The organism is Nocardioides donggukensis (genome assembly GCF_014842875.1).
In the GTDB taxonomy this organism is placed as follows: Bacteria; Actinomycetota; Actinomycetes; order Propionibacteriales; family Nocardioidaceae; genus Nocardioides; species Nocardioides donggukensis.
In genome coordinates this window covers 168336-282728 of sequence record NZ_JACYXZ010000003.1, presented here as the reverse complement: position 1 = coordinate 282728, position 114393 = coordinate 168336, and the positions used below count along the sequence as shown (strand labels likewise).

At 73.3% G+C, this 114393-nt stretch carries 101 protein-coding genes, 1 tRNA gene and 1 riboswitch (2 of these 103 running past the window's edge); of the genes, 67 read left to right on the top strand and 35 right to left on the bottom strand.

Annotated elements, in window-relative coordinates; genetic code table 11:
• Positions 1-156, bottom strand: partial view of a DUF1003 domain-containing protein gene (locus IE331_RS11555; RefSeq protein WP_192143584.1) — the beginning only. 432 nt of this gene lie to the left of the window's left edge; only the first 156 of its 588 coding nucleotides appear in the window; it begins with the start codon at positions 154-156; the stop codon falls past the left edge of the window.
• Positions 149-1408, bottom strand: a complete 1260-nt coding sequence (locus IE331_RS11550; RefSeq protein WP_192143583.1) for a magnesium transporter MgtE N-terminal domain-containing protein — start codon at positions 1406-1408, stop codon at positions 149-151. Before IE331_RS11550 ends, IE331_RS11555 begins: the two co-directional genes overlap by 8 nt.
• Positions 1409-1432: 24 nt before the next feature.
• Between IE331_RS11550 and IE331_RS11545 the strand changes: the two genes are divergently transcribed.
• The 6 genes from IE331_RS11545 (at position 1433) to IE331_RS11520 (ending at position 7841) form a co-directional block, all read left to right on the top strand.
• Positions 1433-2332, top strand: a complete 900-nt coding sequence (locus IE331_RS11545; RefSeq protein ID WP_192143582.1) for a PhzF family phenazine biosynthesis protein — start codon at positions 1433-1435, stop codon at positions 2330-2332.
• Between the two features lie 41 nt (positions 2333-2373).
• Positions 2374-3537, top strand: a complete 1164-nt coding sequence (locus IE331_RS11540; RefSeq protein WP_192143581.1) for a hypothetical protein — start codon at positions 2374-2376, stop codon at positions 3535-3537.
• A gap of 64 nt (positions 3538-3601) precedes the next feature.
• Positions 3602-5155: a methyltransferase domain-containing protein gene (locus tag IE331_RS11535; protein ID WP_192143580.1), complete on the top strand. Its 1554-nt coding sequence runs from the start codon at positions 3602-3604 to the stop codon at positions 5153-5155.
• A complete protein-coding gene (locus tag IE331_RS11530; protein WP_192143579.1) occupies positions 5152-5409 on the top strand; it encodes a DUF6752 domain-containing protein in 258 nt (85 codons plus the stop codon). The genes IE331_RS11535 and IE331_RS11530 overlap by 4 nt, the downstream gene beginning before the upstream one ends.
• A 2-nt stretch (positions 5410-5411) precedes the next feature.
• Entirely contained in the window at positions 5412-6533 is a 1122-nt protein-coding gene (locus tag IE331_RS11525; protein ID WP_192143578.1) for a hypothetical protein, read from the top strand.
• A gap of 114 nt (positions 6534-6647) precedes the next feature.
• Positions 6648-7841, top strand: coding sequence for an acyl-CoA dehydrogenase family protein (locus IE331_RS11520; RefSeq protein WP_192143577.1), 1194 nt, complete (start codon positions 6648-6650; stop codon positions 7839-7841).
• Between the two features lie 67 nt (positions 7842-7908).
• Here the strand turns inward: IE331_RS11520 and IE331_RS11515 are convergent, their stop codons facing one another.
• Positions 7909-8487: a hypothetical protein gene (locus tag IE331_RS11515; RefSeq protein WP_192143576.1), complete on the bottom strand. Its 579-nt coding sequence runs from the start codon at positions 8485-8487 to the stop codon at positions 7909-7911.
• A gap of 355 nt (positions 8488-8842) precedes the next feature.
• Between IE331_RS11515 and IE331_RS11510 the strand changes: the two genes are divergently transcribed.
• The 4 genes from IE331_RS11510 (at position 8843) to IE331_RS11495 (ending at position 11660) form a co-directional block, all read left to right on the top strand.
• Positions 8843-9064 carry a DUF5302 family protein gene (locus IE331_RS11510; RefSeq protein ID WP_192143575.1) on the top strand — a complete coding sequence of 74 codons (222 nt, stop codon included), beginning with the start codon at positions 8843-8845 and terminating at the stop codon, positions 9062-9064.
• A gap of 259 nt (positions 9065-9323) precedes the next feature.
• Positions 9324-9857: a MaoC family dehydratase gene (locus IE331_RS11505; RefSeq protein WP_192143574.1), complete on the top strand. Its 534-nt coding sequence runs from the start codon at positions 9324-9326 to the stop codon at positions 9855-9857.
• A 167-nt stretch (positions 9858-10024) separates the two neighbouring features.
• On the top strand, positions 10025-10681 hold the full coding sequence (locus tag IE331_RS11500) for a DUF6758 family protein (RefSeq protein ID WP_201931661.1): 657 nt from the start codon (positions 10025-10027) through the stop codon (positions 10679-10681).
• A 91-nt stretch (positions 10682-10772) separates the two neighbouring features.
• The gene (locus IE331_RS11495) at positions 10773-11660 is read left to right on the top strand and encodes a PHP domain-containing protein (RefSeq protein WP_192143573.1); all 888 of its coding nucleotides are present in this window, start codon (positions 10773-10775) and stop codon (positions 11658-11660) included.
• A gap of 117 nt (positions 11661-11777) precedes the next feature.
• Here IE331_RS11495 and IE331_RS11490 read toward each other — a convergent pair whose 3' ends face one another.
• Entirely contained in the window at positions 11778-12587 is an 810-nt protein-coding gene (locus IE331_RS11490) for an SDR family NAD(P)-dependent oxidoreductase (protein ID WP_192143572.1), read from the bottom strand.
• A 60-nt stretch (positions 12588-12647) separates the two neighbouring features.
• On the opposite strand from IE331_RS11490, the gene IE331_RS11485 reads away from it, so the two are divergent.
• Both IE331_RS11485 and IE331_RS16990 read left to right on the top strand, forming a co-directional pair.
• Entirely contained in the window at positions 12648-13430 is a 783-nt protein-coding gene (locus IE331_RS11485; RefSeq protein ID WP_192143571.1) for a ParA family protein, read from the top strand.
• 55 nt (positions 13431-13485) lie between these two features.
• Complete coding sequence (locus tag IE331_RS16990; protein ID WP_192143570.1) at positions 13486-14163, top strand: L,D-transpeptidase; 678 nt, start codon at positions 13486-13488, stop codon at positions 14161-14163.
• 27 nt (positions 14164-14190) lie between these two features.
• On the opposite strand, the gene IE331_RS11475 is transcribed toward IE331_RS16990, so the two are convergent.
• Entirely contained in the window at positions 14191-15711 is a 1521-nt protein-coding gene (locus IE331_RS11475; RefSeq protein ID WP_192143985.1) for a DEAD/DEAH box helicase, read from the bottom strand.
• 45 nt (positions 15712-15756) lie between these two features.
• On the opposite strand from IE331_RS11475, the gene IE331_RS11470 reads away from it, so the two are divergent.
• Entirely contained in the window at positions 15757-16470 is a 714-nt protein-coding gene (locus IE331_RS11470) for a ferritin-like fold-containing protein (protein ID WP_192143569.1), read from the top strand.
• 204 nt (positions 16471-16674) lie between these two features.
• Here IE331_RS11470 and IE331_RS11465 read toward each other — a convergent pair whose 3' ends face one another.
• The 3 genes from IE331_RS11465 to IE331_RS11455 all read right to left on the bottom strand — a co-directional run bounded on the left by IE331_RS11465 (position 16675) and on the right by IE331_RS11455 (position 17894).
• Entirely contained in the window at positions 16675-17004 is a 330-nt protein-coding gene (locus IE331_RS11465; protein ID WP_192143568.1) for a GlsB/YeaQ/YmgE family stress response membrane protein, read from the bottom strand.
• Positions 17005-17031: 27 nt separating this feature from the next.
• On the bottom strand, positions 17032-17253 hold the full coding sequence (locus tag IE331_RS11460; protein WP_192143567.1) for a DUF3107 domain-containing protein: 222 nt from the start codon (positions 17251-17253) through the stop codon (positions 17032-17034).
• A gap of 62 nt (positions 17254-17315) precedes the next feature.
• Positions 17316-17894: a TetR/AcrR family transcriptional regulator gene (locus tag IE331_RS11455; protein WP_192143566.1), complete on the bottom strand. Its 579-nt coding sequence runs from the start codon at positions 17892-17894 to the stop codon at positions 17316-17318.
• A 275-nt stretch (positions 17895-18169) separates the two neighbouring features.
• Between IE331_RS11455 and moeZ the strand changes: the two genes are divergently transcribed.
• The 6 genes from moeZ (at position 18170) to IE331_RS11425 (ending at position 24493) form a co-directional block, all read left to right on the top strand.
• Positions 18170-19369, top strand: coding sequence for an adenylyltransferase/sulfurtransferase MoeZ (moeZ, locus tag IE331_RS11450; protein WP_192143565.1), 1200 nt, complete (start codon positions 18170-18172; stop codon positions 19367-19369).
• A gap of 235 nt (positions 19370-19604) precedes the next feature.
• Positions 19605-21428 (top strand): hypothetical protein, encoded by a 1824-nt coding sequence (locus IE331_RS11445; RefSeq protein ID WP_192143564.1) that lies wholly within the window; start codon positions 19605-19607, stop codon positions 21426-21428.
• Positions 21429-21513: 85 nt separating this feature from the next.
• Entirely contained in the window at positions 21514-22140 is a 627-nt protein-coding gene (locus IE331_RS11440; protein WP_192143563.1) for a class F sortase, read from the top strand.
• A 95-nt stretch (positions 22141-22235) separates the two neighbouring features.
• Positions 22236-23129, top strand: coding sequence for a hypothetical protein (locus tag IE331_RS11435; protein ID WP_192143562.1), 894 nt, complete (start codon positions 22236-22238; stop codon positions 23127-23129).
• Between the two features lie 102 nt (positions 23130-23231).
• Positions 23232-24119, top strand: a complete 888-nt coding sequence (locus IE331_RS11430) for a hypothetical protein (RefSeq protein ID WP_192143561.1) — start codon at positions 23232-23234, stop codon at positions 24117-24119.
• Positions 24120-24190: 71 nt separating this feature from the next.
• Positions 24191-24493 carry an MGMT family protein gene (locus IE331_RS11425; protein WP_201931657.1) on the top strand — a complete coding sequence of 101 codons (303 nt, stop codon included), beginning with the start codon at positions 24191-24193 and terminating at the stop codon, positions 24491-24493.
• Positions 24494-24497: 4 nt separating this feature from the next.
• On the opposite strand, the gene IE331_RS11420 is transcribed toward IE331_RS11425, so the two are convergent.
• Positions 24498-25040, bottom strand: a complete 543-nt coding sequence (locus IE331_RS11420; RefSeq protein ID WP_201931655.1) for an SRPBCC family protein — start codon at positions 25038-25040, stop codon at positions 24498-24500.
• A gap of 61 nt (positions 25041-25101) precedes the next feature.
• Here IE331_RS11420 and IE331_RS11415 point away from each other — a divergent pair, with 61 nt between their 5' ends.
• Positions 25102-28317: an ATP-dependent helicase gene (locus tag IE331_RS11415; RefSeq protein WP_192143560.1), complete on the top strand. Its 3216-nt coding sequence runs from the start codon at positions 25102-25104 to the stop codon at positions 28315-28317.
• Positions 28314-31571, top strand: coding sequence for a UvrD-helicase domain-containing protein (locus IE331_RS11410; protein ID WP_192143559.1), 3258 nt, complete (start codon positions 28314-28316; stop codon positions 31569-31571). The genes IE331_RS11415 and IE331_RS11410 overlap by 4 nt, the downstream gene beginning before the upstream one ends.
• On the opposite strand, the gene deoD is transcribed toward IE331_RS11410, so the two are convergent.
• The gene (gene deoD / locus IE331_RS11405; protein ID WP_192143558.1) at positions 31561-32268 is read right to left on the bottom strand and encodes a purine-nucleoside phosphorylase; all 708 of its coding nucleotides are present in this window, start codon (positions 32266-32268) and stop codon (positions 31561-31563) included. The genes IE331_RS11410 and deoD overlap by 11 nt on opposite strands.
• 42 nt (positions 32269-32310) lie before the next feature.
• On the opposite strand from deoD, the gene IE331_RS11400 reads away from it, so the two are divergent.
• Both IE331_RS11400 and nudC read left to right on the top strand, forming a co-directional pair.
• Positions 32311-34236, top strand: coding sequence for a M3 family metallopeptidase (locus IE331_RS11400; RefSeq protein WP_201931653.1), 1926 nt, complete (start codon positions 32311-32313; stop codon positions 34234-34236).
• Positions 34233-35150: an NAD(+) diphosphatase gene (gene nudC / locus IE331_RS11395; protein WP_192143557.1), complete on the top strand. Its 918-nt coding sequence runs from the start codon at positions 34233-34235 to the stop codon at positions 35148-35150. Before IE331_RS11400 ends, nudC begins: the two co-directional genes overlap by 4 nt.
• 86 nt (positions 35151-35236) lie before the next feature.
• Here the strand turns inward: nudC and IE331_RS11390 are convergent, their stop codons facing one another.
• The gene (locus IE331_RS11390) at positions 35237-35482 is read right to left on the bottom strand and encodes a mycoredoxin (RefSeq protein ID WP_318646815.1); all 246 of its coding nucleotides are present in this window, start codon (positions 35480-35482) and stop codon (positions 35237-35239) included.
• Positions 35483-35555: 73 nt separating this feature from the next.
• On the opposite strand from IE331_RS11390, the gene IE331_RS11385 reads away from it, so the two are divergent.
• The 5 genes from IE331_RS11385 (at position 35556) to IE331_RS11365 (ending at position 39038) form a co-directional block, all read left to right on the top strand.
• Positions 35556-37742 carry an ATP-dependent DNA helicase UvrD2 gene (locus IE331_RS11385; protein WP_192143555.1) on the top strand — a complete coding sequence of 729 codons (2187 nt, stop codon included), beginning with the start codon at positions 35556-35558 and terminating at the stop codon, positions 37740-37742.
• Between the two features lie 139 nt (positions 37743-37881).
• Positions 37882-38064, top strand: coding sequence for a hypothetical protein (locus IE331_RS11380; protein WP_192143554.1), 183 nt, complete (start codon positions 37882-37884; stop codon positions 38062-38064).
• 130 nt (positions 38065-38194) lie between these two features.
• The gene (locus tag IE331_RS11375) at positions 38195-38518 is read left to right on the top strand and encodes a WhiB family transcriptional regulator (RefSeq protein ID WP_192143553.1); all 324 of its coding nucleotides are present in this window, start codon (positions 38195-38197) and stop codon (positions 38516-38518) included.
• Positions 38519-38624: 106 nt separating this feature from the next.
• Positions 38625-38777, top strand: a complete 153-nt coding sequence (locus IE331_RS11370) for a hypothetical protein (protein WP_192144040.1) — start codon at positions 38625-38627, stop codon at positions 38775-38777.
• Positions 38778-38876: 99 nt separating this feature from the next.
• The gene (locus IE331_RS11365) at positions 38877-39038 is read left to right on the top strand and encodes a hypothetical protein (RefSeq protein WP_192143552.1); all 162 of its coding nucleotides are present in this window, start codon (positions 38877-38879) and stop codon (positions 39036-39038) included.
• 29 nt (positions 39039-39067) lie between these two features.
• Here IE331_RS11365 and IE331_RS11360 read toward each other — a convergent pair whose 3' ends face one another.
• Positions 39068-40081, bottom strand: a complete 1014-nt coding sequence (locus tag IE331_RS11360) for a hypothetical protein (protein WP_192143551.1) — start codon at positions 40079-40081, stop codon at positions 39068-39070.
• A gap of 119 nt (positions 40082-40200) precedes the next feature.
• The gene (locus IE331_RS11355; protein ID WP_192143550.1) at positions 40201-40359 is read right to left on the bottom strand and encodes a DUF5679 domain-containing protein; all 159 of its coding nucleotides are present in this window, start codon (positions 40357-40359) and stop codon (positions 40201-40203) included.
• 218 nt (positions 40360-40577) lie between these two features.
• Between IE331_RS11355 and IE331_RS11350 the strand changes: the two genes are divergently transcribed.
• The 3 genes from IE331_RS11350 to IE331_RS11340 all read left to right on the top strand — a co-directional run bounded on the left by IE331_RS11350 (position 40578) and on the right by IE331_RS11340 (position 43444).
• Positions 40578-41381, top strand: a complete 804-nt coding sequence (locus IE331_RS11350; RefSeq protein ID WP_192143549.1) for an enoyl-CoA hydratase/isomerase family protein — start codon at positions 40578-40580, stop codon at positions 41379-41381.
• 337 nt (positions 41382-41718) lie between these two features.
• A complete protein-coding gene (locus IE331_RS11345; RefSeq protein ID WP_192143548.1) occupies positions 41719-42801 on the top strand; it encodes a PHP domain-containing protein in 1083 nt (360 codons plus the stop codon).
• A gap of 10 nt (positions 42802-42811) precedes the next feature.
• Positions 42812-43444, top strand: a complete 633-nt coding sequence (locus IE331_RS11340; protein ID WP_192143547.1) for a M48 metallopeptidase family protein — start codon at positions 42812-42814, stop codon at positions 43442-43444.
• Between the two features lies 1 nt (position 43445).
• On the opposite strand, the gene IE331_RS11335 is transcribed toward IE331_RS11340, so the two are convergent.
• Together IE331_RS11335 and IE331_RS11330 are read right to left on the bottom strand one after the other, a co-directional pair.
• Positions 43446-43988 carry an NUDIX hydrolase gene (locus IE331_RS11335; protein WP_201931651.1) on the bottom strand — a complete coding sequence of 181 codons (543 nt, stop codon included), beginning with the start codon at positions 43986-43988 and terminating at the stop codon, positions 43446-43448.
• Positions 43985-45283, bottom strand: a complete 1299-nt coding sequence (locus IE331_RS11330; protein ID WP_192143546.1) for a zinc-dependent metalloprotease — start codon at positions 45281-45283, stop codon at positions 43985-43987. The genes IE331_RS11335 and IE331_RS11330 overlap by 4 nt, the downstream gene beginning before the upstream one ends.
• A 61-nt stretch (positions 45284-45344) precedes the next feature.
• Here IE331_RS11330 and IE331_RS11325 point away from each other — a divergent pair, with 61 nt between their 5' ends.
• From IE331_RS11325 to IE331_RS11300, 6 genes are all read left to right on the top strand, one after another.
• Positions 45345-45803, top strand: a complete 459-nt coding sequence (locus IE331_RS11325; RefSeq protein WP_192143545.1) for a molybdenum cofactor biosynthesis protein MoaE — start codon at positions 45345-45347, stop codon at positions 45801-45803.
• An 82-nt stretch (positions 45804-45885) separates the two neighbouring features.
• Positions 45886-46137: a hypothetical protein gene (locus tag IE331_RS11320; RefSeq protein WP_192143544.1), complete on the top strand. Its 252-nt coding sequence runs from the start codon at positions 45886-45888 to the stop codon at positions 46135-46137.
• Positions 46138-46164: 27 nt separating this feature from the next.
• Entirely contained in the window at positions 46165-47220 is a 1056-nt protein-coding gene (locus IE331_RS11315) for a YlbL family protein (protein WP_192143543.1), read from the top strand.
• Position 47221: 1 nt separating this feature from the next.
• Positions 47222-47839, top strand: a complete 618-nt coding sequence (locus IE331_RS11310; protein WP_201931649.1) for a PPA1309 family protein — start codon at positions 47222-47224, stop codon at positions 47837-47839.
• Complete coding sequence (locus tag IE331_RS11305) at positions 47836-50847, top strand: UPF0182 family membrane protein (RefSeq protein ID WP_192143542.1); 3012 nt, start codon at positions 47836-47838, stop codon at positions 50845-50847. Before IE331_RS11310 ends, IE331_RS11305 begins: the two co-directional genes overlap by 4 nt.
• Before the next feature lie 179 nt (positions 50848-51026).
• Positions 51027-51100, top strand: a tRNA-Met gene (locus IE331_RS11300).
• Positions 51101-51254: 154 nt separating this feature from the next.
• Here the strand turns inward: IE331_RS11300 and IE331_RS11295 are convergent.
• Positions 51255-52205: an SDR family oxidoreductase gene (locus IE331_RS11295; RefSeq protein WP_192143541.1), complete on the bottom strand. Its 951-nt coding sequence runs from the start codon at positions 52203-52205 to the stop codon at positions 51255-51257.
• Between the two features lie 181 nt (positions 52206-52386).
• Here IE331_RS11295 and IE331_RS11290 point away from each other — a divergent pair, with 181 nt between their 5' ends.
• From IE331_RS11290 to IE331_RS11280, 3 genes are all read left to right on the top strand, one after another.
• On the top strand, positions 52387-53280 hold the full coding sequence (locus IE331_RS11290; protein ID WP_192143540.1) for an AraC family transcriptional regulator: 894 nt from the start codon (positions 52387-52389) through the stop codon (positions 53278-53280).
• Between the two features lie 109 nt (positions 53281-53389).
• Positions 53390-54541: a YibE/F family protein gene (locus IE331_RS11285; protein ID WP_201931647.1), complete on the top strand. Its 1152-nt coding sequence runs from the start codon at positions 53390-53392 to the stop codon at positions 54539-54541.
• Between the two features lie 292 nt (positions 54542-54833).
• On the top strand, positions 54834-56582 hold the full coding sequence (locus IE331_RS11280) for a PA domain-containing protein (RefSeq protein WP_192143539.1): 1749 nt from the start codon (positions 54834-54836) through the stop codon (positions 56580-56582).
• Between the two features lie 203 nt (positions 56583-56785).
• On the opposite strand, the gene IE331_RS11275 is transcribed toward IE331_RS11280, so the two are convergent.
• Together IE331_RS11275 and codB are read right to left on the bottom strand one after the other, a co-directional pair.
• The gene (locus tag IE331_RS11275) at positions 56786-57259 is read right to left on the bottom strand and encodes a nucleoside deaminase (RefSeq protein WP_192143538.1); all 474 of its coding nucleotides are present in this window, start codon (positions 57257-57259) and stop codon (positions 56786-56788) included.
• Entirely contained in the window at positions 57252-58601 is a 1350-nt protein-coding gene (codB, locus tag IE331_RS11270) for a cytosine permease (RefSeq protein ID WP_192143537.1), read from the bottom strand. Before codB ends, IE331_RS11275 begins: the two co-directional genes overlap by 8 nt.
• Before the next feature lie 133 nt (positions 58602-58734).
• Between codB and IE331_RS11265 the strand changes: the two genes are divergently transcribed.
• Both IE331_RS11265 and IE331_RS11260 read left to right on the top strand, forming a co-directional pair.
• Positions 58735-60276 carry a PucR family transcriptional regulator gene (locus IE331_RS11265; protein WP_192143536.1) on the top strand — a complete coding sequence of 514 codons (1542 nt, stop codon included), beginning with the start codon at positions 58735-58737 and terminating at the stop codon, positions 60274-60276.
• 129 nt (positions 60277-60405) lie between these two features.
• Positions 60406-61479, top strand: a complete 1074-nt coding sequence (locus IE331_RS11260) for a calcium/sodium antiporter (RefSeq protein ID WP_192143535.1) — start codon at positions 60406-60408, stop codon at positions 61477-61479.
• A gap of 10 nt (positions 61480-61489) precedes the next feature.
• On the opposite strand, the gene IE331_RS11255 is transcribed toward IE331_RS11260, so the two are convergent.
• Together IE331_RS11255 and IE331_RS11250 are read right to left on the bottom strand one after the other, a co-directional pair.
• Entirely contained in the window at positions 61490-61819 is a 330-nt protein-coding gene (locus IE331_RS11255; RefSeq protein ID WP_192143978.1) for a MerR family transcriptional regulator, read from the bottom strand.
• On the bottom strand, positions 61819-62202 hold the full coding sequence (locus IE331_RS11250; RefSeq protein WP_192143534.1) for a J domain-containing protein: 384 nt from the start codon (positions 62200-62202) through the stop codon (positions 61819-61821). The genes IE331_RS11255 and IE331_RS11250 overlap by 1 nt, the downstream gene beginning before the upstream one ends.
• A gap of 178 nt (positions 62203-62380) precedes the next feature.
• Here IE331_RS11250 and IE331_RS11245 point away from each other — a divergent pair, with 178 nt between their 5' ends.
• From IE331_RS11245 to IE331_RS11220, 6 genes are all read left to right on the top strand, one after another.
• Positions 62381-62797 carry an Hsp20/alpha crystallin family protein gene (locus IE331_RS11245; RefSeq protein WP_318646814.1) on the top strand — a complete coding sequence of 139 codons (417 nt, stop codon included), beginning with the start codon at positions 62381-62383 and terminating at the stop codon, positions 62795-62797.
• A 95-nt stretch (positions 62798-62892) separates the two neighbouring features.
• Entirely contained in the window at positions 62893-63321 is a 429-nt protein-coding gene (locus IE331_RS11240) for an SRPBCC family protein (RefSeq protein WP_192143532.1), read from the top strand.
• A gap of 7 nt (positions 63322-63328) precedes the next feature.
• Complete coding sequence (locus tag IE331_RS11235; RefSeq protein ID WP_192143531.1) at positions 63329-64837, top strand: cryptochrome/photolyase family protein; 1509 nt, start codon at positions 63329-63331, stop codon at positions 64835-64837.
• A gap of 120 nt (positions 64838-64957) precedes the next feature.
• Complete coding sequence (locus IE331_RS11230; RefSeq protein WP_201931643.1) at positions 64958-66154, top strand: MFS transporter; 1197 nt, start codon at positions 64958-64960, stop codon at positions 66152-66154.
• The gene (locus IE331_RS11225; RefSeq protein ID WP_192143530.1) at positions 66151-66954 is read left to right on the top strand and encodes an SDR family NAD(P)-dependent oxidoreductase; all 804 of its coding nucleotides are present in this window, start codon (positions 66151-66153) and stop codon (positions 66952-66954) included. The genes IE331_RS11230 and IE331_RS11225 overlap by 4 nt, the downstream gene beginning before the upstream one ends.
• A gap of 29 nt (positions 66955-66983) precedes the next feature.
• Complete coding sequence (locus IE331_RS11220; RefSeq protein WP_192143529.1) at positions 66984-67382, top strand: hypothetical protein; 399 nt, start codon at positions 66984-66986, stop codon at positions 67380-67382.
• A 25-nt stretch (positions 67383-67407) separates the two neighbouring features.
• Here IE331_RS11220 and IE331_RS11215 read toward each other — a convergent pair whose 3' ends face one another.
• From IE331_RS11215 to IE331_RS11205, 3 genes are read right to left on the bottom strand one after another with little or no spacing between them, the layout of a single operon-like run.
• Positions 67408-68598 carry an acyl-CoA dehydrogenase family protein gene (locus IE331_RS11215; RefSeq protein ID WP_192143528.1) on the bottom strand — a complete coding sequence of 397 codons (1191 nt, stop codon included), beginning with the start codon at positions 68596-68598 and terminating at the stop codon, positions 67408-67410.
• Complete coding sequence (phaZ, locus tag IE331_RS11210; RefSeq protein ID WP_192143527.1) at positions 68595-69446, bottom strand: poly(3-hydroxyalkanoate) depolymerase; 852 nt, start codon at positions 69444-69446, stop codon at positions 68595-68597. Before phaZ ends, IE331_RS11215 begins: the two co-directional genes overlap by 4 nt.
• A complete protein-coding gene (locus IE331_RS11205; protein WP_201931642.1) occupies positions 69430-71157 on the bottom strand; it encodes a PHA/PHB synthase family protein in 1728 nt (575 codons plus the stop codon). Before IE331_RS11205 ends, phaZ begins: the two co-directional genes overlap by 17 nt.
• Positions 71158-71400: 243 nt before the next feature.
• Between IE331_RS11205 and IE331_RS11200 the strand changes: the two genes are divergently transcribed.
• Together IE331_RS11200 and IE331_RS11195 are read left to right on the top strand one after the other, a co-directional pair.
• On the top strand, positions 71401-71961 hold the full coding sequence (locus tag IE331_RS11200; protein ID WP_201931640.1) for a SigE family RNA polymerase sigma factor: 561 nt from the start codon (positions 71401-71403) through the stop codon (positions 71959-71961).
• Positions 71958-73103, top strand: coding sequence for a hypothetical protein (locus IE331_RS11195; protein WP_192143526.1), 1146 nt, complete (start codon positions 71958-71960; stop codon positions 73101-73103). Before IE331_RS11200 ends, IE331_RS11195 begins: the two co-directional genes overlap by 4 nt.
• Here the strand turns inward: IE331_RS11195 and IE331_RS11190 are convergent.
• A complete protein-coding gene (locus tag IE331_RS11190; RefSeq protein WP_192143525.1) occupies positions 73050-73814 on the bottom strand; it encodes a DUF4386 domain-containing protein in 765 nt (254 codons plus the stop codon). The genes IE331_RS11195 and IE331_RS11190 overlap by 54 nt on opposite strands.
• A gap of 146 nt (positions 73815-73960) precedes the next feature.
• Positions 73961-76495 carry a CHAT domain-containing protein gene (locus IE331_RS11185; RefSeq protein WP_192143524.1) on the bottom strand — a complete coding sequence of 845 codons (2535 nt, stop codon included), beginning with the start codon at positions 76493-76495 and terminating at the stop codon, positions 73961-73963.
• A gap of 91 nt (positions 76496-76586) precedes the next feature.
• On the opposite strand from IE331_RS11185, the gene IE331_RS16770 reads away from it, so the two are divergent.
• The 4 genes from IE331_RS16770 (at position 76587) to IE331_RS11165 (ending at position 83224) form a co-directional block, all read left to right on the top strand.
• Positions 76587-79160: a CHAT domain-containing protein gene (locus tag IE331_RS16770; RefSeq protein WP_192143523.1), complete on the top strand. Its 2574-nt coding sequence runs from the start codon at positions 76587-76589 to the stop codon at positions 79158-79160.
• Between the two features lie 13 nt (positions 79161-79173).
• Entirely contained in the window at positions 79174-80634 is a 1461-nt protein-coding gene (locus tag IE331_RS11175) for an esterase/lipase family protein (protein WP_192143522.1), read from the top strand.
• Between the two features lie 102 nt (positions 80635-80736).
• Positions 80737-82848 carry a M14 family zinc carboxypeptidase gene (locus tag IE331_RS11170; RefSeq protein ID WP_192143521.1) on the top strand — a complete coding sequence of 704 codons (2112 nt, stop codon included), beginning with the start codon at positions 80737-80739 and terminating at the stop codon, positions 82846-82848.
• 127 nt (positions 82849-82975) lie between these two features.
• Positions 82976-83224: a hypothetical protein gene (locus tag IE331_RS11165; RefSeq protein ID WP_192143520.1), complete on the top strand. Its 249-nt coding sequence runs from the start codon at positions 82976-82978 to the stop codon at positions 83222-83224.
• A gap of 55 nt (positions 83225-83279) precedes the next feature.
• Here the strand turns inward: IE331_RS11165 and IE331_RS11160 are convergent, their stop codons facing one another.
• On the bottom strand, positions 83280-84272 hold the full coding sequence (locus IE331_RS11160; RefSeq protein WP_201931637.1) for a trypsin-like peptidase domain-containing protein: 993 nt from the start codon (positions 84270-84272) through the stop codon (positions 83280-83282).
• Between the two features lie 115 nt (positions 84273-84387).
• On the opposite strand from IE331_RS11160, the gene IE331_RS11155 reads away from it, so the two are divergent.
• From IE331_RS11155 to IE331_RS11145, 3 genes are all read left to right on the top strand, one after another.
• Positions 84388-85596, top strand: coding sequence for a cation:proton antiporter (locus IE331_RS11155; protein ID WP_192143519.1), 1209 nt, complete (start codon positions 84388-84390; stop codon positions 85594-85596).
• 112 nt (positions 85597-85708) lie between these two features.
• Positions 85709-91246 (top strand): ATP-binding protein, encoded by a 5538-nt coding sequence (locus IE331_RS11150; RefSeq protein WP_192143518.1) that lies wholly within the window; start codon positions 85709-85711, stop codon positions 91244-91246.
• 44 nt (positions 91247-91290) lie between these two features.
• Positions 91291-92493: a class I tRNA ligase family protein gene (locus IE331_RS11145; protein WP_201931636.1), complete on the top strand. Its 1203-nt coding sequence runs from the start codon at positions 91291-91293 to the stop codon at positions 92491-92493.
• Between the two features lie 61 nt (positions 92494-92554).
• Here IE331_RS11145 and IE331_RS11140 read toward each other — a convergent pair whose 3' ends face one another.
• Positions 92555-94936, bottom strand: a complete 2382-nt coding sequence (locus IE331_RS11140) for an FdhF/YdeP family oxidoreductase (protein ID WP_192143516.1) — start codon at positions 94934-94936, stop codon at positions 92555-92557.
• Between the two features lie 66 nt (positions 94937-95002).
• Positions 95003-95863: an alpha/beta fold hydrolase gene (locus IE331_RS16760; protein WP_192143515.1), complete on the bottom strand. Its 861-nt coding sequence runs from the start codon at positions 95861-95863 to the stop codon at positions 95003-95005.
• A 144-nt stretch (positions 95864-96007) separates the two neighbouring features.
• Here IE331_RS16760 and IE331_RS11130 point away from each other — a divergent pair, with 144 nt between their 5' ends.
• From IE331_RS11130 to IE331_RS11120, 3 genes are read left to right on the top strand one after another with little or no spacing between them, the layout of a single operon-like run.
• Complete coding sequence (locus IE331_RS11130) at positions 96008-97003, top strand: universal stress protein (protein WP_192143514.1); 996 nt, start codon at positions 96008-96010, stop codon at positions 97001-97003.
• A complete protein-coding gene (locus IE331_RS11125; protein WP_192143513.1) occupies positions 96996-97436 on the top strand; it encodes a pyridoxamine 5'-phosphate oxidase family protein in 441 nt (146 codons plus the stop codon). The genes IE331_RS11130 and IE331_RS11125 overlap by 8 nt, the downstream gene beginning before the upstream one ends.
• A gap of 23 nt (positions 97437-97459) precedes the next feature.
• Positions 97460-98119, top strand: a complete 660-nt coding sequence (locus IE331_RS11120; protein ID WP_192143512.1) for a response regulator — start codon at positions 97460-97462, stop codon at positions 98117-98119.
• A 50-nt stretch (positions 98120-98169) separates the two neighbouring features.
• On the opposite strand, the gene IE331_RS11115 is transcribed toward IE331_RS11120, so the two are convergent.
• Positions 98170-98589 (bottom strand): pyridoxamine 5'-phosphate oxidase family protein, encoded by a 420-nt coding sequence (locus tag IE331_RS11115; protein WP_192143511.1) that lies wholly within the window; start codon positions 98587-98589, stop codon positions 98170-98172.
• A gap of 195 nt (positions 98590-98784) precedes the next feature.
• Between IE331_RS11115 and IE331_RS11110 the strand changes: the two genes are divergently transcribed.
• On the top strand, positions 98785-100410 hold the full coding sequence (locus IE331_RS11110) for a GAF domain-containing sensor histidine kinase (RefSeq protein WP_201931634.1): 1626 nt from the start codon (positions 98785-98787) through the stop codon (positions 100408-100410).
• Positions 100411-100461: 51 nt separating this feature from the next.
• On the opposite strand, the gene IE331_RS11105 is transcribed toward IE331_RS11110, so the two are convergent.
• Together IE331_RS11105 and IE331_RS11100 are read right to left on the bottom strand one after the other, a co-directional pair.
• Positions 100462-101364, bottom strand: coding sequence for a universal stress protein (locus IE331_RS11105; protein WP_192143509.1), 903 nt, complete (start codon positions 101362-101364; stop codon positions 100462-100464).
• Positions 101361-101942: a hypothetical protein gene (locus IE331_RS11100; RefSeq protein WP_192143508.1), complete on the bottom strand. Its 582-nt coding sequence runs from the start codon at positions 101940-101942 to the stop codon at positions 101361-101363. Before IE331_RS11100 ends, IE331_RS11105 begins: the two co-directional genes overlap by 4 nt.
• Before the next feature lie 312 nt (positions 101943-102254).
• Here IE331_RS11100 and IE331_RS11095 point away from each other — a divergent pair, with 312 nt between their 5' ends.
• From IE331_RS11095 to IE331_RS11085, 3 genes are all read left to right on the top strand, one after another.
• Positions 102255-103778 carry a DUF4331 domain-containing protein gene (locus tag IE331_RS11095; RefSeq protein WP_192143507.1) on the top strand — a complete coding sequence of 508 codons (1524 nt, stop codon included), beginning with the start codon at positions 102255-102257 and terminating at the stop codon, positions 103776-103778.
• 75 nt (positions 103779-103853) lie between these two features.
• Complete coding sequence (locus IE331_RS11090; RefSeq protein ID WP_192143506.1) at positions 103854-105164, top strand: tetratricopeptide repeat protein; 1311 nt, start codon at positions 103854-103856, stop codon at positions 105162-105164.
• Positions 105161-106753 carry a High-affinity nickel-transporter gene (locus IE331_RS11085; RefSeq protein WP_192143505.1) on the top strand — a complete coding sequence of 531 codons (1593 nt, stop codon included), beginning with the start codon at positions 105161-105163 and terminating at the stop codon, positions 106751-106753. The genes IE331_RS11090 and IE331_RS11085 overlap by 4 nt, the downstream gene beginning before the upstream one ends.
• On the opposite strand, the gene lhgO is transcribed toward IE331_RS11085, so the two are convergent.
• From lhgO to paaK, 3 genes are all read right to left on the bottom strand, one after another.
• On the bottom strand, positions 106725-107999 hold the full coding sequence (gene lhgO, locus IE331_RS11080) for an L-2-hydroxyglutarate oxidase (protein WP_192143504.1): 1275 nt from the start codon (positions 107997-107999) through the stop codon (positions 106725-106727). The genes IE331_RS11085 and lhgO overlap by 29 nt on opposite strands.
• The gene (locus tag IE331_RS11075) at positions 107996-109180 is read right to left on the bottom strand and encodes an acyl-CoA dehydrogenase family protein (protein WP_192143503.1); all 1185 of its coding nucleotides are present in this window, start codon (positions 109178-109180) and stop codon (positions 107996-107998) included. The genes lhgO and IE331_RS11075 overlap by 4 nt, the downstream gene beginning before the upstream one ends.
• 116 nt (positions 109181-109296) lie before the next feature.
• The gene (gene paaK, locus IE331_RS11070) at positions 109297-110613 is read right to left on the bottom strand and encodes a phenylacetate--CoA ligase PaaK (RefSeq protein ID WP_192143502.1); all 1317 of its coding nucleotides are present in this window, start codon (positions 110611-110613) and stop codon (positions 109297-109299) included.
• A 59-nt stretch (positions 110614-110672) separates the two neighbouring features.
• Here paaK and IE331_RS11065 point away from each other — a divergent pair, with 59 nt between their 5' ends.
• Together IE331_RS11065 and IE331_RS11060 are read left to right on the top strand one after the other, a co-directional pair.
• Complete coding sequence (locus IE331_RS11065; RefSeq protein WP_192143501.1) at positions 110673-111089, top strand: DUF5709 domain-containing protein; 417 nt, start codon at positions 110673-110675, stop codon at positions 111087-111089.
• Between the two features lie 303 nt (positions 111090-111392).
• The gene (locus IE331_RS11060; RefSeq protein ID WP_192143500.1) at positions 111393-112682 is read left to right on the top strand and encodes an HNH endonuclease signature motif containing protein; all 1290 of its coding nucleotides are present in this window, start codon (positions 111393-111395) and stop codon (positions 112680-112682) included.
• A 30-nt stretch (positions 112683-112712) separates the two neighbouring features.
• Here the strand turns inward: IE331_RS11060 and IE331_RS11055 are convergent, their stop codons facing one another.
• Entirely contained in the window at positions 112713-113615 is a 903-nt protein-coding gene (locus IE331_RS11055; protein WP_192143499.1) for an adenylate/guanylate cyclase domain-containing protein, read from the bottom strand.
• 147 nt (positions 113616-113762) lie between these two features.
• Positions 113763-113971: riboswitch (cobalamin riboswitch) on the top strand.
• Between the two features lie 125 nt (positions 113972-114096).
• Here IE331_RS11055 and IE331_RS11050 point away from each other — a divergent pair.
• Positions 114097-114393: the start of a ribonucleoside-diphosphate reductase subunit alpha gene (locus tag IE331_RS11050; RefSeq protein WP_225579999.1), read on the top strand. 2160 nt of this gene lie beyond the right edge of the window; the window shows 297 of its 2457 coding nt (coding positions 1-297); it begins with the start codon at positions 114097-114099; the stop codon falls past the right edge of the window.

The window sequence follows — 114393 nt, the reverse complement described above, 5'->3', positions numbered from 1 at the left end:
CAGGGTCATGTAGATCAGGAACCGGGCGGTGCCCATGAACCGGGCGAACTGCTCGGCGAAGACCCCGAAGACCTCAGAGTCGTAGGTCGGCCGCCGGACCAGTGGGCGGCGCAGGTCCCGCGGCGTGTCCAGCCGGCTGCGTCGGGGCTCAGCCACGGCGCACCCCCGGACGCGGGGCGAGATCCCGCCAGTTCTCGGGCAGCATGTGGTCCAGCAGGTCGTCGACGGTGACCGCGCCCAGCAGGCGCCCGTCCTCGTCGACCACCGGCGCCGCCACCAGGTTGTACGTCGCGAGGTGGGCCGCGACGTCGTCGATCCCCATCTCCGGGCCCAGGGGGTCGAGCGTGTCGTCGAGGGCGGCCGCGACCAGCGTCGACGGCGGCTCGCGCAGCAGGCGCTGGATGTGGGCGACGCCGAGCAGCTTGCCCGTGGGCGGCTCGAGCGGTGGCCGGCAGATGTAGACGAGCGCGGCCAGCGACGTGGTGAGGTCGGGGTTGCGCACGTGCGCCAGGGCCTCGGCGATGGTCGCGTCGGGGGCCAGGATGACCGGCTCGGCGGCCATCATCCCGCCGGCGGTCTCCTCGGCGTAGGACATCAGGCGGCGTACGTCCTCGGCGCCCTCGGGCTGCATCAGCTCCAGGAGGGTGGCCGCGGTCTCGGGCGGCAGGTCGGCGATCAGGTCGGCGGCGTCGTCGGGGGACATCTCCTCGAGGACGTCGGCGGCCCGCTCGGTGTCGAGGTGCTCGAGGATCTCGACCTGGTCCTCCTCGGGCAGCTCCTCGAGGACGTCCGCGAGCCGCTCGTCGTCGAGGGCGGCCACCACGGCCGTCCGCCGCTCCGGGGGCAGGTCGTGGATCATGCTGGCCGCGTCCGCCGGGCGCATCTCCTGGATCGCCGCGAGCAGGTGGGTGGCGCCCTGGTTCTCCTCGCGCCGGGTCAGCCCGACGACCTCGCTCCACTCGACGACGTGGGTCTGGCCCTTGCGGCGGAACCCGCGGCCCGGCTCCTGCAGCGCCACCCGGCTCAGCACCCAGTCCCGGGTCCGGGCCTGCTCCATCGCCACGTCGTACACGGTGCCGCGCACCTCGCTGCCCCGGATCTGCACGTCGCGGTCCAGCATCTGCCCGATGACCAGGGTCTCGGTGGGCCGCTGGACGAAGCGGCGCATGTTGAGCAGCCCGGTCGTGTAGACCTGTCCGCTGTCGATGTTGGTGACCCGGGTCATCGGGATGAAGATCCGACGGCGGCCGAAGACCTCCACGACCATCCCCAGCACCCTCGGCTGGCTGGTCTCCGAGCGCAGGGCCACCACGAGGTCTCGCACCTTGCCGACCTGGTCACCCTGGGGGTCGAAGATCGGCAGCCCGACCATGCGGGCGAGGAAGACTCGCGACGGGGTGCTGCTCACGCCCACACGTTAGCCTCTGCGGGCATGCTCACCTCCGACCTCGGCTTCGACATCGTCGACGTGTTCGCCCAGGCCCCGTTCGCCGGCAACCAGCTGGCCGTCGTGCACGGCGCCGACGCCCTCGACGACGGGCAGCTGCTGGCGCTGGCCCGGGAGTTCGGGTTCGCCGAGACCACCTTCCCGGGAGCGGTCTCCGACGGCGGCTACCCGGTCCGGATCTTCACCCCCGGCGGTGAGATCCCCTTCGCCGGCCACCCCACGCTCGGCACCGCCTGGGTGCTGCGGGACCGGGGCCTGCTCCCGTCCGATTCGGCCACCACCGTGCAGCGGTGCGGCGCCGGCGAGGTCGCGGTGGCGTTCACCGGGGACGAGGTGGAGCTGACCGCGGCCGCGCGCGACCTCGCCGGCCCGCTCGACCACGACCTCGTGGCCCGGCTGCTGCGTGAGGTGGGCCTGGGCGCCGGTGACCGGGCGGGTGAGGCCTGGGCCGCCGGCACCGGCCTCACCTGGGTGCACGTGCCGGTCACCGAGGAGGCGCTGCTCCGGGCGCAGGTGCCCCGGCGTCCGATGGCCGAGCACGACGGGTGGCCGGAGCTGGTCGACCCCCTGGAGGGGGTCAACCTGGTCGCGCTCGCGGGGGAGCGCCCCGTGCGGGTGCACGCCCGGGTCCTGTCGCCGGGGCCGCCGGCGGCCGAGGACGCCGCCACCGGGTCGGCGGCGGCCGGACTGGGGCTGGCGCTGGCGGCCGGTGGGCTGCTGCCCGACGGCGGGGCGTACGAGATCAGCCAGGGCCTGGAGATGGGCCGGCCGGCCCGGCTGCGCGGCCACGTCGAGGCCGCCGCCGGTGTGCCGACGTCGGCACGGGTGGCCGGCCGGGTGCACCCGGTGGCCCGCGGCAGCGTGCGGGTCCCGCCCCCCGCGTAGGATTCCTCGCCGACGGGACAGCCGGACGAGCAGGAGGACACGTGCCCAAGCAGGTGTACGTCCACATCGGGCTGCCCAAGACGGGCACGACCTACCTGCAGGACCTGCTCTACGCCAACGTCGACGCGTTCGCCCGCCAGGGCGTCACCGTCGTCGGCAGGCACGCCCAGCACTACGAGGCGGCCAGCGAGCTCGCCGGCATCCGGCCCCGGCTCGCCGACCGGATGCCCACCGGCCGCTGGGACGCGGTCGTGGCCGAGGCGGGCCGGGCCCGGACCGACAGGGTGGTGTTCAGCAACGAGCGGTACTCCCTGGCCCGCAAGCCCGGCGTCGCCCGGCTCGCCCGGTCCTTCCCCGACGCCGAGCTGCACGTGATCGTGACCGTGCGGGACCTCGTGGCCGCCGAGCCGTCGGCCTGGCAGGAGTACGTCAAGAACGGCGGCACCCGCACCTGGGAGGAGTTCTGCGCCGCGGCCGTCCGCCGTCCGGGCGCCCTGCGCCGCCGGCGCCGGATCCGCCGGGTGCTGCGGCTGTGGCCCCGGCACCTGCCGGCGGAGCGGATCCACGTGGTCACGGTGCCTCCGCCGGGCAGCCCGCGTGAGCGGATCCTGGAGCGGTTCTGCTCGGTGCTCGGGGTCGACCCCGAGGCGCTGGACACCCGTGAGCCGCAGCGCCAGAACACCTCCCTCGACTTCGTGGCGACCGAGATGCTGCGTCGGGTCAACGGCCACGAGGCGGGCCTGTCCGTGGCCGCGCAGCGCAGCGAGATCAAGGAGTGGCTGGCCAACGGCGTGCTCTCCCGGCGCCCGGCCACCACCCGTCCGGTCCTCAGCGGCCCGGCGCTGGAGCTGCTCGCCGCCGAGAACGCCTGGATGATCCGCACCCTGGAGCGCCGCGGCTTCGACGTGGTCGGCGAGCTGGCCGACCTCGACGGCGGGGTGCCCGAGGGCCCCGCGTCGTACGACGTGCCGCCCGAGGCCCTGCTCGAGGCCGCACTGGAGGCGCTCGTGCTCTCCTCCGAGCGGGCCCACGAGCGCGGCCGCACCCTGCGCCGGATGCGCGGTCGGCTCAGGCGCCGGGCCGGCGGTGTCGGCGGCGCTACGGCTCTCGCCACCCGGATCCCCGGCTTCGGGGCCGGGCTCCGCCAGGGACTGCGCCGCGGATCCGGCCCGGGGTCGGCCCGGCCCGGCCGCCCCGGCGAGTAGGCTCCCTGCGCAGCGGTGCCCGGGACGGGCGCCGACCGGCGATCCGTGGAGGGAGGCAGAGGCGATGAGCGGGGTGTCGCGCGTCCACGTGGACGACGACGGGGTCTTCGCCGCCAGCCGCGGCGAGGTCATCCTCGACGTCCTCTTCGACGAGCGCCGCATCTGGTCCTTCTGGCTGCACCGGGACGGAGAGCCGCGCGACGGGGGACACCTGGTGGCCTGGCCGACCGCGCTGCACCGCTTCCTGCAGGGCAGCACCCGGGTCGCGCTCGTCGAGCACGTCTCCGGCACCGTCGTCCACGAGGGCGAGGTGACCCTCGGCGAGGCGCCGGCCGGCACCCGGATCGCCGTCGAGAGCCCGGAGGGCAAGCCGCTGGGCCTGGACAAGTCCAACCGTCTCGCGCAGACCTTCGACACCCGCAGCGAGGAGCACGTCGCGCCACTGCTCGACTCGATCGAGGAGGTGCTCGACGCGCTGCGCCGGGCCGGTGTCGAGGCGTTCCCCGCGTACGGCACCCTGCTGGGCGCGGTGCGCGGCGGGAAGCTCATCGGGCACGACAGCGACGCCGACCTCGGCTACGTCAGCGAGCACAGCCACCCGGCGGACGTCGCCCGCGAGTCGTTCCGGCTGCAGCGGCGCCTGGCGCGGATGGGCTACCCGATCACCCGCTACAGCGGCGGCGCGTTCAAGGTCGACGTGGTCGAGGGCGACGGCTCGGTCCGCGGCCTCGACGTCTTCGGCGGCTTCCTCAGCCAGGGGCACCTGATCCTCATGGGCGAGATCCGCACGCCCTTCGAGCGGGAGTGGATCTTCCCGCTCGGGACCACCACGCTCGAGGGACGCACGCTGCCGGCCCCGGCCGACACCGACCGGTTCCTGGCCGCCACCTACGGACCTTCGTGGCGGGTGCCGGACCCGGCCTTCCACTTCGGGACCCCCCGCTCCACGCACCGGCGGCTCAACGGCTGGTTCCGCGGCACCCGGGTGCACCGCGAGGACTGGGACCGGGCCTGGTCGCAGGCGCACCGGAACCGGGAGCCGGACGGCGGTCCGCACGCGTTCGCCCGCTGGGTGCGCAGGCGTGAGCCCGAGGCGACCCAGGTCGTCGACGTCGGCTGCGGGCGCGGCTCCGACGCGCTCTGGTTCGCCCGGGAGGGGGTGCCGGCCCTCGGTCTGGACTACGCCCCGAAGGGCTACGAGGCGGTCGCGGAGACCGCCGCCGCGGAGGCCGTGCCCGCGGCGTACCACGCGATGAACCTGCTCGAGCTGCGCCAGGCCCTCGGGTGGGGCGCCCGGCTCGCCCACGACCCGCAGCCCCGGCGGGTGCTCACCGCGCGGCACGTCGTGGAGGCCACGAACCGCACCGGCCGGGCCCACCTGTGGCGGCTGGCCCGGATGGCGCTGGCAGGGGGCGGCCGGCTCTACCTGGAGCTGCTCCTCCCGGGACCGCACGGCGCCGGGTTCGCGGCCAAGAAGCTGCTGTCCCCGGTCCCGCCGGACCTGGTCGCCGCCGAGCTGGAGGCGCGCGGCGCCCGTGTCGTGCACCGCAAGGAGAAGACCGTCGGAGGCCCCGACGGTCGTCGGATCTGTCGAATGGTGGTCGAATGGCAGGCATGAACGCTCGAGGTGGCACCGCCCGGATCAAGCGCGGCCTCTCCAGGGTGCGGGCCGCGGGCTCGGCCCGGGTCGAGTCCTCCCGGCTCGAGGAGCGGGTGAGCGAGCTGGAGGCCGAGGTCCAGGAGTGTCGTCAGCTCAACCTGCGGCTGGCCGAGCTCACCGACCTGGTCCAGGAGCTGCTGCTCCCGGTGGCCCAGCGCGACGAGGCCCGGGTGGCCGAGCTGACCGAGCGCTACACGACCGAGCTCGGCTGACCGTGGCGCGGCGCGTCTTCCTCCACGTCGGCCTGCCCAAGACCGGGACCACCTACCTGCAGTCGATCCTGTGGGAGCACCGCGCGGTCCTGGCCGACCAGGACGTGCTGCTGCCGGGCTTCGGGCCGCGCCAGCACCTGTGGGCCAGCTGCGTGGTCCGGGAGGAGCCGCGGATCGCCCGACGGCACCCCGACGCGCCGCAGGCCTGGGAGCAGCTGACCGAGGAGGTGCGGTCCTTCCCCGGGACCGCGATCATCAGCCACGAGTTCTTCGCCGGTGCGTCGGCCGACCAGGTCGCCCGGGCGGTCGCCGACCTCGGCGGTGCCGAGGTGCACGTCGTGGTCACCGCCCGCGAGATCGTCGGACTGCTCACCGCCCGGTGGCAAGAGTGGGTCAAGAACGGCGCCACCGGCCCGGTCGACGCCTACCCGCCCAGCGAGCGGGTCGACCCCGGCGACGAGTGGGGGTGGGGGACCCTCGACCTGGCCGACGTGCTGCGGCGCTGGGGGAGCGGCGTACCCGCCGAGCGGGTGCACCTGATCCCGCTGCCCGGTCGCGACCAGCCACGCGACGAGCTGTGGCGCCGGTTCGCCGGGGTGGTCGGGATCGACCCCGACTCCTGCGACACCTCCGCCTCCCAGCCCAACGAGTCGCTCGGGGTGGCCGAGGTGGAGCTGCTGCGCCGGGTGAACGCGCACCTCACCGACTTCACCGCGCCGGTCGACAAGGGGATGTGGATCCGCGGCTACCTGGCCCAGGAGAAGCTGGTCCCGCGGCGCGGTGAGCGGTTCTGGCCCTCGCCGGAGCGGGTTGCGGTGCTCCGGGCGCGCGGGGAGGCGGGCCTGGACGACATCGCCGGTCGCGGGTACGACGTGGTGGGCGACCTCGACGACCTGCGCACCCCCGAGGCACTGCCCGAGCGCCGGCACCCGGACTCGGTCTCGGACGGGGAGGTGCTCGACGTCGCCGCCGCCACGATCGCCGAGATGCTCTCCGACGTCCGTCGGCTCAAGCGCCGGCCCCGCCCGGCCCCGGGCCCTTGGGGCCGGGCCCGGCGCCGGCTGGCCCGGTCGGCCCGCCAGGGCCGGATGGCCCGGCTGCTCCGCCGATCCCCGCGGCGCTGACCCTGTCCGCGACCCTGTCGGCCGGTCGGTCCGCGTGATCCGTGTCATGTCGCCGCACCCCGTCGTGGCGCATAAACTCACCGGGTTGCTCGAACCCCCCGAGGAAGGACCACCATGGCCCGGCTCTGCGAGACCGACGGACTGACCGACATCCAGGAGGAGATCGTCAAGGCGGTCCGGCAGTTCGTGGAGGAGAAGATCCTGCCGGTGGCCACCGAGCTGGAGCATGCTGATGAGTACCCCACCGAGATCGTCGAGGGTCTCAAGGAGCTGGGCATCTTCGGGTTGATGATCCCCGAGGAGTACGGCGGCCTCGGCGAGTCCCTGCTGACGTATGCGCTGTGCGTGGAGGAGATCGCCCGCGGCTGGATGAGCGTGTCGGGGGTGATCAACACCCACTTCATCGTGGCCTACATGCTGATGCGGCACGGCACCGACGAGCAGAAGCAGAGGTACCTGCCGAAGATGGCCACCGGGGAGGTCCGCGGCTCGTTCTCGATGTCCGAGCCGGCGCTGGGCTCCGACGTCTCCGCGATCCGGACCAAGGCCGTCAAGGACGGCGACGGCTACGCGATCACCGGCCAGAAGATGTGGCTGACCAACGGCGGCACCTCCAACCTGGTCGCCGTACTCGTGAAGACCGACGAGGGCGCCGAGTCGGTCTACAAGAACATGACCACGTTCCTGGTCGAGAAGGAGCCGGGCTTCGGCGAGACCGCCCAGGGCGTGACGATCCCCGGCAAGATCGACAAGATGGGCTACAAGGGCGTCGACACCACCGAGGCGATCTTCGACGGCCACCGGATCTCGGCCGACCAGGTGCTCGGTGGCGAGCCGGGCAAGGGCTTCTACCAGATGATGGACGGCGTCGAGGTGGGCCGGGTGAACGTGGCCGCCCGGGCCTGTGGCATCGCCAACCGGGCCTTCGAGCTCGGCATCGACTACGCCCAGCAGCGCGAGACCTTCGGCAAGCCGATCGCCGAGCACCAGGCGATCCTGTTCCGGCTCGCGGAGATGGCCACCAAGGTCGAGACCGCGCACGCGATGATGGTCAAGGCGGCCCGGCTCAAGGACAAGGGCGAGCGCAACGACGTCGAGGCCGGGATGGCGAAGTACCTCGCCGCGGAGTACTGCAACGAGGTCGTCGAGGCGTCGTTCCGGATCCACGGCGGCTACGGCTACTCCAAGGAGTACGAGATCGAGCGGCTCTACCGGGAGGCCGCGTTCATGCTGATCGGCGAGGGCACCGCCGACATCCAGAAGATGATCATCGGGCGCAGCCTGCTCAAGGAGTACAAGACGCGCTGACCCGGCGTCGGCGTCTGCTTCTGCGGCTGGGTCGTCCGGGTCGGTCTCGTCCGGGGTCGGACTCGGCTCAGTCGGTCCAGGACCAGGAGGCGAGCACCGGGTGGGTCGTGGCCTCCCGCTGCGCCGCGTCCAGCCCCCGCGGGAAGGTGAAGGACACGATCGTGATCCGCCCGTCCTCGTCGATCGTCACGAACTGCTCGAGGAAGTAGCGGGTGCCGGCGACCGCCACGCGGCCGCGGTGGTGCAGGCACTCCACGCCGTCGACCACCACGTGGTCGAGCTGCTCGATCCGGTCGGCCATCCCCGCGAGCTGCTCCGGGATCGAGGCCTCGAGCGTGTCCAGCGAGCCGCCGGGGGCGTCGTCGTAGCCGACGGTCAGGTTGGGGGCGAAGCCCCGCTCCTTCCAGGTCGCGCTGGCGGCCGTGTCGACCTCCGGCTGCATCTCGCGGGTCCGCTCGGTCACGTCCTGCCATCCCTCAGGGGCGCGGTAGCGGTAGGTCGCTCCCTCCAGCTCCGGTCCGCTCGCCGGTGGGCCGAAGTCGGTGTCCGGCCCGGCCGTCGAGACCCGGGCGACGTCTCCGGAGCCGGCCTCGGCGCCCGGGCTCGTGCTGCACCCGGCCGCCAGCGCCAGGACCAGGGGGACCACCCCGGCGAGCGCTGCCCGCCGGGCACCTCGCGCCCCGAACGCCGTGCGTCGAGCGCCTCGCCCCCCGAGCGCCGTACGGCGGGCACCTCGCGGCCCGAACGTCGTACGGCGGGCACCTCGCGCCCCGGGCGCCGTACGCCGTGGGGCCTCGGACCCGGGCGCCGTACCCCGGGCGGCCTGCGGCCGGGCGTCTCGACGGCTCGCCACAACCTGCTCGGCGGTTCCGTCGGTCCCGTGCGTCATGGGTCCGAACGTACCCGCCCGGCCCTGCGGGGACCGGCCCGCGGATAACTGCTGGCCCGACGACCCGCGCCGGTGGCAGGGTGGGGATCCGGACGCGACCCGAGGGGACGACATGACCGACGCCAGCGAGAGCAACGCCGACCTCAAGGCCCGGATGCGCGAGGCGCTGGACCGGAAGAACAGGGCCTCGCACCCCACCGAGGGCGACGTCGAGTCGCACGGCGGGCACGGCCCGCACGGGGCACCCGGGGCCGAGAAGGCGCACGGCCCCGAGGTGGCCGGCGGCGCGGCCCCCAAGATGCACCGCCGCAAGGCCGGCGGCGGCGGCTCCTGACCCCGACCCGTCGCTTGTGTCGGGCGTGGGTACGCCGACCCGTCGCTTGTGTCGGCCGTGGGTACGCCGACCCGTCGCTAGTGACGGCCGGATTCACCCTGACCCGTCGTTTGTGTCGGCCTGATTCACCCCGACCCGTCGCTAGTGTCGGCCGGATGTGGGCCATCCCACGGTGGACGGGGTTCCGGGACCCGCCGAGGTTCGGCACGATGGCCACGGGCCGAGAGTCGGGCCATCCCAGGAGTCGAGGAGTACGCCAGTGCAGTTCGGTCGCAGCTACGAAGAGTTCGAGGTCGGGGCGACGTACAAGCACTGGCCCGGCAAGACGGTCACCGAGTTCGACGACCACATGTTCTGCCTGCTCACGATGAACCACCACCCGCTCCACCTCGACGAGCACTACGCGGAGGAGACGACGCAGTTCGGCAAGAACGTCGTCGTCGGGAACTACGTCTACTCCATCCTGCTGGGCATGTCGGTGCCCGACGTGTCCGGCAAGGCGATCGCGAACCTCGAGATCGAGTCGCTGCGCCACGTCGCGCCGACCTTCCACGGCGACACGCTGTACGGCGAGACGCGCGTCCTCGACAAGTGGGAGTCCACGTCGAAGGACGACCGCGGCGTGGTCCACGTCGAGACCATCGGCTACAACCAGGACGGCAAGGTCGTCTGCCTCTTCCGGCGCAAGGTGATGGTCCCGAAGACCAGCTATCTGACCGAACGGGGCGGTGAGCAGCCGGGCCGCCCGGTTCCCGTGCCGGACAAGAACTGGCCCGGGCCCGACGCCACCTGACTCCCCGGCCTCGCCGACAGTAGCGACGGGTCGGCGTACCTGGGCCCGACACTAAAGACGGGTCGAGGTCCCTGGGCCCGACAGTAGCGACGGGTCGACGTCCCTGGGCCCGACACTGGCGACGGGTCGGCCTTGACGGGGGCGGGGCGGGGGACAACCGTTAGGGCATGCTCGAGCCCGAATGCCCCCGCTGCCCCCGGCCGCTGACGGGGCCGGGCGGGGGCGTCTCCGGGTCGGCGTCCGCGGGGGAGTGGACCTGCGAGGTGCACGGCGCGGTACCGGCGCTGTGGCGCCCACGGACGGCCGGGTACGACGCCTTCGGGGCGCACCTCGCCCGGGCACAGGGACTGCCGACGTACCTTCCCTGGCCGCTCGGCTCCGGCTGGCAGGTGACCGACTTCGGGGTGGTCGTCGGAGCGGACCGGGCGCTGGCGACCGTGGCCCACGTGGCCGGCAGCAGCGCCCTCGACGGCCCGGTGGAGGTGCTGGTCGTCAGCGAGGAGCCGGGCACCGGGCTCGGCGCCCGGTGTGCGGGCACCATCCACTCCGACCCGGGCGCGGAGATCGCCGGAGTGCCGGCGACGGCGAAGGTCCGCCTGGACTCGCAGAGCGTCCCGCTGTGGCCGGTCTCGGCCTCCCACGCGGCCCCGGACCTCGACCGCAGCGTGCTCGCGGGCGAGGCGGAGGGCCGATGGCTGTGGATCGTGCTGCGGCCCGCCTCGGCGATCCTGTTGCTCCACGAGGAGTGGACCCTCACGGACGTGTCCGGGTTCGGCCCCCAGCTCCTCGACCTGCCGTTCGGAGGCCACCCGCCCTCCTGGTAGGCCCGCCGTGACCTGCCTGGGGTCCGCCCGGGCCCGCCGGGGCCGGGCACGACGCCCGGAGGAGCGGCCTTCCGTCGCCTAGGCTTCCGGAGTGCGCATCGACCTCCACACCCACTCCCGGGCCAGCGACGGCACGCAGACCCCGGGCGAGCTGGTGCGGGCCGCGTACGCCGCGGGGATCGACGTCCTCGCGCTGACCGATCACGACACCGCCGATGGCTGGGACGAGGCGGCGGAGGCCGCGGTCGAGGTCGGGATCACGCTGGTGCGGGGCATGGAGATCAGCACCGAGCTGCGAGGCCGGGCGGTGCACCTGCTCGGCTACCTCCCCGACCCGACGTACCCGCCGCTGGCCCGGGCGCTGCAACGGATCCTCGACGGCCGCAACGACCGGGTGCCGCGGATCCTCGACGCCCTGCGCGACGCCGAGGGCATCGACCTGGATGCCGTCGAGGTGCGTCGACTCGCCGGGGAGCCCGCCGCGACCGGGCGGCCGCACGTGGCCGACGCCCTGGTCGCCACGGGGCAGGCCGCGGACCGCGACGACGCGTTCGAACGGCTGCTGGGTCCCGGGCGGGCCGGCTACGTCCGCAAGTACGCGGAGCCGGTGGCCGACATGGTCCGCCTCGTGGGCGAGGCCGGCGGCGTGTGCGTCGTCGCGCACCCCTGGGGGCGCGGCTCACGGGAGGCGATGACCAGCGCGGACCTGGCCGGGCTCCGCGACGCGGGGCTGGCCGGCATCGAGGTCGACCACCAGGAGCACGATGCCCGCGACCGGGCCGACCTGCGTGCCGTGGCCCGGGAGCTGGACCTGGTCGTGACCGGCTCCAGCGACCACCACGGCCAGGGCAAGGTCGACCACGAGCTGGGCTGCAACACCACGGACCCGGAGCAGTACCGTCGCCTGCTCGACCTGGCCTCGGTGGCGGCACGCGCCTCGGGTCGGCCGGTGCCGGCGGTGCTGGGGCCGGTGGCCTGACTGGGCCGCCACCTGATGGGTCCGCCGCGCTGAGCCCCGTACGGTCAGCGGCGGCCGACAAGGCCGCGACCGACGGGTCCGGCGCCCGACGGTGCCGGCGCGCCGAGCCCCGTACCGTCAGCGTCGACCGAGCGACTGGGCGCGCTGCAGCAGCGACCGGGGCAGGATCCGGGCGACGGCGACGATCGCCCGGTAGCGGCGGCTCGGGATCGACATCGCGCGGCCGCGGTCGAGGTCGGTCAGCGCCTCCCGCACCACCCGGTCCGGCTCCAGCCACAGCACCCTCGGCGCTGAGCCGCGGTCCACGCCCATCCGGTCGTGGAACTCGGTCCGGACGAACCCGGGGCACAGCGTCAGCACCTGCACGCCGGAGGCGGCGTACTCGGCGTGGGCCCACAGGCCGAAGCTGTTGACCCAGGCCTTCGCCGCACCGTAGGTGCCGCGCGGCAGGAAGGCGGCGACGCTGGAGGTGTTGATGATGCCCCCGGCGCCGCGGGCCGACATCGGGCCGAGGGCCGCATGGGAGAGCCGGAGCACGGCGGTGACCAGGACGTCGAGCATCCGCTGCTCGGCGGCGATGTCGTTGTCGAGGAAGCGGCCCTTGAGCCCGAAGCCGGCGTTGTTGACCAGCAGGTGGACCGGGCGGGTGGGATCCGCCAGCCGGGCCTCGACCACCGCGAGCTGGGTGGCGTCGGCGAGGTCGGCCGGGAGCACCTCGACGGCGATCGCGTGCCGGGCCCGCAGCTCGGTGGCCAGCTCCTCCAGCCGGGCCCGGTCGCGAGCGACCAGCACCAGGTCGTGACCGCGGGCGGCGAGCTGTCGGGCGAACTCGAGACCGATGCCCGCGCTGGGGCCGGTGACGAGGGCGGTGCCGGGGGCGTCGGGGGTGCCGGGACGGGGTGCGGGTGGGTCCGCGGGCGAGGACATGCGCCCAGCAAACAGGTGGCTGCGCGGATCGGGCAACCGGGTCGGGCATGATGTGCAGTGATGACCACGACCACGCTCGCGATCGCCAACCAGAAGGGCGGCGTCGCCAAGACGACCACGGTGGCGTCCCTCGGTGCGGCGCTCACCGAGCTGGGCCACAAGGTGCTGCTCGTCGACCTCGATCCCCAGGCCTGCCTGACGTTCTCTCTCGGCATCGACCCCGAGGACCTCGAGCTGTCGGTGCACCACGTGCTCACCAAGGGGCTGGACCCGGCCGAGGTGATCATCGAGACCGAGGACGGCATGCACCTGCTGCCGGCGACGATCGAGCTGGCCCGGGCCGAGGCCGACCTGCTGACCCGCACCGGTCGCGAGCACGTGATCAAGACCGCGGTCGAGGACCTCGAGGACGCCGGCTACGACTGGATCCTGCTGGACTGCCCACCCTCGTTGGGGGTGCTCACCGTGGCCGCACTCACCGCGGCCCGCGGCGTACTCATCCCACTCCAGTGCGAGACGCTCTCGCACCGCGGCGTGGGGCAGCTCCTCGACACCGTGCACGACGTACGGCGCTTCACCAACCGTCGGCTCGAGGTCTGGGGCGTGCTGCCGACCCTGTACGACGGCCGCACCAACCACGCGCGTCGGGTGCTCGAGACGATCTCGGCGACCTACGACCTCGAGGTCGTGGAGCCGCCGATCCCGAAGACGATCAAGTTCGCCGAGGCGCCGGCCGCGGGACGGTCGATCCTCGCCACGAGCCGCAGCAACAAGGGGGCACAGGCCTACCGCGAGGTGGCGGCGAACCTGGTGGCGCGGGCCACCCGGCGACCGGGGAAGTGATCTCGCGGTGACCGGGCGCCGCCGTTCACCGGGAGGTGCGCGGTACGGCCGCATCGTGGCCGCCGGGACGTCGGTGGCGGTGACGCTGGTGGCGGTGCTGGGCGGGGTCGGCGTGATCTCCGCGGAGACCTCCGTGGCAGCGGCCGGGTCGGAGTCGGCCGGGCCGGGGTCGTCGGGGTCGTCGGAGTCGTCCGGCTCGGACGTCGGCGCCTCGGGGGCGACGGTCGCGGACGTCGAGGAGTCGGACGCCGCGAAGACGGGTGTCGACGACTCGGACACCGCGCGCCCGTCGGCGCCGACCACGGACGCGTTGCCCGGCCGAGGGTCGACGGCGCTGCCGCCTCGCTCCGGCACCGGTCGGCGGGTGGTGTTCAGCGAGTCGCGGCAGCGAGTCTGGCTGGTCGGATCCCGGGGAGGCGTGTGGCGCACGTACCTGGTCTCGGGGAGCCTCTACGACAACCTGGACCCCGGCAGCTACGAGGTCTTCTCCCGCTCGGAGCAGGCCTGGGGCATCGACGACTCGGGGACCATGCGCTGGTTCGTCCGGTTCGCGCGCGGACCGAACGCCGCGATCGGCTTCCACGACATCCCGATCGACGACGGCGCGCGCGTGCAGACCGTGGCCGAGCTCGGGAGCCCGACCTCGCACGGCTGCATCCGTCAGCGCACGCCCGACGCCAAGGCCCTGTGGGCCTTCGCACCGGTCGGGACGACCGTGGTCGTCACGACCTGACCCGGACGGGTCGAGCCCGCCCGGCGATCAGTCGGTGCCGACCGCCGAGCCGCCGCGGGTGCGACGGCGGTTCCGGCTCCGGTTCCGACGGCGCGGCGCGTCGCCGGCCTTCTCGCCGGTGCCGCCGGTCGCCTCACGGCGGCCGCCCTGCCCGCCGCCACGGCGGTCGTTGCTCGAGGCGCCCTTGCCGGCCTTGCTCGCCGAGCGCTCGACCGGTGCGGGGTCCTTGATCCGGCCCTTGGTGCCGGGCGGGATGCCCATGTCGTGGAAGAGGTGCTCGGAGGTCGAGTAGGTCTCCTGCGGGTCCTCGAACGGCAGCGCGAGCGCCTTGTTGATGACCTTCCACCGGGTGATGTCCGCCCAGTCCACGAACGTGACCGCGATCCCGGTGGCGCCGGCCCGGCCGGTGCGACCGATGCGGTGGATGTAGGTCTTCTCGTCCTCGGGGCAGGTGTAGTTGATGACGTGCGACACGCCGGCCACGTCGATGCCGCGGGCGGCGACGTCGGTGGCGACGAGCACCTTGAGCTTGTCGTCGCGGAACTTCGTCAGCGCCCGCTCGCGGGCGGCCTGCTGCATGTCGCCGTGCAGGGGGCTCGCGGCGAAGCCGCGCTCGTCGAGGTCGTCGGCGATCCGCTGCGCCTGGCGCTTGGTGCGGGTGAACACGATGATCTTGTCGGCGCCCTCGGACTGGAGGATCCGGCCGATGATCTCCGGCTTGTCGAGGTCGTGCGCCTGGTAGATGAACTGCGCGGTGGCGGGCACGGTCGCGTTGTCGTCGGCCGACTCGGCGCGGATGTTCATCGGGTGTCGCATGTGGGTCCGGGCGAGGGACACGATCGCCGACGGCATGGTCGCCGAGAACAGCATGGTCTGCCGGGTCTCGGGGGTCTTGGCCAGCAGGCGCTCCACGTCGGGGAGGAAGCCGAGGTCGAGCATCTCGTCGGCCTCGTCCAGCACCACGCAGTGGACGTGGGAGAGGTCGAGGGACCGGCGGTTCGCCAGGTCGAGCAGGCGACCCGGGGTGCCGACCACGACGTCGACGCCGCGCTCCAGGGCCTCGAGCTGCGGCTCGTACCCGACCCCGCCGTACACGGTGAGCACCCGCAGGCCGCGGTCCTTGCCGGCGAGGGCGAGGTCGTTGGAGACCTGGAGCGCCAGCTCACGGGTCGGGGCGACGATGAGGGCCTGCGGCTTGCCCGGCACCAGCTCGGTGTAGTCGGGGTCGTGCTGGGCGACCGAGCGCTGCAGCACCGGGATGCCGAACGCCAGGGTCTTGCCGGTGCCCGTGCGGGCCTGACCGATGAGGTCGGTGCCGACCAGGGCGACCGAGAGGGTCATCTCCTGGATCGGGAACGGGGTGACGATGCCGGCGCGCTCGAGGGCGTCGGCGATCTCGGGATGGACCCCGAGCTCTCTGAAGGTGGTCACGCGTGATGTCGACTTCCGTGAGTAGGTCTGAGCGGCCGACTCCGGTTCGAATCCGCCGCGCACATGCACCGGTGCCGGCCGCCTGAGGAGGGCGGCGCCGGAAGGGGCCGCGAGCATGGTCGCGGCGCGCACTGGGCCCAACCCTATCGGTACGCTGCGGCCATGACTGAATCGCCGAGCGGAATCGAGCAGCAGCCTGGTGGGGTGGCGTTCGCCGATCCCGGCTACCGGGCCGCGGTCGTCGACCTGCTGGGCGTGATCGCCTACGGCGAGATCTCGGCGTTCGAGCGGCTCGCCGAGGACGCGAAGCTGGCCCCCTCCCTGGAGGACAAGGTGGCGCTGGCCGTGATGGCCAGTGCGGAGGTGGGCAACGTCGTCCGGCTCCGGGAGCGTCTCGAGCAGCTCGGCGCCGACCCGTTCGCAGCGATGCAGCCCTTCCGTGCGGCCGTCGACGCCTTCCACGAGCACACCGCCCCCTCCGACTGGCTCGAGGGGCTGGTCAAGGCGTACGTCGGCGACGGGCTGGCGCGCGACTTCTACCGCGAGATCGCGGCGTTTCTCGACGTCGAGACCCGCGACCTGATCCTGGCCGCCCTCGACAGCACCGCGCACAGCACCTTCGTGGTCGAGCGGGTCCGGCAGGCGATCGAGCGCGACCATCGGGTCGGTGGCCGGCTCGCGCTCTGGGGGCGGCGGCTGATGGGCGAGGCGCTGTCGCAGGCGCAGCGCGTCGCCGCGGACCGGGACGCGCTGTCATCGCTGCTCGCCGGCGGGGTGGACCGGCCGGGCATGGACCTGGCCGCGCTGGGTCGGATGTTCAACCGGCTCACCGAGCGGCACGCGCAGCGGATGGCCGACCTCGGCCTCGCGCACTGACGCTCGGCCAAGCCGACGCGCCGAACGCCGGCGAGATCGATGCGCCGAACGCCCGCAGGGCCCATGTGTCGAACGCCCGCAATTGCGGCCGTTCGACATGTTTTTCCGCCGATTCCATGTCATTCGGCTGCAATTGCGGCCAAATGACTGGTCGGCGCGCGGGGCCGCAGCACGTCTCGATGCGGTCCGCGACGCGAGGTCGGGTCAGCCGGCCCCGGCGGCGGGCGGATGCCCGCCGGGGTGCCCGCGGTGCTGGTGGCGGCCGCCCCAGTGGTGGATCTCCAGCGTCGTCACCACCCCGGTGAACGCCGCGCCGGCGCCGATCTGCCAGACGTAGCGCCACCAGTCGGTCTCGGCGGTGGCCTCGAGGAGCAGGGTCTCGTGCAGCCAGGCTCCGGTCAGGACGCCGCTGATGCCGGCCAGCGTGGTCAGCCACAGCGGGACCCGCTCCCGGTCGCGGGGCGCGAGTGACTTGCCGAGGAGGCCCAGCAGGGCCCCTCCGGCCAACGCCCACAGCAACGTGCTGGTCGTCACGAGCCTGTCCCGCCCGGTCCGGGTGGGTTAGGAGCGGAAGCCGACCTGGCCGGCGACGCCGCCGCCGACCTCGACGTAGGCCAGCCGCGCCGACGGCACCAGGACCCGGCGGCCCTTGCTGTCGGTCAGGGCGAGGACGCTCTCCGAGGTGACCGCCTCCGTGACGGCCTTCTCGATCGCGTCCGCGCTGTCGCTGGTCTCCACGACCAGCTCGCGGGCGGCGTTCTGGATTCCGATCTTGACCTCCATGGGGTCCTCTCTGTTCGGGGGTGCGGTGCGATGCATCTGGGGCAGGTGGGCCGGGTGTCCGGTCAGAGCCGCGGGTAGCCGCGGATCCCTCGCCAGGCCAGGCCGGCGATGAGCTCCACGGCCTGGTCCCGGCTCAACGTGGAGGAGTCGGCCATCCAGTAGCGGGCGCTGACCTGGGCCATGCCGACCAGCGAGACCGCGAGCAGGTGGGCGGCGTCACCGGGCAGGTCGGTGTCCTCATGGATCACCTCCGCGATCATCTTGGCGCAGCCCGTCGTGACCCGCTCGAGGTTGTCACGCACGGTCGGGTCGCTGGTCAGGTCGGACTCGAAGACCAGACGGAAGGCCCCGGACTCGGCGGCCACGTAGTCGTAGAACGCGGTGATGCTCGCCGCCACCCGCAGCTTGTTGTCGTCGGTCGAGTCCAGCGCGCGGCGGCAGTTCTCGATGATCTGGTCGCAGGAGGAGTCCAGCAGCGCGAGGTAGAGGTCGAGCTTGCCCGGGAAGTGCTGGTAGAGCACCGGCTTGGAGACCCCGGCCCGCTCGGCGATGTCGTCCATCGCGGCGGCGTGGTAGCCCTGCGCCACGAACACCTCCAGGGCCGACTCGAGCAGCTGGGCCCGCCGTGCCTTGCGGGGCATCCGACCGCCCCGGGGACGCTGCTCGTCCAAGTCCTGACCAGCCGTCACCTGTGGCTCCCTCGCTCCGGTTCGTGGGGCGTGTTGCCCATGCGGCAAGCCTACCCGCTGGTACGGGTCCGGATGACGGACGTCCGGCTCCCGGCCGGCCCGGTCAGCCGATCATGGCGGAACCGCCGCAGTGGCGTGCGCGGGGCGGGAACATGCCCGCCGCCCCGGTTGTTGGACCGGGCAGCACAGACCACGAGGACCCAGCCCAACCGTTTCGAGGAGTGACCGTGTCGTATCCCGCGCTTGTGGAGCCCGCCGCCGAGCTGAGCGTCGACGAGGTACGCCGCTACAGCCGGCACCTGATCATCCCCGACGTCGGCATGACCGGTCAGAAGCGGCTGAAGAACGCCAAGGTGCTGGTGATCGGCGCCGGCGGCCTCGGCTCGCCGGGGCTGCTCTACCTGGCCGCGGCCGGGGTGGGCACGATCGGCATCGCCGAGTTCGACGAGGTCGACGAGTCGAACCTGCAGCGCCAGGTGATCCACGGTCAGTCCGACATCGGCCGACCTAAGGCGGAGTCCGCCAAGGACTCGATCGCCGAGATCAACCCGCTGATCGACGTCGTGGTGCACAACGAGCGCCTCGACAACGACAACGTGATGGGCATCTTCGAGGGCTACGACCTGATCGTGGACGGCACCGACAACTTCGCCACCCGCTACATGGTCAACGACGCGGCGTACTTCCTGGGGATCCCCTACGTGTGGGGCTCGATCTACCGCTTCGACGGCCAGGCCTCGGTGTTCGCGCCGATGCTCGCCGACGACGCGCCGTGCTACCGCTGCCTCTACCCCGAGCCCCCGCCGCCGGGCATGGTCCCGTCCTGCGCGGAGGGCGGCGTGCTGGGCGTCCTGTGCGCCAGCATCGGCTCGATCCAGGTCAACGAGGCGATCAAGCTGCTCACCGGCATCGGCGACCCGCTCATCGGCCGGCTGATGATCTACGACGCCCTCGAGATGGAGTACCGCAAGCTCAAGGTCCGCAAGGACCCGAACTGCGCCCTGTGCGGTGAGAACCCCACCGTCACCGGCCTCATCGACTACGACGCCTTCTGCGGCGCGGTCTCCGACGAGGCCGCCGACGCCGCCGTCGGCTCGACGATCTCGGTGACCCAGCTCGAGCAGATGCTCAAGGAGCGCGAGGAGGGCACCGGCGACTTCGTGCTGGTCGACGTCCGGGAGCCCAACGAGTTCGAGATCAACCGGATCCCCGGCTCCGTGCTCATGCCGAAGGGCGACTTCCTCAACGGCTCGGCCCTCGAGCAGCTGCCGGCGGACAAGAAGGTCGTCCTGCACTGCAAGTCGGGCGTCCGCTCCGCGGAGGTGCTGGCGATCGTGAAGGGCGCCGGGTACGCCGACGCGGTGCACGTGGGCGGTGGCGTGGTGGCCTGGGTCGACCAGGTGGACCCGAGCCAGCCGTCGTACTGACGCGATGTAGTCATCTCAACCACCCCGATCGGTCATTTCCTGACCGGGCGTGTGTCCGCTTCGCCCGGAACCGGTGAGATCCGCCTATAGTGCGAAGCGGTGGGGGACACGGCCCAGATGGCCGTCCGGGGGTCCGTTGCCGTTCTGGAAGTTGCCGGGGGGCTTCTTCCTCTGAACGGGGTTGTACGTCATGTCGTCACGTACTGCGCGTTTTCGCGCGCTCTTGAGTCTCGCGGTGCTCACGGCACTGCTCTCCGCGGTGGCGGGTGCGGCCAGTGCCGCACCGCCGGACCGCAACAAGGTCTACGTCTGCAAGTACTCCAGCCAGGGAGACAGCGAGCGGCTGCAGACGTTCAACCAGGTGGCCGTCAGCACGATCGAGGGGTTCCCCTCAGATCCGGCTGACGCCGTCTTCCCCTACCTCTTCGGGGACTCCCAGGGCCGCTCGATCGCCATCGGGTTCGTGGACAACCCGGCTCGGACCCGGGACGACTGCCCGGCTCCGCGCGGCGGCACCGAGGTGAGTGTGCCGGCGACGCCGAGCCCGAGCGCGGCGACCTGCGACACCGACGGCGCGCTGGTGGTGCCGGTGACCGAGCACGTGCTCACCCGGGTGAACGGGGTGCTCGTGGAGCAGTCGAGGACGTTCGGTCCGGGGACCTACACGATCAGCTACGAGGCGGCCGAGGGCTATGTGCTGGTGGGTCAGCAGCCCGGTCCGGTGGCGGTGGACGCCGCCACCGACGACTGTCCGGTGGAGCCGGTGCCGGTGGACGTGCCGGCGACGCCGAGCCCGAGTGCGGCGACCTGCGACACCGATGGCGCGCTGGTGGTGCCGGTGACCGAGCACGTGCTCACCCGGGTGAACGGGGTGCTCGTGGAGCAGTCGAGGACGTTCGGTCCGGGGACCTACACGATCAGCTACGAGGCGGCCGAGGGCTATGTGCTGGTGGGTCAGCAGCCCGGTCCGGTGGCGGTGGACGCGGCCACCGACGACTGTCCGGTGGAGCCGGTGCCGGTGGACGTGCCGGCGACGCCGAGCCCGAGTGCGGCGACCTGTGACACCGATGGCGTGCTGGTGGTGCCGGTGACCGAGCACGTGGTGACCCGGGTCGACGGGACGCTTGTGGAGCAGGAGTCGACGTACGGTCCGGGGACCTACACGGTCAGCTACGAGGCGGCCGAGGGCTATGTGCTGGTGGGTCAGCAGCCCGGTCCGGTGACCGTGGACGCGGCCACCGACGACTGTGCCGTGGAGCCGGTGCCGGTGGACGTGCCGGCGACGCCGAGCCCGAGTGCGGCGACCTGTGACACCGACGGCGTGCTGGTGGTGCCGGTGACCGAGCACGTGGTGACCCGGGTCGACGGGACGCTTGTGGAGCAGGAGTCGACGTACGGTCCGGGGACCTACACGGTCAGCTACGAGGCGGCCGAGGGCTATGTGCTGGTGGGTCAGCAGCCCGGTCCGGTGACCGTGGACGCGGCCACCGACGACTGTGCCGTGGAGCCGGTGGAGGTCGCGATGCCGACGACGCCAAGCCCGAGTGCGGCGACCTGTGACACCGACGGCGCGCTGGTGGTCCCGGTGACCGAGAACGTGCTCACCCGGGTCGACGGGACGCTCGTGGAGCAGGAGTCGACGTTCGGGCCCGGGACCTACACGGTCAGCTACGAGGCGGCCGAGGGGTTCGTGCTGGTGGGTCAGCAGCCCGGTCCGGTGACCGTGGACGCCGCCACCGACGACTGCCAGGTCGTGACCGAGGAGCCCGGCACCGTGGACCCGCCCGCGGGCCCCGGGACGGACAGCCCCGAGGTCGCCGCGCCGGTGGCGCCCGCGGCCCCGGCAGCCCCCACGGGCGGTGACACGCCGGAGGCCGGCGCGGTGGCTCCGGTCGTCGCGGTCCCGACGTCGGTCGACGCCGGGGTGGACAGCCTGCTGCCGGTCATGCCGGACGCCTCGGCATCCGGGTCCCTGCCGACCGCTCCGTTGGGTCTGGCGGCGGGTCTGCTCCTGCTCGGCCTGGGGCTCGTGCTGCGCAGGAGGGCCGATCAGCTCTGAGGGCACGGATCGTGCCCGGGGACGAGAGGGGGATGCCGGCGGCCGCACCCGCACCGCCGGCACCACCCTGGTCTGCCTGGCGCTGATGCTGCTCGCGCTGGCGACGCTGGACCTCGGCCGGGACCAGTGGGCGGCGCGGGCGGCGACCGGACCGGTCGGGATCCAGGGACCGGCCCAGGTGCAGGACGCCACCGACTCCCCCGAGTCGGTGGCGTCCTTCGCCCGTTCCGACTCGGCGAAGCCGGCCGGGGTGTCCCGCCGACCGGTGCTCGCCGCCAGGCCGGGAGCCCCCCGGGTGGTCTCGGTCCCGTCCCTGGGCATCGCCGCCGAGGTGGATCCGATCGACGCCGCGGGTGGGGTGCTCACCCCGCCCTCCGACGCCCGCCGCGTCGGCTGGTGGGCGGCCGGGGCACAGCCCGGGTCGAGCACCGGCAGCGTGCTGGTCACGGGTCACACGGTGCGGGCCGGGGGAGGTGCCTTCGACGACCTCGAGGAGGTACGGCGTGGGTCGGTCGTGCGGGTGACCACGGAGGCCGGCCTCGTGTCCTACCGGGTCGGTGCGGTCCGGGTGCTCTCCAAGGGGGAGCTCGCGACCGAGGCGGCCGAGCTGTTCGACCCGGCTGGGGAGGCCCGGCTGGTGCTGGTGACGTGCGAGGACTGGGACGGGACGGCGTACCTCAGCAACGTCGTCGTGGTCGCCGAGCCCCTCTGAGAACGATCGCCCCCGGCACCCGTCGGCGTAACCCGGCGCGGCGGCGCTCGTTGAACCGGGCACCCCATCGCCACCCCTCGGGAGGAATCCGCCCCATGACGTCCCACCACCCCGCCACCGCCACCCGCACGCGCACCCGGGCGCTCGGCGCCCTCGGCGCGACCGCGCTCGGCGCGGCCCTCCTCGCAGCGCCGGCCGGCCAGGCCTCCGCCGCGCCCACCTGGGCGCCGGCCGAGGACGCCCGGATCCACCCGGGCGTACAGATGTACACCGACGGGGCGCAGTGCACCGGCAACTTCGTCTTCACCGACGGCGCGGGCAGGACCTACGTCGGCTACGCCGCGCACTGCGCGGGCACCGGCGCGGCCACCGACACCGACGGCTGCAAGGCCTCCTCGCTGCCGCTCGGCACCGCGGTGACCTTCAACGAGGGCGGCAGCCTGGTCGGCCGAGGGACCCAGGTCGGCACCGGGACCCTCGCCTACAGCTCCTGGCACACCATGGACCAGCGCAACGAGCAGGACGCCAACACCTGCGCCTACAACGACTTCGCCCTGGTCGAGGTCGCCGCCGGCGACGTCTCGAAGGTGAACCCGTCGGTGCCGTTCTGGGGCGGACCGGAGGGCCTGAACACCACCGGCACCGCGGCCGGCGACCGGGTCTACTCCTACGGCAACTCCAGCCTGCGCGGGGGAGTCGAGGCGCTGTCGCCGAAGACCGGCACCAGCCTCGGTGACGACCCGGCCGACGGCGGCTGGACGCACCCGCTCTACACCGTGACCCCGGGCGTGCCCGGTGACTCCGGCAGCGCGTTCCTCGACGGTGACGGCAACGCGGTCGGCACCCTGTCCACGCTCGGCCTGGCCCCGCTCCCGGCGTCGAACAACATCGGCGACATGGCCAACGAGCTCGCCTACGCCCAGCAGCACAGCGGGATCGCCGGGCTGCAGCTGGTGACCGGCACGGAGCCGTTCGACCCCGCCCTCTGAGCCACGGCCCGAGCTGCCGGCCCGCTGGGCCGGCCCCGGGCACGAACCTGCCCCTCGACCCCGGTCGGCGTAGCCGATCGGGGTCAGGGCCGTTGTAGGGACATGCTCCCCTCCTCGACGGCCCGCCGCCCGCACCCCGGGCTCGCCCGGTCCCTCGGCGGCCTGGTGGCCGTGCTGACCGCCCTGCCTCTGCTCTGGGTCGCCGGCGGGGCGGCGGCGGGCGGCTCGCGCTGGGCGCCCGCCGACCGGGCCACGATCACCCCGGGGGTGCAGATGTTCACCGCCGGCGCGCAGTGCACCGGCAACTTCGTGTTCACCGACCGCCGGGGCCGGGTGTACGTCGGCTACGCCGCGCACTGCGCCGGCCTCGGCGAGGCCACCGACACCGACGGGTGTGCCACGGGCTCCCTTCCCCTCGGGACCCGGGTCCGCTTCGCCTCCGGGGCCGATCTCGTCTCGCGCGGCACGACGCACGGCTTCGGCCGGCTGGCGTACTCCTCGTGGCGCACCATGGCCGAGCGCGGCGTGCGACGGGCGAATCCCTGTGCCCACAACGACTTCGCCCTGGTCCGGGTCGGCCGCAAGCGCGTCGGGAAGGTCAACCCCACCGTGCCGTTCTGGGGCGGACCGACCGGCGTCGAGGTCGACGGGGTCGACGCCGGGAGCCGGGTCCACGGCTACGCGAGCTCGAGCCTGCGCCCCACCGACACGCTCTCGCCACGCACCGGGGTCTCGCTGGGCCGGTCCGCCGGCGGCTGGGCCCACGACGTCTACACCGCCACCCCGGGTGTCCCCGGCGACTCCGGCTCCGGCCTGCTGGGTCCGGACGGGCGCGCCTTCGGCACCCTGTCGACGGTCGCGGTGGCTCCGGTGCCGGGCTCGAACGGGGTCGGCGACCTGGCCCGCGAGCTGCGCTTCGCGCGCCGGCACTCGGGCATCGACGGCCTGCGCCTGGTCCGGGGCACCCGGCCCTTCGAGCCCATCCCCTGAGCCCAACCCCTTTGCCCGGCCACAGGACGTCCGGTCCAGAGCGCTGTATCTCAACACCTAGGCTGGCGGCCGTGGACGAGGAGTACGTCGAGGCGGTGCTGGCCTGCGTCGAGCAGGTCCCGAGCGGCCGGGTGACGACGTACGGCGCGGTGGCCGAGGCGGTGGGCACCCGCCTGGGGCGCGGCGGCCCCCGGCAGGTGGGGTCGGTGATGGCCCTGCACGGCGGCGGCGTCCCCTGGTGGCGGGTGGTGCGGGCGGACGGGTCGTTGCCGCCCTCCCACGAGGGGGAGGGGCGGCTGCGTCACCTCGAGGAGGGCACGCCCCTGCGGGCGTCCGGCGCGATCGACCTGCGGGCGGCGTACTGGCAGCCGTGAGGCCTCAGACCCGCTCCCGCAGGCCGGCGGCCAGACCGGCCAGGGTCAGCGCGTCGAAGAGGCCGCCCACCGACCGGGCCAGCCGGACGTGGCGGACCGGACCCAGCCGGAGCCGGAGGTGGACGCGGGTGCCGGCGTCCTGCGGGCGGAGCACGATCGCCCAGCTCACCTGGGTGCGACCGCGCTCGGACCGGTGGACCAGGTGGGCGCCGGGCTCCAGGTCGGCCACCTCGAAGGTGGCCTCGGGGCCGCCGTAGTCCGGGATCACGTCGCCGACCGCCAGCGACTGCCACCGCGCCTCGACCGTGCGGGTCGCCCGGCGCGCCCGGGGCAGGAGCCGCTCGACCCGACGGGGGAGGTACCACCCGGCCCGGCCCTTGCCGAGCTGCACCAGCCACGGCCAGGCCACGGCCGGTGGCACGGCGAGGTCGAAGCCGCGGTCCATCACGACGTCCGGGTCCGGCACCAGCTCGTCGCCGGGCAGCGCGGCGGCCACCTCGCCGGGCCGTGGGGCCACCGACCCGAGCAGGCGGTCGGTGCGGGTCATCCCCCGAGACTAGCCCCGTCCCGACCGACGCTGTCGGAGCCGGATGGTTGGGTAGGCACCGATGAGCACCGCGACCTACCACCTGCGACCGGCGGCCACCCCGGCCGGACCGGTCGACCTCGACGAGCACCAGCGCCGGGTCGTCGACCACGCCGACGGTCCGCTCCTCGTGCTGGCCGGCCCCGGCACCGGCAAGACCACGACGCTGGTGGAGGCGATCGTGCGGCGCGTCGAGGAGGGGGCCCGTCCCGACCAGGTGCTGGCGCTGACCTTCTCCCGCAAGGCCGCCGAGCAGCTGCGGGACCGGGTCGTCGCGCGGATCGGGCGCACGACGTCGAGCAGTCTCAGCTCGACGTTCCACTCCTTCGCCTACGGCCTGGTGCGGCTCTACGCGCCGGCCGAGCTGTACGCCGCCCCGCTGCGGCTGCTGAGCGCCCCGGAGCAGGACGTCGTGCTCCAGGAGCTGCTGACCGACAACCCGGAGTCGGTGCGCTGGCCGGACCACCTGCGCGCTGCCGTCGGCACCCGTGGCTTCGCCCGCGAGGTGCACGCCGTGCTGGCCCGGGCCCGCGAGCGCGGGCTCGACCCCGACGACCTGGTCGAGCTGGGGCGGCTGGAGCGGGTGCCCGAGCTGGAGGCCGCCGGGCTGTTCCTGCGGCAGTACCTCGACGTCCTCGGCGACCAGAGCGCCATCGACTACCCCGACCTGATCGCGCGCGCGGTCATCGAGGCCGAGGCGCACCGCGAGGACCTCCGGGCCCGGTTCCGGCACGTCTTCGTCGACGAGTACCAGGACACCGACCCGGCCCAGGTGCAGCTGCTGCGGGCCCTGGCCGGCGACGGGCGGAGCCTCACCGTGGTGGGCGACCCGGACCAGTCGATCTACGGCTTCCGCGGCGCCGACGTCCGCGGCATCCTGGACTTCCCGACCGAGTTCCCGGCCGCCGACGGCAGCCCGGCCCCCGTGGTGGCGCTGGGCACCACCCGCCGGTTCGGCTCGCGCCTGCTCCGCGCCTCGCGAGGGATCGCGGCCTCGATCGGCATCACCGGCTCGATCCCGGCCGCGACGTACGCCGCGTTCCGGTCGCCGCAGCCGGCCCGGACCGAGCACGGCCCCGGCAGCGTCGAGGCCTGGACCTTCGACACCGCCCGGGCCGAGACCGAGCACGTCGCCGACCTGCTGCGCCGGGCACACCTGGAGGACGGTGTCGGGTGGTCGGAGATGGCCGTCCTGGTCCGCTCCGGCCGGTCCTCGATCCCGGCGCTGCGCCGGTCCCTGGGTGCGGCCGGTGTGCCGGTGGAGGTGGCCGGCGACGACACCCCTCTGGTGCGCGAGCCCGCGGTGCTCCCGCTCCTGGCGGCGCTCTCGGCGGTCGTGGACGGCTCGGTCACCGACCCCGACGACGAGCACCACGTCGGGGCCGACCGGGTCGAGGAGCTGCTCATCTCCCCGCTGGGCGGGCTCGACGCCACCGACGTCCGGTCGCTCACCCGGGCGCTGCGGGCGCGGCAGGCGTCGGTGCCGGCCCGAGAGCTGCTGCGACGGACGCTGCTGGAGCCGGAGATCCTCTCCGGCCTCGACGGCGAAGCCGCCCGCCGCGCGGGCCGGCTCGCGGCGCTGCTCGAGCGGGCCCGGGTCCGGCTGGCCGAGGGCGGCACCGTGGAGGAGGTGCTGTGGGTGCTCTGGGACGGCAGCGACTGGGGTCGCCGGCTCCGGGCCGCCACCGCCGGAGGCGGACCGGCCGCCCGGCTCGCGCACCGCGACCTCGACGCGGTGTGCGCGCTCTTCGAGGTCGCCGCCCGGGCCGAGGAGCGCAAGGGCCACACCAGCGTCCGGGAGTTCCTGGCGACGCTGCGGGCCCAGGAGATCCCCGGGGACACGCTGGCCGAGCGCGGGGTGCGCGGCGACGCGGTGCGGCTGCTCACCGCGCACCGGTCCAAGGGTCTGGAGTGGCGGCTGGTCGTCGTGGCCCACGTGCAGGAGGAGGCGTGGCCGGACCTGCGGCGCCGCTCCACCCTGCTCCGGGCCGACGAGGTCGGCCGCGGCGGGCTGCGGCCCCCGACCACGCTCAAGGAGCTGCTGGCCGAGGAGCGTCGGCTCTTCTACGTCGCCTGCACCCGGCCCCGGCAGCGGCTGGTGGTCACCGCGGTGCGGTCCCCGGACGACGACGGCGAGCAGCCCTCCCGGTTCCTGCACGAGCTGGGCGTCGAGCCGGTCCACCGGGTCGGCCGCCCGCATCGGCCGCTGTCCATGGCCGGGCTGCTGGCCGAGCTGCGGCGTACCGTGGCCGACCCCGCCCAGCCCGAGGCCCTGCGCGGCGCCGCCGCCCGCCGGCTGCGGATGCTGGCGGAGACCGACGTCCAGGGCCGGCCGGTGGCCTCCGGGGCGGATCCGTCCACGTGGTGGGGGATGCGCGGACCGAGCCGCTCCGAGCGCGCCGTCCGGCCGCCCGACGAGCCCCTGACGATCTCGGCCAGCGCCCTCGACGGCCTGCTGACCTGCCCCGCGCAGTGGTTCCTGCAGCGCGAGGCCGGTGGGGCCGTGGTCAGCTCGGCCAGCCAGGGCTTCGGCACCGTGGTGCACGCGATCGCCGAGCGGCTCGCCTCCGGCGAGATCCCGCAGCCGGCGGAGGGTGAGCGCGGCGACCGGCCGATCGACGTGGAGGCCGACCTGATGCCGCTCGTCGACGAGGTCTGGGGTCGGCTGGAGTTCCGCACCCCCTGGTCGCGGGCGCGGGAGCGGCAGGCGGTCGTCGACGCCCTGACCCGGTTCGTGGCCTGGCACGAGCGGCCCGACGCCCGCACCGTGCTCGCCACGGAGCCGAGGATCAGCGCCGAGGTGACGCTCCCCGACGGCCAGGCGGTCCGGCTGCACGGGTACGCCGACCGGCTCGAGCTCGACGAGGACGGCCGGGTGGTGGTCGTCGACCTCAAGACCGGCAAGTACGCCCCCACCAGGGAGCAGGTCGCCCAGCACCCCCAGCTCGGCCTCTACCAGCTCGCGGTGGACCACGGGGCCGCCGACGAGGCCGCGGGACGGCCGGTCACCGCGGGCGGCGCCGAGCTGGTGCAGCTGCGGCACGGGACGGGCCTGCCCAAGGTGCAGCAGCAGCCCGCACCCGAGCCGGGCGCCGACCGGCTGGTCGAGCAGCAGCTCGAGCAGGCCGTGGCGGCCCTGCGCGAGGAGCGCTTCGCGGCCCGCCCGGGCGGTCACTGCGACCGCTGCGACTTCCAGGCGATCTGCCCCGACAAGGCCGCCGGGTCGGTGCTGTCGTGACCCGGGAGATCCGCACCCCCGAGGAGCTGCGCGACCTCCTCGGCGAGGACTGGACCTTCAGCCCGCAGCAGTTCGCCGCGATCACCGCACCGCTCGAGCCGGCGGTCGTCGTGGCCGGCGCCGGGTCCGGCAAGACCACGGTGATGGCGGCCCGAGTGGTCTGGCTGGTGGCCACCGGCCGGGTCCGGCCCGGCGAGATCCTGGGGCTGACCTTCACCACGAAGGCGACCGCGGAGCTCTCGACGCGGATCCGCGACAACCTACGCCGCGCCGGCCTGCTGCCGGAGCGCGGTGCCCGGCCCGGCGGTGAGCCGGTGGACCCGGCCGAGGAGGTGGAGGAGCCGACGGTCGCGACCTACCACGCCTACGCCCAGGGCCTGCTCGCCGAGCACGGCCTCCGGGTCGGGCACGAGCCGGACACCCGGCTGATCGCCGACGCCAGCCGCTACCAGCTGGCCGCCCGGGTGGTGCAGCGGCACTCCGCGCCGGTGCAGCACCTCAGCGACTCGCCGCGCCACGTGGTGCAGTACCTCCTCGCGCTGGACGCCGAGATGAGCGAGCACCTGGTCCACCCCGACCAGGTGCGCGAGCACGACGCGCGGCAGCGGCCCCTGTTCGTGGCCGGGATAGCCACCGAGCACCGCAAGACCTACCGCGAGCGCAACGAGAAGGCGATCGCCGCCATCGACAAGCGGGCCGAGCTGCTCGGCCTGGTCGAGGCCTACCGCGCCCTGAAGGCGCAGCTGGGGCTCATGGACTTCTCCGACCAGATCGCGGTGGCCGCGCGACTGGCCAGCGAGTGCCCCGAGGTGGGGGCGGCCGAGCGGGCGGCGCACCGGATCGTGCTGCTCGACGAGTACCAGGACACCTCGGTCGCCCAGGCGCTCATGCTGAGCCGGCTCTTCTCCGGCCCCGACGTCGAGCACGGGCGCGGGCACCCGGTCACGGCCGTCGGCGACCCCAACCAGGCGATCTACGGGTGGCGCGGCGCCTCGGTGTCCAACATCCTCGAGTTCGCCCAGGACTTCCCCTCCGCCTCAGGACGGCCGCTGACCTACCCGCTCACGGTCAACCGCCGCTCCGACGCGCGGATCCTCGCCACCGCCAACCACCTCGCCGGGGACCTGTACGCCGGCCGCCCCGAGCTGCTGCCCCTGGAGCCGAAGCCGGACGCCGCGCCGGGTGAGGTCCGGGTGCACGTGCACGAGACGTGGGACGACGAGCTGTCCTGGCTCGCGGACCGGGTCGTCGAGACCCACGCGCAGCTCGTCGCGACGCGGGCGGACGCCGCGCCGGCCGGGCGCCGGGCGGCCGAACAGGAGCCGTGCTGGCGGGAGATCGGTGTGCTCACCCGGGACAACGCCCACGCCGCGGCGGTCTTCGACGCGCTCACCGACCGCGAGATCCCGGTCGAGATCGTCGGTCTCAAGGGTCTGCTGCGGCTGCCCGAGGTCTCCGAGGTGGTCGCCACGCTCACGCTGGTCCAGGACGTCACCGCCAACGCCGCCCTGCTGACCCTGCTCGCCGGACCGCGCTGGGCGGTGGGGCCGCGCGACCTGGCGCTGCTCGGGCGGCGGGCCCGTGAGCTGGCCGGGTCGGCCCGCGGCGGGGAGGGGTTCGCGGACCTCCGCGCCCAGCTCGCGGCGGCGGTCGAGGGAGCGGATCCGGTCGAGATCCCGTCCCTGTGCGACGCGCTCGACGACCCCGGTGAGCTGGACTACTCGCCTGAGGCCGCGGAGCGCTTCGCGCTGCTGGCCGAGGAGCTGCGGCGGCTCCGGTCGGCCGTCGGCGAGCCGCTGCTCGACCTGGTCCGCAGGATCGTGGAGGTCACCGGCATCGACCTCGAGCTGGCCTCCTCGGTGAGCCCGGCCGCCGCCGCCCGTCGGGAGAACCTCGACCTGTTCCTGCAGGCGGTCGCCGAGTTCCAGGCCGTGGACGGCCGGGTCACGCTGGCCGCGCTGCTGGCCTGGCTGGAGGCGGAGGACGAGTTCGGGCAGGGCCTCGACGTCGCCACCCCCTCGGAGGCCGACTCCGTGAAGCTGCTGACCGTGCACCGGGCCAAGGGCCTGGAGTGGGACGCGGTGTTCCTGGTCGGGGTCACCGAGCGCTCGTTCCCGACCAACCGCACCCGGCCGAGCTGGCTGACCGTGGCCCAGGTGATGCCCACGGCGCTGCGGGGCGACGCCCGCGACCTGCCGGCGCTCGCCGGCCACACCCCCGACGACATCGCCGCGCTCGCCGCGGCCACGAAGGCGCACGAGGCGGTCGAGGAGCTCCGGCTCGGGTACGTCGCCTGGACCCGGGCCCGACACCGGCTCTGGGTCTCGTCCTGGTGCTGGTCCCCGCGGCTCAAGACCGGCCGCGGCCCGTCGGCGTACCTGGTGGCCACCCGGGAGGCGATGGCGGCGTGGGGTGCCGAGCCGGACGCCTGGCGGGAGGCCCCGGTCAAGGGCGAGACCAGTCCCTACGCCGGTGCTCCGACCGACCTGGAGTGGCCGATCTCGCACCACACCGCCGAGGTGGAGCGGCGGCACGAGGCGGCGCGCCGGGTGCGCTCGGCCGACCTCGCCGAGCCGGACCGGGTCGAGGACGTCCTGCACCTCGACCTGGTCCAGCAGTGGGACGAGGAGATCGCCCGGCTGCTCGACGAGGCCCGCCGGGACCGCTCGCCCGACATCGTCGTGCCGCTGCCCGAGAGCCTCTCCGCGACCGCGCTGGCCCGGCTGCGCGACGACCCGGCCGCGTTCGCGCAGGCGCTGGCCCGCCCGATGCCGCGGGCGCCGTCCCCCGCGGCCCGGTTCGGCACCCGGTTCCACGCCTGGGTGGAGGCCCGGTTCGGCCAGCAGCTGCTGCTCGACCCCGACGAGCTGTCCGGGCGGGCGGACGCCGAGATCGACGGCGAGGCGGACCTGCAGGAGCTGGTCAAGGCCTTCGAGAACGGCGCCTTCGCCGACCGGGTGCCGCACGCCGTCGAGCCGGCCTTCGCCCTGGTGCTGGCCGGTCAGGTCGTGCGCGGACGGATCGACGCGGTCTACGTCGACGGCGAGGACCACCTCGTCGTGGACTGGAAGACCAACCGCGCGGAGACCGCCGACCCGCTGCAGCTGGCGCTCTACCGGCTGGCGTGGGCCGACCTGGCGGGGGTGCCCCTGGAGCGGGTCCGGGCCGCGTTCTACTACGTGCGGACCGACCGGCTGGTCGAGCACGCCCCCCTGCCCGGCCGCGAGGAGCTCGAGCGGCTGGTCAGGCCGTGACCGCGGCGAGGGCGATCTCGACCATGGCCGGGAAGGTCTCCTGCCGCTCCAGGGCCGTGGTCTCCTCGCCGGTGACGAGGTGGTCCGAGACCGTGCAGATCGCCAGCGCCCGGCGCTCGTGCCGGGCGGCCAGCGTGTACAGCGCGCTGGCCTCCATCTCCACGGCCAGCACGCCGTGGTCGGTCATCGGCTCGACCAGCTCCGGCCGGGGCGAGTAGAACTGGTCGCCGCTGAGGATCAGCCCGGTCCAGGTGGTCACGTCGTCGCGGGCCTGCGCGGCGTCGTACGCCGCCCGCAGCAGGCCGAAGTCGGCGACCGGGGCGTAGTCGAGGCCGTGGAAGCGGAGCCGGTTCATCCCGGAGTCGGTGCAGGCGCCGGTGGCCAGGATGACGTCGCGGAGGCCGACCTTCTCGACCAGGGCGCCGCACGAGCCGATCCGGACGATCGAGCGCACGTCGTAGTCGGTGAAGAGCTCGGTGGCGTAGATCGCCAGGGACGGCTGCCCCATGCCGGAGCCCTGCACGCTGATCCGCTCGCCGCGCCAGGTGCCGGTGTAGCCGAGCATTCCGCGGACCTCGTTGTAGCAGGTGACGTCCTCGAGGAAGGTCTCCGCGACCCAGCGGGCCCGGAGCGGGTCGCCGGGCATCAGGACGTGGGGGGCGACCGCGCCGGGGGCGGCGCCGATGTGCGTGCTCATGGGGTGATCGTAGGGGCCGGAGGCGGTGGGTAGCCTGCCTGTGTGAGCACGCCCGCGGACCTCGCGCCGCTGTCCCTGCCCGCCCCCGACGGGGACTGGTCGGCCTGGTTGGCGGAGCGGTGCTCCGGTGCCCTCGACCGGGCCGCCGCGCAGCGGGACCGGCTGGTGGTCGGGGACGGCGACCCGCTCGAGACCTGGAACACGATCGGGATCCACCTGGCCGACTGCCTGGCCGCGGCCGGGCTGCTGGCCCAGGTGCACCCCGACGCCGGGATCCGGGCCGAGGCCGAGGAGGCCGAGCTGGCGGCCGAGCGGTTCCGGACCGCACTGATGCTCGACGACGGCGTGCACTCGGCCCTCGCCGCCGTCGACCCCGAGCGGCTCGACCCTGACGCCCGCCGGGTCCTGGCGCACTCGCTGCGCGACCTGCGCCGGGCCGGGGTCGACCGTGACGAGGCCACCCGGTCCCGGCTGCGGGAGATCAGCGAGCAGGAGACGACGTTGGCCCAGGCGTTCTCCCGCGGCATCCGTGAGGGCCGCCGCAGCACGCAGGTCCCGGCCGCGGCGGTCGAGGGGCTGCCCGAGGACTGGGTGGCCGAGCACCCGGCGGTCGGGGGTGAGGTGACGGTGACGACGGACTACCCCGACACCCACCCGTTCCTCACGTTCTCCACGGACGCCGCGGCCCGGCGGGCGGTGATGACCGCCTTCCTCGACGTCGGCTGGCCGGACAACGCCGCGGTGCTGAGCGAGCTGCTCGACCTGCGGCACGAGCACGCGACGCTGCTCGGTCACCAGGACTGGCCGTCGTTCGACGCCGAGGTCAAGATGATCGGGTCCGGCCCGGCGATCGGGGACTTCATCGACGAGATCACCGCGGCGGTCGGCCCGGCGGGCGAGCGGGACCTGGCCGTCCTGCTCGACCGGGCCCGGCAGGACGACCCGGCGATCGAGCGGATCGACATGGCGAGCTGGCGTCACTACGCCGAGCTGGTGCGCCGGGAGCGGTTCTCGCTGGACGCCCAGGAGGTGCGGTCCTACTTCGACTTCGGCAAGGTCCGGCAGGGCCTGCTCGACGTCACCGGCCGGCTGTTCGGGCTGACCTGGGAGCGGGTGGTCGGGGCGCCGACGTGGCACCCCGACGTGGCGACGTACGACGTGGCCGCCGACGGGACGCCACTGGGCCGGATCCACCTCGACCTGCACCCGCGCGCCGGCAAGTACAACCACGCCGCGCAGTTCGACCTGGTGCCCGGTGTGGCCGGCGTGCAGGCGCCCGAGGGGGTGCTGGTCTGCAACTTCCCCCGCGGCCTCATGACGCACGCCGACGTGGTGACGCTGTTCCACGAGTTCGGGCACCTGCTGCACCACGTGCTCGGCGGCCGGCAGCACTGGGTGCGCTTCTCCGGCGTGGCCACCGAGTGGGACTTCGTCGAGGCGCCGAGCCAGATGCTGGAGGAGTGGGCGTGGGACGCCGAGGTCCTGGGCCGGTTCGCCACCGACGAGCACGGCCGTCCGATCCCCGCGGATCTGGTACGGCGGATGCGGGCCGCCGAGGAGTTCGGGCAGGGCTACCTGGCCCGGGCCCAGATGTTCTACGCCGCCGTCTCCTACCGGCTGCACCTGGAGCGCCCCGACGACCTGGACGCCCGGGTGCGGGAGCTGTGGGAGGAGTACAACCTCATCGCGCCGCTGCCCGGGGGCCACTTCTTCACCTCGTTCGGGCACCTCACCGAGTACACCTCCGGCTACTACACCTACATGTGGAGCCTGGTCATCGCGAAGGACCTGTTCTCGGCGTTCGACCCCGCCGACCTGTTCGCGCCCGAGGTCGCCCGGCGCTACCGGGACACGGTGCTGCGGCCCGGCGGCAGCCGGGACGCCGCCGACCTGGTCGAGGAGTTCCTGGGGCGTCCCTACGACTCCGCGGCGTTCCGGGCCTGGCTGGAGCAGGGGCCCGGCGCATGAGCTTCCCCCACCTCGACCTCGCGGCCGACGCCCACGACCGGGCCGGGGTGCGTCGCGTGGACGCCGCCTGGTTGGAGGAGCGCTGGGCCGACCCGGACACCCGTGTGCTGGTCGTGGCCGGCACCCGGATCCGGCCGGTGGGCGGACGGGTGGACTGGCGGCCTTCCGCGCAGGTGCCGGACGGCACCCGGCTGCTGCTCGGCGAGCGGGACGGCCGCACCTGGTTCGCGGTGATCGTGGACCCGGACCAGGCGCCGGGGGAGCGGGGCGAGTGGGTCGGACTCCGGGCGGTGCTGCCTCGGCTCGCCGCGGCCGACCCGGAGGGCTCGAGCCAGGCGCCGCTGCTCTTCCACGCGATCGGTCTCGCGGAGTGGCACTGGGCGACCCGTCGGTGCCCGCGCTGCGGGGCACCCGTGGTCGCCCGGTCCGCCGGGCACGAGCTGGTCTGCACCGAGTGCGGCAAGGGACAGTTCCCGCGGACCGACCCGGCGGTGATCATGGCGATCACGCACGGGGACGGGGACGACGAGGCGATCCTGCTCGGCCGGCACCCCAGCTGGCCGGCCGGCCGCTACTCGACGCTGGCCGGCTTCTTGGAGCCGGGCGAGACCCTGGAGGACGCCGTACGCCGTGAGGTCGCCGAGGAGGTCGGGGTCGTCGTGGGCGACGTCCACTACTTCGGCAGCCAGCCCTGGCCGCTTCCGGCGAGCCTCATGGTCGGCTTCGTGGGCCGGGCGCTGTCCCGCGAGATCCACGTGGACGGGCACGAGATCGAGTCCGCCCGCTGGTTCACCCGGGCCGAGCTGCGGGCGGCGTGGGCCGACGGCAGCGTCGTGGTGCCGACCGGGATCTCGATCTCCTCGTCCCTGCTGGAGCACTGGTTCGGCGAGCCGTTGCCCGGCGACGGCTGGTAGCCGCCAGGGTCTCCCCGGTCGAGCCCCGTCGAGCCCGGTCGAGTGCTCAGGTGGTGGCTCTGGCGACCACCTCAGCACTCGACTCCTCAGGCGAGGGCGGCCAGCTTGTCCTTGACCTGGGCCAGCGAGGGGTTGGTCTGGGCCGAGCCGTCGGCGAAGACCAGCGTCGGCACCGTCTGGTTGCCGCCGTTGGCCTGCTCGACCAGGAAGGCCGCGTCGGGCTGCTGCTCGATGTCGACCAGGTCGAACGCGATCCCCTCGCGGTCGAGCTGGCTCTTGAGACGGTGGCAGTAGCCGCACCACGGCGTGGTGTACATCGTGAAGGTGCTCACTCGGGTTGTCCCCTCAGACATCTAGGGTGGGCTGGTCACCCCGCACAACCCGACCCGCGAGGTATTTGTTCCGATGCCCTCCCCCCGGCCCGACGAGCTGCTGGCCGCGCTCGACCCCGAGCAGCGCCAGGTCGCGGAGGCGCTGCGCGGCCCGGTCCGGGTGCTGGCCGGCGCCGGCACCGGCAAGACCCGGGCGATCACGCACCGGATCGCACACGGCGTCGCCACCGGCGTCTACGCCCCCACCGAGGTGCTCGCGGTGACCTTCACCACCCGGGCGGCGGGGGAGATGCGCACCCGGCTCCGGGACCTCGGGGCCCCGGGTGTGCAGGCCCGCACCTTCCACGCGGCCGCGCTGCGCCAGCTGCGCTACTTCTGGCCGGGCGTGCACGGCACCGAGCTGCCGACGCTCACCGAGTCGAAGCTGCCGATGCTCGCCCTCGCGGTGCGCCGGCAGCGGGAGTCGGTCGACCAGGCCGGACTCCGGGACCTGGCCTCCGAGATCGAGTGGGCCAAGGTCAGCAACGTCCGCCCCGAGCAGTACGCCGCCATCGCCCCCGGCCGCGGCCGGGAGGTCACCAACCTGGACCCGGCGACGGTGGCCCGGGTCTTCGGTGCCTACGAGGACGTGAAGCGCGGGCAGGGCCGGATGGACATGGAGGACGTCCTGCTGCTGGCCGCCGCGCTGCTGGCCGAGGACGAGCGGGTCGCCGCGCAGGTGCGCCGGCAGTACAAGTTCTTCACCGTCGACGAGTTCCAGGACGTCTCGCCGCTGCAGTCGGCGCTGCTGGACCTCTGGCTCGGCGGCCGCGACGAGCTCTGCGTGGTCGGCGACCCGGCCCAGACCATCTACAGCTTCGCCGGCGCGAACGCCGGCTACCTCCGCGACTTCCCGAGCAGGTACCCCGCCACCACCGCGATCGACCTGGTGCGCAACTACCGGTCGACGCCGGAGGTGGTGGGCGCGGCCAACACGCTGCTGGCCGGCACGCCGTCGAAGGGGGTCGACCTGGTGGCGCAGCGGCCGGCCGGGCCGGGCATCGCCTACCGCGAGTACGACGACGAGGTCGCCGAGGCGGAGGCGGTCGCGGCCGAGATCCTGACGCTGCGCGACGCCGGCACGCCGCTCTCGCAGATCGCGGTGCTGTTCCGGATCAACGCGCAGTCCGAGGCCTTCGAGGACGCGCTCGCCGCCCGGGGACTGGCCTACGTGGTCCGGGGCGCGGCCCGGTTCTTCGACCGGGCCGAGGTCCGCCAGGCGATCACGCTGCTGCGTGGCTCGGCCCGGTCCGGCTCGGGCACCGGCGACCTCGTCGCCGACGTGCGCGACACCCTGGCCGGGATGGGCTGGACCGAGCAGCCGCCCACCGGGCGGGGCACCGTCCGGGACAAGTGGGAGTCGCTGCACGCCCTGGTCTCGCAGGCGGAGACGTTCCGGGCGGCGCGCGGCGCAGGGAGCGGCCCGGCGGAGGGCGACGCGGGCGGCGCGGGCGGCCCGGCGGACGCGGGCGGCCCCGCGGACCTAGGCGACGCGGGCGGTGCGGGCGACGCGGCGGGGGAGTCGGCTCCCGGGCCGGACCTCGGGGCCTTCGTCGACGACCTGGACCGACGCGCCGCCGAGCAGCACGCCCCGGTGGCCGAGGGCGTGACGCTGGCGACCCTGCACACCGCCAAGGGCCTGGAGTGGGACGCGGTCTTCGTCTGTGGCGCCCAGGACGGCTCGCTGCCGATCAGCTTCGCCTCCACCCCCGCCGAGGTGGAGGAGGAGCGCCGGCTCCTCTACGTCGGGATGACCCGCGCCCGGCGGCACCTCGCGGTCTCGTGGAGCCTGGCCCGCAACCCCGGCGGCCGGCGCACCCGCAGGCCCTCCCGCTTCCTCGACCCGTTGCGGCCCGGGGGCGGCTCGGACCGGGAGGCCGGCCGGGGCCGCGGTGGCCGGAGCGGCGGCAAGGTGCGCGGCAGGGCCGCGATGTGCCGCACCTGCGGCCACCCGCTCGCCAGCGCGGCCGAGCGCAAGATCGGCCGGTGCGCCGACTGCCCGGCCACCTACGACGTGGAGCTGTTCGAGCAGCTCCGGGAGTGGCGGCGCGGCCGGGCCGCCGCGGACCAGGTGCCGGCGTACGTCGTGTTCACCGACGCCACGCTCGAGGCGATCGCCGAGCACCGGCCCGGGAGCGAGTCCGACCTGATGCGGATCAGCGGCATCGGCGCGGCCAAGATCGAGCGGTACGGCACCGACGTGCTGGCGATCCTGGGCTGAGCAGAAGGTTTCTGCGAGAACCCCAGTTAAATCGTTTGCCGGGGTCCCGCGAGTGGCGCTACCTTGCTGTAGTCCGAGTTCACGCGCATCCACGGCCCTGGCACGGCCGGCGCCCGACGACACCGAAGGAGGTGGCCCGATGAGCAACACCACGTTCCGATTCACGGCTGACGACCAGCCGCGCATCACGCTGCCCACCTGCGCCGCCTTCGGCGCTGCTGCGCGCATCCGCGTCGATGTCCCGATGGTCGCCGCGCACGTGTCCGCTCTCGCCAAGGGAGCCGACCGGGGTGTCCCGTCCTGGAGTCCACCGACCTGTTGAGTCCACTCAGCAGTCGGCAGCCTCCAGGCCGCGGAACCCGAAGACCGGGATCCGCGGCCTTCGTGTTTCCCACGGCCTTCACCCACCAGTGATCAACACCAGCGAACAGGTCATGAGAAGAGGTGACGACATGACCACCAGCGTTCTCGAGGAGCTGTCCCGGCAGACCGGGCCGATCTCCCTCGGAGACCTGCACGCCGTGGCCGACGGGGTCGACGACGAACGCCTCCCGTGCCGGGTGCACGACCCGGAGCTGTTCTTCGCCGAGTCGCCGACCGACGTGGAGTACGCCAAGGCGCTCTGCACCGACTGCCCGGTGCAGGCGATGTGCCTCAGCGGCGCACTCGAGCGGCGCGAGCCGTGGGGCGTCTGGGGCGGTGAGCTGTTCCTTCAGGGAGTGGTGATCCCCCGCAAGCGCCCCCGCGGCCGGCCGCGCAAGGACGCCGTCGCCTGAGCCCGCCCAGTCCGCTGGGCGGCTCAGGCAGGGCGGCCGGCTCGCCCCGGCCCGCCACCACCACCAGCCGAACCGACCACAGAACTGGAGCACGACGATGAACCTCATGTCCGAGGACCTGGCCCGCGCGACGATGTCCGCGCGCCTGGGAGAGGCGCAGAAGTACCGGCAGGGCCGCAACCTGGTCGTGGCCCGCCGGCTCAGCCGGAAGGCCGAGCAGGCAGCCCAGCAGGCGCGTCTCGCGCTCGCCCGTCTCTGAGCGGGCGGCGCCCGGTGGCCCGGCACGTCGAGTGCCGGGCCACCGTCATGTCCGGGTCGTCCTCGGCGCAGCGCCGCGTCCCGGGCGTAGCGTGGCCCCATGGCGAGCACCTGCGACTTCTGCGGCCGGACCGAGGAGGGCGACCAGCCCCTGACCTGGTCGACCGCGGTCGAGAACGGCCGGCAGCGCACCTTCTGCGAGACCTGCTCCCGGGAACACCTGCGGGCGATGGAGAGCAAGCTCGACAGCGAGTGGTGGTAGCCCCGGCACCCCCGGCACGCGGGTCCCGCTCAGCCGGCGGCGTTCAGGCCCCAGGAGCAGCCGCACCCCGGGTGCGGTCGCCAGCGGGTGCGCCGCAGCTCCAGCAGCGGGTCGACGTCCACGGTGCTCGACCAGGTGCGCGGCTCCCGACCGTCGACCCAGGCCGCCACGTCCCGCGCCGCCCAGACCAGGGCGAGGTCCAGCAGGTCGTGCGGCACGGGCTCCGGCACCGGGCCGGCGTCCGGGTCCGGGTCCGGGCCGGCCTCCGGCACCGAGCCGGCCTCCGGGTCCGGCCCGCCCCCTGGGTCCGGCGGTCCCGCGCGGCGCGGGCCGCGCGCCGCGGCGACGTACTGCTCGACCACCAGCGAACGGCGCGGGTCCCGCTCGGTGTGGTGGGCGTCGACGCAGCGCAGGCAGGCGGTCCGGCCCGGCACGACGAACGGACCCACCCGGACCCGGCCCTCGACCGTGGCCACCAGCAGGTGGGGGGTGTCCGCCCGCGTCCACCCGTCCACCTCGGTGCGCGGTGGCTCGCCGCGGCTGACGTGCACCACGAGGTCGGCCGACCTCCCGGGTCGGGGGCCGACCCCCAGCCCGGCGTCGCCGAGCAGCCGGCTCAGGCGCGCGGCCTCGGCGGGCGCGCGGTCGTGACCGACCTCGACGGTGTGCCGGGCCCGGTGCGCGAGCCGGGGTCCGGTGTCGAGGGCGTGCTCGGCGAAGCGGGCCGCGCACGACTCCCGGGCCGCCCCGGCCGGCAGGTCCGCGAGCGCGAGCAGGAGGGCGTCGCCGTCGACGACCAGCGCGGCCTCGAGCAGGTCGGAGCACAGCCGGGCCAGCGCCGCCGGCAGCCGGTCGGGCGGCGGCGGCGGCTCACCGTGCCGCAGGCCGTCGAGGAGGAGCCGGGTCGCGGCGTCGTCGGGGCCGGTGACCGCGTGCGGACCGCTCAGGCCGACCTGGAGCAGTCCGTCCCGGCGGCGGGTGACCCGGACGCCGGGACGCAGCAGCGGCCGGCGCGGGAAGCCGGGATGGTGCGCGGTGGACACGGTCGCACTCTGACACGGGTCCGGGGCCGCTCGCCGGCGTCATCCACAGCCGACTGGACGACACACGAGGGTGGGCCCCGATGACCGGGGCCCACCCTCGTAGGTCGTGTGGGGTGCTGCTACTGCTTGCCGAGGATCCGGTTGAGGTTGGTGCTGCACACGGGGCAGGTGGCCTTCGCCATCCGGGTGCCCTTGTCGTTCACCTTGACCTCGCCCGAGGCCTCGCGCTTGGCCTTGCACTTGACGCAGTAGAACTCACCGCTCCAGGTCTCCGCCATGACGGCCTCCTTGCCATTTCTGTTCTCGGTCGTCGCGACGGGGGGTTGGGGAAGCCCGTCGGGGTCACGGCGGTGTTCCGCCGCGACCACTGGAACCCTACGACACGCCTGGCCCCGGACGTGGGAGGCGGTACCCGGGACACACAGGCGGGCCTGAGGCGAGAAGCAGGCGGGAAGCAGGCGGGCCCCGCCCGGATCGGCTGGATAGGGTGCCGGGCATGGTCGAGACGCCCGCGCTGCCCCACCTCCGCCTCGAGCGACCCGGCGAGGGGGTGGCGCTGCTGACGCTGGACAACCCGGACCAGCGCAACGCCATGTCGGAGCCGATGACCGACTCGTGGGTGCGGGCCGTGCAGGCCCTCGCCGAGGACACCTCGCTGCGGGCCGTGGTGGTGACCGGGGCCGGGACCGCGTTCTGCTCGGGCGGCGACACGAGCTGGATCGCCGGCGAGCCGGACGCCGGGCCGGACCGGCTGCGCGAGCGGATGCTGCCCTTCTACCGGGCCTGGCTGTCGCTGCGCCGGCTCGAGGTGCCCACGATCGCCGCGGTCAACGGACCCGCGATCGGCGCCGGGCTGTGCGTGGCGCTGGCCTGCGACCTCCGGTACGCCGCGGCCGGCGCCCGGATGGGTGCGCCCTTCGTCCGGCTCGGCATGCACCCGGGCATGGCCTCGACCTACCTGCTGCCCGAGGTGGTCGGCACGGCCGCCGCCCGGGACCTGCTCCTGACGGGTCGGCTGGTCGACGCCGACGAGGCGTTGCGGCTGGGCCTGGTCTCCCGGGTGGTCGCCGACGACGACCTGCTCGACACCGCGCTCGAGGCCGCGGCACAGATCGCCGGCAACGCACCCATCGCCACCCGCTACACCAAGGTCGCCCTGGCCGGGTCCGGGCACCCGGACCTGGAGGCCTGCCTGCAGTGGGAGGCGCTGGCCCAGCCGGTCACGCTGGCCACCGAGGACCTGCAGGAGGGGATCCGGGCCGCCCAGGAGCGGCGGCGGCCACGGTTCACCGGCCGGTGACCGGGCCCGGAGCGGTCAGAAGAGGCCCCCTGTCCGGGTCACGACACTCGCCTTCCCCTTGCCAGTGTCGTGACCACCGCCGGAGCGGTGGACCGGGGGCCTCCTCTGGCGGACACGCTAGGAGCATCGGCGGCGGGGGTCAACGGTGCCGGGTCGAGGCCTGGGGACCGGCCTGTGGACAACCTGTGGAGGAACCCGGGATTACTGTGGAGGCGTTCGGGACGAGCCTGTGGACAACCGGGGGCCGCCGCCCGGTCACCGGGCCGGTGAGCAGGGAGAACGGCCCGGTGCGGGCTGTGGAGGAAAGAATGTCGAGCGGGTGGAGAGGGAACGGGCGATGAGCGGAGCGACCACCGGCGCCGAGGGCGGCCCGGCACCCGGCCCCGTGGCAGCGCTGCGCCGGATCGCCTTCCTCCTGGAGCGGGCCCGGGAGGACACCTACAAGATCAAGGCGTTCCGCAGCGCGGCGGCCACCGTGCTGCCGATGAGCCCCGACGAGCTCGCCGCGGCCGTCACTGGGGCAACGCTGACCGACCTGCCCGGCATCGGCGCCAGCTCCGCCCGGGTGATCACCGACGCCTGGCACGGACGGGTGCCGGAGCGGCTGGCGCGGCTCGAGGCCGAGCACGCCGGGCCGCTCGTGCCGGGCGGCCGTGAGCTGCGGGCGGCGCTGCGCGGCGACCTGCACTCGCACTCGGACTGGTCCGACGGGGGCTCGCCGCTGGAGGAGATGGCGTTCACCGCCCTGGAGCTCGGTCACGACTACCTCGTCCTCACCGACCACTCGCCCCGGCTGACCGTCGCGCACGGGCTCAGCGCCGAGCGGCTGGCCCGCCAGCTCGACGTCGTGGACGCGGTCAACGACCACCTCGCGGCGGGCGGCGAGTCCGGCTTCCGCCTGCTCAAGGGGATCGAGGTCGACATCCTCGACGACGGCTCACTGGACCAGAGCGAGGAGATGCTCTCCCGGCTCGACGTCCGGGTCGCCAGTGTCCACTCCAAGCTCGCGATGGAGCCCGAGCCGATGACCCGGCGGATGGTGGCCGCCGTGGCGCAGCCCTGGACCAACGTGCTCGGTCACTGCACCGGCCGGCTGGTCACCGGCAACCGGGGCACCAGGCCGGGCTCCCGGTTCGACGCCCGGGCGGTCTTCGAGGCCTGCCTCGAGCACGACGTCGCGGTCGAGATCAACTCCCGGCCGGAGCGCCGCGACCCCCCGACGAAGCTGCTCGAGCTCGCCCGCGACGTCGGCTGCCTGTTCTCCATCGACAGCGACGCGCACGCGCCGGGCCAGCTCGACATGCTCGACCACGGCTGCGAGCGGGCCGAGCTGGCCGGGATCCCGGCCGAGCGGATCGTCAACACCTGGCCCGTCGAGCGGCTCGTGTCCTGGGCCGATCCGGGCGCCTCGAGCGGCTAGCGTGCAGGTCATGGACGGTCCCGAGGTCGAGGTGCGTCGCTCCAAGCGACGCCGCCGCACCGTCTCGGCGTACCGCGACGGGGACAAGGTGGTGGTCCTGATCCCGGCGTCGATGACCCGGGCCCAGGAGGCCGAGTGGGTGCAGACCATGGTCGGCCGGCTGCAGCGCTCCGAGCGTCGCCGGAGGCCCTCCGACGGCCAGCTGCTCAAGCGGGCCAGGGAGCTCTCCGACACCTACCTCGGCGGCCTCGCGCAGCCCGAGACGGTCCGGTGGGTCGAGAACCAGCGGTCCCGGTGGGGGTCGTGCACGCCGGGGGACCGGTCGATCCGGCTCTCCACCCGGCTCCAGGGGATGCCCGGCTGGGTGGTCGACTACGTGCTCGTCCACGAGCTGGCGCACCTGCTGGAGCACGGCCACGACGCGGCGTTCTGGGCCTGGGTGGAGCACTACCCGCGCGCCGAGCGGGCCCAGGGCTACCTCCAGGGCTACTCCGCGGCGGCGCAGCTCGGGGCACCGGGCGAGGAGCAGCCGGGCGAGGAGGGCGGGACCGGCCGGGAGGCCGGCGCCGCCGACGACGTCGAGGGCGAGACGGACCGGGCGCACGGGGCGGACGTCGAGGACGGGGCGGACGGGCGCCGCTAGCTCACAGCAGGACCTCGCGGGCGCGGGCGATCAGCACGTGCATCTCCTCCTCCAGCTCCGGGAGGCCCGACAGCGGCCACCAGCGGAGCTCGACGGACTCGGCACTGGCCCGGTGCTCGGCGCCGGGGTCGGCCAGCGCGGCGTACCGCACGTCGAGATGGGTGACCGTGCCCCGCGGGTCGCAGAAGTCGACCCGGTGCGCGTCGAGGTGGACCGGCTCCGGGTGCAGCCGGAGGCCCTTCAGCCCGGACTCCTCGCTCGCCTCCCGGTGGGCGGCGCCGGCCAGGGTGGCGTCCTGGTCCTCGCAGTGCCCGCCGAAGGCGAACCAGCGCCGGGCCTTGCGGTGCAGGTTGAGCAGCACCGCCTCCCCGTCGGCGGCCAGCACCAGGGTGCCCGCGGTCAGGTGGTCGGGGAAGCAGGAGCGCCGCACGCCGTTCGCGTGCGCCGCGAGGTGGTCGGCCATCCGACCGCGCAGTCGCTCCTGACCGGCGTCGGGGGCCGACCAGGTCCGCAGCGTGGTCAGCGCGTCGCGGTGGAGGCTCACTCTCCGGGGCGGGGGGAGTCGCCGGAGCCGTCCGGACCCTCCTCGAGCATCCGCTGGAGCGCGGCGTCGAAGTCGTCCTCCGAGAGCTCCTCGGGGGTGGCCACGTCGTCGCGGAAGCCCAGCGGGTCGTCGAGGTCGGCGGCGGTGGGCAGCAGGTCCGGGTGCAGCCAGACCGCGTCGCGGGCCTCGGTGCCCTGCCGGGAGCGCAGCGAGCCCCACAGGGTCGAGGCGTCGCGCAGCCGGCGCGGGCGCAGCTCCAGGCCGACCAGTGCGGCGAAGGTCTGCTCGGCCGGGCCGCCCGAGGCCCGGCGGCGGCGCACCGCCTCCTGCATCTTCGTCGCTGACGGCATCCGCTCGACGGTCGCCTGCCCGACGACCTCGTCGACCCAGCCCTCGACCAGCGCGAGCGTGGTCTCGAGGCGGGTCAGCGCGGCCTCCTGGGCGGGGGTCTTCGCCGGTTCGAACAGGCCGCCCTCGAGCGCCTGCTGCATGGCCGCGGGATCCATCGGGTTGAGGTTGCGGACCTGCTCCTCGATGCCGGAGGTGTCGATGGTGATCCCGCGCCCGTAGTCGGCGACCGCCGAGATCAGGTGGTCGCGCAGCCACGGCACGTGCGTGAACAGGCGCTGGTGCGCGGCCTCGCGCAGGGCCAGGTAGAGGCGGACGTCGTCGGCGGGCACGTCGAGGCCCTCCGCGAAGGCGGCCACGTTGGTGGGCACCAGCGCGGCGCGGCCGGTCGGGCCGAGCGGCAGCCCGATGTCGGAGGCGGTGAGCACCTCGGTGGCCAGGCCGCCGAGCGCGGTGCCGATCTGGCTGCCGAACATCGCCCCGCCGAGCTTGCCGAGCATGCCGATCAGTGGGCCGGCCATCTCCCGGGCCTCCTCGGGCAGCGCCGTACCCATCGCCCCCACCACGTGCTCGGCCACCGGCTCCACGAGGTGCCGCCACACCGGCTGCGTCGCCTCGAGCCACTCGGCCCGGCTCCAGGCGGCGGTCGAGGTGACCCCGGAGGCGAACTCGCAGGCCTCGTCCAGCCAGTGGTCGGCGAGCCGGACGGCGTCGGCGACGGCGTCGGACTCTCGGGTGCCGGGGGAGGGATCGGGGTGCTGGGCCACGGACTTGCGGGCCAGGTCGCCGGCCAGCGTCCAGTTCACCGCCCCGTCGTGCGGGCTCATCATCGCCTGCACCTGACCCATCAGGCCGGCCAGGTCCGGCATGCCGGCGCCCGAGAACATCTGCTCGAACGGCGTGCCCTTGAACGGGTTCTCCGGCTGCTCCCCGGGGTCGTCAGTCATGGGTCCAATTTACTCGCCCGATGGTGACCACGCGCCCCCACCCGGGGCTAGTCTCACCGGCATGGCTGACGACGCACCGCCCCCCGAGAGCCCCGCCGCGCACGCCGTACCGCTCGTCGACCTGCGCGAGACCGCGCTCGAGGTCGAGGAGGTGATCGCCGCGCTCGACGACGACACCTCCGGCGGGCTGACCCTCTTCATCGGACGGGTCCGCGACCACGACCACGGCAAGGGGGTGTCCGGCCTGGACTACTCCGCCCACCCGACCGCGCTGGCGAAGCTGCGCGAGGTGTGCGAGTCGGTCGCCGGGGGGTACGACGGCGTGCGGCTGGCCGCCGTCCACCGCACCGGCCGACTCGCGATCGGGGACGCGGCGGTGGTCGTGGCCGCCTCCTCGACCCATCGCGGCCTGGCGTTCGAGGCGTCGCGGGCCCTGATCGACCGGCTCAAGGCCGAGGTCCCGATCTGGAAGCACCAGGTGTTCAGCGACGGCACCGACGAGTGGGTCGGCACGCCGTAGACCTTGGCACGGTCGTGTGCCTGAGCCCGCGCCCCAGCGCGTCCTCAGGCACACGACGGGGATCGGGTGGCACAGTGGTCCCGTGGAGATCCTGTGGTGGCTGGCCCCGCCGGCCGTCGTGATGGTGCTGGCGATGCTCTGGGTGAGCTGGCTGGCCCGCGACGGCCGCGGCGAGGTCGATCGGGACGTCGCCGTCGAGCGGATGGCGAAGGCACTGCGCCGCGACCACCCGGCGCTCTCGCAGCGCGCTCCGACCGCGGTTCGGCCCCGTGAGCGCAGCACCGGCATCGCCGTCCGCCCCTCGATCAACCGCGAGGACCGGCGTTCTGCCTAGTTGTCGCGCAGTGAGAGGCTTGGCGCCATGACCCGGCGTTCCCTGGCCATCGTGATCTCCGTCCCCCTGATGGTGGGACTGTGGATCGCGGCTGCCCTGGTGCCGGTGCCGTACGTCACCCTCCAGCCCGGCGTCACCGTCGACGTCCTCTCCGAAGTGGGGGGCCAGGAGCGGATCCAGGTCAACGGGGCCCGCGCCTACTACGAGGACGACCAGAGCCAGATCCGGATGACCACCGTGTCGGTGACCCGGCCCAGGGACAAGGTCAGCATCTTCGCCGCGCTCAAGGCGTGGGTGGACGACGCGGAGTCGGTCGAGCCGTACGGCGCGGTGTACGACGACGAGCAGACTCCGGAGCAGTCCGACGTCGAGTCGGAGGTCTCGATGCTGACCTCGCAGGACACCGCGATCGCGGTGGCGCTGAGGGAGCTGGACTACGAGCTCACACCGACCGTCGAGGTCTACCAGGTCACTGAGGACGCGCCCGCGGACGGGGTCTTCAAGGTGCGTGACCGGATCCTGTCGGTGGACGGCGAGCAGGTCACCCAGCCCCAGCAGATCGTCGACGCCGTCAAGGCGGTCGACGCCGGGACCGAGCTGGAGTTCGTGGTCCTCCGGGGCGGCGAGCGCAAGCGGCTCACGGTGGCGCCGGAGAAGCAGGACGGACGCACCCTGATCGGGATCTGGCCGGGCTCCGGCTTCGTCTTCCCGGTCGACGTCACGATCAACATCAGCCCCGACATCGGCGGCCCCAGCGCCGGCCTGATGTTCTCGCTCGCCATCTACGACACGCTCACGCCCGGCTCGCTCACCGGCGGCCGGCCCGTGGCCGGCACCGGGACGATCGACATCGAGGGCCGGGTCGGCGGGATCGGCGGCATCCAGCAGAAGGTGGTCGGCGCACGGGACTCCGGCGCCCAGCTCTTCCTCGTGCCGGCGGCGAACTGCGAGGACGCCCTCGCCGCCCCCAACGGGGACATGCGCCTGGCCCGCGTGGAGACCATGAAGCAGGCCCGCAAGGCGATCGAGGACTTCGCCGCCGACCCGGACGCCTCCCTGCCCTCGTGTGCGGACGGCGCCTGAGATGGACGAGCACACGCAGGACACGTCCCGGGACGGGACCCATGACGAGACACCGGAGGACGCGGTGAGCGACCTGACCGACCTGACCGACCCGGCGCTGGCGGCCGCGGTGCTCGAGGTGGAGAGCCACGTCGCGGCCGACGGCTGGGACCGTCAGGCGCGGCTCTACGCGCTGGTGGACACCCACCGGCTGGTCGAGCACGAGCCCGAGCTGGCCACGGCGATGGGCCTGGACGCCTCGAGCGCGCAGGGGTCGTTCACGCCGATCGAGCAGGAGATCGGCACCGAGACGCCGCTCGAGCAGGTCCTGCAGTCGATCATGTGGCCGGCGAGCGTCACCGGCTGCGCCGCCGTGGTCGAGCGGCTCGTGCTCCCGCCGAGCGCCGACCGCGAGATCCCCGACGACGTGTCGGCCGCGCAGGCCTTCGCCGAGGACCACCCGGACCGGCAGGAGGTCCGGATCGTGGCCGGGGTGACCCGGGCCGGCGCCACCTACTGCGCGCTCCGGCTGCGCGCGCACGACGACGACCAGTCGGTCGTCGGCGGCACCGACCTGGTGCCGGAACTGCTGGAGCTGTTGGGCAACACCCTGGACATCGAGGAAGAGGGCACGGAATGAGTGGCATGTTCGAGGACGAGACCCCGGACGCGAAGGCCACGGCCCCGCCGCCGGAGCCGCCGCGGTCCCGGGCCCTGGTCATCACGATTGCGGTGCTCGTGGGCCTGTTCCTCGCCTTCACCGGCTTCGCCTCGTTCTGGACCGAGCGGCTGTGGTTCTCCTCCGTCGGCTACCAGAAGGTCTTCACGACCCTGCTGACGACCCGGGTCGGGCTGTTCCTGGTCTTCGGACTGCTGATGGCGGCCGCGGTCGCGGTGAACATGGCCGTGGCCTACCGCTTCCGGCCGATCTTCCGCCCCGCCTCGCCGGAGCAGGTGAGCCTGGACCGCTACCGGGTCGCGGTGAACCCCGTGCGCCTGTGGCTGCTGGCCGGCATCTCCCTGCTCATCGGCACGTTCGCGGGGGCCACCGCCTCGGGCAAGTGGCGGGAGTACCTGCTCTGGCGCAACAGCGAGCCGTTCGGCAGCTCGGACCCCTACTTCGAGCGGGACCTCGGCTTCTACCTCTTCGACCTGCCGTGGCTGCACTACCTCGTGGACTACGTGATGGCGGTGGCCGTGCTCTCGCTGATCGCGGCGGCCGTGGTGCACTACCTCTTCGGCGGGATCCGGCTGCAGTCCGCCCAAGACCGGTTCTCCGGCCCCGCGGCGGCACAGCTGTCGGTGCTGGTCGGGATCTTCGTGCTCGGCAAGGCGGCCGACTACTACCTGGACCGCTTCGACCTGCTCAACGAGGGCGGGGCGCTGATCACCGGGGTCACCTTCACCGACGAGAACGCGGTGCTCCCGGCGAAGAACATCCTGATGTTCATCGCGCTCATCTGTGCCCTGCTGTTCCTCGCCAACATCGTGCGCCGCACCTGGCTGCTGCCGACCGTGGGCCTGGGCCTGCTGGTGCTGTCCTCGATCCTGCTCGGCCTGGTCTGGCCGGCCGCGGTGCAGCAGTTCCAGGTCGACCCGACCGAGGCGGACAAGGAGGCGCCGTACATCGCCCGCAACATCGAGGCGACCCGCGCGGCGTACGACATCGAGGACGCGGAGATCGACGCCTACGCGGCGCAGTCCGACCTCCCGCCCGAGCAGCTGGCCGACGTCGCCATCAACAGCCCCGGCATCCGGCTGGTCGACCCGCAGGTGGTGCAGCAGACCTTCGAGCAGCGCCAGCAGGTGCGCGGCTACTACTCGGTGCCGCCGGTGCTCGACGTGGACAACTACACGATCAACGGCGAGGAGCGCGACGTCGTGCTCGCCACCCGTGAGCTGAACCAGGACGGCATCTCGTCGGGCAGCCAGAACTGGGCCAACCTGCACACCGTCTACACCCACGGGTACGGCGTCATCGCGGCGTTCGGCAACCAGCGTCCGGCCAACAACGAGACCGTGCTCACCGGCCAGGAGCCGGCGTGGGCTGAGACCGACATCCCGCCGAAGGGCGAGCTCACCGACCTGACCCCGGACGGCTACGAGGGCCGGATCTACTTCGGCGAGAACAGCCCCTCCTACTCGATCGTCGGCAAGTCGAGCGAGGACGCCACCGACGTCGAGCTCGACCTGCCCAGTGGCGACGAGGGCGCCGGCAGCGACACCACCACGACGTACGACGGCGCCGACGGCGTGGAGGTCGGCTCGTTCTTCAAGAAGGCGCTCTACGCCTGGAAGTTCGGCGAGCCGAACATCGTGCTGTCCGGCCGGGTCAACGAGAACTCGAAGATCCTCTACGACCGCGACCCCGCCCTGCGGGTGGAGAAGGTCGCCCCGTGGCTGACGGTCGACAGCGACCCGTTCCCCGCCGTCGTCGACGGTCGGGTGGTGTGGCTGCTCGACGGCTACACGACCACGGACCAGTACCCGCTCTCGGAGCGCGGCTCGTTCCAGGACATGACCACGGACGCGCTGGACACCGGCAACGAGTTCCGGACGCTGCCGACCGACGAGATCAACTACATGCGCAACGCGGTCAAGGCGACCGTGGACGCGTACGACGGCACGGTGACGCTCTACGAGTGGGACGAGGAGGACCCCATGCTGAAGGCGTGGATGGGCGCCTTCCCGGGCACGGTGGAGCCGAAGTCGGAGATCCCCGACGGGATCCTCGACCACATGCGCTACCCCGAGGACATGTTCAAGGTGCAGCGCTTCCAGCTGGCCGCCTACCACGTGACCGACGCGGGTGACTTCTACGAGGCCAACGACCGCTGGCAGGTCCCGACGGACCCGAACAACACCAGCAGCCTGCAGCCGCCGTACCGGCTGTCGGTGGAGACCCCGGACGACTCCGACACGTTCTCGCTGACGTCGGTCTACACACCGGCCAACCGTGAGAACCTCGCGGCCTTCGTCTCGGTCGACGCCGACGCCGCGAAGGACGGCTACGGCACGCTGCGGGTGAAGCGGCTGAGCTCCTCGAGCCAGATCCCCGGCCCGGGCCAGATCGCCAACCAGATCCAGTCCGACCAGGCCGTCACCCAGGCGCTGCTGCCGTACAACCGGGAGACCAACACCCGGGTGGTCAACGGCAACCTGCTGACGCTGCCGGTCGGTGACGGGCTGCTCTACGTGCAGCCGTTGTACTCGCTGCGCACGAGCGGCGACGGCAACTTCCCCGTGCTCCGCTTCGTGGCGGTCTCCTTCGGCGACGACGTCGGCGTGGGCCGCACGCTGGGCGAGGCGATCTACGACGTGCTCGGCCTGAGCGGCACGCCCAGCGACACCGACAACGGCGACGGCACGCCGCCGGACGAGGGCAACGGCGGCGGCGGTGGCGGCAACGGCGGCGGTGGTGGCGACAACGGCGCCACCGGCACGGTCGAGGAGCGGGTGCGTGGGCTGCTGAACCGGGCCGACGCGAAGTTCGCCGAGGCCGACGAGGAGCTGCAGAACGGCAACTCGGTCGGCTGGGCGCAGGCCATGGAGGAGGCGCGCGACCTGGTCGCGCGCGCGATCCGGGTCGCCAACACCGCCGACGAGGAGCCCGCGCCCGACGAGGAGCCCGCCGCCGACGGCGAGTGAGGAGGGCACGGTGGTTGAGGAGGGCCGCCAGGCCCGTCTCGAAACCAGGCGCCCCCGGTGGTTGAGGAGGGCCGCCAGGCCACCGGTGGTTGAGGAGGGCCGCCAGGCCCGTCTCGAAACCACCAGCCCCACCCGATTTGGCTCCACCCCGGGCCGTCCCGTAAGGTTCTGATCACCGACGCGGGGTGGAGCAGTTCGGTAGCTCGCTGGGCTCATAACCCAGAGGTCGCAGGTTCAAATCCTGCCCCCGCTACAAATTTCAGGCGTGGGATCCAGTCGGATCCCACGCCTGAACTCATGTGATGACCAGGGCACTCTGCTCGGCAGGTGCCGGACTCTGCTGATGCGGGTCTGCGTCTCTTGCGGCGACCCCGGTGGCATGTTCCGCGTTCCTCGGCTGCGCTCGATCACAGGTGCCACGCGAAGTCGACCTCCTTCTCCGAGAGGTCCCAGAGCCGCTGCATGGCCGGCTTGTCGTACGCGTAGGGCTCCAAGGTGCCCTTGCCGACCGGGCCGACCCACTCGTTGCGGCCGGTGGGGCCGTACAGCGCCCTCGGCGCCAGGCCGTCCTCGGTCGCGCACATGACCTCGGGGTACGCGCCCTTCTCGGCCGACTGGACCAACGGCGACATCGACATGAGCCGGAACATCACCCGCGTGGCCAGGTTGCCACTGGTCGTGATCAGGGACGTCCGGGACGAGCCGGGGTGGCACACGTAGACCTCGACATCCTTCTTGCCCGCCGCTTCCAGGCGGTCCTGCAGCTCGTAGGCGAACATCATCTGCGCCAGCTTGGACTGGCTGTAGGTCTTGTTCTGGTGGTAGTTCTCGTCCCAGTTCATGTCGTCGAACTGAATGGTCCGGATGCCCATCTTGTAGCCCAGGCTGGCCACCACCACGATCCGGCCCTTCGACTCCTCGATGCGCTCGAACAGCAGGCCGCTGAGCAGGAAGTGCCCGTAGTGGTTCGTGCCCAGCATGCTCTCGAAGCCGTCCGCGGTGATCCTCTGCTCGGGGACCTGTGCGATGGCGGCGTTGCAGATCAGTGCGTCGATCCGAGGGACCGTCTTGAGGACCTCCGCTGCCGCGTCCCGCACCGAGTCCAGCACCGACAGGTCCATCCGCACGAAGGACACCTCGGCGGCGGCCCCGAACTCCTCCTGGAGCTGCGCGACCGCGGCGGTGGACTTCTCGACGCTGCGGTTCAGCATCACGACCTTGGCGCCCTTGCCCAGCAGGATGCGTGCGGCCTGAAAGCCCGTGCCGGCGTTGGCGCCGGTGATCAGGTAGGTCCTGCCCCGCTGGGGGCCCAGACGCTCCGGGGTCCAGCCCTGGGGTCCGAACGTCCTGTCTGCCATCTTCTGTCTCCTGTCATCGTTCTTTGGCTGATGAGTGGGGCGCCAGAGAGTGGGGGCCGCCCCGTCCCGAACAACGATAAGTCTCAGTGAATGGCATAAACTAGGCGCGATGATCGCGAATACTTGCCTGATCGTCTCGCATAGGTACAACTAGGCACATATCGGCTGCTATCGTCGTCGCATGAGCAAGCAGCAGATCCGGCAGATCATCGACCACCGGCTCACCCAGGACGGCCTCGTCGAGACCGGGGTCAGGGGAGTGCAGCTGTTCCGGGTGACCGAATCGGTCCGGTGCGCCCCGGCGGTGTACGAACCGAGCGTGATCGCGATCGTGAGTGGGGCCAAGGAAGCGATCCTGGACGGTACGTCGCACGTCTACGACAGCAGCCGGTACCTCGTGTGCTCGATGTCGATGCCGGTCGAGGCCGGCACGCCGATGGCGTCCCCTGAGAACCCACTCCTGGGAGTGCAGATCTCCCTGGACACCAAGGTGATGACCGAGCTGGTCATCGAGACGGAGAGTGCCGCCGGCGCCATCCGCACGCCCAAGGCCGGCCCGCTCCCCCAGGGGATAGCGCTCGCCGCTTGGAACGACACCTTCACCGACGCACTGCTGCGGCTGGTGGAGCTGGTGGACAACCCCTTGGACACGACCGTCCTCGGCGACGGTCGTCTCCGCGAGGTCTACTACGCCCTGCTCAAGGGCGAGGCCGGGGACTCCGCGCGGCGCGCCTTCGGCGTGGGCAACGAGATCGCCCGATCCATCGAGTACCTGTCCGACCACCTCGAGGAAGCGGTCACCATCGACGACATGGCCGCCCAGGCGGGGATGAGCCGGGCGGTGTTCCACCGCAGGTTCAAGCAGGCCACCACCATGTCGCCCATCCAGTTCGTGAAGTCCATGCGGCTCAACAACGCCGCCATGAGCATCGCCGGCGGGAAGAGCGTCAACGAAGCAGCCCTCGGCGTGGGCTACGTCAGCACCTCCCAGTTCAGCCGAGAGTTCAAGCGCGCGTACGGCCAGTCGCCCCGCCAGTGGAGCAACACCCGCCAACTGGCCGCGGCGGTCACCTGAGGGCGGTTCGCCGACGACCGGGGATCCCGGCCGCGAGAGCGACGCCTAGCATCGACCTCCGGCGGCAGGCAGCCGCGGAGGACCCGACCCTGGTGAGGAGCCACAGCGCATGGGCGCACATCACCCGCGGCACGCCGAGCCGGAGGCCAAGCGGATGCGGCGCATCGCACTGGCGGTGATCGCGCCGATCGCGGTGGTCACGCTCGCCGCCATGATCTGGCTGTGGCCGAGCGACGGCGTCGACGTCCCGGACCAGCCCGGATCCGCTGAGCAGTTCACCGGTGAGATTCTCGCCGTCGACACGGAGGAGTGCCCCGAGCAGCTCGCAGATGAGGTCAACGGGTGTGGCACCGCGACGGTGCTGGTCACCGAGGGCGCCGACCAGGATGAGGAGATCGCCGTACCGCTGCCCAACGGCCCGGGCGCCCCGACGGTCGCCGAGGGCGACGACATGGTGCTGATCGAGACCACGAGCCCGGACGGCAAGGCCTTCGCGATCGTCGACCACCAGCGCAGCACCGGGCTCTGGGTGCTGATGGCCGCGTTCGCGCTCGCCCTGATCGCCTTCGGTCGATGGCGCGGACTCACCGCCATGGCCGGGCTGGCGGTGACCTTCGCGCTCCTGCTGCTCTTCGTCGTGCCCGCCATCCTCGCCGGCGAGCCACCTCTGCTCGTGGCGATCGTCGGCTCCTGCGCGATCATGCTCACGGTGCTGTACCTGACCCACGGGTTCACCCTGTCGACGACCGTGGCCGTGCTCGGGACGCTCACGAGCCTCACCCTCACCGGGCTGCTGTCGGCGGTGGCCGTCGGCGCGCTGCACCTCACCGGTGTCGTCGACGACCTCTCCGCGTCCGTCGGCGTCAGCCAGGGCGTGAACACCGAGGGTCTGCTCCTCGCGGGGATCGTCATCGGCTCGCTCGGCGTGCTCGACGACGTCACCGTGACCCAGGCCGCCACCGTGACCGAGCTGGCGCGCGCCAATCCGTCGTACGGCTGGGGGCAGCTCTACCGCGCCGGCAGCCGGGTCGGTCGCTCCCACATCGCGTCGGTGGTCAACACGATCATCCTCGCCTACGCCGGCTCCTCGCTGCCGCTGTTGATCCTGATCGTGGCCAACAACGAGTCACTCGGCGCGGTCGTGACCGATCAGATCATCGCCCAGGAGATCGTGCGCAGCGTGGTCGCGACCCTGGGCCTGATCGCCGCGGTCCCGCTGACCACGGGCCTGGCTGCCCTCGCCTTCCGCAAGGACACATGATCGACACCGGGGAGTGACTGTCGGGACGCAGCTCGGAGTCGGCCGAGCAGCTCCTGTGGGCTGGGCGCCATGTGTGACACCTCAGCCCTTCCCGGTGTGATGAATGTCATATATGTTCGCTTTGCCGTAGTCCCACCAGGGAGACCGTGACCGCAATCTCACCATGGGGAGCGTCATGAACCGATCCATTCGCAGGACTGCCTTGGCCGCGCTGTGCGCGGCCGGCCTCGTTCTCTCCGTCTCGGGGCCCACGTCCGGTCATCCCGGGCATGACGTCACCGACGACGGGGGCGTGCGCGCGGACGACAAGGCGCGCAATGCTCACCAGCACGGCGAGTCAGATGGACACCTGGAGGCGAGCCAGACGCCGAACATCGAGCTGGTCAGCAGGCTGAAGCTGAAGAACGTCGTCCCCGAGAAGATCGCCGACGTCGGGGTCCTGGGTGACTTCGCCTACCTCGCGGCCTGGGGGGCGGTGACCTGCAAGTACAACGGCGTGCACGTCGTCAACATCGCCGACGTGGAGAACCCCAAGGAGGTCGCGTTCATCGGGTCCAAGCAGGGGAGCTACCCCGGCGAGGGCATCCAGGCCGTCTCCATCGACACCCCGAAGTTCGATGGCGACATCGTCGTGAGCAACAACGAGAAGTGCAACGACCGGGCCGGGTTCGGCGGCATGAACATCTACGACGTGACCAACCCCGAGCACCCGACGCCGCTGGCCGAGGGCTTCGGCGACACCACCGTGAACGGCCAGGGCAAGAAGGACGCCAACGAGATCCACAGCGTCTTCGCCTGGGACGCCGGTGACAAGGCGTACGCCGTCATGGTCGACAACGAGGAGGGCAAGGACGTCGACATCGTCGACATCAGCAACCCCAAGAAGCCGAGGTTCGTCGTCGAGTACGACCTCGACGAGACCTTCCCGCAGATCGAGCAGGCCGCGCCGGAGAACCTCAAGGAGGTCTTCCTGCACGACATGGTCGTCAAGGAGATCGACGGCCGACAGATCATGCTGCTGTCCTACTGGGACGCCGGCTACGTCAAGGTCGACATGACCGACCCACTGGCGCCGGTCTACCTGGGCGACACGGACTTCACGAACCCCGACCCGGAGGCGGCCGAGAGCGGCCTGACGGTTCCCCCCGAGGGCAACGGGCACCAGGCCGAGTTCACCTCGGACAACAAGTACGTCGTCGGCGCCGACGAGGACTTCAGCCCGTACGCGCTGGTGGCCCGCAACGACACCGACGGCGCCAGCATCGATGCCAGCCAGGGCAGCGACACCACGCAGCTCGAGGAAGGCGACACGATCACCGGGGAGTCGAGGTTCGTAGGAAGGGCCTGTAACGCGGACCCCGCCGTACCTGCCGGTGACGGCACCCAGGTCGCCGTCGTGGAGCGCGGTGTCTGCACGTTCTCCGAGAAGGTGGCCAACGTGATCGCGGCCGGTGGCTACCAGGCGATCCTGGTCTTCAACCGCACCGCCTCGGATGCCTGCAACATTCCGCTCGGGATGAGCGTCGAGGGCGACATCCCGACGTTCGGCGTCGCACCGCGCGAGCAGGGTTTCGCCATCTTCGACCAGCCCTACGACGACGCGGCCTGCCAGGCCGGTGACGGCAGCCAGCAGGCGCCGATCGCCTTCGGGGCCACCGGCGACACGCTCACCTTCTCGTCGTACTTCGACGGCTGGGGCTACGTCCACCTGTACGACAACTCGAACGGGAAGATGGCCGAGCTCGACACCTACGCCATCCCCGAGGCACACGACCCCGCCTTCGCGAGCGGCTTCGGCGACCTGTCGGTGCACGAGGTCGCGACCTCGCCGACGGTGGCGAACCGGCTCTACTTCTCGTACTACTCGGGAGGCTTCCGGGTGGCCGAGATCGAGAACGACGAGATCGTCGAGAAGGGCCACTACATCGACCCGGACGGCAACAACTTCTGGGGAGTCGAGGTCTTCAACAAGGATGGTCAGGAGTACGTCGCCGCCTCCGACCGGGACAACGGTCTGTGGATCTTCCAGTACACCCCCTGACCTGAGCGTGATCCGTGTTGGGGTCGGCGCCTTCGGGAGTCGCCGCCAACAGGCCGAGGCTCGGACCGGAACCGGTCCGAGCCTCGGGCCACGCCTCCACGGTCCGGCCCTTCGGGGTGCTCCTGGGGTGGTGGTCCTTGCTGGGACCGGCACGCCGGCCGGCCACGCTCCGGGCCGGGACCCTGAGGGACCCGGGCGCCCTTTCAGCCCCGCTGCGAGGCAGCGCCGTCCTCGACCCCGATGTCCTCGTTCCACAGCGCCGGCTCGGACGCCACGAACTCGTCCATGAGGTCGCGGCACTCCGCCAGGTCGAGCACGACCACCTCGACGCCGTGGGCGCGCAGGTGTGACTCGCTCGCCTCGAAGGTCCGGTTCTCACCGACGACGACCCGGGGGATCCCGTACAGCAGGACGGCGCCGGCGCAGAGCTGGCACGGCGACAGGGTCGTGTAGAGGGTGGCGCGACGGTAGACCGCCGCCGGCAGCCGCCCGATGTTCTCCAGGCAGTCGGTCTCGCCGTGCCGGATCGCGCTGTTGCGCTGCACCCGCTGGTTGCGACCGACGCCCAGCACCGTGCCGTCCACCACCAGCGCGGCGCCGATGGGGATGCCCCCCTCGCGTCGCCCGGCCCTGGCCTCGTCGATGGCCAGCTGCATCCACCCGCGGTCGTCACTCATGGCCGGCTCCCTGCTGCCCGGTCGCGCCGGCCTCGACGGTGTCGCGACGCCCCGGCCTCCCGGTGAGCGACGGCGCCAGCCAGGCGGCCGCCAGGGCGACCAGGATCCCGTTCAGCGGAGCGATCCCGAAGGTGAGCTCCCCGGAGGCCCAGGCCGCCAGGGCGCCGAGCGCGTACGCCGCGAGGTTGGCCCAGCGCAGCCGCTCGAAGCGGTGCGTCTCGCGGGAGGGCAGCCCGCCGCGCCAGGTGCGCAGCCAGTCGCCGATGAGCATGCCGCCGAGCGGGGGGATCACGATCCCGAGCCAGACGAGGTAGGTGATCAGGTTGTCGTAGATGCCGGTGACCGCGAGCAGCATGCCCACGATCACCCCCGCCACCACGAACGGCTTCTTGGTCCGCGAATTGGCGAGCTCCGCGCCCGCCACGCTGAACGCGTAGGCGGTGTTGTCGTTCGTGGTCCAGATGTTGCCGACCAGCAGCACCACGCCCCACACGATCAGGCCCACCTGGTAGAGCACCAGGACGAAGTCGGGGTTGCCGAACGCGATCGCCCCGATCGCCCCGAAGAACAGCATCAGCCCGTTGCCGACCAGGAACGCGATCAGCGAGGCGGAGAAGGCCTGCCTGCCGTTCATGGCGAAGCGCGTCCAGTTCGGGACCTGCGTGCCCCCGCTGACGAACGTGCCGATGATCAGCGAGACCGCCACCGCCACCGTCATCGACTCGGTGGGCGCCACGGCCGCCAGCTCCGACCAGCCACCGACCTCGCGCAAGGACAGCACCAGCACCCAGCCGGCCAGGACGAACATCAACGGCACGCTTGCCAGGGACAGCGCGTAGAGCCCCTTGTAGCCGAAGTACGCCGTGAGGCCCATCAGCAGCGCACCGACGACCATGATCGCCTTGGCGCCGCCGGTGCCCCACCCGAGCGCCTGGGCGGCCAGGTTGCCCAGGGCCGCGACCCCGACGCCGTACCACCCGATCTGGGTGAGGCCGAGCAGGAGCGAGGCGAACTTCGAACCGGTGGTGCCCAGCGCGTAGCGGCACATCATCACCGTCGTCAGGCGGGTCCGCGAGCCGATGTAGCCCAGGACGGCCACGTAGAGCCCGAGCACCGTGCTGCCCAGCAGCATGACGGCCACGAACTCGGTCAGGGTGAACGCGGCGCCGACCTGCGCGCCCACGAACATGGTCGGGGTGAAGAAGGTGAACCCGAGCAGCACGATCGAGAGCGAGAACAGGCCCTTGCGGGCATGGCTCGGCACCGGGTCGATCGGGTAGTCGGGGTCCACGACCGGGTCGGCGCCCGTCGTGGGGGTCTCGTGGTGCAGGATCCTGTCCATCGCCGCCGTCCCTCGTCGTTCGGATGAGTGTCTCGAGTCTGCGGCTGACGGTCACCCCCGACCAAGGGTCGATCCGTCTCCCCGGACGGGGTTCGTCCTTGACAACCTGTCCAGCCGCGTCCCAGCATGAGGCGTGCTCGTGCCCCTGGCGGAGATCCTCGCGCTGCCGGAGGTGGCCGCGGCCGCCCCGCACGTCGTGGCCGGGGACGCCTCGACCTGCGAGGTCCGGTGGGTGCACTCCTCGGAGGTCTTCGAGATGGGCCCCCTGCTCAAGGGCGGCGAGTTCCTCCTCACCACCGGACTGGGCCTGCGCGGGGCCTCGTCGCCCGACCTCGAGGCGTACGTCGACGCGATGGCCGACGCCGGCCTCGCGGCCATCGGACTGGAGCTCGGACGGACCTTCGCGGAGTTCCCGGAGGCGCTCGTGCGCGCCGCCCGGCGCCGCCACGTGCCACTCGTCGAGTTCCGCGAGGTGGTGCCGTTCGAGGACGTCGTCGAGGCCTTCCACGAGCTGGTCAAGGATCGTGAGGCCGGGGGACTGTGGCGCGGCGAGCGCATCTGGCGCGACCTGCTGGACGTCGTGCTCGAGGGGCGCGGGGTGCAGGCCCTGGTCCAGCGGATCGCCGACCTGGCCGAGTGCCCGGCCGTGCTCCGCGCCCTGGACGGGCGGGTGGTGGCGACGTCCGCGGGGGTCGTCGACGGGCAGGCCGAGGAGCACGGGAGCAGCAGGCGCGTGCACCTCGACGGGGCGCCGTGGGGGACGCTGGGGCTCGCGGGTGCCCCGACCCAGCTCGCCGGCGCGGTGCTGGACCGGGCCCCACGGGCGGTCAGCCTCGAGCTCCTGCGGACCGGCACCTCCCAGGACCGGCTCGCCCTGAGCAGCGGCCTCCTGCGCGAGATCCTGCACCACCGGTTCCCCACGGCCGAGGAGCTCCGATCCCGCTGCGAGGTGGCCGGCTTCCCCGTGGCTTCCGGGCGCCCCGTGCTCGCCATCGCAGTGGCCGGGGACCGCCGGATGCCCCGCCGCGCGTTGGCCGCCGCCGCGGCCGAGGCCGGCCGGGCGACGTTCGGCAGCTGCCTGGCCGGCGAGGTCGACCAGGAGGTCGTGCTGGCCGTGCACGCACCGGCCGGTGGCGAGCCGGCGCTGCGGGACCGGCTGGACCGGCTGGCGGCGCGCCTGTCCGAGGGGATCGAGCGGGCCACCGGGCACACCATCGTGGCCACCGGGGCGGGGTCCGTGGTCGCCGGCGTCGAGGAGCTCGCCCGCTCGATCGGCCAGGCCCGCGAGGTGGTCACCATCGCGCGTCGCCTGGGCACGCACCGGGCCACGCTGCTCGCCCGGGACCTGGGGATCTACCGGCTGCTGGCGCACTTCCAGACCGAGCCTGAGCTGTCGGTCTTCCTCCGCGAGCAGCTCGGCCCCCTGCTCGACCACGACGCGGCGCACGGGACGGAGCTGGTCAGGACGCTCGACGCCTACCTGCGGCACGGGCTCGTGAAGAGCGAGACGGCCGCCTCGCTGGGGATCCGCCGACAGTCGCTCTACAACCGGCTGCACCGGATCGACACCGTGCTCGGTGGCGAGACCGTCGGGGACCACGACCGCCTGACCGCACTGAGCCTGGCGCTGCACGCCTGGCGGCTCCGCACCGGCCTGGACCCGGGCCAGGGCTGAGCACACGCCGGGTCGGACCTCCGCTCCACCCGAGGCCGGGCGCCGTGCGAGGCTGACCGCGACCGCCCGGCCCGCCCGCCCAGTCCGCCCGCCCAGCCGCTTCACCTGATCCGCCCACCCGGAGGCCCGATGACCGCCGTCCTGCTCCTGCTGGCCGGTGTCGTGCTGCTGGTCGCCGGCGGCGAGAGCCTGGTGCGCGGCGCCAGCACGATCGCCCGTGCGTTCGGGCTGTCCCCGCTGGTGGTCGGCCTGACCGTGGTCTCGTTCGCGACCTCGGCGCCCGAGCTGGCGGTCACCGTCCAGGCCAGCCTGTCCGGCAGGCCGGGGCTCGCGGTCGGCAACGTCGTCGGATCGAACGTCGCGAACATCCTGCTCGTGGTCGGGGTGGCCGGGACGATCATCTCGCTGGCGGTGCAGAGCCCGGTGGTGCGCCGGGACGTGCCGGTGCTGATCGCGCTGTCGCTGCTGTTCTGGGTGATGGCCGCCGACGGGTCGGTCTCCACCCCGGACGGGGTGGTGCTGCTCGGGCTGCTGCTCACCTACACGACGGTGACCGTGGTCCGCAGCCGCCGAGGCAGCGACCCGGGACCCGTGGAGGAGGCGCCTGGCGCGCCCGGAGGCGCTCCGGTGGCGGCCCTGCTGGTGGTCGCAGGGGTCGGCCTGCTGGTCTGGGGCGCGAGCTGGTTGGTCAGCGGTGCGGCCACGATCGCGACCTCGCTGGGGCTGAGCGAGACGGTGGTCGGGCTGACGGTCGTGGCGATCGGCACCTCGCTTCCCGAGCTGACCACCTCGGTGACGGCGGCGATCCGCGGCAGCGTGGAGATGGCGGTGGGCAACGCGGTCGGCAGCTGCATCTTCAACCTGGGCGCGGTGATGGGACTGACCGCGGTGATCAGCCCGAGCGGCGTACCCGTCACCGACGGCGCAGCGACCTTCGACATCCCGGTGATGGTCGCGGTGATGATGGCGCTGCTGCCGATCGCGTTCACCGGCCGGCGGGTGGCCAAACGGGAGGCATGGCTCTTCGTCGGCTACTACCTCGCCTACACCGCCTACCTGCTGCTGGACTCGGCCGGCCACGACGCGCTGCCGCAGTTCAGCTGGGTGATGCTGGCGTTCGTCATCCCGATCACGGTGCTGACGTTGGGTCTGCTGGTGGTCCAGGAGGTCCGGGTGCGGCGGTCGAGGTCGCGGACGACCTGACCCGCCGGGATCAGCCGCCCGGCTCGGCCCGGCCCCTCGCGGCCGACCGGCGCGCCCGCGTGCGGAGCCGGTCGATCTCCCCCTGGAGGCGGTCGTTCTCGGAGCGCAGGTGGAGTACCTGCTCGACTCCGGCGAGGTTGAGCCCGGCGGCCAGCAGCGTGGTGATCTCGCGGATCCGGTCCACGTCCTGACCGCTGTAGCGGCGCGTGCCGCCCTCGGTGCGGTAGGGCGCCACCAGTCCCTTCTGCTCGTAGACGCGCAACATCTGGGGGTTGACCTCGGTCAGCTCCGAGGTCACCGAGATGGAGAACAGCGCGCGGTCCGCTCCCAGGTCCACCATCACGCCTCACCCCTTCCCGGCTCGCCGCGGGCAGGCCGGACCAGCACCGGGCCGGCCACGATCGGCGGCCGGGCCCAGGACCGCGCCGGGAAGAAGGCCGGGTCCACCCGCACCGGGCTCGGGTGAGAGGCCGGGGCCACCCGCACCAGGCTGGGGCGAGAGGCCGTCGAGGTCGGCTCGGAGCCGGGCGAGCGGGCCGAGGAGGCGGACACGAGCCGGTAGGCGGCATCGAGGGCGGCGAAGCGCTCGGCCGCGTCGGGGTCGGTGGACACGTCCGGGTGGGTGACCCGGGCGAGCCGCCGGTAGGCGTTGATCACCCGCTCGCGGTCACTGTCCGCGGGGACGCCGAGCACCCGCAGGGCCTCCTCGAGCCTGCTCTCCATGTCTCTCCCTCCCTCGTGGTCACATCCCGCGAAATTCCTGACCTCCGACCCTTGACATTCTCCCACCGCGAGGCAAAATCTCAAGTAGCGACCACAGATTTTCTCAAGGCCCACCGGGCTGTTCGCCCGGTGCTCCACGGAAGATCCACCCATCGAGTGAGGAGGAAGAACCATGTTGATGCGCACCGATCCGTTCCGGGACTTCGACCGTCTCACCGAGGCCATGCTGGGCACTCGGGCACGGCCCGCAGTGATGCCGATGGACGCCTACCGTGAGGACGGCACCTTCGTGGTCCACCTCGATCTGCCCGGTGTCTCGGCCGACTCGATCGACCTCACCGTGGAGCAGAACGTGCTGACCGTGCACGCCGAGCGCAAGCCCCCCGTCGGTGACGGCGCCGAGCGGGTGGTGGGCGAGCGCTCCTACGGCGTGTTCAGCCGCCAGCTGTTCCTCGGCGACACCCTCGACACCGACCAGCTCTCGGCGGACTACACCTCCGGGGTGCTGACCCTGAGGATCCCGATCGCGGAGAAGGCCAAGCCCCGCAAGGTCGAGATCAGCGGCGGCGACGGCCGCAAGGAGATCAACGCCTAGCCGGCGCGGGGAGGGGGAGGCGCACACGCTGACTGCCTCCTCCTCCCGACCCGCCGTCACGACGACACCACCGACCGCTGGCTACTCTCGACGACATGCAGATCCAGCGAGCCGTCGAGACCGAGGCCACGCCCGAGACCGTGTTCGCCTACCTCAGCGACTTCACGCACACCGAGGAGTGGGATCCCGGCACCGTGTCCACCGACCGGGTCGAGGGAGACGGAGGGCTGGGCACGGTCTACCACAACGTGTCGGAGTTCAACGGTCGGCGGACCGAGCTCCGCTACACCGTCGTCGAGCACCGGGCCCCGGGCCGGGTCGTGCTCCGCGGTGAGAACCGGACGGTCGAGGCCACCGACACCATGGAGATCGAGCCGCACGGCACCGGCAGCCGGGTGACCTACACCGCGGACTTCACGTTCAAGGGACTGGCCAAGCTGGCGCAGCCCTTCCTCGGGGGCGCCTTCAAGAAGCTCGGCGACGAGGCCGAGCAGGGGCTGCGCGAGGCCCTCGGGAAGCTCTGAGGCGACCGTGGCGGAGGCGCTGAGGTGGCTGTTCGGCGACCAGCTCGGCCCGCACTTCGTCGCCGACCACCGGGGCCCGGTGCTACTGGTCGAGTCGCGGGCCGTGCTGGCGCGGCGGTCCTTCCACCGCGCCAAGGCCCACCTGGTCATCTCGGCCATGAGGCACCGCGCCGCCGAGCTGGGTGACAAGGCGACCTACGTCCGGACCGAGGGCGGGTACGCCGAGGCGGTGCGCTCGCACGGTGGGCGGCAGCCGGTGCAGGTCGTCCACCCGACGTCGTACGCCGCCCTCGGGCTGGTCGAGCGGCTCGGTCGGGAGCTCGACCTCACCGTGCTCGAGCCGCGCGGCTTCACCACGGCGCGCGACGACTTCGAGCGGTGGGCGGAGGGCCGCGGGGCGAGTCGGCTGCTGATGGAGGACTTCTACCGGCGGGCCCGGCGGGCGCACGGCGTCCTGCTCGACGGCGACGGCGAGGGACCGGCCGGTGGCCGGTGGAACTTCGACCACGACAACCGGGAGCCCCCGCCGAAGGATGCCGAGACCCTGGGCGTCCCCGAGCCCTGGTGGCCGCAGGAGGACGAGATCGATGAGGAGGTCCGCGCCGACCTCGACCGGTGGCAGCGGGACGGCGACGTCTCGTTCATCGGCAGCGACGGGCCGCGGCGCTTCCCGGCCACCCGCCGGGAGGCGCTCGCCGCGCTCGACCGCTTCGTCGAGCACCGGCTGCCGCACTTCGGCGCGCACGAGGACGCCGTGCTGGAGGGCGACCCGTGGATGGCCCACTCCCTGGTGTCCGCGCCGCTCAACCTGGGCCTGCTCGAACCCCTCGAGGTGGTACGCCGCGCGGAGGAGGCGTACCTGTCCGGGGACGCGCCGATCGCCTCCGTCGAGGGCTTCGTCCGGCAGGTGCTGGGCTGGCGGGACTACGTCTGGCACCTCTACTGGCACTTCGGCGACTCCTACCGGCGCCGCAACGAGCTCGGCGCCACCGAGCGGCTGCCCCAGTGGTTCGGGTCGCTGGACGGGTCGAGGACCGACGCCCGCTGCCTCTCCCACACGCTCGACCAGGTGGCCGAGCACGGCTGGGTCCACCACATCCCGCGGCTGATGGTGCTGGGGTCCTACGCGATGCAGCGGGGCTGGTCGCCGCGGCAGGTGACCGACTGGTTCCACCGGGCGTTCGTCGACGGCTACGACTGGGTGATGGTGCCCAACGTCGTCGGGATGAGCCAGCACGCCGACGGTGGAGAGATGGCCACCAAGCCGTACACCTCCGGTGGCGCCTACCTGAACCGGATGACCGACCACTGCGGCTCGTGCCGCTTCGACCCGACGGTCCGGGTCGGGGACGACGCCTGCCCGTTCACCGCCGGCTACTGGTGGTTCCTCCACCGGAACCGGTCCGCGCTGTCGGGCAACCACCGGATGGGACGGGCGCTCCAGGGACTCGACCGGCTCTCCGACCTCGACGGCCTGGTGGTCCAGGAGGAGGCACGGGGCAACCGGGCGCCCTGAGCCCCGTACGCCGCAGCCCCCGCCACGCCACAGCCCCGTCATTCCGAGGGGACGTCACGCCCGCGACGGACCACGGACCGGTCGACCCCACGGCGCGACCCACTGTCTAGGGTCAGGCCGGTGAGGTCCTCCATCTGGCGCGAGCCCGGCATGCGCCCGCTCACGGTGATGACCCTCACCGGCTTCTCCGGCTACGCCGCCCTGCTCCCGGTGGCGCCGCTGTGGGCGGTGCACGGCGGCGCCGGCGCCGGCGGCGCCGGGCTGGTCAACGGGGTGCTCCTGCTCTTCACGGTCCTCACCCAGTTCCTGGTCCCGAGCGCGCTGCGCAGGTTCGGCTGGGCGACGACGCTGAGCGTCGGCCTGGCGATGCTCGGGGTGCCCGCGCTGCTCTACGGGCTCAGTGACGCGCTCGGGCCGATCCTGGTGGTCTCCGCGCTGCGCGGCGTCGGCTTCGGGGTGCTCACGGTCACCGGCAGCGCCGCGGTGGCCGCCCTCGTGGCGCCCGAGCGGCGGGGCGAGGCGATCGGCGTCTACGGCCTGGCGGTCGCGCTGCCGAACCTCTTCCTGCTCGCGGCCGCCCCCTGGGTCGCGGAGAACCTCGGCTTCTGGGTGGTCTTCGTCGTCAGCGCCCTGCCCGTGGCCGGCATCCCGGCCGCGCGACGGCTGGCCGCGGCGCTGCCCGACGACCCTCCGGAGCTGCCGACCGGGACGGTGGAGGGTCCGCGGGCGGCGGTCTACCTGCCGCTCCTGCGGCCCACGCTGCTGCTGCTCTCGGTCACCCTCGCCGGCGGCGCGGCGATCACCTTCGTGCCGCAGATGGTCTCCGGCGACGCGCTGGCCGCGACCGGGCTCTTCGTCATGGGGCTCGTCGCCGCACTCGGCCGGTGGCGGGCCGGTCTTCTCGCCGACCGGTTCGGCTCCCAGCGGTTCCTCTGGCCGCTCGTCCTCGTCACCGGGGTGAGCACCGCCCTGGTCGGCTGGTCGGTGCGGGACCCGGACGCGACCGGTGCCACCACGTTCCTGGTCGCGGCCGGCCTGCTCGGCCTGGCCTACGGCGCCCTGCAGAACCTCACCCTGATCGTCGCCTTCGGCTCCGTCTCCCGGCGCCACCACAACGCCGCCAGCGCCGTGTGGAACGTCGGCTTCGACGCCGGCACCGCCATGGGCTCGGTGGCGGTCGGAATCATCGCCGAGCAGACGTCGTTCAGCACGGCGTTCCTCGTCGTCGCCGCTGTGGCCGTGGCGGTGCTCCCGGTCGCGGCGTACCGTCCCCGCCCGGTGGCGCACCCGCCCGACCACCGGAAGGCAACCCCATGAAGACGATCCTCGTGACCGGCTCGACCGACGGCATCGGGCTGGCGACCGCGACGCGGCTGACGTCGCTCGGGCACCACGTGATCCTGCACGGGCGCGACGCGGAGAGGCTGGAGCGCGCCGAGGCGACCGTCGGCGAGGCGGCCGGCGGGAGCGGGAGCGTCGAGGGGCACCTGGCCGACCTCGCGCGCCCGGAGCAGGTCGAGGCGCTGGCCGGGGCCGTCGCCGAGAGGCACGAGACCCTGGACGCGCTGATCAACAACGCCGGTGTCCTCCGGGTGCCCGGCCCCGCCCGGGGCGAGCTCGGAGACGTGCGGTTCGCCGTCAACACGATCGCCCCCTACCTCCTGACCCGCAGCCTGCTGCCGCTGCTCGCGGCCTCGGGGCGGGTGGTCAACGTCTCCTCGGCCGCCCAGTCCCCGGTGGACCTGAGGGCACTGGCCGGCGAGGTCGAGCTGGCGGACATGCCCGCCTACGCGCAGAGCAAGCTGGCGCTCACGATGTGGTCGCGCCACCTGGCGTCGACCCTCGACGGTGACCAGGTGGTGGTCGCGGTGAACCCCGGCTCCCTGCTGGCCACCAAGATGGTGCGCGACGGGTTCGGGGTGTCCGGCAGCGACGTCGCCCAGGGCGCGGACATCCTCGTCCGGGCCGCGCTCGACGACGAGTTCGGTGGCCGGTCGGGGGAGTACTTCGACAACGACGCCGGCCGCTTCGCCCCGCCGCACCCCGATGCGCTGGACCCCGCGAAGGTCGACGAGGTGGTCCGCGCGATCGAGGCGGTCCTGGCCCGGAGGAGCTGACCGCTCGGCGTCGTGGCAGGCTCCCGCCCATGAGTCTGCTCCGCGACATCTGGGGGAGCGCGACGCGGCTGCCGATCGCCGTGCTGGTGTGGATGCTGGGGATCCTGGTCCCCGCGAACCTCGGGATCCTGTTCTTCCTCGGGGAGCCGGTGAGCCTCGTCGTCGCGGTCCTGGCGCTGGGCGCGCTGGCTGCGAACGGCGTGGTCATGGTCGTCGACCGAGGGTTCAGCAACGCGATGGCACTGCCCCACGTCGCGCTGTGGGTCCCGCTCGCCGCGGTCCTGCTCCACGCACTGGTCGTCCGAGACGACGTCACCGGCGGGTACGCCGCCTACCTCGAGGCCGTGCTGGTCGTCAACGCGATCTCGCTGGTCTTCGACGTGCGTGACAGCAAGGCCTGGCTGGACGGCGAGCGGGCGACCTTCTGACCGGTCCCGCGGCGCCCGACGTCCCTCAGACGAAGGCGCCGACCCCGGTGATCGCGCGGCCCACGATCAATGTGTTGATCTCCCGGGTGCCCTCGTAGGAGTAGATCGCCTCGGCGTCTGCCACGAACCGGCCGACATGGTGCTCGAGCAGGATGCCGTTGCCGCCGAGCACCTCCCGGGCCCAGCCGACGGTCTCGCGCATCCGCACCGTGCTGAACGCCTTGGCCAGTGACGCGTGCTCGTCGCGCACGGTGCCGGCGTCCTGGAGCTGGGAGACCCGCACACACATCGCCGTCGAGGCGGCGACGTTGCCCAGCATCCGGACCAGCAGGTCCTGCACCAGCTGGAAGCTCGCGATCGGCTTCCCGAACTGCTCGCGCTCCCCGGTGTAGCGCAGGGCGTGCTCGTAGGCGCCGCGGGCGCAGCCGGTGGCCATCCAGGCAACGCCCATCCGAGTCAGCCGGAGCACCTGCGCGGTGTCGTCGAAGGAGTCGGCGCGGGCGAGCCGGTGCGACTCCGGCACCCGGACCCCGGCGAGGTGGATCGAGGCGTTCTGCACCACCCGGAGCGCGATCTTGTCCTCCTGGAGGTCGAACGTCATCCCCTCGGTGCCCTGCTCGACCACGAAGCCCTTCACCTGGTCGTCCTCGACGTCGCGCGCCCAGATCACCACCAGATCGGCGAAGGAGGCGTTGCCGATCCACTTCTTCTCACCGTCGAGCACCCAGGAGTCGCCGTCGCGACGGGCCGTGGTCGCCAGCCCGCCGGCGATCCCCGAGCCGTGCTCGGGCTCGGTGAGGCCGAAGGCGCCGATCAGCTCCATCCGGGCCATCGCCGGCAGCCACCGCTCCTGCTGCTCCTCGGAGCCGCACAGCTGAATGGAGCCCATGGCCAGCCCCCCGTGCACGCCGAAGAAGGTCGCGATCGAGGGGTCCACCCGGGCCAGCTCCATCGAGATCATGCCGTCGAGGAGCGCGCTGCGACCGGGGCATTCCGGGCCGTCGTACGGGAGACCGGCGATGCCGAGCTCGGCGAACCCCGGCAGCAGATCGTGGGGGAACTCCGCCCGGGTCCAGTGGTCGTTGATCACCGGCTCGACCACCGAGGTCATGTGGCCGCGCACCCGCTCGAGCAGCGCGCGGCCGTCGTCGTCGAGCAGCAGCTCGAAGCCCAGGAAGTCGGAGTCGGGGGTGGCGGTGAGGTCGAGGTCGCTCATGCGTCTCCGTCGGTCGGGATGGGTCCGCCGAGGAACTCCTCGACGACGGGGGCGAGCTGGTCGCTCTCGGTGATGATGCCGAGGTGCCCGCCGGGGTAGACGTGCAGCCGGGCGTCGGGGATCAGCCGGGCCATGACCCGCGCGTTAACGAGCGGGATGATCGGGTCGTCGTCGCCGGCCAGGATCAGCGTCGGCTGCCGCAGCAGCGGGAGCCCCGGCAGGCTGGACCAGCCGAGGGTGGCCAGGAGCTGGTAGTAGTAGCCCCGCTTGGGCCCGGCCCGGGTGGCGGCGTGCAGCAGCTCGGCGCCGCTGCGTGGGTCGGTGCGCATCGTGCCGCCGTAGATCTCCGGTGCGATCCTCAGCGCGTACGCCGGGTCGCGGTGCCGGCGCGGGGTCATCATCCGCATCAGCACCCGCGGGTGGGCCGGGACCATGACCGACCCCGTGCCCGTGGCGACCAGCACCACCTTGCGGACCCGGCGGCGGCACTGGACGGCGAGCTGTTGGGCGAGGCCGCCGCCCCAGGACAGCCCGAGGACGTCGTACCGCTCGTGGCCCAGGCGGCGCACCATCGCGGTGACCCACGAGGCCAGACCCGCGATCGGGTACGGCGTCGGCGGCAGCGGGGAGCCGCCCACCCCCGGCACGTCGAAGCGGATCACGCCCCGGTCCGGGTGCAGGGAGTCGACCAGTGGCTGCAGCACCTCGAGGCTGGCCCCGATGCCGTTGCACAGCAGCAGCGGCGGCTCGGCGGCGTAGGCGCCCCGCGCCCGACGCTCGGAGACCCGCACCCGCACGCCGCGGACGGCGAGCGAGCGGACCTGCTCGCGATCAGCGGTCGTGGACATAGGTGCCCGGGGCCGCGCAGACCGGCTCGAAGGCGGCTGACCCGTGCCGGCGCGGCTTGCCCCGCTCCGGGCCGGTGCGGGCGGCGAGCCAGTCGACGTAGTCGTCCCACCAGGTGCCCTTGACCTTGCTCGCCTGCTGGAGCCACTGCTGGGCGTCCTCGGGGTGGTCCGGCGCCGTCTGGAAGCTCGCCTTCGGGTTGCCGGGAGGGTTGACCATGGCCGCGATGTGCCCGCTCGTCGAGAGCACGAAGCGGATGTCGCCGCCGAGCAGCTGGGTGGTGCGGTAGCAGGACTCCCAGTCGCAGAGGTGGTCCGCGATGCCCGCGACGGCGTAGGTGTCGACGTCGACCTTGCTGAGGTCGAGCTCGGAGCCGAGCATCGTGGCGGCACCTGGCTCGGTGAGGCCGTTGGTGATCGCCAGTTCCATGAAGTCGCGGTGCATGGCCGCGGTCATCCGGACCGGGTCGGCGTTCCAGTAGAGGATGTCGAAGGCCTTGGGTGCCCGGCCGAGCAGGTAGTTGTTGACCCAGTAGTTCCAGACCAGGTCGTTGGGCCGCAGCCAGGCGAACACCTCGGCGAGCATGCGCCCGTCGAGGTAGCCCTTCTCCCGCGACACCTTCGTCGACGCCGCCGCGGCCTTGCGCGAGAGCAGGGCGCTCGGCAACCCGGCCTGCGCCTGGTCGAGGACGGTCACCGCGAGGCTGAAGGCGGCGACCCGGTCCAGGTCCCCGGTGGCGGCGAGGTGGGCCATGACCATCGACGAGAGCATGCCGCCGGCGCAGATGCCGAGCACCGCGACCTGCTCGGTGCGGGCGATCGCCTGGGAGGCGTCCATCGCCTCGATGATCGCCCGGCCGTAGCTGTCCACCCCCCAGTCGGCGTGCCGGGCGTCCGGGTTGCGCCAGGAGATGCAGTAGACCTGCTGGCCGCTGGCCACCAGGTGCTCGACCAGGCTGCGCTGCTCGGCCAGGTCGATGACGTAGTACTTGTTGATCGTCGGGGGGACGATCAGCAGCGGCACGGTGCGGACCTTGGCGGTCGTGGGGGTGTACTGGATCAGCTCGAACATGTCCGTGCGGAGGACGACCTGCCCCGGCGTCACCGCGAGGTCGGTGCCGACCTCGAACGCGTCCGGCTCGACCATGGCCGGGACCCTCGGCGCGGTGGCGAAGTCGCGGACCAGCCGCCGGCTGCCCTCGGCGAGGTTCCCGCCCCCGGTGTCGAGGACCCGCTTGAGGACCGCGGGGTTGAGGAACGGGTTGTTGCTGGGCGCCGACGCCTCGACCAGGTTGTCGACGATGAAGCCCATGCGCTGGCCGTCGCCCCAGTCCAGGTCGGCGTCCTCGACCAGCCCGCGCGCGGTCTGGCCGGCCGCCAGGTAGGCCTGCAGCAGCCGCCGGAAGAGCGGGTTGCGGGCCCAGGCCTCCTCGGCGAAGCGGCGGTCCTTCTCGTGCGGCGCGACGTCGGAGCGGCCCACGCCGATCCTGGCCAGCTCGGCGGCCAGGCCGGCGGTGCGGCCGGCCAACCGGGTCGGTCGCCGGACGAGGTTCGTCGCGAACCGGACCCCGGACATGCCGGGCAGGAACCGGCGCACGGGACTCCGGGCGGCGTCGTTGAGCAGCAGGTCGAGCGGTGTCGCGGCGCCGGTGTCCGCGGCGTCGGTGTCGTCGGCCGCACGCAGCCGGGCCTTGGCGTCGATCACGTTCGTCACGCGGTCTCCTTCTCGGGCGGGCGATTCGGGCGGGTCGAGTCGGGCTGGGCGATCTGGGGGCGATGCGGGTCGGTTCGGGAGGCGATCACTCCCTTGTACCCGCTGTGTGAGCCGCCACACATCCCGGCGCTCCCCGTGTCAGGCTGGCCCCTGCCGGAGTCTCGGGCCGGCGCCCGCACCGGGCGCCCGACGCCGTGGCCGGACGCAGGCAACCGATCCGAGCCGGAGGGCGTGTAGGGGGACGTGAACGAGGCGACGATCGGACGCGCGGCGAGCCGGGGCGAGAGCCCCCCGGCCGAGGCCGACGGGTTCGATGCCTACGTGCGAGCGAGCGAACGTCGGCACAAGCGGCTGGCGTTCCTACTGACGGGCGACCTGCACGAGGCCGAGGACCTGCTCCAGGCCGCCTACGCCAAGACCTACCCGCACTGGCACCGGGTGCGGACCTACGAGGTCCCGGACGCCTACCTGCGCCGGGTCATGGTCTCCCTGCGGACCTCCTGGTGGCGACGGCATCGCAACCGGGAGTGGTCGACGGCGGAGGTCCCCGAGGGCTCGGGCCACGCCCTCGACATCGCCGGTGCGGTGGTCGAGAGCCAGGTGCTGCTCGTGGCGCTCCGGGCGCTGCCCGAGCGACAGCGGGCCGCCGTCGTGCTGCGGCACTGGTGCGACCTCTCGGAGGCCGACACCGCCGCCGCCATGGGGTGCTCGCCCGGCACCGTGAAGAGCAACACCAGCAAGGGGCTGGCCCGCCTGCGCTCGGAGCTGGGCGCCGACCAGGGCCGGTCCGGAGGAGCGTCATGAGCACCCACGAGCGGGATCCGATCTTCGAGTCGCTCGACCGGCTGGCGGGCCTGGCCGACGCGGACCTGGTGGGCGACCGGATGCCCGACATCCGGCGCCGGGTGCGGGCGAACCGTCGTCGCCGGGCCGTCGGGGCGGTCGCCGCCGCGGCCGTGCTCGCCGCCGGCGGGCTGGGGCTCTCGCAGGCGCTGCCGGACCAGCGGTCGGCACCCCCGGTGACCGAGCGGGGTGGCACTCCCTGGCAGCAGATCGACATCGAGGCCGTGCCCGACGATGCAGGTCAGGTGGTGATCAGGTACTTCGTGACCGGGGAGTCGACCGGCTACGTCGACGCCGAGACGGGGGAGGCCTCCGACTACACCGGGCCCGCGGCCACCGAGGTGCGCTTCGACGGCCGGGTCGTCGCGCGCTCCGAGCAGGACGGCCTCGCGTGCGACCCGGACGGCGTCCTGAAGGCGTCCACCACGGAGTTCCACGGTGACGAGCCGCTCGTGGTCAACGACGTGACCGGGGGTGAGCACACGATCCTCGTCGAGGCGTCGTACTGCGCCGGCGGGGAGCTCGTCGAGTCCACCGAGACGCGGGTGGTGACGACCGAGGACTCGAGCCTCGTGACCTTCGACGAGCTCGACGCGGACCTCGACGGCGACGGCACCGATGAGACCGTCCAGGTGCAGGTCTACGAGAGCGGCACGGCCCCGGCGCAGTTGCTGCGGGTCGACTGGGGCACCGGCGAGACGACCAGCGCCCCTCTGCTTGGCACCATGGAGAGGAGCCCGCTCGAGCCGGTCGACCTCGACGGCGACGGGGACCTGGAGGTCGTCGTCTTCGGCGGGGGTGGCGAGACCTCGGAGTGGAACGTGTTCCAGGCGGCCCCCGACACGATGGACGAGGTGCGCACCGTCGACGCGGCGGGAGGGTCGGCCTCCCTGTCCTCGGACGGAGGCCCGGGCGGCTGGCAGACCCACCTCGGGGCCGACGGGTTCGTGTCCTACCGGCTGGAGGACCCGACCACCACCCAGTTCCCGGCGCCGGTCGAGGTCCGCGCGTGGTCCCTGAGCGGGAGCACGTTCACCCGGTCGGCGGAGTCAACCTCGCAGTGCGTGACCTTCCAGCCGACCTTCGTGCTCGGACCCTGCTGAGACGGCCGGCACCGGTCGGCGGCCGGCGGCCACCAGCAGCAGCCAGACGGTGACGCCGAACTCGCCGACCACCGACGGCACGGCCACTACGGCGAGGAACACGTCGGCGTACGCCGGGTAGTCGGCCAGCACGAGGTGGGCGACGGTGTCCACGACGTAGGCGACGCCGGCCACGACGACGACCCAGCCCAGCCAGCGGGGTGCCCCGGGCGTGGCGAGCAGGAGCCGGCCGAGCAGCACGAGGTGGACGCCGAACGCGGCCAGGCCGATCACCCAGGTCATGTCGAAGGACTGCAGGGCGAGCAGGACGTCACCCTCGAGCCGGCCCCGGTCGTCGCCGCCGATCCGGACCAGCTCCAACGCCTGGAACAGGTACACCAGGGCCACCCCGAGGAAGACCGTGTAGACCAGCCGCGACCAGGCGGCGAGCAGGGAGAGGTCGCGGTGCAGTCCGCGGAACAGCACGTAGAGCGCCCAGGCGACGACGATGTCGATGAGGAAGACGGCCAGGAACGCCGCGGCACCGAAGCGGAACGTGGTCTCCGAGGCGGTCAGGTCCGCGAACGTGGAGCGGGGGCTCTCCGGGTCGAGGACGGCGCCGACGGCGAGGAAGTTGGCGAAGATCGCCAGCAGGAACAGGGCGAGGTACCCCAGTCCGGCCCACCGGGCGGCGGTGGCCGGGCGGGTGGTGAGGCCGGTGGTGGGGCCCATGGTGGGCGTTGTCGGGGGAGTCGTGGGGGTGGGCATCGGTGGTCTCCAGGTCGGGGCAGACGTACGGCGTAAGGCTGAGAGTGGCAGCGTAGCCTTACGCCGTAAGTCCAGTCAAGGTGGTTCAGCCCGCCGCGCTGCGGGACGGGTCAGCGGCGCGACCAGGCGGGCACCAGCTGGACCCGGTCCAGGCCCTCCTCGAGGAGCGGCACGGGCTCCCCGCCGCCCACGGGCACGACGAGGATGCGGGTCCCGTTCGCGTCCCGGCGGCTGAAGGCGACCCGGCTGCCGTCGGGGGAGAACATCGGGTCCTCGTCGACGGCCGGGGAGTCCGTGAGCCGGACCGGGTCGCCCACGGTGCGATCGGCCTGCGAGAACGGCACCGCGACGATCTCGAAGTTGCCTCCCATACTCTGGCGGAACGCCAGCCGGGAGCCGTCGGGGGAGAAGACCGGGTCGCTGTAGGACTGGTCCGCCTCGCTCCCCACGAGTAGGGTCGGCTCCTGCCCCTCCTGGTCGCCGCCCCCGTCGCCGTCCCCGTCGCCGTCCGCGCCGATGTCGACGGCGTAGAGCGCGCCGGAGGCCACGGCGTTGCCGGACTCCGTGCTGCCCCAGAACACGATCGTCCTCCCGTCGGGGGAGATCGTGGGGTCGCCGAAGTTGCGCAGCGGCTCGCCCGCCTCGGTGGTCGCATAGGTGCGCAGGACGGTGCCGTCGACGTCCACCAGCACCAGCCGCCAGACCGAGGCGGAGTCGAGGCAGCGCATCACCAGGTGGGTCGGCTCCGTGGCCGACCACGCCGGCCGGCCGGTGTTCGCCGTGCACTCCTCGGGGGTCTCGAACAGCGCCCGGTCACCGGACCCGTCGACCCCGGCGGTGCGCAGCTCGTGGCTCGTGGGCCCGTCCAGGATCCGGGAGTAGATCATCGTCGCCCGGTCCGGGCTGAGGACCGGCAGCCACTCCTTCACCGGCCCGTCGGTCACCTGGACCGCCGACCCGTCGTCAGTGTCGACGAGGTGGATCCGCAGCGCCGGCGGGGACGACCCGGCCGCCACGAGGAGCTGGCCGTCGGTGAGCGGGGCCGAGGCCGGCAGCCCAGTGTCGGGGTCGGTGTCGGGGTCGGTGTCCCCGTTCGGGGTCCCGGACGGGGTGGCGTCCCCCTGTCCGCCCGGACCCGCCTCGCCGGGTCGGTCGGCCAGCTGCGTGCCCACCACGACTCCCACCACAACGGCCAGCGCCAGTGCCCCGGACGCCCACCTGGCCCGCACGCCGTACCAGTCCGGAAGGCGGCGCCGCCCGTCCGACCCGCCCTCGTCCGGTGGTGCCTCGTCGGGTGGTACGTCATCGGGTGGTGCCTCGTCGAGCGGCAGGTCGCCGGGCGGAGTCTGGTCCGGTGGTGCCTCATCGGACGGCAGGTCGCCGGGCGGAGCCTGGTCCGGTGGCGCCTGGTCCGGCGCCTGGTTCGGTGGGGCCTGGTCCGGTGGTGCCTGGTCGGGCGGTACGTCGTCGGGCGGCGCCTCGTCCGGCGGCGGGGGCAGCGGGGGCGGCGCGGGCGCGGCATCGGGGAGCGCGTGCACGTCGGCGAAGATGTTGCCGTCGGGGGCCCGGAGGAAGAGCACCGGCGTGGCCCACTCGTCACCGAAGTCCGCGAGCAGGGACTTGCGGGCGCTGGTGATCGACTGGTCCACCGGCAGCCCGTCCACGATGGCCCCGTAGAACTCACCGGTGAACGTCACCGCGGCCCGGTCGCTGATCGGGAACTGCATCGCCACGACGGCCGTCGCGTCCTGCTGCACCAGGCCCTGCGCCAGGCCGCTGAACGGGTCCACCAGGTCCGCCCGGGCGGACCGGCACGCGTTGAGGACCACCATCCGCAGCGGGTCGTGGTCCTTGACCTGCGGGCCGAGCACCGACGCCGAGACCGCCGCGCTGCGGCCGTGCCGGTCCTGGAGGTAGATCACGCCCTCGCCCAGCTGGTCGTGGAAGGCGCCGTGACCGACGAAGTGCAGCACGTGGGTCTCGTGCCGGCGCAGCCAGCGGCCGAGCTCGGCCATCGTCGGCCGCGGCAGCCGGTCCAGCACCACCAGGCCGGCCTCGACCTGGGGCCGGACGGCGTCACCGATGAGCTCCCACTCGGCGTCGACGTCCAGCTCGTCCTGGTCGACGGGCGAGGAGATCAGCGCCAGCACGTGCAGGGGTCCGTCGACGGTCATGGCCCGCGGCGACTGCGGGACGTCCAGGTAGCGCACCACCGGCGTCCGCTCGGACTGGGCGATGAAGCTGTTGGTCCGGGCGTCGTACAACAGCTCCCACGGCAGGCCGGCGATCGTGGGGGCGTCGTTCAGGCGCAGTCGCAGGCGCAGCCCGCCGGCGTCCTGCTGGCGGGCGAGGTCGAGGCTGCGGGTCCAGGTGAGCAGCAGGTCGTCGCGGAAGACCGCGCGGTAGAGCGGGCCGCCGAAGTCGATGCCGGCCTGCTGCTGGGTGCTCGCGCCGGCGCGTCGGGTGCCGGACCGGCCGGGGTCCAGCTTGAGCAGCAGGTTCTCCAGCGTGGTCGGGTCGTAGGGCAGCGTGAACCGGACGCTGGGCGTGGCCCCCTGCGGGGACCCGGTGACCCGGGCCTGGAAGTGCCCAGCACTCTCCTGCTCGATGAGCAGGTCGAAGTTCACGTAGTTCCGAGCGGCCATCGGCTGGCCTTTCGCGCAAGTGGATCCGTCTACCACAATAGAGCCGCCGAGCGGTCACTGGATACGTGCGCGAGGGCGCAGCGGGCGGGGCGTGTATCCAGCGTCGGGCGGCGGGTTCCTCACCACGGGAGGCACGATGGAACCGGTCGGTGCATGGCTCACGGTGGCGGAGCGGATCGCCGCCTCCAGCGACGCCGGTGCCCCGACCGGTGTCGCGCTGGTCCCGGCGGTCGCCGGCCTCGGGCTGACCGCCGGGGAGCGTACGGCGCTCGACGCGGAGGTGCGTGGCCGGACCGACCCGGCCGCCGTCGTGATCCGCGACCTGGTCGCCCTTGCCGAGCCGCCGACCGAGATCGATCTCGCGGTGCCGCCGGCGTGGTCCGACGCCGACCTGGACCGGGCCCTCGACGTGGCCCGGGACCTGCCCCGCTGGGTCGAGGGCGGGGACGCCGTGGTCGCGCCGCCTCTCGTCGTCGACCTCGAGGCCCTGCCGCCGGACGAGACCGGTGCGCTGGTCGCGGACCTGCTGCGCCGGATCCGGGCGGCCGGGGAGTCCGGCGACGAGGAGCGGGCCGAGCGCGCCTGCCTGGCTGTCGAGTCGGTGCTGTCGGCGACCCCACCCCAGCGGCTGCCGGTCGCTGACCTGCTCGTGACCGCGGCCGGGCTCCCCGCCGGCGGTGAGGACCGGGCCGTCCTGGTCCGCGGGCTGGCGCTGACGCCGACCGACCGGCTGGTGCGGGGCGTGGCCGAGGTGGTCGGCCGGGGGATGGCCCCCACCGGCGTGGCCGCGCTGCTCACCGAGGTCGCCGAGAGCCGGCGGGCGCAGGGCGGTCGCGGTCCGCACCGGTGGTGGCACGAGGACGAGGCAGTGGGGGCCGCCGGGCCGGACGACCACCCAGCCGCCCCAGCCGGCCCGACCGGGTCGGCCGGCCCCGCCGTCCCGGACCGGCCCGACGACGTGGTGTGGCGGGGTCCGGTCGAGGCCGGCCCACCGGCCCCCGAGCCGCCCGGGCAGCCCGAGCCGTCCGAGCCGCGCGAGGCGCCCGAGCGCACCGGCGACCGGTCGGCGTACGTCCGGCTGGACGTCGACACCGGCACCGCCCGACCCGACGTGGTGGTGCTGGACCAGCCGTTCGAGGTGACCCTCGGGCTGCAGCCCCGCCGCGACCCGGGCCTGGTCGCCACCTCGGCGCTGACCCTGGCCGCCGGTGAGCGCGTCGAGCTGGAGGTCGTCCTGCTCTTCGACCCGGCCTCGATCGAGGTGACCGGCAGCCCCCGCGCCGTGGTCACGGTGGACGACACCACGCTGTACCCCTCGGTGACGCTGACCGCGGTCGCCCGCTACGGGGAGCACCTGGCGCCCGAGCGCCGACTCGGGGTCCAGCTGCTTCGCGAGGGGCAGGTGGTGGCGGTCGGCTGGCGCACCGTGGTCGCGGTGGAGGACACCTCGCGGGTGGCCCAGGCGGCCACGCCGCCGACCCGCCAGGTGCAGCTGCTCGAGCTCGACCCCCTGCTCGGCGAGGCCGCCCCGGACCTCGTGCTGTCGGTGTCGCGCGCCGACAGTGGCGCCGAGGCCTTCGTCTGGACCGCGTACGCCGCGGACCCGGCCGTCCACGTCCCGGACCTGCCGAGCGTGACCACGCTGGACGGCGACGTCTCCGGCTTCGCGCTCGAGACCCGCCGCTCGATCCAGTTCTCCGTCGACTCGGCCGGCGACTACCTGGGGCTGGCCGGCCGGGCGCTGCGGATCGGCCGGGCCGTGCCCCGCGGGGTCCGCGAGGCCATCCGGGCGGTGGTCGAGGCCCCCGGCCGGGACCGGGCCCCGGCGGTCCTGCTGCTCACCGAGGAGCTCACGGTGCCCTGGGAGCTGGCCGCCTTCGAGCCGGCCCTGACCAGCGCCTGGGGCGGGAGCTCCCCGTTCCTCGGCGCCCACGCCGCGGTGTCCCGCTGGCCGCTGACCGAGCACCGGCCACGACCCCGGCCGCGCAGCAGCGTCCCGGTGCGCACCGGCGCCGTGCTCACCGCCGACTACACGGGAGTCCCCGGGTGGGGGCGCCTGGAGAACGCGGTCACCGAGGCCGGTGAGGTCGCCGGCCTGTTCGACCCGGTCGCCGCCACCGTGGAGCCGGAGATCTGGTCGGTCATCGACCTGTTCCGCGGGACCCCGCCGGGCGACGTCCTGCACGTCGCGTTGCACGGGCAGTTCGACGCCCAGGGCGACCAGGAGGGGATCGTGCTGCTCGCCCGCGGCGACGGCCCGACCAGGGCCCGGTTCCTCACCCCCACCGAGCTGGAGAACGGGCGGCTGGAGCACGGCCCGTTCGTGTTCCTCAACGCCTGCCAGGTCGGCTCCGACGAGCGGGTGCTGGGCGACTACGGGGGGTTCGCCTCCACGCTGCTGCGGATCGGGGCGACGGCGGTCGTGGCGCCCCTGTGGAACGTCCGCGACGACGTCGCGGCCGGGTTCGCCCGGTCGTTCTACGCCGCCACCTTGTCGGCGCCGGAGCCGGTGCCGCTCGCGGAGGCGGTGCGGGCCCTGCGCGCGACCTACACCGAGGACGGCGTACGCCGCGGCGACGCGGGGCTGCACGCCACCCTGGTGGCCTACCAGGTCTTCGGGCACCCGCGGGCGCGGCTGACCCGGGTCGATCACGACGGAGCATGAGGAGGAGGACGAGATGGCAGCACAGCTGCGACCCGAGGGGATCCCGGTCGTCGTCGGTGACGTGGTGATCACGACCCCGGGCCTGACCGGCGAGGTCGAGGTGTACGCGCCGGGCAGCCCCGGCATGCGGGGCGAGGAGCAGGCCACCGCCGACTTCGAGGAGGCCCTGCTGCTGGCCGGGCTGGGGGAGCAGCTCTCGGTCGTGGTGTCCGGGCACGCCGAGCTCGGGGCCAGCGACGGCACCCGGGGGAGCGGCGGTGCCGACGACATCGTGGTGGAGGTGCCGGCGCCGGGCGACGGCAACGGCCAGCTGATGCTCTACGCCGCCGAGGACGGCTCGCTCTCGTGGCACCTGCCGGACTCGGTCGCGCCCGGCGAGGTGCCGGTCCGCGGCGGCGAGCGACGCACCTACCGGGTCCCTCGGTCGGTGGTCCCGGTCGACCAGCGCGCGCCGGGTGCGGACCGGGGTCTGCTCGGGGCGGTCGGCACCAAGGTGCTCAAGGTGCTGGTCTTCCCGCTGCTCGACCCGGTGCTGGGCCGGGTCGGCGACTTCTTCGCGAGCCGGTGGGAGGCCCGGCACCGGCTCAACCGCGTGCGCCGGGTCAGGCCCGACGGGTTCGCCGATCCGGACGCGCCGCCGTTCACCGACGCCGACTGGGCCGAGGTGCGCCAGGGCCCGGCGCTGCTGCTCCTGCACGGCACGTTCGCGCAGGCGCACACGGCGTTCGCGCGGCTGTCGGAGGAGACCGTGGCCGAGCTGCACCGCCGGTACGGCGGCCGGCTGCTCGCCCTGGACCACCACTCGGTGTCGATGTCCCCGAAGGAGAATGCCGACCTCCTCGTCGGGCTGGTGCCGCCCGGGCCGGACCTGGTGCTGGACGTGGTCACCCACTCCCGGGGCGGGCTGGTCGGCCGGGAGCTCGCGAGCGCCGGCCCACCCGTGGCCGTCCGGTCGCTGGTCATGGTCGCCGCGCCCAACGCGGGCACGGTCCTGGCCGACCGCCGGCACCTCTCCGACCTGCTGGACCGGGTCACCGGCCTGGCCCAGTTCGTCCCCGACAACGGGGTCACCGACACGATCGGGCTGGTGCTGGCGGTCCTCAAGCAGCTGGCGGTCGGGGCGGTGGGGGGCCTCGACGGGCTCACCTCGATGGACCCGGGCGGCGACTACCTGGCCGAGCTCAACGGCCGTGCGGCGCCCGGCTCCTGCCTGCGGGCGGTGGCGGCCGACTACGAGCCGCCGCCGGGTGCCCCCCTGGCCCGGGTGGCCCGGGACGGGGCGACCGACCTGCTGTTCGGTGCCGTCGAGAACGACCTGGTCGTGCCCACCAGCGGCTGCTACGACGTCCCCGGCGCGGACGGGTTCCCGATCACCGACCGGCTGGTCTTCGCCGCCGACGGCGGGGTCGACCACAACTCGTTCTTCGGCCGGCCCGACCTCGCGGACCGGCTGCTGGACTGGCTCGGTGGCTGACCGGTCTCGCCCGTCCGGGATGAGCGAGTGGGGGTGGGTGCGTGACCTCGACCCGGGGTCCGTCGTTGGGGCCTCAACTGCGACCCACAGGAGCCCCCACAGATGCGCCACCACTCGCGCCGATTCCGACTGCTCGCCGCCTCGGCCACGACCGCCCTGGTCCTGGCCGGGCTCGCCCCGACCCTGGCCGGCGGTTCCGCCCAGGCCCAGGACGGCACCTTCGCCCCCCGTCTGGTCACCGTCGACACGCCGACCCGGGCCGACAAGGAGCTGCTCCAGACCCTCGGCCTGGACCTGACCGAGCACGCCGGCCACGACTACGTCGAGGTCGTGCTGCACACCGGCGCCGACCTGAGCCGGCTCGTCGACGCGGGCCTGGACTACGACGTCCGGATCCCCGACCTCACCCTGCGCGCCGCGCAGAACAACAAGGTCAACGAGGAGTACGCCGCGGCCACCCTGGAGTCGCCGCTGCCGTCGGGCCGCGACGAGTACCGGACGCTGGCCGACTACAACGACGACATCCGCGAGCTGGCCGCGATCCGACCCGGCATCGCGAAGCGGATCGAGCTGCCGCACCGGTCCCTCGACGGCCGCACCGTGTACGGCGTCGAGATCGGCCGCGACGTCCAGAAGGCCGAGGACGGTCGTCCCACCTTCGCGCTGTTCGGCGTGCACCACGCCCGCGAGTGGCCCTCCGGGGAGCTGGCGATGGAGTTCGCCTACGACCTGGTCAAGAACTACGGCTCGGACGACCGGATCACCGGCCTGCTGGACCGGGCCCGGGTGGTCGTGGTGCCGGTCGTCAACGTGGACGGCTTCGAGCTCTCCCGCACCGACGGCGGGGTGATCGACCTCCGCGAGGCCGACGGTGGCGGCACCGCCACGATCCTCGGCACGCCCGGCAACGCCTACAAGCGCAAGAACTGCCGGATCGTGGACGGTCAGGACACCCCCGACGGCACCTGCCGGGCCGGGAGCGCCACCAGCCCGGGCGGGTTCGGCACCGGCGTGGACCTGAACCGCAACTACGGCGGCTTCTGGGGCGGCCCCGGGGCCTCGGACATGTTCGCGGACCCGACCTACCGCGGCCCGGCGCCGTTCTCGGAGCCGGAGATCCAGAACGTGCGCGAGCTGGTCAGCAGCCGGCAGGTGACCACGTTGATCTCCAACCACACCTTCTCCAACCTGGTGCTGCGTCCCAACGGCGTGCACCCCGACACGATCGGGCCGGACGGGCTCCCGGTGGGCAACGCCCCCGACGAGGAGGGCCTCAAGGCCCTGGGCGCGAAGATGACGGCCGCGAACGGCTACCGCAACATCCACGGCTGGGAGCTCTACGACACCACCGGCACCACCGAGGACTGGTCCTACAACGCCACCGGCGGCTACGGCTACACCTTCGAGATCGGGGCGGACGAGTTCCACCCGCCGTTCCCGCAGGTGGTCGAGGAGTACCTCGGCTCCGGTGAGTACGCCGGCAAGGGCAACCGCGAGGCGTACCTCGCCGCGCTCGAGAACACCGTCGACACCGCCACCCACGCGGTGATCAAGGGCAAGGCCCCCGCGGGCGCCACGCTGCGGCTGCGCAAGCAGTTCTCGACGCCGACCTGGGAGAGCTCGTTCACCGACACCCTGGACACGACGATGAAGGTCGGGTCGCGGGGGAGCTACCAGTGGCACGTCAACCAGTCCACGCGGCCGGTGGTGATGGACAAGCTGGTCCAGATCACCGAGGACGAGCCGGTGCGCACCGAGACGATCCAGGGCGGTCCGACCACCATCGGGCAGAGCGTCGACCACCCGTTCTCGGTCACGGAGTCCGGCATCGACGTCCTCCAGGTGGACCTGGACTGGCCGACGCCCGACGACATGGACCTCGAGGTGTACCGGAAGAACGCCGACGGCTCGCTGACCCAGGTCGGCTCGTCGGGCAACTTCGTCAACGAGAAGGAGCGGGCCGAGATCGCGGCGCCGGCCCCGGGTGACTACGTGCTGCGGGTGATCAACTTCGCCTCGACCGCACCCACCTACACCCTCACCGCGACGCTGTTCGACTCCACGCTGGTCGACTCCGAGGAGGTCCCCGGCCTCATCGAGAACTGGACGATGACCTGCGAGGTCGACGGCAAGGTGCGCCAGCGCGAGTCGGTCGTGGTGGACCGCGGCCAGCGGGTCCGGGTCGACCTGTCGGAGTGCGGCCGCCGGCGCTGACCGGTCGGACGGGGGTCACCGCTCGTGGCGGTGGCCCCCGGTCCCGTCTCAGTTACGCCGATCGACCGCCCCTGCCCCGGGCGTCGACGTCCGGCCCGGTGCGCGGGCCCGGCGTAGGCTGAGGGGCATGGACGACGACCTGACCGCCGCGGTGCCCAGGCTCGACGCCGAGTCGCAACGGGCGCTCGGTGTCGCCGAGACCTGGCTGGGCGACGACGTGCAGGGTGTGGGCATCGGAGCCACCGAGGCCGGCGACCGCTGCGTGGTCGTGCACGTCCTCGACCCGACCTCGGAGCAGGTCCGGTCGCTGCCCGAGGAGTGCGAGGGGCTCCCGGTCCGGATCGAGCCCGGCGACGGGTTCCGCGCCGGAGGCTGACGGACCCGCCACCGGGCTCGATCCGGCAGCGGACCGACTCGGAGACCGGTCCGGCCTACGGCCAGACCCGCACCTTCAGCGCCAGCTGCACCAGCGCGATCGGGTTCAGGATCGTCGCGACCGACGACCCCGCGAAGAGCAGCCCGACCGGGTTGTTGTCGGTGTCCAGCACGAGCGAGCCGGAGTCCCCGCCGTCGGACATGTCGGTCGTGACGATCTGGTTGCAGAACTTCGCGATCCGCCCGCCGCCGTAGTTGACGTTGACAGTCGCCCCGACTGCGGTGACCCGGCCGGTGGTGAAGCTCGTGGTGCGCCCGGTCTTCTTGAGCAGCATCCCCACGTCGGCGGCCTTGGCGGCCGACCGCGGGTAGCCGTTCCAGTAGATGTCCCGGTCGATCTGGTCGAAGGGGACCTCGGCCACCGCTGCGTCGACGTAGTTGCACGACCCGTCGAAGGTGATCGGCACGAACCGCGACAGCCGGCCGATGGCGTCGGCCGGCAGCGTGCCGCCGTCGAACGGGCCGGGCTGCAGGATCGGGTCGCCGATGCGGGCGTCGTTGGAGTTGGCGAGCACGTGGTTGTTGCTCAGGATGTAGTACCGCCTCGGGACCCCCGGGAGCGGCGCGATGTCGTAGCAGCCGGCGCCGATCGTGCCGGCGGTGATCTTGTAGTGGCCGACGCTGTAGCCGGGTCGGACCGGTCGCACCCGGCGGGTCAGCGCCAGGGCGTCGACCTCCTGCGGTGCCATGGTCCCGCCCGCGAACAGGTCCCCGACCTCCATCACGTCCGTGGGCTTGCGGTCCACGGTCTTGGGGATGGCCTGGCCGCTGCCGACCAGGTCCGTCGGCAGCTTCTGGCTGACCAGGACGACGACCGCGGCGGTGCTGGTCTGCACCCCGTCCTTGACCTTGTAGCCGACGCCCACGCCGACCACGTTGTCCTTGTCGAGCAGGCTGTCCTCGGCCGTCTCCTTCGCGGCGGCGACCGTGGCCAGCCCGGTCGGCATCGCGTTCGCCTGCGCGGTGAGCAGGTCCTCGTTGTGGCTCATGTTCTCTCCCTCGAATGACGCGGCCGTGCGGCCGGCGTGTCGCCACTGAGGAGACGGCGCACCCGCGGCTGATACCGACCCACGGCCGGCCTCGACCATGGGAGGCTGGGCGGCGATGCTGCTGCTCCTGTCGTTCGCCCTCGTCCTGCTGCTCGCGGTGCTGCTCTCGGGGCTGGCGCATCGGACCGTGCTGTCGACCGCCGTCGTCTTCCTCATAGCCGGGTTCCTCCTCGGCGACGGGATGACCGGCGTCCTCGACCTCGCCCCGGACGACGAGATCGTGGTCACGCTGGCCGAGCTGGCCCTGTTCTCGGTGCTGTTCACCGACGGGATGCGGGTCGGCCTGCGGGATCTGACCTCGGCGTGGCGGCTGCCCGGTCGGGCCCTCGCGCTCGGGCTGCCCCTCACCCTGCTGATCACCGCGCTGGCGGCGCACTACGTCGCGGGCCTGGACTGGACCGAGTCCCTGCTGCTCGGTGCCGTGCTGGCTCCGACCGACCCGGTCTTCGCCGCCGCCCTGGTGGGGAACGAGAAGGTCCCGGGCCGGCTCCGGCACCTGCTCAACGTCGAGTCCGGCGTCAACGACGGGCTCGCGCTGCCGTTCGTGATCGTGCTGCTCGCGGTCGCCAGCGGCTCGGAGGACCTGCACATCGGCCTGCTGGCGCTCGAGCTGGGGCTGGGCCTCGTGATCGGGGTCGGGATCCCCTACCTCGCCCTCCGGCTCGAGGACCTGCGGGTCTTCGCGGCCTCCACGGCGTACGAGCCGCTGAACGCGGTGGCGATCGGGCTGACGGTGCTGGCCGTGGCGGAGGTGACCCATGCCAACCTGTTCCTGGCGGCGTTCGCCGCCGGGGTCACCGTCGCCACCAGGGGGCACAGCCAGAAGGAGACGTTCGAGGAGTTCGGCGAGCTGGTCGCCGAGCTCCTCAAGCTCGGGGCGCTGCTGGTCTTCGGCGCGCTGATCACGCCCACCCTGCTCGCCGAGGTCCCCTGGACCGGGTGGGTCTTCGCCCTCGTCGCGCTCTTCGTGGCCAGGCCGGTGGCGCTGGCGGTGTCGTTCCGCGGCTCCCGGCTCGGCCCGAGGGAGCAGCTGGCGGCCGCGTGGTTCGGCCCCAAGGGCTTCGCGTCCGTGGTCTACGGGCTGCTGGTGCTGAGCTCCGGCATCACCGAGGCCGGCACGGTCTTCGACCTGGTGGCGATCACGGTGGTGCTGTCGATCCTGCTGCACTCCTCCACCGACGTCGTCGTGGCGCGCTGGTTCGACGAGACCGACGAGACCCCGACCTGGCGCGGGTTCGGCCGTCGCAGCCGCTCGGACCCGTGACCGGGGCGTGCCGAACCGGGCTTGGTACTCGCCCGTAACCCCTCCGAGGTGGCAACCTCGGGTCGGGCACCGTGACGCCCGCCGAGCGCCGGCCCCGTCGGGAGGATGAACCGTGTTCCACCGCATCGCCATCGTGAACCGCGGAGAGGCTGCGATGCGGCTGATCCACGCCGTCCGTGACCTGAACGCCGAGGGTCGGGAGCCGATCCGGACCATCGCGCTGCACACCGACGTCGAGAGCCGCGCGATGTTCGTGCGGGAGGCGGACCTCGCCCACTCGCTCGGACCCGCCTCGGCGCGCCCCTACCTCGACCTGGCGCTGCTCGAGCGGGCGTTGGTGGAGACCCGGGCGGACGCGGTCTGGGTCGGGTGGGGCTTCGTGGCCGAGGACCCGGCCTTCGCCGCCTTGTGCGAGCGGATCGGGGTGACCTTCATCGGCCCCAGCGCCGAGGCGATGCGCCGGCTGGGCGACAAGATCGGCTCCAAGCTCCTCGCCGAGGAGGTGGGCGTGCCGGTCGCCCCGTGGAGCGGTGGCGGCGTCGACACCCTCGAGGAGGCCCTGGCGGCGGCGGACCGGGTCGGCTACCCGCTGATGCTCAAGGCCACCGCGGGCGGCGGTGGCCGCGGCATCCGCAAGGTGTCCTCGGCCCACGACCTCGAGGACGCCTACCAGCGGACCCGGGACGAGGCCGAGCGGGCCTTCGGCAGCGGCGTGGTCTTCCTGGAGCGCCTGGTCACCGGCGCCCGGCACGTCGAGGTCCAGCTGATCGCCGACGGGCAGGGCACCGCGTGGGCGGTGGGCGTGCGGGACTGCTCGGTCCAGCGGCGCAACCAGAAGGTGATCGAGGAGTCGGCCTCGCCGCTGCTGACCTCCGAGCAGACCGACCACGTCAAGGCCTCCGCCGAGCGGCTGGCCCTGGCCGTGGGCTACCGCGGCGCCGCCACCGTCGAGTTCCTCTACCACCCCGGGGAGGAGACGTTCGCCTTCCTCGAGGTCAACACCCGGCTCCAGGTGGAGCACCCGATCACCGAGGCCACCACCGGGCTCGACCTGGTCAAGGCGCAGATCCACGTGGCCGCCGGAGGCCGGCTGGAGGGGGAGCGGCCCGTCGAGACCGGGCACGCGGTCGAGGCCCGCCTCAACGCCGAGGACCCGGACCGCGACTTCGCACCCTCGCCGGGCCGGATCGCCCGGCTGGACCTGCCCGCCGGCCCCGGGATCCGGGTCGACACCGGCGTCGCCGGCGGCGACACGATCCCGGCCGACTTCGACTCGATGATCGCCAAGGTGATCGCGGTCGGGAAGGACCGCGAGGAGGCCCTGGCCAGGCTCCGGCGGGCGATGGCCGAGACCACGGTCGTCATCGACGGCGGCGCCACCAACAAGAGCTTCATCCTCGACCTGCTCGACCAGCCCGAGGTGGTCTCGGGCGGCGGGACCGGCTGGGCCGACACCGGCTGGATCGACCGGGTCCGGGCCGAGGGCCGGCTGGTGTCGCAGGCGCACTCCGGCGTCGCGCTGGTCGCGGCCGCGATCGAGGCCTACGAGGAGGAGGAGGCGGTCGAGATCGCCCGGCTCCTCGAGACCGCGCACGGCGGCCGGCCCCAGGTCCAGCACAAGGTCGGCCGGGCCGTGGACCTCAAGCTGCGCGGCACGACGTACCAGGTCACCGTGGTGCAGACCGGGCCGCACCGGTACGCCGTGACGGTCGCGGTCGGCGAGCGGCAGCAGCGGGTCGACGCCGTGCTCGAGCGGCTCGACGACTTCCACGGCCGGCTCACCGTCTGCGGGCGGCTGCACCGGCTGGTCACCGCCACCCACGGCCCGGTCCACCTCGTCGAGGTCGAGGGGGTCACCCACCGGGTCAGCCGGGACGAGGGCGGCGTGCTGCGGTCCCCGGCCCCGGCGCTGGTCGTGGCCACCCCGCTGCAGGTGGGCGACTCCGTGCCCGCCGGCGGCCCGGTGCTGGTCCTGGAGTCCATGAAGATGGAGACCGTGCTCACCGCGCCGTTCGCGGGTCGGGTCAAGGAGCTGCTGGTCCGCACCGGCAGCCAGGTGGAGACCGGAGCGCCGATGGTGCGCCTCGAGCCGGTCGCCGACGACGACGCCGGCCCCGTGGCCGCGGCCGAGGACACCGGGCCGGGGCTGGACCTGCCCGAGCCGTCCGAGCGACCCGACGCCGCCCGGCGGGCCGCCCGGGGGAGGCAGGACCTGGCCGCCATCCTCATGGGCTTCGACCTGGACCCGAACCGCGACGGCTCCGTGATCACCGACTACCTCGACGCCCGGGAGGAGCTGCGGGCCGAGGGCGTGCCGGTGATCGCCGACGAGATCCCGCTCCTGGCCCTCTTCGCCGACTTCGCCGAGCTGAGCCGGAACCGGCCGGCCGGCGAGGAGCTGCACACCGAGCTCCGGGTGCACACCTCCCGCGAGCACTTCCACACCTACCTGCAGAGCCTCGACGTGGACCGTGCCGGGCTGCCCGGCCACTTCTCCGAGCGGCTGCAGCGGGTGCTCGGCCACTACGGCATCGACGCCCTGGACCGGACCCCCGAGCTCGAGGAGGCGGTGTTCCGGATCTTCCTCGCCCAGCAGCGCTCGGCCCCCGACGTCGCCCTGGCCACCACCGTCCTGCAGCGCTGGCTCGGCGAGCCGCCGCCGGAGGAGGACCTCGCCTCGCCGGTCCGGGAGCTCCTCGAGCGTCTCGTGCGGGCGACCCAGCGCCGGTTCCCGGTCGTCGGCGACCTGGCCCGCAGCATCAGGTTCCGCTGGTTCGACCAGCCGCTGGTCGACCAGGAGCGCTCCAGCGTGCTGGCCGGCGTCGGACAGGAGCTCGAGGCCCTCGCGGCGGACCCCGACGCCCCGGACCGCGCCGCCCGGATCGACGCCCTCGCCGCGATCCCCGAGCAGATCGTGCGGTTCCTCGCCGAGCGGCTCGAGCACGGGACGCCCTCCCGGGAGCCGATGCTGGAGGTCCTCGCACGTCGCCACTACCGCGAGCACGACCTGCACGACCTGCGGTCCACGCAGGTCGAGGGCCGCCCGTTCCTGGTCGCCGACTACCGGCTCGTCGACCGGCCCACGCGGCTCGTCTCCAGCCTCGGGACCGCGGACGAGCTGACCGAGGACGGCGCGCTCTCGCGCAGCGTGTCCGGTCTGCTCGCCGAGCGGGACACGGGGACCGATGCCGTGGTCGAGCTCTACCTCGCCTGGCCGGACGCGCCGGAGGACGCCGAGGAGACCTCGCAGGAGCTGGTCCGCCGGGTCCAGGGCCTGTCGTGGGCGCGCGAGGTGCGCCGGGTGACGGTCGCCGTCTGCCCGGGCGGGGACCGCGAGGTGGCCTACGTCAGCCTCCGCCCCGCCGACGACGGGCCCGAGAGGCCCGACGGGATCGTCGAGGACGACCTGGTGCGCGGTGTGCACCCCATGGTCGGGCGCAGGCTGAACCTGTGGCGGCTGCGCGACTTCGAGGTGACCCGGCTCGAGGCACCCGAGGACGTGCTGCTCTACGACTGCGTCGCCCGGGAGAACCCGACCGACCGGCGCCTGGTGGCACTGGCCCAGGTCCGCCAGCTGGCGGTGGTCCGCGACGACGACGGCGCCGTGGTCGCCGTACCCCACGCCGAGCGGGCCGTGGAGAACTGCCTCGAGGCGATCCGGCGGGTGCGCACCGCGCGTGGCAGCGCCGGCAGCAAGCTCGACGTCAACCACGTCTGGGTGCACGTCTGGCCGGTCGTCGAGGCCGACATCGACCAGCTCACGGCCCTGCAGGGCAAGATCACCCCGCTGAGCGAGGGCGCCGGCATCGAGGAGGTGCTGGTGCAGGGCAGGATGGCCGGCCCCGACGGCTCCGAGGAGTCGGCCAGCCCGGTGGCGATCCGGTTCCACGCCCGGCCGGGCGCCGGGGTCGGCGCCTCGGTGCTCCCGCCGCCGACCGAGCCGCTGAAGCCGCTGGACGAGTACGCCGCCAAGGTGCTGCGGGCCCGCCGTCGCGGCCTCGTCTACCCCTACGAGCTGGAGAGCGTGCTCGCCGGCAGCGGCACCTCCGTGGAGCACGACCTCGACGACGACGGCGAGCTGGTGCCGGTCGACCGGGCCCCCGGGCTGAACACCGCCGGGATCCTGGTCTCGGTGGTGACCACCCCGACCGCGCTGCACCCCGAGGGCGTGACCCGGGTCGTGCTCTGTGGCGACCCGACGAAGGCGCTCGGCGCGGTCTCGGGCCCGGAGTGCACGCGGATCATCGCGGCGCTCGACCTGGCCGAGCGGATGCAGGTGCCGGTCGAGTGGTTCGCGCTCTCCGCCGGCGCCCGGATCTCGATGGACTCGGGCACCGAGAACATGGACTGGGTCGCGGCCGCCCTCAAGCGGATCGTCGAGTTCACCCAGGCGGGCGGCGAGATCAACGTCGTCGTGGCCGGCATCAACGTCGGGGCGCAGCCGTACTGGAACGCCGAGGCGACGATGCTCATGCACACCAAGGGGATCCTGGTGATGACGCCGGACAGCGCGATGGTGCTGACCGGCAAGCAGTCCCTCGACTTCTCCGGCGGGGTCTCGGCCGAGGACAACTACGGCATCGGCGGCTACGACCGGGTGATGGGGCCCAACGGGCAGGGGCAGTACTGGGCTCCCGACCTGGCCGGCGCCTTCGACGTGCTGCTCGCCCACTACGAGCACACGTACGTCGTGCCGGGGGAGTCCGGCCCACGCCGGGCCCCGACGACCGACCCGGTCGACCGCGACATCACGCCCTACCCCCACGAGGTCGGGGACAGCGACTTCAGCACGGTCGGTGAGATCTTCTCGGCGGAGAAGAACCCCGACCGCAAGAAGGCCTTCGACATCCGGACCGTGATGCGGGCCGTCGCCGACCAGGACCTGCCGGTGCTCGAGAGGTGGGCCGGGATGGCCGACGCCGACACCGCGGTCGTCCAGGACGCGCACCTCGGCGGCCACCCGGTGTGCCTCCTGGGCATCGAGTCCCGTCCGGTCCCGCGACGCGGCTTCCCGCCCACCGACGGGCCGGACGTCTACACGGCGGGCACGCTCTTCCCGCGCTCGTCGAAGAAGGCGGCCCGGGCGATCAACGCCGCCAGCGGCAACCGCCCCCTGGTGGTGCTGGCGAACCTGTCCGGCTTCGACGGCTCCCCGGACTCGATGCGCAACCTGCAGCTGGAGTACGGCGCCGAGATCGGCCGCGCGATCGTGAACTTCCAAGGACCGATCGTGTTCTGCGTGATCTCGCGCTACCACGGCGGGGCGTTCGTGGTGTTCTCCAAGCGGCTCAACCCGAACATGACCGTGCTCGCGATCGAGGGCTCCTACGCCTCGGTGCTGGGCGGCGCCCCGGCAGCGGCGGTGGTCTTCTCCGGGGAGGTCGACAAGCGGGCGGCAGCCGCTCCGGCGGTGCAGGCGCTCGAGGCGGAGCTGACACAGGCGACCGGTGCCACCCGCAGCCGGCTCATGGTCGAGCTGGCCGACCTCCGGGCGGAGATGCGGGCCGAGAAGATCAGCGAGGTGGCCGCGGAGTTCGACGGCGTGCACAACATCCACCGGGCGGTGGAGGTCGGCTCGGTCGACGCGGTCATCAGCGCCGAGGAGCTGCGCCCGCAGGTGATCGCGGCGATCGAGCGGAGCCGGTCCTGACCGAGCGCTCGGCCCCCGGGCCGGGCATGGGGCACACTCGGAGGGTGTCGATCCCCACGTCCTTCTCCGTCCCGAACCTGCCCGGCGTGGTCGGCGCGGCCGGCCGCTATCCCGTCGAGACCCCGGCCCCGGTCCCGCTCACGCTGGCCGGACGCACCGTGCTGCCGGCCGGACCCCTGCGGGTGTACAGCTGCGGGATCACGCCGTACGACGTCACCCACGTGGGCCATGCCTCCACCTTCGTCTGGGCCGACCTGATCGGCTCGCTGGCGCACGCCACGGGCACCGAGGTCGTGATGTGCCGCAACGTCACCGACGTGGACGACGTCCTGACCGCGGCGGCCCGGGGTCGCGGGCGGCACTACGACGAGTTCGCCCTCACCCAGGAGTTCCTGTTCGACCGGGACATGCGGGCGCTCGCGGTGGCACCGCCCGCGATGTCCCCGCACGCCCGGAGCCACATCCGCAACGTCGTGCGACTGGCGGCGGCCCTGCTGGAGGCCGGCGCCGCCTACGAGCGCGAGGGTCATGTCTACTTCCGCGGGGACGCGGTGCGCCATGCCTCCGGACTGGACGAGGGGCCCGCCCTGGCGGCCTCCCGCGAGTTCGGCGACCAGGGCGACGCACCGGGTCGCGAGTCGCCCTTCGACGTCCCGGTCTGGCGCCCCTCGCCGGAGGACCACCCCGCCTGGCCGAGCCCCTGGGGCTGGGGCCGTCCCGGGTGGCACGCGGAGTGCGCGGCGATGGCGATCACCGGGCTCGGCAGCGCGGTCGACGTGCTGGTGGGCGGCAGCGACCTGACCTTCCCGCACCACGCCTACCAGGCCGCGATGGCCGAGGCCGCCACCGGTGTCGCCCCGTTCGCCCACGCCGTCGTCCACGTCGGCGAGGTGCGCATGGCCGGGGAGAAGATGGCCAAGTCGACCGGCAACCTGGTGCTGGTCCGGGACCTGCTCGAGCGCTACTCCGGCCCCGCCGTCCGGCTGGCGCTGCTCAACCGGCCCTGGGACCAGCCCTGGGACTGCGAGGACGAGGAGTTCCACCGAGGTGCCGCCGATCTCGAGCGGCTGCACTCCGCGGCCGGGGCGGGTGCGGACGCGGGGTCGGCCCGGGCCGAGGTGCTGCGGCTGCTCGCCCACGAGCTCGACGTCCCCGCCGCCCTCGAGCTCGCCGTGGCCGAGGGCGGGGCGGCCGCCCGGTTCCTCGTCGACGTGCTGAAGCTGCGTGAGGCCACCGCCTCGGCGTGATCCTGGAGGCCCCGGGCACCTCGGTCGCCACCGGGGTCGCACCCAGGGAGTGGAGACCCGGTCAGCTCAGCAGATGCGGTTGGACGTGCCGCTTGTTCTCGTCGCCGCGCCCGTTCGGCGTGACCCGGCCCGCGTCGCTGGCATGCCGCACCCCGGTCTCCTCCGCGGTCGCCCGCTCCAGGCGCACGATCACCGACTTCGACGTCGGCTGGTTGCTGCCCTCCGCGGTGGAGTCCAGCGGGACCAGCGGGTTGGTCTCCGGGTAGTAGGCGGCCACGCAGCCACGCGGCTGGTCGTAGGCGACGATCCGGAACTTCGGCACCTGCCGCTCCACCCCGTCCCACTCGCTGGTGATGTCGACGTAGTCGCCGTCCTCGAAGCCGTACGCCGTGATGTCGTCCGGGTGCATCAGCAGCACCCGGCGGCCCCCGGAGATGCCGCGGTAGCGGTCGTCGAGACCGTAGATCGTGGTGTTGAACTGGTCGTGGGAGCGCATCGTCTGCAGCAGCAGCCGGCCCTCCGGCACCTGCACGACGTCGATCGGGCTCACCGAGAAGATCGCCCGGTCCGCCTCGGTCGGGAAGGTCCGGGAGTCGCGTGGCGGGTGCGGCAGCACGAAGCCACCCGGCTGGCTGGCCTTCTCGTCGTACGCCGCGCAGCCGGGCACCACCCGGGCGATGGAGTGTCGGATGGTGGTGTAGTCGGAGCGGAAGTCCGACCAGGGGATGCTCGGCGCCCGGTCGCCCAGCGTCGCCTCCGCGATCGAGCAGACGATGTCGACCTCGGACCGCAGGTGGGGCGAGGCGGGCGGGAGCGGGCCGCGCGAGGTGTGCACCGCCGACATCGAGTCCTCCACGGAGACCCGCTGGTCGGTGCCGCCGGTCTGGTCCCGCTCGCTCCGTCCCAGGGCCGGGAGGATCAGCGCCTCCTCGCCGTGCACGACGTGGGAGCGGTTCAGCTTGGTCGAGACATGGACGGTCAGGTCGGCGCCCCGCATCGCCTCCTCGGTGACCGAGGTGTCCGGGGCGGCCGAGACGAAGTTGCCGCCCATCCCGATGAAGACCCGGGCGTCGCCGTCGCGGAGGGCCTTGATCGAGGCGACCGAGTCGAAGCCGTGCTCACGGGGCGGCTCGAAGCCGAACTCGTCCCGCACGCCGTCGAGGAAGTGGGCCGGCACCCGCTCCCAGATCCCCATCGTCCGGTCGCCCTGCACGTTGGAGTGCCCGCGGACCGGGCAGACCCCGGCCCCGGGCTTGCCGATGTTCCCCTGGAGCAGGGCCAGGTTGACGATCTCCTTGACCGTCGCGACGGCGTTGCGGTGCTGGGTGATGCCCATGGCCCAGCAGGTGACGCTGGCCCCGGAGTCGCGGAACATCCCGGCCGCCTCGTCGATCTCGGCCATCGTCAGCCCGGTCGTGGCGAGCACCTCGTCCCAGTCCAGCGCGGCCAGGTGGTCGGCGTACTCCTGGAAGCCGACGGTGTGCTGGTCGATGAAGCTCTCGTCGACCGCGCCCCACTCCAGCAGCCGGGCGGCGATGCCCTGCAGGAGCGCGAGGTCGCCGTTGATCCGGATCTGCAGGTAGAGGTCGGCCAGCTCGGTGCCGGGGCCCACCATGCCGCGCGGGGTCTGGGGGTTCTTGAAGCGGATCAGCCCGGCCTCCTTCAGCGGGTTGACCGCGATGATCCGCGCGCCGTTCCGCTTGGCCTGCTCGAGGGCGCTCAGCATCCGGGGGTGGTTCGTGCCCGGGTTCTGGCCCATGATCATGATCAGCTCGGCGTGGTGGACGTCGTCGAGCGACACCGACCCCTTGCCGATCCCGATCACCTCGGCGAGGCCGACCGAGGTCGACTCGTGGCACATGTTCGAGCAGTCGGGGAGGTTGTTGGTGCCGAAGGCACGGGCGAAGAGCTGGTAGGCGAACGCGGCCTCGTTGGAGGTCTTGCCGGAGGTGTAGAAGATCGCCTGGTCCGGTGAGGCCAGGCGGTTCAGGTGCCGGGCGATCGTGGCGTAGGCGTCGTCCCACGAGATCGGCTCGTAGTGGGTGCCGCCGGGTCGCAGCACCATCGGCTCGAGCAGCCGGCCCTGCTTGTTCAGCCAGTAGTCGGTGTGGTCGGCGAGTTCGGCGACCGGGTGCTCGGCGAAGAACCGTCGGTCGATGGTCTCCTTGGTCGCCTCGTCGACGACCGCCTTCGCGCCGTTCTCGCAGAACTCCGCGGTGTGCCGGTGGTCGGGGGAGGGGTCCGGCCACGCGCAGCCCTGGCAGTCGAAGCCGTCGGTCTGGTTGAGCTTGAGCAGCGTCTTCGCGGTCCGGGTGGGGCCCATCTGCTCCAGCGCCCGCTTCATGGTCACGGCCACGGCGGTCTTGCCGGCGGCGGCGTCCTCCGGCTCGCCGATGCTGATGCTCGACTCGTCGATCTCCTGGTCACGTGTCCGTCGCGTCATCGTCGCCGTCTCCTCCTGGTCGCTCCACAGTGCTCCGCCGCGGACGGTGCCCGCCCGCGGCCCTGCTCATGCCCTCTGCACGAGCTCGGCAACCATCCGGGCCACCGGTCCGGCCTGGTCCTCCTGCAGGAAGTGCTTGCCCGGCACGGTGCGGACCTCCTCCAGCCCGGCCGCCCGGCGGACCGCCTCGCCCTTGTCGGCCAGGGTCAGGGCGGGGTCGCGGGCACCCCAGACGGCCTGCACCGGGTAGCGCTCACCGGTCAGCGTGCCGAGGTAGAGCTGCTGCTTGGCGGCGGTGGTCTCGAAGCCGCGCATGATCCGCAGGAACGCCCGACCGCCGTCCCCACGCTTGAGCAGGTCCACGTAGGCGTCCAGCTCGGCGTCCGGCACGGCCGCGGCGTCGGCGATGCCCTGGCGTCGCATGAGGACCCGGAAGGCCGGCTTGCTCAGCAGGCGGAGGTACGCCTCGCCGAGCCCCCGGTGCGCGAACGGCTCCATGGACCACGGCCTGCGGAAGTCGGCCACCTCGACCATGGTGTTCAGCACGGTCAGGGACGCGATCCGGTCCGGCAGCGCGGCGGCGAGCTCGAAGCCGACCGGCCCGCCGATGTCGTGGACCACGAGGTGGAACCGGTCGAGCCCGAGCGCGTCGACGGCGGCGACCGCCCAGCGCCCCAGGCCGCTCCAGGTGTAGTCGAAGTCCTCCGGCCGCTCGGCCAGCCCCAGCCCGGGCAGGTCGAACGCGAGGCCGCGCAGCCCGTGGCCGGCCAGCTCCGGGAGCACCTTGCGGTAGAGGTAGGACGAGGCCGGGACGCCGTGCAGGCACACCACCGCCGGCCCGTCGCCGTGGTCGAGCACGAAGCTGCGGACCCCGGCCGCGGTGAAGTACCGCCCACTCGCCTCGTGGGCTCGGATCGGCTCGCTCATCCCCTGAGTGTGGCGCGGGCCGCCCCCAGCCGTCACCCCCGGGGCCGTCACCTCTGGTTCGTCGTCGAGGCCATGCCGGGACCGGAGACCCGGTCCGTCCGGGACTCCGGACCCTGCCGCACGCCGCCCGGGGCGACGAGGCTGGTGGGCGTCACCACCGTCGAGGCCGCCTGGGAGGCCGTCATGTCCGAGAGCGAGCGCACGAGGATCCTCGTGGGAGTGGGCCCGGAGCCGGACCGCACCGCCTGCCTGGAGTACGCCGCGGGCCAGGCCCGCCGCGGACGGCGCGGCGTCCACCTCGTCCACGCCATCCACCCGGTCTACCTCGGCCCGCCCGGGATGGTGCCGCTCGACGTGCCGTTCGACCGGATCCGCCGGGAGGGGGCGGACCTGCTCGCGGACGCGGCCCGCCGGGTCGAGCTCCTGCTCGCCGACGCCGAGCTGCCGGTGAGCACCGAGCTGGTCCACGGCCCGACCGTGCCGACGTTGGTCGACGCGAGCGCACGCGCCGGGCTGGTGGTGCTGCAGCGTCGTCCGCTCACCGGGCTGGCCCGGATCCTGACCATGTCCGTGACGAGCGCGGTCTCGGCGCGGGCGCACGCACCGGTCGTGACCGTGCCGTCGCGGTGGCGGCCGCCGACGACCGGGGGTGCCGACGGTGCGCGGACCGTGACCGTCGGCCTCGACGACGCGCAGGCCGGCGCCGAGGTGGTCCGGGCCGCCCTCGAGGCGGCCCGCCGCAACGGCGCCGCGCTCACCCTGCTGCACGCCTGGTGGTTCTCCGACTACGACGGAGTCGTGTTCGAGGGGCAGGCCGGGGTGGAGCACACGGCCGCGATCCGGCAGCGGCTGGCCGACGACCTGGCCCCCCTCCTGGCCGAGTATCCCGACGTCGCCACCGAGCTGGTCGTCCGGCACGCCCACGCCGCCGACGCCCTGGTCGCGGGGACCGGGGCGACGGAGCTGCTCGTGGTCGGTCGGCACCACCCCCGCCTCCCCTTCGGCTCCCACCTCGGGCCGATCACCAGGGCCGTGCTGCGCGAGTCCGCCTGCCCGGTGCTGGTCGTGGAGCCGCGGCCGGCCGGCGACCATGGGACGGGCGCCCCGCGCGACCGGTCGGAGGAGGCCGTCCGTGCGTGACTGGATCGCTCTGGACCCCTCGGAGTGCGAGTCCCTGCTGCGGGCCGGGGTGGTCGGCCGGATGGCCGTCTTCGACGGGACCCGACCCCACATCCTCCCGCTCAACTACGCGGTCGTGGGCGACGCGCTGCTGGTGCGCACGGGCGCCGACTCCCTGCTCGCCAGGCTGCCGGACCGGACGCCGCTCGCCTTCGAGGTCGACGCGCTCGACCACGACGGGCACCGCGGCTGGAGCGTCGTCGCGCACGGCCGCTCCGAGCGGATCGACTCCCTGGACGAGGTCGACCGGCTGGACCGGGGCCGGGGCCCGCGCCCGTGGGTGGCCGGCACCCGTCCGCACCACCTGCGGCTGCGCTGGAGCTCCCTGACCGGCTACCGACTCGGCACCGGCTGGGACCTCCGGGCGGCGATGCCCGTGCGGCGGGCCGAGTGATCCCCGGGGGTAGGTTCGTGTCCATGACCGACCAGGAGGACCAGGCCCGCGGCATCCGGGTCTACCTGCTCGACGACCACGAGATCGTCCGGCACGGCCTGCGCGAGCTGCTCGAGGCGGAGGGCGACATCGAGGTCGTCGGCGAGTCCGGGCTGGCCGCGGAGGCGGCCCGCCGGATCCCGGCACTGAGACCGGACGTGGCGGTCCTCGACGGACGGCTTCCCGACGGCTCGGGCATCGACGTCTGCCGCGAGGTCCGCTCCCGCGACCCGCGGATCGCGGCGCTCATCCTCACCTCGTACGACGACGACGACGCGCTCTTCTCCGCGATCATGGCCGGCGCCGCGGGCTACGTCCTGAAGCAGGTGCGCGGCACGGATCTCGTCGACAGCATCCGGCGGGTGGCGGCGGGCCAGTCGATGCTGGACCCGGCGGTCACCAGCCAGGTCCTCGAGCGGTTGCGCAGCGGGCCGCCGCAGGACGGACCGCTGGCCGAGCTCACCGGCCAGGAGCGCAGGATCCTCGACCTGATCAGCGAGGGCCTGACGAACCGCCAGATCGCCGAGTCGATGCACCTCGCCGAGAAGACCGTCAAGAACTACGTCTCCTCGCTGCTGGCCAAGCTCGGCCTGGAGAGCCGCACCCAGGCCGCGATCTTCGCCACCCGGAACCGGCGGGCCTGACCTGCGCCTGACCCGGTGCGCCTGACCCCGGTGGGCCTGACCCCGGCGAGTCAGCTGGGCAGCAGCCGGCGGCCGGTCACCCGGGTGGCCTCGACGACCAGGTCCAGGGTCCGGGGACCGGCCGGCCAGGTGTCGGGGGCGGTCCAGGCCTCGGGACGATCCTCGGTGGGGTACACCAGCCGCGCGGTGCCCCGGACCAGGACGCTCCACCCGGAGCGGGTGAAGTCGTCGAGGTCGTCGACCTCGAACGCCACCGCCCGGCCGTCGCCCTCCCGCGCCATCGTCGAGTAGGCAGTGGTGCGCACCCACACGGCACCGTCGGCGGCCGTGAAGTTCACCGGGATCACGGTCTGACCGTCCGCGGCCGACCACGCGATGCGCCCGACCGCGCGGGTCGCCAGGAGCTGCCAGCACTCCTCGGGATCCAGCTCGACGATCCGCCCGCCCTCCCAGATGCTCGTGCCGCTCATGATGCTGCTCCCTTCCGGTGGCGTCCCCGGTCCCGGGGCGTGGGACCAGCCTCCGCCAGTGCCGACCTGCGCGGCAGTCCCGTTCGTCCCCCGCGGCACGGGACCTTCGACCCGGAGCCACGGGGGTCGGTGTTGGTACGTTCCCCCTGAGGCCCCGACGCGATGTCCGGAGGCGCGACCCCGGAGGGAGGACCAGTGACCGGGACCGGCTCCCCCTCGGCGCTGCCACCGCTGCTGCTCGACGCCGTGGTCTCGGTGGCCGGGGACCTCTCGCTGGACGGGGTGCTCGCGCGCATCGTCGAGGCGGCCAGCGCCCTGGCCGGCGCCCGGTACGCCGCCCTCGGCGTGCTCGGCAGCGGGCCGGAACGGCGGTTGCGGACCTTCGTCCACCACGGGATGGGCCCCGAGGTGGTCACCGAGATCGGCGACCTGCCGACCGGCCACGGACTCCTCGGGCTGATCATCGACCGACCCGAGCCGCTGAGGCTGCACGACATCGCCGAGCACCCGGCGTCGTACGGGTTCCCGCCGCACCACCCGCCCATGCGCTCCTTCCTCGGCGTGCCGGTGCGGATCCGGGGCCGGGTGTTCGGGAACCTCTACCTCACCGAGAAGGCCGGGGAGGGGGACTTCACCGAGGAGGACGAGCGGGTCGTCGTCGCGCTCGCCGCGGCGGCCGGCGTCGCGATCGAGAACGCCCGCCTCTACGAGGAGGCGGCCCAGCGGGAGCGGTGGCTGGCCGCCACCGCCGAGATCACCCGGATCCTGGCCACCGCCGGCCCCGGCCGCACCGCGTTGCAGGTGGTGGCCGACCACGCGCGTCGAGCCTCCGGTGCCGACGCCGCCGGCGTCGTGGTGGGACCGGTGTCGGGCCCGCTCGCCCTCGCGGCCGTGGCCGGGAGCCACCCGGGGCTGGCCCTCCTCGGGCATCCGACCGGCGAGGACGACCCCTTGCGGGAGGTGCTGCGCACCGGCGCGCCGGTGCGCACCGAGCTGTCCGGCCCGGCGGTCCTGGTGCCGCTGCCGGGTGAGCGGGACGGATCGCGCGACGGGACGCGTAGCGGGCCACGGAGCGGGCCTAGGAACGGGGGAGTCCTCGCACTGGCCTGGACCGACGACCGGCACGAGCACGCCCGGGCGCTGGACCCGCAGCTGGCCGTGGCCTTCGCCGAGCAGGCCGCCCTGGCCCTGGAGGTCTCCCGCGCCCGGGCCGACCAGCAGAGGCTGGCGGTCTTCGAGGACCGGGACCGGATCGGGCGGGACCTGCACGACCTGGTCATCCAACGGCTCTTCGCCACGGGGCTGACGCTGCAGAGCGCTGCCCGGCTCAGCGACCGACCCGACGTCACCGAGCGTCTCGAGCGGTCCGTCGACGAGCTCGACGCCACGATCCGCGACATCCGACGGTCGATCTACGAGCTCGGCGCGGCGGACGCCGACGCCGACCTCCAGACCGAGGTCACCCGTCTGGTCGACCGGGCGGCCGCGGCCCTCCAGGCGAGACCTGGCCTGCGCTTCGACGGTCCGGTCCGGACCGGGGTGCCGGACGAGGTGGCACCCCACCTGCTCGCGGTGCTCGGCGAGGCGCTCTCCAACGCCACCCGGCACGCCTCGGCGAACGAGGTGTCCGTCGAGCTGAGCGTCGGCGACCAGGTGCGCCTGGTCGTCACCGACGACGGGGTGGGCCTGCCCGAGAACGCGCCGCACCGCGGACTGCTCAACCTCCGGGAGCGCGCCGAGCGGCTGGGGGGCCGGTTCCTCGTCGAGTCGGCCCCCGGGGCGGGCACCCGGTTGGTCTGGCAGGTCCCGGCCGGGGGATGACGGCCCCGCCCGGGTCGGGCTGCCGGGCCCTGCCAGGTCTGGTGTCCCCGCTCACGGTGACGGGACGACCGCCACCGGGATCTCGCTGTGGTGCAGCACGGCCCGGGCGACCGAGCCGAGCGTGAACCCGGCCCGCCCCTCGTGCTGGCGGCCGAGCACCAGCAGCTGCGCGGCCGCGGCCCGGTCGAGCAGGACGTCGGCGGGGTGCCCCTCGGACTCCACCGCTCCGACGGTCACGTCGGGGAACTCCTCCCTCAAAGGAGCCAGCGCGGCCTCCACCTGCCCGGCCCCGCGCTCGGCGCGCATCCGGTAGGCCGGGCCGGACAGCGAGGGGTCCCAGACCAGGATCGGGTCGATGTGGATGGCGTGCACCACCAAGAGCGGCGCCCGGCGGGCTCGGGCCTGCGCCAGGGCGAAGCGCAGCACGGCCGGCTCGGGGTCCTCCGCGCGCACGCCGACGACCACCGGGGTGTCCGCGGCACGGTCCTCCTGCCAGGAGTCGGGCACCACGACGACCGGGACCCGGGACCGCCCGGCGACGGCGATCGAGGTCGAGCCGATCAGCAGCCGGCCGAACGTGCCCAGCCCCCGCTTGCCGACCACGAGCTCGGCCTGGTCCTCGGAGTGCTCGAGCAGCGTCGTGGCGGCCGGGCCGACGCGCACGTCGCGCGCGAGGTCGAGCTCCGGGTGCTGCTCGTGCAGTCGGGCGTGGATGCCGTTGAGCACCTGCCACTGGAGCTCGTCGTCCCCGCCGGTCCCGTGCCGCGGCACCGGGAACGCGTAGTCGTCGATGACCGCGAGCAGTCGCAGCGGACGCCCGCTCCGCGTCGCCTCGGCCACGGCGTACCCGATGGCGGCCCTGTTCTGCTCGGAGCCGTCGACCGCCACCACCACGGCCAGGCCCGGGGCGGTCCAGTCGACGACCGAGTGCCGGGTCCTGATCCGGGTGCTCATCGCAGCGCCTCGTGGCTCCGGACGACCGACGTCCGGGCCCAGTGCCGGCCCAGGCCCCACGTGTCGCCGGCCGCGGTGAGCGCGAGCACCACCAGCGTCATCGCGCCGAGCAGGTGCTCGTCGAGGAAGGGGTGGTTCGCCGGCGGCAGGACGACGCTCCACATGAGCACGTACATCAGCGCCCCGGCAGCACAGCCGACCCGCATCGCGACGCCGAAGGTCAGGCTGATCCCGACGCCGAGCAGCCCGGCCATGAACAGCCAGTCCGCCCAGGCGGCACCGGCGATGCCGCGGTAGGCCTCGGCGAACGGCCCGTCCGGCGAGAAGGTGAGGTAGCCCTCGGTGGGGCTGCCGCCGTTCACCCAGGCGGCCGGCCCGAACCGGTCGAGCACCCCCTGCTGGTCGTAGCCGGTGCCGAAGCCCAGGGCGAAGGTCTTGTCGAGGAACGCCCACAGGAACGTCAGCCCGAAGCCCAGGCGCAGCACGGCCAGGGCGCGGCGGGTGGTGCGGTCCAGCCCGGCTGTCTCGCCGGGTGCGCTCGGGGCCTCGTGGCCGGCACGGTGGTTCAGGACGGACATGACAGGTCGCCTCCTAGGTGGGTGGTCGGTTCCCCTCCAGCCAACCGCCCGGGTGACGCCCGCCTCAGGGGCGCAGGGCCACTCCTGTCGGGACCTTCGTCCCCGTGCGCGTCTCACGCCTCGGGATTCCGGGCGATCTCAGCACCGGTCCAATCCGGTCGGCGCGGGGTGACGAACCTCATAGTGGCGACCGTCTCCAGACAGGGAGGTCGAAGGGTCGAGTCGAACGCGCCCGGGTCCACGCCGCCTGACGCCGTTCTGGTCCTCATCCGCCTGCTCCGGAGCAGGCGGTTCACAGATGGAAGGATCCTCATGAACAGCATCACCCCACCCTCACCGCGCTGGGCACCGTCCCGTCGCGGAGTGGTCGCCATCACGGCGGCCGGAGGAATGCTCGCCTCGGTCGGCCTGGCCGGCCTGGGCCCGGTCGGCGCCTCGGCGTCGAGCCACCGTGAGGCGCCACTGATCGCCGGCGCACCGCAGTACGACACGACCGACGTCTACGCGTTCCGCAGCCCGGACCGGAAGAACGCCGTCACCCTGGTGGCCAACTGGCTGCCGTTCTCCGAGCCGGCCGGCGGACCGAACTTCTACTCGTTCGCCACCGACGCCCGCTACAACGTCAAGATCGACAACGACGGGGACGCCAAGCCCGAGATCACCTACCGGTGGACCTTCAAGGACCACTACCGCTCCGGCGACACCTTCCTCTACGCCAACGGCGAGGTCGACTCGCTGCGGGACGAGAACCTGAACTACTACCAGACCTACCGGCTGGTGCGGCTCAAGGACAAGGGCAACCGGATCAAGAAGAAGGTCCTGGTGAAGTCGCGGCGGGTGGCGCCGTCGAACGTCGGCGAGGCCACGATGCCGAACTACGAGGCGCTGCGCGACGAGGCCACCACCGAGGTGCAGGTGCGGGGCAAGACCCTGCGCTCGTTCGCCGGACAGGCCGAGGACCCGTTCTTCCTCGACCTGAGGGTCTTCGACCTGCTCTACGGCGGTGACTTCTCCGAGTCCGGGGACGACACCCTGGCCGGCTTCAACGTCAACTCGGTCGCCCTCCAGGTGCCGCGTCGTCAGCTGGCCAAGAAGAAGAAGGTGCAGCGGAACCCGATCGTGGGCATCTGGTCCACCACGGACCGCCGTGGCGTCGACGGCAGCTACCGCCAGGTCTCGCGCCTGGGGATGCCGCTGGTCAACGAGGTCGTCATCCCGGTCAAGGACAAGGACAAGTTCAACGCGTCCAGCCCGGCCGGTGACGGTCAGTTCCTCGACTACGTGACGAAGCCCGAGCTGCCGAAGCTCATCGAGGCCGTGTACGGGATCGAGGCTCCGGAGGAGCCCCGCAACGACCTGGTCCAGGTGTTCCTGACCGGTGTCGAGGGTCTCAACCAGCCGCGGAACGTGACGCCCAGCGAGCAGCTGCGGCTGAACATGACGACGCCGATCACGTCCGACGCTGAGAAGAGCCGGCTCGGGGTCATCGGGGGCGACAACCAGGGCTTCCCGAACGGTCGCCGCCTGGACGACGACGTCATCGACATCGCACTGCAGGTGGTCGAGGGTGAGCTCGTGGGCAACGAGAACGACCTCAGTGACGGCGTCGACCAGAACGACGTCGACTTCTCCGGCACCTTCCCCTACCTCGCCCTCCCGGCGAGCGGGAGCGACCCGAACCCGCACCCCGGGGGCGGTCCGGTGGCGAAGCAGTCCGGCTCGAGTGAGCAGTCGATGACCGAGCAGGTGGCCCCGGCCTCCGCCCTGGCCATCGGCCTGCTCGCCATGGGTGCCGGTGCGGCGGGCATGGTCCGCCGTCGCCGAGCCACCTCGTAACGGCACGACTCCACAGTCGGTGCCGGCCGCACGGGCCATCGGTCCGTGCGGTCGGCACCGCGGGGAAGGGAACCCATGTACCGCCTGATCTGGGTCGGCGCCATCGCCCTCGTGCTGTCCGTCTCCGGCGCGATCGGCCTGGTCCGCGGCGCCGACGACACCGCTCCGGCTCCGGCGACCGCGCAGCCCGCCGACCTCGGGACCGCCGGCCGCGACACGCTGACGACGTACGTCTCCTCGCTCCAGGACCGCCTGCGGCGACTGCCCGACGATGAGCTCGCCTGGGCCCGACTCGGGCTCGGCTACGTCGAGCTGGCCCGGGTGAGCGGCAACCCCGGGCTCTACGAGCAGGCCGACGAGGCGATCGCCACCTCGCTGTCCCTGCAGTCCGGGGGCAACGCCCCGGCCCACGCCGCGCGGGCCGCCCTCTCGGCCGCCCGCCACGACTTCTCCGACTCCCTCGCCGCCGCCGACCGGGCGCTGGCGATCAACCCCTACGACGCCGCCGCCCTGGCCGTCCGGGTCGACGCGCTGGCCGAGCTGGGCCGGTACGACGCCCAGCTGCGGGCCCTGCGCACTGCGGACCGGCGCCAGCCGGGCGTCCCGGTCGCCGCCCGCTACGCCTACGCGATGGAGCTGCGCGGACGCCTCGACGAGGCCGCCCGGATCCTGCGCCGGTCCGTGCGGACGCCCCAGGCCGCCGACCGCTCCTTCCTGCTCACGCTGCTCTCCGAGGTCGAGCGCCGCCGCGGCCGGCCGGCCGACGCCCGCCGGATCGCCCTGCAGGCGCTGGAGCAGGCCCCGACCAACGTCGCCGCGCGGGTCGCCCTCGCCCGGGCGCTCGTGGCCGACCGGCGCTGGTCGCGGGCGAGCGCCGAGTGGGAGCAGGTGGTCGAGACGCTGCCGCTGCCGGAGTACCAGGTCGAGCTCGGCGAGCTGCACGAGCTGCGCGACCGCACCGAGCAGGCCGAGGAGCAGTACGCCGTGGTCGCCACCACCAACGCCGCCTTTGCCAGCGGCGGCGTCAACACCGACCTCGAGAGCGCGCTGTTCGAGGCCGACCACGGCGACACCGGTGCCGCGGTGGTCTCGGCCCGGGCCGAGTGGGACCGGCGCAAGAGCGTGCTGGTCGCCGACGTGCTTGCCTGGTCGCTGCACCGGGACGGCGACTCGCGGGAGGCCCTGGGCCTGGCCCGCACCGCCACCCGACTCGGCACCGCCGAGAGCCGGCTGTGGCTGCACCGCGGTCTGATCGAGGCCGAGTTGGGTCTCGACGGCCAGGCCCGCGACCACCTGCGTCGCGGTCTCGACCTGGACCGCGGCACCGCCCTGCTGCTGACCCGGGACGCCCGGGCCGCCCTGGACCGGCTGGAGGCCCGGGCGTGAGGCGGCACCTGGCCCGGGTCCTGCTGCTGCTCGGCGCGCTGCTGGCCGTCGGCTCGGTCGCCGCGCCCGCCTCCGCGCACCCGCTCGGCAACTTCACGGTCAACCGCTACAGCGGGATCGTGGTCGGTCAGGACGAGGTCGTCGTCGACCACGTGATCGACCTCGCCGAGGTGCCCACCGCCCAGCTCGGGAAGCGGATCGACGACCTCCCGGCCCTCGCCGCCGACCGGTGCGCCGAGGCCGGGGACGCGATGACGCTGACCGTCGGCACGACGGCGGTCGGGCTCACGGTCACCGAGGCCCGCGCCGGCACCGAGCCGGGAGAGGCAGGTCTCCCGGTGACCCGGATCGTCTGCCGGATGACCGGCTCCGCCGAGGTCCTCGACGACGGCACCCAGGTGCGGCTCGAGGACGCCTCGGCGCCCGGGCAGGTCGGCTGGCGGGAGATGACCGCGGTCGGGGACCGGGTCACCCTGGACGACACCGACGTGCCGGCCGACAGCGTCACCGACCGGCTCCAGGCCTACCCGGAGGACCTGCTCTCCTCGCCGCTGTCCGTCACCACGGCCTCGCTGACGGTCTCCCCCGGAGGGTCGGCCGCCCCCGTCGACGCCGACCCGTTGGGGGACGTGCCCCAGGCCGATCGCGGCTGGCTGGCCGAGCGCATGGACGCCCTGGTGGCCCGCGACGGCGTGCTAGCCGGGGGCCTGGCGATCCTGCTCGCGGTGGTGCTCGGCGCCAGCCACGCCGTCGCTCCCGGGCACGGCAAGACCGTCATGGCCTTCTACCTCGTCCAGGGCACGGGCTCGGCCTGGCGCTCCGCGGTGGCGGTCGGCTGCAGCGTGACCCTCGCGCACACCGGCTCGGTGCTGCTGTTCGCCGCGCTGGTCAGCCTCGGCACGGCGTTCGTCCCGGCCCAGGCGTATCCGTACCTCACCCTCGCCACCGGGATCCTGATCGCCGTGATCGGCGCCTCGCTGCTGCGCAAGGCGATTCGGCGTCGGGGGAGCGAGGGGCACGAGCACGGCCACGGGCACGGGCATGGGCATGGGCACGGGCACGGGCACGGGCATGGGCACGGGCACGGGCATGGGCATGGGCACGGGCACGGTGCTGCCGCGGCCGAGGCGTCGTCCGGCGACGTCCTCACCACCACGGCCGCGCCCTCCGGCGGGTCGGGGCCGGAGACCCAGGCAGGGACCGTGCCGGGGACTGGGCCGGCGACCGGGCGGGCGACTGGGCCAGTCACTGGGCCGGCGACCGGCGGACGCTGGCAGCCGTGGACGATGGGACTGGCCGGTGGGCTGGTCCCCAGCCCGTCCGCGCTGCTGCTCATGCTGGCCGCGGTCGCGCTGGGCAAGGCATGGTTCGGCGGACTGCTCGTGCTGGCGTTTGGGGTCGGGATGGCGTTCACGCTGGCCGCCGCCGGGCTGCTGGCCCGCGGCATCGTCGACCGCCTCGAGCGCACCCTGCAGGGCACCGGCCGGTTCCCGGCGTCGGTGCGTCAGTGGCTCTCGTACGGCGCCGCCGCCGGTGTGCTCGCGATCGGCACCGGACTGGTCATCCGGACGCTGGTGACGCTGCTCTGACCTGGTCCGGACCCGGTCCGGCCCCGCGTCGCGACAACGCCTCGGAGACGACGTACTCGGCGATCGCGAGCGACGAGGTGGCGCCGGGGGACGGGGCGTTGCGCACGTGCAGCACCCGGTCGGTGCCGGTGATGACGAAGTCGTCGACCAGGCGACCGGTGCCGTCCATCGCCTGGGCCCGGACGCCGCGCGGGCCGCGGACCACCCCCTCGGGGTCGATCGCGGGCACGTAGCGCCGGGCCTCGTCGATGAACGAGCGGCTGCTGGCCGCCGTCCGGGCCTCGCGGACCGCGGCCGGGACGTTGCGGGCGGCGAACCGCCAGAAGCCCGGGAAGCCGACCGCCTCGGCCAGGTCCCGGACGTCGTACCGACGAGCGGCCGGCCGGTCCCGGTAGGCCTCGCGGCGCGGCGCCAGGAAGGCGTTCGGCCCGAGCAGCACGGAGCCGTCCACGTGCCGGGTCAGGTGCACGCCGAGGAACGGGTAGCGGGGGTCGGGGACCGGGTAGACCAGCCCGTTCACCAGGTCCCGCTGCTCGGGCGGGAGCAGGTAGTAGTCGCCCGTGAACGGCACGATCCGCGGCTCGGCGCTCTCCCCGGAGCGGCGTGCCAGCCGGTCCGAGTGCAGGCCGGCGCAGGCGATCACCAGGTCGAAGGCCTCCAGCCCGGAGGACTCGGGCCCGGCGGACTCGAGCACCACCTCCGCACCCCGCTGGCGCAGGGCCGTGACCGACCGGCCGAGCCGGATCTCGCCACCGGCCTCACGCAGCTCGTCGGCGAGCGCGTCGGTCACGCCGGGGAAGTCGATGATGCCGGTGTGGGGGGAGTGCAGCGCCCGCAGGCCGACCGCGTGCGGCTCCACCTCGGCGATCCGGTCGCGGTCCAGCATCCGCAGCCCGGGCACCCCGTTGGCCCGGGCCCGGTCGTGGATGGCGTCGAGCCGCGCCAGCTCGGAGTCGTCGAGGGCGACCACGATCTTGCCGCACTCCTCGTGCCGGATGCCGTGCCGCTCGGCGAACTCGGTGAGCAGCCCCACCCCGCGTCGGCACAGCCGGGCCTTCAGGCTGCCGGGCGGGTAGTAGAGCCCGGCGTGCACGACCCCGCTGTTGTGGCCGGTCTGGTGCGCCGCCAGCCGGTCCTCCTTCTCGAACAGCGTCACCGAGACGCCCGGCACCTCCCGGGCGAGCCGGCGGGCGACCGCCGTGCCGATGATGCCGCCACCGACGACGGCGGCCCGGAGTGCGCTCACCGGAACGCCGGCTGGCCGGTGAGGGCCTGGCCGATGACCAGCTGGTGGACCTCGCTGGTGCCCTCGTAGGTGAGCACCGACTCGAGGTTGTTGGCGTGCCGCATGATCGGGTACTCCAGCGTGATCCCGGCGGCGCCGAGGATCGTCCGGCACTCCCGCGCGATCGCGATCGACTCGCGCACGGTGTTGAGCTTGCCGAGGCTGACCTGGTGGGGGGCGAGACCCTCGCCGTCCTTGAGCCGGCCGAGGTGCAGCGCCAGCAGCATGCCCTTGCCGAGCTCGAGGCTCATGTCCGCGAGCTTGGCCTGGGTGAGCTGGAAGCCCGAGAGCGGACGGCCGAAGAGCTGTCGTTCGCGGGCATAGGCGATCGCGGTCTCCAGGCAGTCCCGGGCCGCGCCGAGGGCCCCGAAGATGATCCCGAACCGGGCCTCGTTGAGGCAGGACAGCGGACCGGAGAGCCCGGCCGCCTCGGGCAGCATCGCCGAGGCCGGCAGCCGCACCTCCTCCAGCACCAGCTCGGAGGTGACCGAGGCCCGCAGCGACATCTTCCTGGTGATCTCGGGGGCGCTGAAGCCGGACGTCCCGGTCGGCACCACGAAGCCGCGGATGCCGGCGTGCTCGCCGGCCTCGACCCGCGCCCAGACCACGGCGACGTCGGCCACCGAGCCGTTGGTGATCCACATCTTCGACCCCGACAGCACCCAGTCGGTGCCGTCCTGACGAGCCCGCGTCCGCATCGCGCCGGGGTCGGAGCCGGCGTCAGGCTCGGTCAGCCCGAAGCAGCCGATGGCCTCCCCGGCGGCCATCCGCGGGAGCCACTCCTGCTTCTGCTCCTCGCTGCCCCAGCGCCAGATGGCGTACATCGCCAGGGAGCCCTGCACCGAGACCAGCGACCGCAGGCCGGAGTCGCCGGCCTCCAGCTCCAGGCAGGCCAGGCCGTACGCCGTCGCGCTGGTGCCGGCGCAGCCGTACCCCTCGAGGTGCATGCCCAGGACCCCGAGCGAGCCCAGCTCCTTGGCGAGGTCCCGCACCGGCAGCTCCGCCGCCTCGTACCACCCGGCGACCTCGGGGCGCACCCGGTCGGTGACGAACCGGCGCACGGTGTCCCGGATCGCCCGCTCCTCCTCGGACAGCAGGCCGTCGATCGCGAAGATCCCGAGCGGGGTCTGGGGGGTGGTCATCGAGGTCCTCCTGGGTCGTGCCGCCACGGTCGTGGTGCGTCCAGACAGGATGACACCGGTCGCCCCCGAAGACAGCCCCTGCCGGGCGGAAGCCTGCCGGGCGGTCTCACTCCTGGTCAGCGCAGGTCGGGGCGGCGGTCGACGATGCGGCGCATCTTGCCCATCGAGCGCTCGATGCTCTCCGGGGGCAGCACCTCGACGCCGACCGTCGTACCCACCAGGTCCTTGGCGCGAGCCCGCACCTGCTCGGCCAGCTCCCGCGCCCGCGCGTCGTCGAGCCGGTGCCGCGCCTCGACCCGGACGGTGAGCTCGTCGAGCCGGTCGGGGCGGGTCAGGACGCACTGGAAGTGCGGGGAGAGGTCGGGGACGGCGAGCACGATCTCCTCGAGCTGGGTGGGGAACACGTTGACCCCGCGGATGATCATCATGTCGTCGCTGCGGCCGGTGACCTTCTCCATGCGCCGCATCGTGCGGGCGGTGCCCGGCAGCAGCCGGGTCAGGTCCCGGGTCCGGTAGCGGACCACCGGCAGTGCCTGCTTGGTGAGCGTGGTGAACACGAGCTCGCCCTCGGCGCCGTCCGGGAGCACCTCGCCGGTGACCGGGTCGATCACCTCCGGGTAGAAGTGGTCCTCCCAGACGTGCAGGCCGTCCTTGGTCTCGACGCACTCCATGGCCACGCCCGGCCCCATCACCTCCGAGAGGCCGTAGATGTCGACCGCGTGCATGTCGACGCGCTCTTCGATCTCGCGCCGCATGTCGTCGGTCCACGGCTCGGCGCCGAAGATGCCCACCTTCAGCGACGTACGCCGCGGGTCGACGCCCTGCCGCTCCATCTCGTCGATGAGCGCGAGCATGTACGTCGGCGTGACCATGATGACCTCGGGCTCGAAGTCCACGATCAGCGAGACCTGACGCTCGGTCTGTCCGCCGGACATCGGGATCACCGTGCACCCGAGCCGCTCGGCGCCGTAGTGCGCCCCCAGCCCGCCGGTGAACAGCCCGTAGCCGTAGGCCACGTGCACCTTCATGCCCGCGCGACCACCTGCGGCGCGGATCGACCGGGCCACCACCTCCGACCAGACGTCGAGGTCCTCGCGGGTGTAGCCGACCACGGTGGGCTTGCCCGTGGTGCCGGACGAGGCGTGGATCCTGGCCACCCGCTCCTGCGGGACCGCCAGCATCCCGAACGGGTAGTGCCGACGCAGGTCCTGCTTGGTGGTCAACGGGAACCGCGCCAGGTCGGCGAGCTCCCGGCAGTCGTCGGGGTGCACGCCCGCCTCGTCGAACGCCGCACGGTAGTGCGGCACGTTGGCGTGCACGTGGTGCAGCGTCCACTGCAGCCGCTCCAGCTGGAGCGCCGCGAGCTGTTCGCGGGGCATCGTCTCGACCGGGTCGAGGTCACCGGGCCGGGGGGAGAGGTCGGGCAGGCTCATGACGCCCAACGTAGGCGACCCGGGCTTGCGCGTGTGCGTCCGCGGGCTAGGTTCGGGGCATGAGTGAGGACCAGCTGCAGCCCCAGGACACCCTCGACGACCGGGGAGTCGACGACGTCCTCGACGAGGGCATCTCGCCCCCCGAGAAGCCGCGGGGCGTCGACGCCGTCGGGGTCACCGACCGCGAGCAGATCGAGGGGGAGACCATCGACGACCGGCTCGCCCAGGAGCAGCCCGAGGTCTGGGAGGACGCCGAGGCCGAGGCCGACGCCGAGATCCTCGACGGAGACGTCGACGGTGAGGTCGGTGCCGAGCGCTCCGGCCGGCTGGTCGCGCCGGACGAGGGTCTGGACGGGGGACTGGACGAGCGCCTCATCGAGGACCTCGGTGCCGAGCTGGTGGCCGAGGACGTCGGCATCGACGGCGCCGGCGCCCCCGCCGAGGAGGCCGCGATCCACACCATCGACGAGGACTGACCCGTCCCCGGTGGTTGAGGAGGGCCGCCAGGCCGGTCCGCGGTGGTTGAGGAGGGCCGCCAGGCCCGTCTCGAAACCCCGGGGGGAAGTGGTTTCGAGACGCTCGCTGGCGCTCGCTCCTCAACCAGCGTCCGGGCACTGCAGGTGGTGGGAGAAGGTCGTCAGGCCCGTCCCCGGTGGTTGAGGAGGGCCGCCAGGCCCGTCCCGGCCCACCTGTGGTCCACAACCCTCGACCGAACCCGCTTCGTCCACAGTTTCGAATAGCGTCGAGAAATCGTCGTTGGTCCCGCCTACCGTGGAGGCATGGACCAGTCACGGACACCGTCAGCAGTGCACCCGCTGCTGGCCTGCGCGGCGACCGTGACCGAGGCGGTCACCGAGGCCAGGATGCGTCCCGTGGAGCTGGCCGGCACCGAGGTCAAGGCCCGCGCACTGGTCGACCTGACCACGGCGATCGGGCAGCTGGAGGCCCTGCGGCTCGAGGTGATCGCCGCATCCGGAGACGTCGCCCACGACGCCGGGGCGCGCTCCGTGGCCTCCTGGCTGGCGCCCACCACCCGGATGGAGCACCGCGCCGCGCACCGGCTCGAGTGCCTCGCCACCGCGATCGCGGGCACCGGTGCCACCTGGCCGAGGGTCGGCGCCGCCCTGGCCGCCGGTGAGCTCACGCGGGAGCAGGCCGAGACCATCGTGCGCACACTCGACGACCTGGCCGACGCCGCCTACACCGAGGCCGGCAACGACGGGGTCGCGGTCGAGGCCGAGGTGCTGGCCCGCGCCGAGCAGCACCTGGTCGCCGAGGGTGCCCACTTCGCCCCGACCGCGCTGCGCCGCCTGGGCGAGCACGTGCTCGAGGTGGTCTGCCCCGAGACCTACGACCAGACTCAGCGCCGACTCCTGGAGGGGGCCGAGGCACGCGCCGCGGCTGCCACCAGGCTCACGCTGCACCGCCGTGGCGACGGCACCGCCGACCTGAGGGCCAGGATCCCCGAGATCTACGCGACCCGGTTGGAGACCCACCTGCACGCCTTCACGGCCCCCCGCACCCGGCCCGCCGAGGGTGGCACGGTGCCTCGCCGCCGGCGGGGCGACAAGGCGCTGGGTGAGGCGTTCTGTGCGTTCCTGGAGCGACTGGACCCCACCGTCCTGCCCGACCACGGCGGCTCCGCCACCCGGGTCACCGTCACCATCGGCCTCGACACCCTGCTCTCCGGCATCGGTCACGCGACCCTGGCCGACGGCACCCCCGTCTCCGCCGGTCACGCCCGTCGGCTGGCCTGCACCGCCGGGATCCTGCCGGCCGTCCTGGGCGGCGACTCCCAGGTCCTCGACCTGGGCCGCACCCGACGACTGTTCAGCTCCGCCCAGCACCACGCCCTGGCCCTGGCTCACCCGACGTGCCGGACCCGGGGCTGCACGGTCCCCGCCGCCTGGTGCGAGGCACATCACGAGACGCCCTGGGCCCGCGGCGGTCGCACGGACCTCACCGACGGTCGGCTCCTGTGCTTCCACCACCACCAGCGAGCCCACGATCCTGCCTACCGCACCACGCGGCACCCGGACGGGAGCCTCCGCTTCCACCGGCGGCTCTAGGCCGACTGGCCCTGCCGGCTCCCGGAGGTGTCACGGCCACGCCAGCTCCCATAGCCGGTGCTCGCCGGGGAAGCCCTTGAGCGAGGCCTCGCGCAGGTCGACGAACGTGAACTCGCCGGCCGGCTCGCCGGCGCCAGTGACGTCCCCGTCGGAGGCCCCGTCGGAGGCCCCGTGGGAGGCCCCGTGAGAGGCCCGGTCGACGTCTCCGTCGGAGGCCCCGGCCAGCAACGCGTGCACGGCTTCGCTGACGAGGATCTCGCCGCCGTCGGCCTGGCCCGCCACCCGGGCCGCGAACGCGACGTTGCGGCCGAAGTAGTCGCCGTCCTTCTCGATGGTCGGCCCGGTGTGGAGCCCCATGCGCACCGCCACCGGTGTCCTCCGCAGCCGGCGCGCGTGCCCGGCCGCCAACGACTCCTGGACCCCGATCGCCGCTCGCAGCGCTGCCTGGGGAGTGCCGAAGACGACCATGAACCCGTCGCCCTGGGACTTCACGATGGCGCCGCCGTGACGCTCGACGTGCCGCCGGACCAGGTGGTCATGCGCCGCCAGCACCTTCATCCACGCCGGGTCGCCCAGGGACTCGTTCATCGCGGTGGAGTCCTGGATGTCGGAGAACAGCACGGTCACCGTCCCGTCCGGCCCGGCGATCCGGACGATCTCGGATCGCTGGGCCAGCGCGATCCCGGTCAGCTCCTCGATCGAGCTGGTGAGGAAGCCGCCGACCCCCTGCTCCCGGACCCGTACGGCGGTGCCGACCACCGTGCGCAGCGCCGCTCCGGCGGCCTGCCGGGTCAGGCCGCGCCGGGAGTGCTCCAGCTGTGAGCGCAGCATCCGGATCTCGCGCTCGGCGCGACCGAGCCGGGCGGCGACGAGGCCGAGGCCGGCGAGGGTGACCAGGAGGGCGACCGTGAGCGCCAGCGTCAGTGAGGGCACGGGCAGCACCCTTGCACACGGCCTTCGGCACGCCCCGGGGGTGCTGCGAGCGGCACGCCGCGGGGAGTCGCCGGCCACACGCCGGGAACACACCGGGGAACACGCCGACACCAGATGTGGTCCCACAATCTCGTTCCGACCCCACATATGGTGGTGCACGCAGCTGGTTCGGGCGGTCCGCAAGGGTCGTCCGAGGCAAGAGGGAACCCGGTGAGAGTCCGGGACTGCCCCGCAGCGGTGAGTGGGAACGACCGCCGTCACGAGCACTGGGCGCAAGCCTGGGAAGCGACGGTCAGTAGGGGTCGAGGTCTGACGTGCCCACGAGTCCGAAGACCTGCCAGCGCACCGTGCCCGCCGGGCATGGTGGTCCGATGCCGCGTGGGACGGCTGACGGCTCCTCGGCGCTGCCGTACGACGCGTCGACCCGTCACCTGCTCGCCTGGCCCGGACCGGTTCGGACCGGACTCGCGAGGAGAGAGACATGACGGTCACCCACGTTCCCGCAGCCCCGGAGGCGGCAGCCCCCGACACGGCGCCCCGCCGTACGACGATGCAGGTGCGCAAGCGCAACGGAGACGCCGAGCCCGTCGACGTCGACAAGATCGTCCGCGCCGTCGAGCGCGTCACCGACGATCTCGTCGAGGTCGACCCGATGCGGGTCGCCACCCGCACGATCAGCGGGCTCTACGACGGCGCGACCACCGCCGAGCTGGACCGGCTGTCGATCCAGACGGCCGCGGAGATGATCGGCGAGGAGCCGGCGTACTCCCGGCTGGCC

Bases quoted from the DNA above. Each gene is read 5' to 3' on its own strand.
- IE331_RS11245 (WP_318646814.1), top strand. From the start codon at position 62,381: ATGCGCACCGATCCGTTCCGGGACTTCGACCGTCTCACCGAGGCCATG.
- IE331_RS11420 (WP_201931655.1), bottom strand. From the start codon at position 25,040: ATGACCCGCACCGACCGCCTGCTCGGGTCGGTGGCCCCACGGCCCGGC.
- IE331_RS11350 (WP_192143549.1), top strand. From the start codon at position 40,578: ATGGTCGAGACGCCCGCGCTGCCCCACCTCCGCCTCGAGCGACCCGGC.
- nudC (WP_192143557.1), top strand. From the start codon at position 34,233: ATGAGCTTCCCCCACCTCGACCTCGCGGCCGACGCCCACGACCGGGCC.
- paaK (WP_192143502.1), bottom strand. From the start codon at position 110,613: ATGAGCCTGCCCGACCTCTCCCCCCGGCCCGGTGACCTCGACCCGGTC.
- IE331_RS11485 (WP_192143571.1), top strand. From the start codon at position 12,648: ATGACCACGACCACGCTCGCGATCGCCAACCAGAAGGGCGGCGTCGCC.
- IE331_RS11375 (WP_192143553.1), top strand. From the start codon at position 38,195: ATGACCACCAGCGTTCTCGAGGAGCTGTCCCGGCAGACCGGGCCGATC.
- IE331_RS11175 (WP_192143522.1), top strand. From the start codon at position 79,174: ATGGCAGCACAGCTGCGACCCGAGGGGATCCCGGTCGTCGTCGGTGAC.
- IE331_RS11545 (WP_192143582.1), top strand. From the start codon at position 1,433: ATGCTCACCTCCGACCTCGGCTTCGACATCGTCGACGTGTTCGCCCAG.
- IE331_RS11170 (WP_192143521.1), top strand. From the start codon at position 80,737: ATGCGCCACCACTCGCGCCGATTCCGACTGCTCGCCGCCTCGGCCACG.
- IE331_RS11455 (WP_192143566.1), bottom strand. From the start codon at position 17,894: ATGCCCCGCAAGGCACGGCGGGCCCAGCTGCTCGAGTCGGCCCTGGAG.
- IE331_RS11520 (WP_192143577.1), top strand. From the start codon at position 6,648: ATGGCCCGGCTCTGCGAGACCGACGGACTGACCGACATCCAGGAGGAG.
- IE331_RS11490 (WP_192143572.1), bottom strand. From the start codon at position 12,587: ATGTCCTCGCCCGCGGACCCACCCGCACCCCGTCCCGGCACCCCCGAC.
- deoD (WP_192143558.1), bottom strand. From the start codon at position 32,268: ATGAGCACGCACATCGGCGCCGCCCCCGGCGCGGTCGCCCCCCACGTC.
- IE331_RS11315 (WP_192143543.1), top strand. From the start codon at position 46,165: ATGACCCGGCGTTCCCTGGCCATCGTGATCTCCGTCCCCCTGATGGTG.
- IE331_RS11340 (WP_192143547.1), top strand. From the start codon at position 42,812: ATGGACGGTCCCGAGGTCGAGGTGCGTCGCTCCAAGCGACGCCGCCGC.
- IE331_RS11160 (WP_201931637.1), bottom strand. From the start codon at position 84,272: ATGAGCCACAACGAGGACCTGCTCACCGCGCAGGCGAACGCGATGCCG.
- IE331_RS11250 (WP_192143534.1), bottom strand. From the start codon at position 62,202: ATGGAGAGCAGGCTCGAGGAGGCCCTGCGGGTGCTCGGCGTCCCCGCG.
- IE331_RS16760 (WP_192143515.1), bottom strand. From the start codon at position 95,863: ATGAGCGAGCCGATCCGAGCCCACGAGGCGAGTGGGCGGTACTTCACC.
- IE331_RS11240 (WP_192143532.1), top strand. From the start codon at position 62,893: ATGCAGATCCAGCGAGCCGTCGAGACCGAGGCCACGCCCGAGACCGTG.
- IE331_RS11500 (WP_201931661.1), top strand. From the start codon at position 10,025: ATGCTCGAGCCCGAATGCCCCCGCTGCCCCCGGCCGCTGACGGGGCCG.
- IE331_RS11215 (WP_192143528.1), bottom strand. From the start codon at position 68,598: ATGAGCGACCTCGACCTCACCGCCACCCCCGACTCCGACTTCCTGGGC.
- IE331_RS11370 (WP_192144040.1), top strand. From the start codon at position 38,625: ATGTCCGAGGACCTGGCCCGCGCGACGATGTCCGCGCGCCTGGGAGAG.
- IE331_RS11105 (WP_192143509.1), bottom strand. From the start codon at position 101,364: ATGAGCACCCGGATCAGGACCCGGCACTCGGTCGTCGACTGGACCGCC.
- IE331_RS11355 (WP_192143550.1), bottom strand. From the start codon at position 40,359: ATGGCGGAGACCTGGAGCGGTGAGTTCTACTGCGTCAAGTGCAAGGCC.
- IE331_RS11195 (WP_192143526.1), top strand. From the start codon at position 71,958: ATGAGCACCCACGAGCGGGATCCGATCTTCGAGTCGCTCGACCGGCTG.
- IE331_RS11330 (WP_192143546.1), bottom strand. From the start codon at position 45,283: ATGACTGACGACCCCGGGGAGCAGCCGGAGAACCCGTTCAAGGGCACG.
- IE331_RS11295 (WP_192143541.1), bottom strand. From the start codon at position 52,205: ATGGCAGACAGGACGTTCGGACCCCAGGGCTGGACCCCGGAGCGTCTG.
- IE331_RS11165 (WP_192143520.1), top strand. From the start codon at position 82,976: ATGGACGACGACCTGACCGCCGCGGTGCCCAGGCTCGACGCCGAGTCG.
- IE331_RS11100 (WP_192143508.1), bottom strand. From the start codon at position 101,942: ATGTCCGTCCTGAACCACCGTGCCGGCCACGAGGCCCCGAGCGCACCC.
- IE331_RS11475 (WP_192143985.1), bottom strand. From the start codon at position 15,711: ATGCTCGCGGCCCCTTCCGGCGCCGCCCTCCTCAGGCGGCCGGCACCG.
- IE331_RS11470 (WP_192143569.1), top strand. From the start codon at position 15,757: ATGACTGAATCGCCGAGCGGAATCGAGCAGCAGCCTGGTGGGGTGGCG.
- IE331_RS11260 (WP_192143535.1), top strand. From the start codon at position 60,406: ATGACCGCCGTCCTGCTCCTGCTGGCCGGTGTCGTGCTGCTGGTCGCC.
- IE331_RS11090 (WP_192143506.1), top strand. From the start codon at position 103,854: ATGTACCGCCTGATCTGGGTCGGCGCCATCGCCCTCGTGCTGTCCGTC.
- IE331_RS11285 (WP_201931647.1), top strand. From the start codon at position 53,390: ATGGGCGCACATCACCCGCGGCACGCCGAGCCGGAGGCCAAGCGGATG.
- IE331_RS11225 (WP_192143530.1), top strand. From the start codon at position 66,151: ATGAAGACGATCCTCGTGACCGGCTCGACCGACGGCATCGGGCTGGCG.
- IE331_RS11255 (WP_192143978.1), bottom strand. From the start codon at position 61,819: ATGGTGGACCTGGGAGCGGACCGCGCGCTGTTCTCCATCTCGGTGACC.
- IE331_RS11185 (WP_192143524.1), bottom strand. From the start codon at position 76,495: ATGGCCGCTCGGAACTACGTGAACTTCGACCTGCTCATCGAGCAGGAG.
- IE331_RS11120 (WP_192143512.1), top strand. From the start codon at position 97,460: ATGACCGACCAGGAGGACCAGGCCCGCGGCATCCGGGTCTACCTGCTC.
- IE331_RS11380 (WP_192143554.1), top strand. From the start codon at position 37,882: ATGAGCAACACCACGTTCCGATTCACGGCTGACGACCAGCCGCGCATC.
- IE331_RS11095 (WP_192143507.1), top strand. From the start codon at position 102,255: ATGAACAGCATCACCCCACCCTCACCGCGCTGGGCACCGTCCCGTCGC.
- IE331_RS11460 (WP_192143567.1), bottom strand. From the start codon at position 17,253: ATGGAGGTCAAGATCGGAATCCAGAACGCCGCCCGCGAGCTGGTCGTG.
- IE331_RS11385 (WP_192143555.1), top strand. From the start codon at position 35,556: ATGCCCTCCCCCCGGCCCGACGAGCTGCTGGCCGCGCTCGACCCCGAG.
- IE331_RS11535 (WP_192143580.1), top strand. From the start codon at position 3,602: ATGAGCGGGGTGTCGCGCGTCCACGTGGACGACGACGGGGTCTTCGCC.
- IE331_RS11275 (WP_192143538.1), bottom strand. From the start codon at position 57,259: ATGAGTGACGACCGCGGGTGGATGCAGCTGGCCATCGACGAGGCCAGG.
- IE331_RS11140 (WP_192143516.1), bottom strand. From the start codon at position 94,936: ATGACGCGACGGACACGTGACCAGGAGATCGACGAGTCGAGCATCAGC.
- IE331_RS11440 (WP_192143563.1), top strand. From the start codon at position 21,514: ATGCTGCTCGCGCTGGCGACGCTGGACCTCGGCCGGGACCAGTGGGCG.
- IE331_RS11155 (WP_192143519.1), top strand. From the start codon at position 84,388: ATGCTGCTGCTCCTGTCGTTCGCCCTCGTCCTGCTGCTCGCGGTGCTG.
- IE331_RS11530 (WP_192143579.1), top strand. From the start codon at position 5,152: ATGAACGCTCGAGGTGGCACCGCCCGGATCAAGCGCGGCCTCTCCAGG.
- phaZ (WP_192143527.1), bottom strand. From the start codon at position 69,446: ATGTCCACGACCGCTGATCGCGAGCAGGTCCGCTCGCTCGCCGTCCGC.
- IE331_RS11435 (WP_192143562.1), top strand. From the start codon at position 22,236: ATGACGTCCCACCACCCCGCCACCGCCACCCGCACGCGCACCCGGGCG.
- codB (WP_192143537.1), bottom strand. From the start codon at position 58,601: ATGGACAGGATCCTGCACCACGAGACCCCCACGACGGGCGCCGACCCG.
- IE331_RS11510 (WP_192143575.1), top strand. From the start codon at position 8,843: ATGACCGACGCCAGCGAGAGCAACGCCGACCTCAAGGCCCGGATGCGC.
- IE331_RS11325 (WP_192143545.1), top strand. From the start codon at position 45,345: ATGGCTGACGACGCACCGCCCCCCGAGAGCCCCGCCGCGCACGCCGTA.
- IE331_RS11115 (WP_192143511.1), bottom strand. From the start codon at position 98,589: ATGAGCGGCACGAGCATCTGGGAGGGCGGGCGGATCGTCGAGCTGGAT.
- IE331_RS11060 (WP_192143500.1), top strand. From the start codon at position 111,393: ATGGACCAGTCACGGACACCGTCAGCAGTGCACCCGCTGCTGGCCTGC.
- IE331_RS11415 (WP_192143560.1), top strand. From the start codon at position 25,102: ATGAGCACCGCGACCTACCACCTGCGACCGGCGGCCACCCCGGCCGGA.
- IE331_RS11290 (WP_192143540.1), top strand. From the start codon at position 52,387: ATGAGCAAGCAGCAGATCCGGCAGATCATCGACCACCGGCTCACCCAG.
- IE331_RS11310 (WP_201931649.1), top strand. From the start codon at position 47,222: ATGGACGAGCACACGCAGGACACGTCCCGGGACGGGACCCATGACGAG.
- IE331_RS11190 (WP_192143525.1), bottom strand. From the start codon at position 73,814: ATGGGCCCCACCACCGGCCTCACCACCCGCCCGGCCACCGCCGCCCGG.
- IE331_RS11305 (WP_192143542.1), top strand. From the start codon at position 47,836: ATGAGTGGCATGTTCGAGGACGAGACCCCGGACGCGAAGGCCACGGCC.
- IE331_RS11075 (WP_192143503.1), bottom strand. From the start codon at position 109,180: ATGACCACCCCCCAGACCCCGCTCGGGATCTTCGCGATCGACGGCCTG.
- IE331_RS11430 (WP_192143561.1), top strand. From the start codon at position 23,232: ATGCTCCCCTCCTCGACGGCCCGCCGCCCGCACCCCGGGCTCGCCCGG.
- IE331_RS11065 (WP_192143501.1), top strand. From the start codon at position 110,673: ATGAGTGAGGACCAGCTGCAGCCCCAGGACACCCTCGACGACCGGGGA.
- IE331_RS11220 (WP_192143529.1), top strand. From the start codon at position 66,984: ATGAGTCTGCTCCGCGACATCTGGGGGAGCGCGACGCGGCTGCCGATC.
- IE331_RS11345 (WP_192143548.1), top strand. From the start codon at position 41,719: ATGAGCGGAGCGACCACCGGCGCCGAGGGCGGCCCGGCACCCGGCCCC.
- IE331_RS11365 (WP_192143552.1), top strand. From the start codon at position 38,877: ATGGCGAGCACCTGCGACTTCTGCGGCCGGACCGAGGAGGGCGACCAG.